Origin of the sequence: Bradyrhizobium sp. 6(2017), from assembly GCF_011058295.2 — a bacterium.
Classification (GTDB): domain Bacteria; phylum Pseudomonadota; class Alphaproteobacteria; order Rhizobiales; family Xanthobacteraceae; genus Bradyrhizobium; species Bradyrhizobium septentrionale.
Window position 1 is genome coordinate 6,425,516 of record NZ_CP049289.2, and the last position, 111,273, is coordinate 6,536,788.

The 111,273-nt window shown below is 64.1% G+C and carries 112 protein-coding genes, 3 pseudogenes and 1 riboswitch (1 of these 116 running past the window's edge); of the genes and pseudogenes, 44 read left to right on the forward strand and 71 right to left on the reverse strand.

All coding sequences use genetic code 11. The annotated features are described in order from the left end of the window. A protein-coding gene (gene purL / locus G6P99_RS30395; protein ID WP_165124478.1) for a phosphoribosylformylglycinamidine synthase subunit PurL crosses the window boundary here: on the reverse strand, positions 1–1,454 show its 5' portion. It extends 766 nt beyond the left edge of the window; the window shows 1,454 of its 2,220 coding nt (coding positions 1–1,454); its start codon is at positions 1,452–1,454; its stop codon lies beyond the left edge, outside the window. A 162-nt stretch (positions 1,455–1,616) separates the two neighbouring features. Here purL and G6P99_RS30400 point away from each other — a divergent pair, with 162 nt between their 5' ends. Both G6P99_RS30400 and G6P99_RS30405 read left to right on the forward strand, forming a co-directional pair. Beyond that, positions 1,617–2,096, forward strand: a complete 480-nt coding sequence (locus tag G6P99_RS30400) for a PaaI family thioesterase (RefSeq protein ID WP_029083841.1) — start codon at positions 1,617–1,619, stop codon at positions 2,094–2,096. Between the two features lie 350 nt (positions 2,097–2,446). After that, positions 2,447–4,669 carry an alkaline phosphatase family protein gene (locus G6P99_RS30405; protein WP_165124481.1) on the forward strand — a complete coding sequence of 741 codons (2,223 nt, stop codon included), beginning with the start codon at positions 2,447–2,449 and terminating at the stop codon, positions 4,667–4,669. 158 nt (positions 4,670–4,827) lie between these two features. Here the strand turns inward: G6P99_RS30405 and pstS are convergent, their stop codons facing one another. Then, on the reverse strand, positions 4,828–5,880 hold the full coding sequence (pstS, locus tag G6P99_RS30410) for a phosphate ABC transporter substrate-binding protein PstS (protein ID WP_029083843.1): 1,053 nt from the start codon (positions 5,878–5,880) through the stop codon (positions 4,828–4,830). A gap of 233 nt (positions 5,881–6,113) precedes the next feature. Here pstS and G6P99_RS30415 point away from each other — a divergent pair, with 233 nt between their 5' ends. Further along, positions 6,114–7,091: a DMT family transporter gene (locus G6P99_RS30415; protein ID WP_165124484.1), complete on the forward strand. Its 978-nt coding sequence runs from the start codon at positions 6,114–6,116 to the stop codon at positions 7,089–7,091. A gap of 254 nt (positions 7,092–7,345) precedes the next feature. On the opposite strand, the gene G6P99_RS30420 is transcribed toward G6P99_RS30415, so the two are convergent. The 6 genes from G6P99_RS30420 to purC form a co-directional block, all read right to left on the reverse strand. Next, positions 7,346–7,996 carry a tetratricopeptide repeat protein gene (locus G6P99_RS30420; protein ID WP_245284837.1) on the reverse strand — a complete coding sequence of 217 codons (651 nt, stop codon included), beginning with the start codon at positions 7,994–7,996 and terminating at the stop codon, positions 7,346–7,348. Between the two features lie 199 nt (positions 7,997–8,195). Continuing rightward, positions 8,196–9,155, reverse strand: a complete 960-nt coding sequence (locus tag G6P99_RS30425; RefSeq protein WP_029083845.1) for a tripartite tricarboxylate transporter substrate binding protein BugD — start codon at positions 9,153–9,155, stop codon at positions 8,196–8,198. Positions 9,156–9,218: 63 nt separating this feature from the next. Further along, positions 9,219–9,920, reverse strand: coding sequence for a phosphoribosylformylglycinamidine synthase subunit PurQ (gene purQ / locus G6P99_RS30430; RefSeq protein ID WP_029083846.1), 702 nt, complete (start codon positions 9,918–9,920; stop codon positions 9,219–9,221). A 4-nt stretch (positions 9,921–9,924) separates the two neighbouring features. Next, on the reverse strand, positions 9,925–10,494 hold the full coding sequence (locus G6P99_RS30435; RefSeq protein WP_245284838.1) for a hypothetical protein: 570 nt from the start codon (positions 10,492–10,494) through the stop codon (positions 9,925–9,927). A 13-nt stretch (positions 10,495–10,507) separates the two neighbouring features. Then, positions 10,508–10,750 (reverse strand): phosphoribosylformylglycinamidine synthase subunit PurS, encoded by a 243-nt coding sequence (purS, locus tag G6P99_RS30440; protein WP_029083848.1) that lies wholly within the window; start codon positions 10,748–10,750, stop codon positions 10,508–10,510. Between the two features lie 15 nt (positions 10,751–10,765). After that, complete coding sequence (gene purC, locus G6P99_RS30445) at positions 10,766–11,533, reverse strand: phosphoribosylaminoimidazolesuccinocarboxamide synthase (RefSeq protein WP_016843454.1); 768 nt, start codon at positions 11,531–11,533, stop codon at positions 10,766–10,768. A gap of 351 nt (positions 11,534–11,884) precedes the next feature. On the opposite strand from purC, the gene G6P99_RS30450 reads away from it, so the two are divergent. Then, positions 11,885–12,208 (forward strand): DUF1476 domain-containing protein, encoded by a 324-nt coding sequence (locus G6P99_RS30450; RefSeq protein WP_029083849.1) that lies wholly within the window; start codon positions 11,885–11,887, stop codon positions 12,206–12,208. A gap of 41 nt (positions 12,209–12,249) precedes the next feature. Here G6P99_RS30450 and G6P99_RS30455 read toward each other — a convergent pair whose 3' ends face one another. After that, complete coding sequence (locus tag G6P99_RS30455) at positions 12,250–12,477, reverse strand: hypothetical protein (RefSeq protein ID WP_205751520.1); 228 nt, start codon at positions 12,475–12,477, stop codon at positions 12,250–12,252. A 515-nt stretch (positions 12,478–12,992) separates the two neighbouring features. On the opposite strand from G6P99_RS30455, the gene G6P99_RS30460 reads away from it, so the two are divergent. Beyond that, positions 12,993–13,343, forward strand: a complete 351-nt coding sequence (locus G6P99_RS30460; RefSeq protein WP_029083850.1) for a hypothetical protein — start codon at positions 12,993–12,995, stop codon at positions 13,341–13,343. Positions 13,344–13,369: 26 nt separating this feature from the next. On the opposite strand, the gene G6P99_RS30465 is transcribed toward G6P99_RS30460, so the two are convergent. Further along, positions 13,370–14,287 (reverse strand): LysR family transcriptional regulator, encoded by a 918-nt coding sequence (locus G6P99_RS30465; RefSeq protein ID WP_029083851.1) that lies wholly within the window; start codon positions 14,285–14,287, stop codon positions 13,370–13,372. 111 nt (positions 14,288–14,398) lie between these two features. On the opposite strand from G6P99_RS30465, the gene G6P99_RS30470 reads away from it, so the two are divergent. Then, positions 14,399–15,226 (forward strand): isocitrate lyase/PEP mutase family protein, encoded by an 828-nt coding sequence (locus G6P99_RS30470; RefSeq protein WP_029083852.1) that lies wholly within the window; start codon positions 14,399–14,401, stop codon positions 15,224–15,226. 128 nt (positions 15,227–15,354) lie between these two features. On the opposite strand, the gene G6P99_RS30475 is transcribed toward G6P99_RS30470, so the two are convergent. The 8 genes from G6P99_RS30475 to G6P99_RS30510 form a co-directional block, all read right to left on the reverse strand. Further along, complete coding sequence (locus tag G6P99_RS30475; RefSeq protein WP_165124487.1) at positions 15,355–16,404, reverse strand: tetratricopeptide repeat protein; 1,050 nt, start codon at positions 16,402–16,404, stop codon at positions 15,355–15,357. 293 nt (positions 16,405–16,697) lie between these two features. Then, entirely contained in the window at positions 16,698–17,186 is a 489-nt protein-coding gene (gene cynS / locus G6P99_RS30480; RefSeq protein WP_051346630.1) for a cyanase, read from the reverse strand. Between the two features lie 63 nt (positions 17,187–17,249). Next, complete coding sequence (locus G6P99_RS30485; protein ID WP_029083854.1) at positions 17,250–18,176, reverse strand: ABC transporter ATP-binding protein; 927 nt, start codon at positions 18,174–18,176, stop codon at positions 17,250–17,252. Positions 18,177–18,178: 2 nt separating this feature from the next. Continuing rightward, positions 18,179–19,018 carry a nitrate ABC transporter permease gene (ntrB, locus tag G6P99_RS30490; RefSeq protein WP_029083855.1) on the reverse strand — a complete coding sequence of 280 codons (840 nt, stop codon included), beginning with the start codon at positions 19,016–19,018 and terminating at the stop codon, positions 18,179–18,181. 160 nt (positions 19,019–19,178) lie between these two features. Continuing rightward, entirely contained in the window at positions 19,179–20,564 is a 1,386-nt protein-coding gene (locus G6P99_RS30495) for a CmpA/NrtA family ABC transporter substrate-binding protein (RefSeq protein ID WP_029083856.1), read from the reverse strand. Between the two features lie 106 nt (positions 20,565–20,670). Beyond that, positions 20,671–21,549, reverse strand: coding sequence for a sulfurtransferase (locus G6P99_RS30500; RefSeq protein WP_165124490.1), 879 nt, complete (start codon positions 21,547–21,549; stop codon positions 20,671–20,673). Positions 21,550–21,600: 51 nt separating this feature from the next. After that, positions 21,601–22,713, reverse strand: a complete 1,113-nt coding sequence (locus G6P99_RS30505; protein ID WP_029083858.1) for an acyl-CoA dehydrogenase family protein — start codon at positions 22,711–22,713, stop codon at positions 21,601–21,603. A gap of 36 nt (positions 22,714–22,749) precedes the next feature. Continuing rightward, a complete protein-coding gene (locus G6P99_RS30510; protein WP_029083859.1) occupies positions 22,750–23,292 on the reverse strand; it encodes an OsmC family protein in 543 nt (180 codons plus the stop codon). Between the two features lie 265 nt (positions 23,293–23,557). Here G6P99_RS30510 and G6P99_RS30515 point away from each other — a divergent pair, with 265 nt between their 5' ends. Next, positions 23,558–24,211 carry a TetR/AcrR family transcriptional regulator gene (locus tag G6P99_RS30515; protein ID WP_029083860.1) on the forward strand — a complete coding sequence of 218 codons (654 nt, stop codon included), beginning with the start codon at positions 23,558–23,560 and terminating at the stop codon, positions 24,209–24,211. A 15-nt stretch (positions 24,212–24,226) separates the two neighbouring features. Here the strand turns inward: G6P99_RS30515 and G6P99_RS30520 are convergent, their stop codons facing one another. The 4 genes and pseudogenes from G6P99_RS30520 to G6P99_RS30535 form a co-directional block, all read right to left on the reverse strand. Further along, positions 24,227–24,400, reverse strand: coding sequence for a hypothetical protein (locus G6P99_RS30520; protein WP_156928864.1), 174 nt, complete (start codon positions 24,398–24,400; stop codon positions 24,227–24,229). Then, entirely contained in the window at positions 24,397–25,500 is a 1,104-nt protein-coding gene (locus tag G6P99_RS30525; RefSeq protein WP_156928865.1) for a tetratricopeptide repeat protein, read from the reverse strand. Before G6P99_RS30525 ends, G6P99_RS30520 begins: the two co-directional genes overlap by 4 nt. A gap of 116 nt (positions 25,501–25,616) precedes the next feature. Then, positions 25,617–26,345, reverse strand: a complete 729-nt coding sequence (locus G6P99_RS30530; protein ID WP_029083862.1) for an SDR family oxidoreductase — start codon at positions 26,343–26,345, stop codon at positions 25,617–25,619. Positions 26,346–26,521: 176 nt separating this feature from the next. Then, positions 26,522–27,328 (reverse strand): annotated as a pseudogene (locus G6P99_RS30535) (LysR family transcriptional regulator); the annotation flags it as partial. A gap of 92 nt (positions 27,329–27,420) precedes the next feature. Here G6P99_RS30535 and G6P99_RS30540 point away from each other — a divergent pair. Further along, positions 27,421–27,875: pseudogene (locus G6P99_RS30540) on the forward strand (PACE efflux transporter). Positions 27,876–28,105: 230 nt separating this feature from the next. Beyond that, positions 28,106–29,332 carry an ABC transporter substrate-binding protein gene (locus G6P99_RS30545; RefSeq protein WP_029083863.1) on the forward strand — a complete coding sequence of 409 codons (1,227 nt, stop codon included), beginning with the start codon at positions 28,106–28,108 and terminating at the stop codon, positions 29,330–29,332. A gap of 75 nt (positions 29,333–29,407) precedes the next feature. Here the strand turns inward: G6P99_RS30545 and G6P99_RS30550 are convergent, their stop codons facing one another. The 3 genes from G6P99_RS30550 to G6P99_RS30560 form a co-directional block, all read right to left on the reverse strand. Next, on the reverse strand, positions 29,408–30,325 hold the full coding sequence (locus G6P99_RS30550; protein ID WP_051346632.1) for an MBL fold metallo-hydrolase: 918 nt from the start codon (positions 30,323–30,325) through the stop codon (positions 29,408–29,410). A 362-nt stretch (positions 30,326–30,687) separates the two neighbouring features. Then, on the reverse strand, positions 30,688–31,992 hold the full coding sequence (locus G6P99_RS30555) for an adenylate/guanylate cyclase domain-containing protein (RefSeq protein ID WP_165124496.1): 1,305 nt from the start codon (positions 31,990–31,992) through the stop codon (positions 30,688–30,690). 483 nt (positions 31,993–32,475) lie between these two features. Continuing rightward, positions 32,476–33,672: a TrmJ/YjtD family RNA methyltransferase gene (locus tag G6P99_RS30560; protein ID WP_029083865.1), complete on the reverse strand. Its 1,197-nt coding sequence runs from the start codon at positions 33,670–33,672 to the stop codon at positions 32,476–32,478. Positions 33,673–34,013: 341 nt separating this feature from the next. Between G6P99_RS30560 and G6P99_RS30565 the strand changes: the two genes are divergently transcribed. The 3 genes from G6P99_RS30565 to G6P99_RS30575 all read left to right on the forward strand — a co-directional run bounded on the left by G6P99_RS30565 (position 34,014) and on the right by G6P99_RS30575 (position 37,247). After that, a complete protein-coding gene (locus G6P99_RS30565; RefSeq protein WP_198031236.1) occupies positions 34,014–35,372 on the forward strand; it encodes an alpha/beta hydrolase family protein in 1,359 nt (452 codons plus the stop codon). A 123-nt stretch (positions 35,373–35,495) separates the two neighbouring features. Continuing rightward, positions 35,496–36,710, forward strand: coding sequence for an NADP-dependent isocitrate dehydrogenase (locus G6P99_RS30570; RefSeq protein ID WP_029083866.1), 1,215 nt, complete (start codon positions 35,496–35,498; stop codon positions 36,708–36,710). Positions 36,711–36,746: 36 nt separating this feature from the next. Beyond that, positions 36,747–37,247, forward strand: a complete 501-nt coding sequence (locus G6P99_RS30575) for a DUF3455 domain-containing protein (protein WP_029083867.1) — start codon at positions 36,747–36,749, stop codon at positions 37,245–37,247. 94 nt (positions 37,248–37,341) lie between these two features. Here G6P99_RS30575 and G6P99_RS30580 read toward each other — a convergent pair whose 3' ends face one another. Together G6P99_RS30580 and alaS are read right to left on the reverse strand one after the other, a co-directional pair. Next, positions 37,342–38,592: a cyclic nucleotide-gated ion channel gene (locus G6P99_RS30580; protein ID WP_029083868.1), complete on the reverse strand. Its 1,251-nt coding sequence runs from the start codon at positions 38,590–38,592 to the stop codon at positions 37,342–37,344. 11 nt (positions 38,593–38,603) lie between these two features. Continuing rightward, positions 38,604–41,279: an alanine--tRNA ligase gene (gene alaS, locus G6P99_RS30585; RefSeq protein ID WP_029083869.1), complete on the reverse strand. Its 2,676-nt coding sequence runs from the start codon at positions 41,277–41,279 to the stop codon at positions 38,604–38,606. 202 nt (positions 41,280–41,481) lie between these two features. Next, a riboswitch (glycine riboswitch) is annotated at positions 41,482–41,571 on the forward strand. Between the two features lie 140 nt (positions 41,572–41,711). Here alaS and gcvT point away from each other — a divergent pair. From gcvT to G6P99_RS30605, 4 genes are all read left to right on the forward strand, one after another. Beyond that, on the forward strand, positions 41,712–42,857 hold the full coding sequence (gcvT, locus tag G6P99_RS30590; protein ID WP_029083870.1) for a glycine cleavage system aminomethyltransferase GcvT: 1,146 nt from the start codon (positions 41,712–41,714) through the stop codon (positions 42,855–42,857). A 20-nt stretch (positions 42,858–42,877) separates the two neighbouring features. Beyond that, positions 42,878–43,243, forward strand: coding sequence for a glycine cleavage system protein GcvH (gene gcvH, locus G6P99_RS30595; RefSeq protein ID WP_029083871.1), 366 nt, complete (start codon positions 42,878–42,880; stop codon positions 43,241–43,243). Between the two features lie 22 nt (positions 43,244–43,265). Next, a complete protein-coding gene (gene gcvP / locus G6P99_RS30600; RefSeq protein ID WP_029083872.1) occupies positions 43,266–46,139 on the forward strand; it encodes an aminomethyl-transferring glycine dehydrogenase in 2,874 nt (957 codons plus the stop codon). Between the two features lie 151 nt (positions 46,140–46,290). Next, positions 46,291–46,728, forward strand: a complete 438-nt coding sequence (locus G6P99_RS30605; RefSeq protein ID WP_029083873.1) for an acyl-CoA thioesterase — start codon at positions 46,291–46,293, stop codon at positions 46,726–46,728. Between the two features lie 51 nt (positions 46,729–46,779). Here G6P99_RS30605 and G6P99_RS30610 read toward each other — a convergent pair whose 3' ends face one another. The 3 genes from G6P99_RS30610 to G6P99_RS30620 form a co-directional block, all read right to left on the reverse strand. Continuing rightward, entirely contained in the window at positions 46,780–47,763 is a 984-nt protein-coding gene (locus tag G6P99_RS30610; protein WP_245284841.1) for a hypothetical protein, read from the reverse strand. A gap of 106 nt (positions 47,764–47,869) precedes the next feature. Continuing rightward, positions 47,870–48,958, reverse strand: a complete 1,089-nt coding sequence (gene recA, locus G6P99_RS30615) for a recombinase RecA (protein ID WP_029083875.1) — start codon at positions 48,956–48,958, stop codon at positions 47,870–47,872. 942 nt (positions 48,959–49,900) lie between these two features. After that, complete coding sequence (locus G6P99_RS30620; protein WP_165124499.1) at positions 49,901–50,077, reverse strand: hypothetical protein; 177 nt, start codon at positions 50,075–50,077, stop codon at positions 49,901–49,903. 599 nt (positions 50,078–50,676) lie between these two features. On the opposite strand from G6P99_RS30620, the gene G6P99_RS30625 reads away from it, so the two are divergent. Then, entirely contained in the window at positions 50,677–50,898 is a 222-nt protein-coding gene (locus G6P99_RS30625) for a hypothetical protein (protein ID WP_165124502.1), read from the forward strand. Positions 50,899–51,327: 429 nt separating this feature from the next. On the opposite strand, the gene G6P99_RS30630 is transcribed toward G6P99_RS30625, so the two are convergent. Continuing rightward, positions 51,328–51,939: a hypothetical protein gene (locus G6P99_RS30630; RefSeq protein ID WP_165124505.1), complete on the reverse strand. Its 612-nt coding sequence runs from the start codon at positions 51,937–51,939 to the stop codon at positions 51,328–51,330. A gap of 2,134 nt (positions 51,940–54,073) precedes the next feature. Between G6P99_RS30630 and G6P99_RS30635 the strand changes: the two genes are divergently transcribed. From G6P99_RS30635 to G6P99_RS30650, 4 genes are all read left to right on the forward strand, one after another. Beyond that, positions 54,074–54,229, forward strand: a complete 156-nt coding sequence (locus G6P99_RS30635) for a hypothetical protein (RefSeq protein WP_165124508.1) — start codon at positions 54,074–54,076, stop codon at positions 54,227–54,229. A gap of 532 nt (positions 54,230–54,761) precedes the next feature. Next, a complete protein-coding gene (locus G6P99_RS30640; protein WP_029085463.1) occupies positions 54,762–54,962 on the forward strand; it encodes a hypothetical protein in 201 nt (66 codons plus the stop codon). Positions 54,963–56,000: 1,038 nt separating this feature from the next. Further along, positions 56,001–56,222, forward strand: a complete 222-nt coding sequence (locus G6P99_RS30645; protein ID WP_029085462.1) for a hypothetical protein — start codon at positions 56,001–56,003, stop codon at positions 56,220–56,222. A gap of 548 nt (positions 56,223–56,770) precedes the next feature. Further along, positions 56,771–56,977: a hypothetical protein gene (locus G6P99_RS30650; RefSeq protein ID WP_029085461.1), complete on the forward strand. Its 207-nt coding sequence runs from the start codon at positions 56,771–56,773 to the stop codon at positions 56,975–56,977. Positions 56,978–57,052: 75 nt separating this feature from the next. On the opposite strand, the gene G6P99_RS30655 is transcribed toward G6P99_RS30650, so the two are convergent. The 3 genes from G6P99_RS30655 to G6P99_RS30665 all read right to left on the reverse strand — a co-directional run bounded on the left by G6P99_RS30655 (position 57,053) and on the right by G6P99_RS30665 (position 57,895). Further along, entirely contained in the window at positions 57,053–57,283 is a 231-nt protein-coding gene (locus G6P99_RS30655) for a hypothetical protein (protein WP_029085460.1), read from the reverse strand. A gap of 100 nt (positions 57,284–57,383) precedes the next feature. Next, positions 57,384–57,689: a hypothetical protein gene (locus tag G6P99_RS30660; protein ID WP_029085459.1), complete on the reverse strand. Its 306-nt coding sequence runs from the start codon at positions 57,687–57,689 to the stop codon at positions 57,384–57,386. 74 nt (positions 57,690–57,763) lie between these two features. Further along, entirely contained in the window at positions 57,764–57,895 is a 132-nt protein-coding gene (locus G6P99_RS30665) for a hypothetical protein (protein ID WP_029085458.1), read from the reverse strand. A 176-nt stretch (positions 57,896–58,071) separates the two neighbouring features. Between G6P99_RS30665 and G6P99_RS30670 the strand changes: the two genes are divergently transcribed. After that, positions 58,072–59,547, forward strand: a complete 1,476-nt coding sequence (locus tag G6P99_RS30670) for an amidase (protein WP_029085457.1) — start codon at positions 58,072–58,074, stop codon at positions 59,545–59,547. A 45-nt stretch (positions 59,548–59,592) separates the two neighbouring features. Further along, positions 59,593–60,054 (forward strand): PaaI family thioesterase, encoded by a 462-nt coding sequence (locus G6P99_RS30675; RefSeq protein WP_029085456.1) that lies wholly within the window; start codon positions 59,593–59,595, stop codon positions 60,052–60,054. 85 nt (positions 60,055–60,139) lie between these two features. Here the strand turns inward: G6P99_RS30675 and G6P99_RS30680 are convergent, their stop codons facing one another. The 4 genes and pseudogenes from G6P99_RS30680 to G6P99_RS30695 all read right to left on the reverse strand — a co-directional run bounded on the left by G6P99_RS30680 (position 60,140) and on the right by G6P99_RS30695 (position 64,519). Continuing rightward, a complete protein-coding gene (locus tag G6P99_RS30680) occupies positions 60,140–60,433 on the reverse strand; it encodes an HdeA/HdeB family chaperone (RefSeq protein WP_029085455.1) in 294 nt (97 codons plus the stop codon). A 199-nt stretch (positions 60,434–60,632) separates the two neighbouring features. Continuing rightward, positions 60,633–62,654, reverse strand: a complete 2,022-nt coding sequence (locus G6P99_RS30685; RefSeq protein WP_029085454.1) for a pyrroloquinoline quinone-dependent dehydrogenase — start codon at positions 62,652–62,654, stop codon at positions 60,633–60,635. 72 nt (positions 62,655–62,726) lie between these two features. Then, a pseudogene (locus G6P99_RS30690) lies at positions 62,727–64,168 on the reverse strand (caspase family protein). A 114-nt stretch (positions 64,169–64,282) separates the two neighbouring features. Then, the gene (locus G6P99_RS30695; RefSeq protein WP_029085452.1) at positions 64,283–64,519 is read right to left on the reverse strand and encodes a hypothetical protein; all 237 of its coding nucleotides are present in this window, start codon (positions 64,517–64,519) and stop codon (positions 64,283–64,285) included. 181 nt (positions 64,520–64,700) lie between these two features. Between G6P99_RS30695 and G6P99_RS30700 the strand changes: the two genes are divergently transcribed. Next, positions 64,701–65,132: a hypothetical protein gene (locus tag G6P99_RS30700; RefSeq protein ID WP_245284978.1), complete on the forward strand. Its 432-nt coding sequence runs from the start codon at positions 64,701–64,703 to the stop codon at positions 65,130–65,132. Positions 65,133–65,275: 143 nt separating this feature from the next. Then, a complete protein-coding gene (locus G6P99_RS30705; RefSeq protein WP_029085450.1) occupies positions 65,276–66,460 on the forward strand; it encodes a GNAT family N-acetyltransferase in 1,185 nt (394 codons plus the stop codon). Positions 66,461–66,525: 65 nt separating this feature from the next. Here G6P99_RS30705 and G6P99_RS30710 read toward each other — a convergent pair whose 3' ends face one another. From G6P99_RS30710 to G6P99_RS30730, 5 genes are all read right to left on the reverse strand, one after another. After that, positions 66,526–67,995: an HlyD family type I secretion periplasmic adaptor subunit gene (locus G6P99_RS30710; RefSeq protein ID WP_029085449.1), complete on the reverse strand. Its 1,470-nt coding sequence runs from the start codon at positions 67,993–67,995 to the stop codon at positions 66,526–66,528. Continuing rightward, complete coding sequence (locus tag G6P99_RS30715) at positions 67,995–70,172, reverse strand: type I secretion system permease/ATPase (protein WP_051346872.1); 2,178 nt, start codon at positions 70,170–70,172, stop codon at positions 67,995–67,997. The genes G6P99_RS30710 and G6P99_RS30715 overlap by 1 nt, the downstream gene beginning before the upstream one ends. Further along, a complete protein-coding gene (locus G6P99_RS30720) occupies positions 70,144–71,475 on the reverse strand; it encodes a glycosyltransferase (protein ID WP_063619012.1) in 1,332 nt (443 codons plus the stop codon). The genes G6P99_RS30715 and G6P99_RS30720 overlap by 29 nt, the downstream gene beginning before the upstream one ends. A 30-nt stretch (positions 71,476–71,505) precedes the next feature. Beyond that, positions 71,506–72,348 (reverse strand): hypothetical protein, encoded by an 843-nt coding sequence (locus G6P99_RS30725; RefSeq protein WP_245284977.1) that lies wholly within the window; start codon positions 72,346–72,348, stop codon positions 71,506–71,508. 155 nt (positions 72,349–72,503) lie between these two features. Further along, positions 72,504–73,628 carry a calcium-binding protein gene (locus G6P99_RS30730; protein WP_051346871.1) on the reverse strand — a complete coding sequence of 375 codons (1,125 nt, stop codon included), beginning with the start codon at positions 73,626–73,628 and terminating at the stop codon, positions 72,504–72,506. A gap of 1,045 nt (positions 73,629–74,673) precedes the next feature. Between G6P99_RS30730 and G6P99_RS30735 the strand changes: the two genes are divergently transcribed. Continuing rightward, on the forward strand, positions 74,674–75,981 hold the full coding sequence (locus G6P99_RS30735; protein WP_198031306.1) for a glycosyltransferase family 4 protein: 1,308 nt from the start codon (positions 74,674–74,676) through the stop codon (positions 75,979–75,981). 262 nt (positions 75,982–76,243) lie between these two features. Here G6P99_RS30735 and G6P99_RS30740 read toward each other — a convergent pair whose 3' ends face one another. The 3 genes from G6P99_RS30740 to G6P99_RS30750 form a co-directional block, all read right to left on the reverse strand. Next, the gene (locus G6P99_RS30740) at positions 76,244–76,882 is read right to left on the reverse strand and encodes an NIPSNAP family protein (protein ID WP_029085446.1); all 639 of its coding nucleotides are present in this window, start codon (positions 76,880–76,882) and stop codon (positions 76,244–76,246) included. A gap of 100 nt (positions 76,883–76,982) precedes the next feature. Further along, on the reverse strand, positions 76,983–77,648 hold the full coding sequence (locus tag G6P99_RS30745) for a DsbA family oxidoreductase (RefSeq protein WP_029085445.1): 666 nt from the start codon (positions 77,646–77,648) through the stop codon (positions 76,983–76,985). A 62-nt stretch (positions 77,649–77,710) separates the two neighbouring features. Beyond that, the gene (locus G6P99_RS30750; RefSeq protein WP_029085444.1) at positions 77,711–78,535 is read right to left on the reverse strand and encodes a helix-turn-helix domain-containing protein; all 825 of its coding nucleotides are present in this window, start codon (positions 78,533–78,535) and stop codon (positions 77,711–77,713) included. Between the two features lie 94 nt (positions 78,536–78,629). On the opposite strand from G6P99_RS30750, the gene G6P99_RS30755 reads away from it, so the two are divergent. Together G6P99_RS30755 and G6P99_RS30760 are read left to right on the forward strand one after the other, a co-directional pair. Then, a complete protein-coding gene (locus G6P99_RS30755) occupies positions 78,630–78,854 on the forward strand; it encodes a hypothetical protein (RefSeq protein ID WP_029085443.1) in 225 nt (74 codons plus the stop codon). 33 nt (positions 78,855–78,887) lie between these two features. Beyond that, positions 78,888–79,286, forward strand: coding sequence for a hypothetical protein (locus G6P99_RS30760; protein ID WP_029085442.1), 399 nt, complete (start codon positions 78,888–78,890; stop codon positions 79,284–79,286). Between the two features lie 59 nt (positions 79,287–79,345). Here G6P99_RS30760 and G6P99_RS30765 read toward each other — a convergent pair whose 3' ends face one another. Next, positions 79,346–79,504, reverse strand: a complete 159-nt coding sequence (locus tag G6P99_RS30765) for a hypothetical protein (RefSeq protein WP_165124514.1) — start codon at positions 79,502–79,504, stop codon at positions 79,346–79,348. After that, positions 79,501–79,962: a group III truncated hemoglobin gene (locus tag G6P99_RS30770; RefSeq protein WP_165124517.1), complete on the reverse strand. Its 462-nt coding sequence runs from the start codon at positions 79,960–79,962 to the stop codon at positions 79,501–79,503. Before G6P99_RS30770 ends, G6P99_RS30765 begins: the two co-directional genes overlap by 4 nt. Positions 79,963–80,046: 84 nt before the next feature. Here G6P99_RS30770 and G6P99_RS30775 point away from each other — a divergent pair, with 84 nt between their 5' ends. Next, a complete protein-coding gene (locus tag G6P99_RS30775; protein WP_029085440.1) occupies positions 80,047–80,472 on the forward strand; it encodes an RrF2 family transcriptional regulator in 426 nt (141 codons plus the stop codon). Beyond that, the gene (locus G6P99_RS30780) at positions 80,469–80,759 is read left to right on the forward strand and encodes a DUF6522 family protein (protein ID WP_029085439.1); all 291 of its coding nucleotides are present in this window, start codon (positions 80,469–80,471) and stop codon (positions 80,757–80,759) included. The genes G6P99_RS30775 and G6P99_RS30780 overlap by 4 nt, the downstream gene beginning before the upstream one ends. A 91-nt stretch (positions 80,760–80,850) precedes the next feature. Here G6P99_RS30780 and G6P99_RS30785 read toward each other — a convergent pair whose 3' ends face one another. Next, on the reverse strand, positions 80,851–81,522 hold the full coding sequence (locus G6P99_RS30785; RefSeq protein ID WP_035978651.1) for an SET domain-containing protein: 672 nt from the start codon (positions 81,520–81,522) through the stop codon (positions 80,851–80,853). Between the two features lie 164 nt (positions 81,523–81,686). On the opposite strand from G6P99_RS30785, the gene G6P99_RS30790 reads away from it, so the two are divergent. Beyond that, complete coding sequence (locus tag G6P99_RS30790; RefSeq protein WP_029085438.1) at positions 81,687–82,289, forward strand: hypothetical protein; 603 nt, start codon at positions 81,687–81,689, stop codon at positions 82,287–82,289. Between the two features lie 22 nt (positions 82,290–82,311). Here G6P99_RS30790 and G6P99_RS30795 read toward each other — a convergent pair whose 3' ends face one another. Next, on the reverse strand, positions 82,312–83,034 hold the full coding sequence (locus G6P99_RS30795) for a TetR/AcrR family transcriptional regulator (protein WP_029085437.1): 723 nt from the start codon (positions 83,032–83,034) through the stop codon (positions 82,312–82,314). A gap of 112 nt (positions 83,035–83,146) precedes the next feature. Here G6P99_RS30795 and G6P99_RS30800 point away from each other — a divergent pair, with 112 nt between their 5' ends. The 4 genes from G6P99_RS30800 (at position 83,147) to G6P99_RS30815 (ending at position 86,537) form a co-directional block, all read left to right on the forward strand. Next, positions 83,147–84,550 carry a carotenoid oxygenase family protein gene (locus tag G6P99_RS30800; RefSeq protein ID WP_029085436.1) on the forward strand — a complete coding sequence of 468 codons (1,404 nt, stop codon included), beginning with the start codon at positions 83,147–83,149 and terminating at the stop codon, positions 84,548–84,550. A gap of 323 nt (positions 84,551–84,873) precedes the next feature. Then, complete coding sequence (locus tag G6P99_RS30805; RefSeq protein ID WP_029085434.1) at positions 84,874–85,449, forward strand: hypothetical protein; 576 nt, start codon at positions 84,874–84,876, stop codon at positions 85,447–85,449. A 57-nt stretch (positions 85,450–85,506) separates the two neighbouring features. Beyond that, complete coding sequence (locus G6P99_RS30810; RefSeq protein WP_029085433.1) at positions 85,507–86,061, forward strand: inner membrane-spanning protein YciB; 555 nt, start codon at positions 85,507–85,509, stop codon at positions 86,059–86,061. A gap of 179 nt (positions 86,062–86,240) precedes the next feature. Beyond that, a complete protein-coding gene (locus G6P99_RS30815) occupies positions 86,241–86,537 on the forward strand; it encodes a hypothetical protein (RefSeq protein WP_029085432.1) in 297 nt (98 codons plus the stop codon). 82 nt (positions 86,538–86,619) lie between these two features. Here G6P99_RS30815 and G6P99_RS30820 read toward each other — a convergent pair whose 3' ends face one another. The 4 genes from G6P99_RS30820 to G6P99_RS30835 all read right to left on the reverse strand — a co-directional run bounded on the left by G6P99_RS30820 (position 86,620) and on the right by G6P99_RS30835 (position 90,267). After that, positions 86,620–87,201, reverse strand: a complete 582-nt coding sequence (locus tag G6P99_RS30820) for a hypothetical protein (RefSeq protein ID WP_029085431.1) — start codon at positions 87,199–87,201, stop codon at positions 86,620–86,622. 25 nt (positions 87,202–87,226) lie between these two features. Beyond that, complete coding sequence (locus G6P99_RS30825) at positions 87,227–87,769, reverse strand: hypothetical protein (RefSeq protein WP_156929166.1); 543 nt, start codon at positions 87,767–87,769, stop codon at positions 87,227–87,229. 158 nt (positions 87,770–87,927) lie between these two features. Further along, a complete protein-coding gene (locus tag G6P99_RS30830) occupies positions 87,928–88,602 on the reverse strand; it encodes a DUF429 domain-containing protein (protein WP_029085429.1) in 675 nt (224 codons plus the stop codon). 9 nt (positions 88,603–88,611) lie between these two features. Next, complete coding sequence (locus G6P99_RS30835) at positions 88,612–90,267, reverse strand: fumarate hydratase (RefSeq protein WP_165124520.1); 1,656 nt, start codon at positions 90,265–90,267, stop codon at positions 88,612–88,614. A gap of 232 nt (positions 90,268–90,499) precedes the next feature. Between G6P99_RS30835 and G6P99_RS30840 the strand changes: the two genes are divergently transcribed. After that, complete coding sequence (locus G6P99_RS30840; protein ID WP_029085427.1) at positions 90,500–90,814, forward strand: Kazal-type serine protease inhibitor family protein; 315 nt, start codon at positions 90,500–90,502, stop codon at positions 90,812–90,814. Positions 90,815–91,079: 265 nt separating this feature from the next. After that, positions 91,080–91,541, forward strand: coding sequence for a hypothetical protein (locus G6P99_RS30845; protein ID WP_165124523.1), 462 nt, complete (start codon positions 91,080–91,082; stop codon positions 91,539–91,541). A gap of 4 nt (positions 91,542–91,545) precedes the next feature. Here the strand turns inward: G6P99_RS30845 and G6P99_RS30850 are convergent, their stop codons facing one another. Continuing rightward, on the reverse strand, positions 91,546–91,986 hold the full coding sequence (locus G6P99_RS30850; RefSeq protein ID WP_029085425.1) for an SRPBCC family protein: 441 nt from the start codon (positions 91,984–91,986) through the stop codon (positions 91,546–91,548). Beyond that, positions 91,986–92,312, reverse strand: coding sequence for an ArsR/SmtB family transcription factor (locus G6P99_RS30855; protein WP_029085424.1), 327 nt, complete (start codon positions 92,310–92,312; stop codon positions 91,986–91,988). The genes G6P99_RS30850 and G6P99_RS30855 overlap by 1 nt, the downstream gene beginning before the upstream one ends. Before the next feature lie 169 nt (positions 92,313–92,481). Between G6P99_RS30855 and G6P99_RS30860 the strand changes: the two genes are divergently transcribed. Both G6P99_RS30860 and G6P99_RS30865 read left to right on the forward strand, forming a co-directional pair. Further along, on the forward strand, positions 92,482–93,156 hold the full coding sequence (locus G6P99_RS30860) for a methyltransferase family protein (RefSeq protein WP_029085423.1): 675 nt from the start codon (positions 92,482–92,484) through the stop codon (positions 93,154–93,156). 9 nt (positions 93,157–93,165) lie between these two features. After that, entirely contained in the window at positions 93,166–93,525 is a 360-nt protein-coding gene (locus G6P99_RS30865; protein WP_029085422.1) for a GFA family protein, read from the forward strand. A 6-nt stretch (positions 93,526–93,531) separates the two neighbouring features. On the opposite strand, the gene G6P99_RS30870 is transcribed toward G6P99_RS30865, so the two are convergent. Further along, the gene (locus tag G6P99_RS30870; RefSeq protein ID WP_029085421.1) at positions 93,532–94,239 is read right to left on the reverse strand and encodes a glutathione S-transferase; all 708 of its coding nucleotides are present in this window, start codon (positions 94,237–94,239) and stop codon (positions 93,532–93,534) included. 154 nt (positions 94,240–94,393) lie between these two features. On the opposite strand from G6P99_RS30870, the gene G6P99_RS30875 reads away from it, so the two are divergent. Beyond that, positions 94,394–94,789, forward strand: a complete 396-nt coding sequence (locus G6P99_RS30875; RefSeq protein WP_029085420.1) for a DUF3606 domain-containing protein — start codon at positions 94,394–94,396, stop codon at positions 94,787–94,789. Between the two features lie 65 nt (positions 94,790–94,854). On the opposite strand, the gene G6P99_RS30880 is transcribed toward G6P99_RS30875, so the two are convergent. The 9 genes from G6P99_RS30880 to flgB form a co-directional block, all read right to left on the reverse strand. After that, complete coding sequence (locus tag G6P99_RS30880) at positions 94,855–95,532, reverse strand: lectin (RefSeq protein ID WP_029085419.1); 678 nt, start codon at positions 95,530–95,532, stop codon at positions 94,855–94,857. A gap of 151 nt (positions 95,533–95,683) precedes the next feature. Then, the gene (locus G6P99_RS30885; RefSeq protein WP_029085418.1) at positions 95,684–96,646 is read right to left on the reverse strand and encodes a Tim44 domain-containing protein; all 963 of its coding nucleotides are present in this window, start codon (positions 96,644–96,646) and stop codon (positions 95,684–95,686) included. A gap of 310 nt (positions 96,647–96,956) precedes the next feature. Further along, positions 96,957–99,533 (reverse strand): cell cycle histidine kinase CckA, encoded by a 2,577-nt coding sequence (gene cckA, locus G6P99_RS30890; protein WP_165129037.1) that lies wholly within the window; start codon positions 99,531–99,533, stop codon positions 96,957–96,959. 141 nt (positions 99,534–99,674) lie between these two features. Then, entirely contained in the window at positions 99,675–100,748 is a 1,074-nt protein-coding gene (gene flhB, locus G6P99_RS30895; RefSeq protein ID WP_165124526.1) for a flagellar biosynthesis protein FlhB, read from the reverse strand. A gap of 9 nt (positions 100,749–100,757) precedes the next feature. Next, on the reverse strand, positions 100,758–101,528 hold the full coding sequence (fliR, locus tag G6P99_RS30900) for a flagellar biosynthetic protein FliR (RefSeq protein WP_029085415.1): 771 nt from the start codon (positions 101,526–101,528) through the stop codon (positions 100,758–100,760). A gap of 18 nt (positions 101,529–101,546) precedes the next feature. Further along, on the reverse strand, positions 101,547–101,810 hold the full coding sequence (fliQ, locus tag G6P99_RS30905) for a flagellar biosynthesis protein FliQ (RefSeq protein ID WP_024580945.1): 264 nt from the start codon (positions 101,808–101,810) through the stop codon (positions 101,547–101,549). Positions 101,811–101,950: 140 nt separating this feature from the next. After that, positions 101,951–102,271 carry a flagellar hook-basal body complex protein FliE gene (gene fliE / locus G6P99_RS30910; protein ID WP_029085414.1) on the reverse strand — a complete coding sequence of 107 codons (321 nt, stop codon included), beginning with the start codon at positions 102,269–102,271 and terminating at the stop codon, positions 101,951–101,953. A 26-nt stretch (positions 102,272–102,297) separates the two neighbouring features. Continuing rightward, positions 102,298–102,723: a flagellar basal body rod protein FlgC gene (flgC, locus tag G6P99_RS30915; RefSeq protein WP_029085413.1), complete on the reverse strand. Its 426-nt coding sequence runs from the start codon at positions 102,721–102,723 to the stop codon at positions 102,298–102,300. A 109-nt stretch (positions 102,724–102,832) separates the two neighbouring features. Further along, positions 102,833–103,243 carry a flagellar basal body rod protein FlgB gene (gene flgB / locus G6P99_RS30920; protein ID WP_029085412.1) on the reverse strand — a complete coding sequence of 137 codons (411 nt, stop codon included), beginning with the start codon at positions 103,241–103,243 and terminating at the stop codon, positions 102,833–102,835. Between the two features lie 351 nt (positions 103,244–103,594). Here flgB and G6P99_RS30925 point away from each other — a divergent pair, with 351 nt between their 5' ends. From G6P99_RS30925 to G6P99_RS30940, 4 genes are all read left to right on the forward strand, one after another. Further along, a complete protein-coding gene (locus G6P99_RS30925) occupies positions 103,595–104,560 on the forward strand; it encodes a flagellar biosynthetic protein FliO (protein ID WP_156929165.1) in 966 nt (321 codons plus the stop codon). Continuing rightward, entirely contained in the window at positions 104,557–105,309 is a 753-nt protein-coding gene (gene fliP, locus G6P99_RS30930) for a flagellar type III secretion system pore protein FliP (RefSeq protein ID WP_029085410.1), read from the forward strand. The genes G6P99_RS30925 and fliP overlap by 4 nt, the downstream gene beginning before the upstream one ends. Before the next feature lie 86 nt (positions 105,310–105,395). Beyond that, on the forward strand, positions 105,396–106,283 hold the full coding sequence (locus G6P99_RS30935; protein ID WP_029085409.1) for a hypothetical protein: 888 nt from the start codon (positions 105,396–105,398) through the stop codon (positions 106,281–106,283). A gap of 51 nt (positions 106,284–106,334) precedes the next feature. Further along, positions 106,335–107,486: an aminotransferase class V-fold PLP-dependent enzyme gene (locus G6P99_RS30940; RefSeq protein ID WP_029085408.1), complete on the forward strand. Its 1,152-nt coding sequence runs from the start codon at positions 106,335–106,337 to the stop codon at positions 107,484–107,486. Here the strand turns inward: G6P99_RS30940 and G6P99_RS30945 are convergent. From G6P99_RS30945 to G6P99_RS30965, 5 genes are all read right to left on the reverse strand, one after another. Beyond that, positions 107,483–108,724: a YbfB/YjiJ family MFS transporter gene (locus G6P99_RS30945; protein WP_246709663.1), complete on the reverse strand. Its 1,242-nt coding sequence runs from the start codon at positions 108,722–108,724 to the stop codon at positions 107,483–107,485. The two genes, G6P99_RS30940 and G6P99_RS30945, sit on opposite strands and share 4 nt — an antisense overlap. Before the next feature lie 120 nt (positions 108,725–108,844). After that, positions 108,845–109,090 (reverse strand): tautomerase family protein, encoded by a 246-nt coding sequence (locus G6P99_RS30950; RefSeq protein WP_029085406.1) that lies wholly within the window; start codon positions 109,088–109,090, stop codon positions 108,845–108,847. A gap of 14 nt (positions 109,091–109,104) precedes the next feature. Next, entirely contained in the window at positions 109,105–109,815 is a 711-nt protein-coding gene (locus G6P99_RS30955) for an SDR family NAD(P)-dependent oxidoreductase (RefSeq protein WP_029085405.1), read from the reverse strand. An 88-nt stretch (positions 109,816–109,903) separates the two neighbouring features. After that, positions 109,904–110,869: a LysR family transcriptional regulator gene (locus tag G6P99_RS30960; protein ID WP_029085404.1), complete on the reverse strand. Its 966-nt coding sequence runs from the start codon at positions 110,867–110,869 to the stop codon at positions 109,904–109,906. Positions 110,870–110,895: 26 nt separating this feature from the next. Further along, entirely contained in the window at positions 110,896–111,132 is a 237-nt protein-coding gene (locus G6P99_RS30965) for a hypothetical protein (protein WP_029085403.1), read from the reverse strand. Between the last annotated feature and the right edge of the window lie 141 nt (positions 111,133–111,273).

Sequence of the window (111,273 nt, forward strand, 5' to 3'; positions counted from 1 at the left end):
GCAGTGATGTTGCGCCAAGCTTCGGCGACCGCCTGCTTGCCGCCCTCGAACGGATCGGCCTCGCAATAGCGCGGCGTGACGTCGACGGTGAGCGCGAGCCCCTTCGGCCCGTCCTCGACGCGGACCACGGCGGCATCGCCGCCGGGACGCTGCATGGTGTTGCCGAGGATGACGTGGTCATACTGCTCCCACACCCAGCGCTTCGAGCACAGTTCGGGCGTGCCGATCAGCTTTTCCAGCGCCTCGGCGATGCCGAGCGGCGGCTTGACGTCCTGGCCGCGGATCACCGGCAGCGCGTTCGAGGCGACGTGCGGACGGTCATAGACCGGCGCCTCGTCGCCGAGTTCCTTGATCGGCAGATCGGCCATCACGTCGCCGCCATGCTTGACGACGAAGCGCTTGCTCGGCGTGGTGTAGCCGACGATGGCGAAATCGAGCCCCCATTTGCGGAAGATCGCCTCGGCCTCCTGCTCCTTCTCGGGCTTGAGCACCATGAGCATGCGCTCCTGGCTCTCCGAGAGCATCATTTCGTAGGCGCTCATGCCGGTCTCGCGGGTCGGCACCGCGTCGAGGTCGAGGTCGACGCCGAGGTCACCCTTGGCGCCCATCTCGACCGCCGAGCAGGTCAGGCCCGCCGCGCCCATGTCCTGGATCGCGATCACGCAACCTTTTTCCATGATCTCGAGGCAGGCTTCGAGCAGCAGCTTTTCGGCGAAGGGATCGCCGACCTGCACGGTCGGGCGCTTCTCCTCGGAGGCGTCGTCGAACTCGGCCGAGGCCATCGAGGCGCCGTGAATGCCGTCGCGGCCGGTCTTGGAGCCGAGATAGACGATCGGCATGTTCACGCCGGAGGCCGCTGCATAGAAGATCTTGTCGGCATCGGCGAGGCCGACCGCCATCGCGTTGACCAGGATGTTGCCGTCATAGCGGGTGTGGAAGCGCACCTGGCCGCCGACCGTCGGCACGCCGAACGAATTGCCGTAGCCGCCGACGCCCGCCACCACGCCCGACACCAGGTTCCGGGTCTTGGGATGCTCGGGCGCGCCAAAGCTCAGCGCGTTAAGGCAGGCGATCGGCCGCGCGCCCATGGTGAAGACGTCGCGCAGGATGCCGCCGACGCCGGTGGTCGCGCCCTGATAGGGCTCGATGTAGCTCGGGTGGTTGTGGCTCTCCATCTTGAAGACCACCGCCTGGCCGTCGCCGATATCGATCACCCCGGCATTCTCGCCGGGGCCCTGGATCACCCAAGGCGCCTGGGTGGGCAGACCGCGCAGATGGATCCGGGACGACTTGTACGAGCAATGCTCGTTCCACATTGCCGAGAAGATGCCGAGCTCGGTGAAGGTCGGAACCCGCCCGATCAGCTTGAGGATACGCTCGTACTCGTCCGGCTTCAGCCCGTGGGCGGCGACGAGTTCGGGGGTGATCTGGGGCTCGTTCTTGGGGGCGTTCATGGGTCCCTTAATAGGTAGATCGAACGGGGGCGAAAAGGCCTTTTACGGGGCATTTTCGGCCTGTCCAGAGCTTTACGGCGGCCCGGGGTTCGCACCGGGATTTGCACAATGGGGATGGATCGGATTTAAGGACCCGAACCCGATAATTGAAGGCCATATTTCGTGAACGAGCTCGCCAAGACCGCATTCAACCGCCGCCCCGACCTCCATGTCGAAACCGAGGGCGAATTCGCCGGCTGGCGGACCTGGACCCGGGACAATTTCGAGACCCATACCGGCCCTTTTTACCACCGCATGGACGAGAACGGCCGCATCAGCTGCGCGTTCCGGGTCGCCAAGAGGCACCTCAACGGCTCCGGCAATGTCCATGGCGGCTGCTTCATGACCTTTGCCGATTACTGCCTGTTCGCGCTGGCCGGCTCGGTTCTCCAGGGCCCCGGCGTCACGGTGTCATTCGCCTCGGAATTCCTCGACGCGGCCCGCGAGGGCGACCTGATCGAATGCACCGGCGAGGTCACCCGCGCCGGCATGTCGCTGATCTTCGTGCGGGGCATGCTGACCTCGGCCAAGCGGCCGCTGTTCACCTTCTCCGGCACCATCAAGCGGGTGAAGCGCAAGGCGCCGGCACAGACACCCGTGTGAGGCTCGCCAGAGCCTTTTCCGTTCCGATTGAATCGGAACGGGGCTCCAGATTTTTATTTTGACGCGTTTTCTTCACGCGAACCGGTGCCCACTTCGCTCGGAAACGCTTTCGATCTGTGGACGCCCGCCGTCATCCGGCCGTTACATCGGCACGATTGAATCGAAAGCGCAGCTCTAGCTCGTTGTGTTCTCGCGCGTTCTTTGCGTGAAGCAATCAAACTGCAGTTGTGACACGACGACGCACTGTCGTTGCGTCGTCGCGCACGCGTCACATGCGCGTCAGCCAAGCCCCTGAAGATTGCTGAACGGTTTCCGTATGTGCAATCGCGCAGCGAGGTTGGGGCATTCTCATGAAATTGAAGACGTTTGTTTCCGTCACGTCGGCGATGTCGCTTGTCGCATCGTTAGCGTGCGTTGCAACTCCGGCGTGCGCCGGTCAGGACGGCGACAATGGCGATCGCGGCTTCGGCGATTCGCGCGATCATGATCATGATCATGACGGCGACCATCATGGCCGCAAGCCGCGCGTGGTGATGATCTCGCTCGACGGCGCCAAGCCCGATTTCATCCAGAAATTCATCGAGGAAGGCGTGCTGCCGCGCGACGGCGGCCTCGCCCGGCTCTCACGGCGCGGCGCAGTGGCGCTGCAGAACGTGACGGCGTCACCGTCGCTCACCGCAGTGTCACATATTGCGATCGCGACCGGCTCGACGGCGGTCCATAACGACATCCCCTCGAACACATTCGAGCCGATCGTCGGCCCTATCACGGGCAGCATCAGCGGCTTTGCGGCGCCGATCGGCGGCTACAGCGAGAGCCCGCTCGGGCCGTCGCCGCACCCGACGGCACAGCCCCTGTGGGTGCAACTGCGCCAGCAGGGCAAGAAGGTCATCACGGCGACCTGGCCCGGCGGCGACGGCGCCGACATCTCCATCAACAACACCGTGGTGCAGCCGGCGCAGCCCACCCGCATCACCGACTTCACGGTCCCGTTCGGCGCGTTCGGCGGCATCGGGGCCCAGGGCTTCTCGCTGTCGCGCAGCGACTTCACGGCCGATCCGTCCATCGTGGCGGCGCTACAGGCCGCGGGCCATTTCTCGTTCAGCCCGGTGCTGGTGACCTTGGCACCGATCGAGACGTTCTCGTGCTCCTCGGCGGCGAGTGCGACCTGCACCGGCGCGTCGACGCTCGACGTCAAATATTCGATCCGCGTCGCTGCCATCGACACCACCAACGATCGCAAGGTGAACTACGACACGCTGGTGTTCTTCGATGCCAACCGCGGCATCACCGCGGGACCGTTCCACGCGCCGTCGACCGGACCGGCCTACGTCAAGTTCGGCGGCGAGAACGCACCGTTCTTCTTCGAGGGCAGCGGGGCGAAGGTCGGTGCTGCGTACTTCGTCTCGGCGCTGTCCCCCGACCTCTCGGTGGTGCGCTTTGCCCGCTACGGCGCCAACTTCATCCCGCGCAACACGCCGGTCCTCGCCGATGTCGACGACATCAACAACAACATCGGATTCTGGCGTCCGCAGGCCGACTTCCGCATTCCGGAGCGGCTGAGCCCCGGCTTCACCAACTTCCCCGACGTCGAGATCGAGACGATGTTCGAGGACATGGTGAAGACCTTCGTGCGCTACCAGGCCAATATCGGCGAACGCGCGATCAAGACCCATCCGGACGCCGACCTGGTGATGGTCTATATCGAGCAGCCCGACGGCTCCGAGCACCAGTTCCTGCTCACCGATCCGCGCCAGGGCACTAATCCAAAGGACCCGAATTCGATCGGCGCCAACCAGGACCCCGCCAAGGTCAAGCGATACGCGTCCTACATCCGTTTCGCCTACCAGACGGCTGACAGGGCGGTGAAGCAGATTGCCGATGCGGCGGGCCGTGACAGCAACGTGATCGTGGTGTCGGACCACGGCTTCGCGCCATTCCACACCTCGGTCAATCTCACCAACATCCTGCGCAATGCCGGTATCGACACCAGCAAGGTCGGGATCCGCACCTCCGGTCCGGCCGCCGACATCTACGTCAACCTGCAGAACCGTGAGCTCGGCGGCACTGTCGATCTGGCGACCTACCGGACCCTGGTGGCGCAGATCACGGATGCGGTGAAGAACGCGGTCGACCCCAATGCGCGCTTCAACTACTCGCTCAAGGACCAGCGCATCTTCACCGTCGTCGAGACCCGGCCGCTGCAATGCGACGCCGGAACCGGACAGTGCCTCAGCAAGACCGTCGGCCAGGATTACGGTGACGTGTTCGCGCTGATGGCGCCCGGCTACAATTTCGACGGCATCCAGAATCCCGGCGTCGCGCGCCAGGGCGACGCGCCGTTCAGCGCGGCCACCACCGCGCTGTCGATGCCGAACTTCTATGGCGCCCATGGTCACGACCCCGAGCTTCCGGTGATGAGCGCAACCTTCATCGCCGCGGGTCCGCAGATCCGCCACGACAGTGTGGTGCGGCACATGCGCAATATCGACGTGGCGCCGACCATCATGCAGATCCTGGGCACGACGCCGCACCAGGTCGATGGCGAGGTGCTGCGCGAGGTCCTGCGCTAGGATTGCATGCAGACGTCAAGCGATGGACGCGAGCTCCGGCGTCCATCGATCGTTCTAAAGCGTTTTCGAGCGAAGTGGGACCGGTTCGCGTGAAGAAAACGCGTCAAAAGAAGCCAAAGCTTCGGTTCTGATTCAATCAGAACCGAAAGCTTGGGCCATCAGCGCTTTCCGGGCACCGCCGCCGACGCCGTCAGCGCCTCGAAATTGTGCTGCCAATACAGCTCGATCTGCTCGACCAGCGTGACTGGCAAGGGAACGTAGTTGAGCAATTGCGCCTGAGGCTTGCCGCTTTCCAGTGACCAGCGCAGGAAGTCGATCGCGGTCGCCGACCTGTCGGGCGATTTCGGCTGCTTGTGCATCAGCACGAAGGTCGTTGCCGTGATCGGATACGCGTCCTCCCCCGGGGCGTTGGTCAGGACCAGGTAGAAATCCTGCGTCGTTGTCCAGTCCGCACTTGAAGCCGCAGCCTGGAACGATGCAGCGTCCGGGGTAACGAAATTCCCGGCGCTGTTCTGCACCAGACCGAAGGAAATCCGGTCGAGCCGTTGCAACGCATAAGAGTATTCAAGATAGCCAATCGCTCCGGGAATCAGGCCGACAAGCGAGGCGACGCCGTCATTGCCCTTGCCGCCGAGCCCGACGGGCCATTCGACCGACGTGCCCTCTCCGACGCTGGCCTTCCACTGCGCGCTGACCTTCGAGAGATAGTTCGACCAATTGAACGTCGTCCCTGAGCCGTCGATCCGATGCACGACGGTGATCGCCGTGCGCGGCAGCTTCAGATCGGGATTGACGGCTTGAATGGCCGGGTCGTTCCAGGATCTGACCTTGCCGAGATAGATGTCAGCAAGCAGTTGTCCGGTGAATTGCATCTGGCCCGGCTTGACGCCCTCGATGTTGACCACAGGCACGACGCCTCCGATCACAATCGGGAATTGCACCATGCCGAGCTTATCGAGCTCTTTCGGATCAAGCGGCATATCGCTTGTCCCGAAATCGACGGCCGCCTTCTTGATCAGGCCGACGCCGATGCTCGAGCCCACCGACTGATAGCTGACGTCGTTGCCGGTCTTTGCCTTGTAGCCGGCGATCCATTTCGCCATCACGGGCGACACGAAGGTTGAGCCCGCACCCTTCGTCTCCGCAGCCAAGCATTGCGTTGCGACGACCAGAGCAGTGAAAATGATCGGTAATCTGAAATGCTTCGTCATGCGCTCGAGCCTAGCAGGACGAGCGGTAATTCCGTGTGGGCCAGGTCACAAAACTGTAACAAGGGCCGGAGCCCCAAATGGTGGTTGGCGCCGCCGGTCCCGCGCCGCGCCCGGGCGCAGCTGCAAACCGCCGAGCGGAATATCGACGCAAATTCAAAGCCCTAGCCTTTCGCCCCACCGCCAAGCTACATTCGCTCCGTCGCGCGCCCAATGCGCGAAGGGAGCCAATCAAGGTGCCGAAGAGCACAGCGAAGACGGGCAGCGTGACGGCTTCCGCGATCACACCCACTCCGTCGACGTCTGCGCCGGGCGCACGCGGCTGGCGCGACTATGCGCTGCTCGTGGCGCTGGCCTGCTGCTGGAGCTCGACCTATCCGCTGACCAAGATCGGGCTCGGCTCGATCCCGCCGGTCACCTTCATCTCGGCGCGCTCGCTGGTCGCCGCAGCCTTCCTGCTCGTGGTGCTGCGGATCCGCGGTATCCGCATCCCGACCGACCTCAAGGCCTGGAAGCTGTTCGCCTTCCAGCAGACCATCAACTCGACGATCCCGTTCCTGGTGATCACCTGGGCGCAGCTCTATGTGCCGGCCTCCAACACCGTGGTGCTGGCCTCGACGACGCCGATCTTCGCCTTCCTGATCACCTGGGCGATCACGCGGCACGAGCCCGCCTCGCTGCTCAAGCTGGCCGGCGCGATCCTCGGCCTCGCCGGCACGGTCGCGATCATCGGCCTCGACGCGCTCTCAGGCTTCGGCAAGGAGATCTTTGCCGAGATCGCGATCCTGCTCGCGACCGTGTCGTTCGCCTGCGCCACGATCTTCGGACTGCGGCTGTCGGATTACGATCTGATGGTGGTCGCGGCCGGCTCGCTGTTGTTCGGCGGAACCGTGCTGCTGCCGGTCGCCCTGATCATCGACCATCCCTGGACGCTGCACCCGACGCCGCAGGCGCTGGTCGCAACCGTCGTCATGGGCATCTTCTCGAGCGCGTTCGGGTTGATGCTGTTCTACATGTGCCTCACCCGGCTCGGCACGCTCACCACCAATGCGCAGGGTTATCTGCGCATTCCGATCGGCGTTGCGCTGTCCGTGCTGCTGCTCGGCGAATCCGTGCCGTCGAACCTGGCGCTCGGCCTCGTGCTGGTCATGGCCGGCGTCGCCGCGATGACGGTGCCGGCTGAGGCCATCAAGCGCTGGCTGCGCAAGCTGTAGCCGCGGGCATTTGTACACACAGCTCTATCGTCGTCATTGCGAGGAGCTCGCGACAAAACTGCAAAGCAATTTTGCGCTGAAGCGACGAAGCAATCCATCTTTCCGCGTATGCGGTGCGGTGGATTGCTTCGCTTCGCTCGCAATGACGAGTCGCATCCATTCAACGGCCGCTCATGCAGACAGCTGCTTCCCGGCGATCGAGAGCCACTCGGCCTGCGCGTCGCGCAGATATTTCGGCGCGCGCCGCATCTGGATCAACAGCTCGTTGAACACCATGCGCGCCTCGGCGGTGCGGCCGACCAGCTGCAACAACAGGCCATAGCGGACCCGCGCCTCGGCGCCGGGAACTGCGTGACCGCCTGATATTCCTCCAGCGCCTCGTCGAGCCGGCCGATCTCGGCGAGCGAACGGGCATAGAGCAGATGCCCTTCGGCGGACTCGAAATCCGGCCAGCGCTCGCGCAGGGCGTCGAGCGTCGCCAGTGCTTCAGCCGGCTGCTTGCGGGCGAACTGCGCCTCCGCCTTGGCCAGCGCGTAGGCCGGATCGTCGCCCTGCGGCAAGCCCAAGACGTGGTCGTAGTGGCTCTCGGCCTCCTCGAAGCGCCCGACATTCTGGCACTCCGCGGCCAGCGCCGCTCGGTTGGCGATGGTATCGGATGTCGCAAGCCGGTCCGACAGTTCGCGATAGCGCTTCTCCGGATCGAGCCGGTTGGCGACGCGCTTGCGCGCCTGCGCGGCGCCCGGTCCGCCCCACCATTCCGGGATCAACTCGACGACGATATAGGCGAGCGCGCCGATCAGCGGCACCATCAGGATGATGAAGGCCCAGGGCTGCAGGCGCCCGGTGCGCGCGGCGTGATAGATCAGCGAGATGTCGAGCAGCAAAATGACCAATGCAACAGGCATTGCGGATCCCCGCGAAGCGCACAGTTCATCCAAATCGCCTCCGTCATAACGTGCCCTTTACGCTGCGACAATCCTCGGTTGTTGCGCCGGCCGCCTTAGCGTGAAGAGATCGTGAAGCGGAAGCCGCTATGCTGGATTGGTCTCTGACGGAACCGGGCAGGTTCACGGCGCCGCGCACCGAAGGCACGGCGCGAAGCGGCTATTTCTGGTCGTCCGCCAGCAGTGCCCGGTACTTCGCGACGTCGCGCGTCACCAGTTGCTGCAGCACCTCGGGCGCGAGTTCGTTGGCGTCGGGCGCGACGGTCGACAAATCGACGAACCGCTTCTTCACCGCCTCGCTCGCGACCGCGGTACGCGCGGCAGCGTTCAATTTGGCGATGATCTCTGGCGGGGTCCCCTTCGGCGCGAACAGTCCGTTCCAGCCCTGCGCCTCGAACTCGGGCAGACCGGCTTCGGTCGAGGTCGGCAGTTCCGGCAGCGAGGCGAGCCGCACCGTCGAGCCGACCACGACCGCTTTCACGAGCTTGTCGTCGATCGCTTGCGACACCGAGGCCGCGGCATCGCAGACGCCGTCGATCTGGCCGCCGATCGCATCGGTCAGCGCCGGCGCCGCGCCGCGATAGCCGACCAGTTGCACGTCGACGCCGGCGGCATGCACGAAGCTCTTGCAGATCAGGTAGTTCGAGGAGCCGACGCCGGCATGGCCGAGATTGATCTTGCCCGGATTCTTCTTCGCGTAGTCGATGAATTCCTTGAGGTCCTTGGCCGGAAAATCCTTGCGCAGCGCGACGATGCCGAAGGTCTTGGCGACCACCGCGATCGGCGCGAACGAGTCGGGCGTGAACGGCAGCTTCGGATAGATCGTGTAGGTCGCAGCATTGGTGCCGGCATTGCCGATCGCGATCGTGTAGCCGTCCGGCTCGGCGCGCGCGGCGCGGGTCAGCGCGGTCGAACCGCCGGCACCGCCGACATTCTCGATGATGATGGTCTGGCCGAGCGCTGCGCCCATCTGGTCGGCCACCGCGCGGGCGATCACGTCGGAGGTGCCGCCTGCCGCGAACGGCACGATCATCGTGATCGGACGCTTCGGAAAGTCCTGGCCGTGTGCCGCCGTCACAAGCAACAGCGCGGCGGCCGCCGCGAACCACCGTCCGAGCATTTTATTTTGACGCGTTTTCTTCACGCGAACCGGTCCCCACTTCGCTCGAAAACGCTATGGCTATCACGCCGCCTTTTCGAACTGCTGGACCAGGCCCGCGAACAGGCCGCGGCCGTCGGTGCAGCCCATGATCTCTTCGACGTGGTTTTCCGGATGCGGCATCATGCCGAGCACGTTGCCGCGCTCGTTGACGATGCCCGCGATCGAATGCGCGGCTCCGTTGAAGTTCGAGGCCTCGTCGACCACGCCATCGGCAGAGCAGTAGCGATAGAGCACCCGCCCGTCGCCTTCGAGACGCTTCAGCGTCTCCTCGTCCGCCTCGTAATTGCCCTCGCCATGCGCCACCGGCACCCGGATCACCTGGCCGGCATTGTAGCCGCGGGTGAACGGCGTGTCGGAGCGTTCGACCTTCAAATGCACGTCGCGGCAGACGAATTTCAGCCCGGCATTGCGCATCAGCACGCCCGGCAGCAGCCCGGACTCGCAGAGGATCTGGAAACCGTTGCAGACGCCGAGCACGAGCCCGCCCTTGGCGGCGAAGTCGCGCACCGCGTCCATCACGGGCGCGCGCGCCGCGATCGCGCCGCAGCGCAGATAGTCGCCATAGGAGAAGCCGCCGGGCACCACCACGAGGTCGGTGCCTTTGGGCAGCGCGGTCTCGGCGTGCCAGACCATCGCGGTCTCATTGCCGGAGGCGAGCTTCAGCGCGCGCGCCATGTCGCGCTCGCGGTTGATGCCAGGGAAGACGAGGACGGCTGATTTCATCGGATCACCGGATTTTCGACGCTAGTGCAACCATGAATTTTGCGTAGTTGTCATTGCTGGCCTTCTCGTCGCGCGCCGAACTGATCAGGCTGGCAGAGGCTCGCGCACCAAACAGCAAACCATTGACTTGGTACTCGCTGGCACCGTTGGGCGTCACCGTCAGGCGCCGTGCCCGAAACATCCGCGGCACCGCAGTGCCCTTGTCGCCATCGACACCGATAATCGTGATGCGCTGTCCCGGCGTTCGTTGCTGTAGCGCCTTGATGATCTGGTCCTGGCTGTCACGGAACTGCTCCAGGGTCATCGGATTGTCGGCAGCATAAAGCCGATAGCTGACCTTCGACCCCGCACCACAGCTCGCTTGCTCGCAGTGGAAGATGTGCCTGTCAGGACCGCTGCGCTCGTAACGCCATCCGCTCACAGCAACCGGCGGCGGTTGTGTCGCGGTGGCGGCAGGGGCCGGCTTCGGTTGGGCCGACGCAGCGCCGATTCCGGCTGCTGTCAGCAGGACAAGCAGGAACGATCGGACCAACGCGCGATTGCTGCCGGAAAGGGCGGGAGCGGCTGTTATCATTTGGCTCGCTCGGTTAGCTGAGAACCTCGACCCGGTAGTTCTCGATCACGGTGTTCGCCAAGAGCTTGTCGGCGGCGGCTTTCAGCGCCGCCTCCGCCTTGGCCTTGTCGGTCGCGGCGAGCTCGATGTCGAACACCTTGCCCTGGCGGACGCTGGCGACGCCGTCGACGCCGAGCGATTTCAGCGCGCCCTCGATCGCCTTGCCCTGCGGATCGAGGATGCCCGACTTCAATGTCACAGTCACACGTGCCTTCACGGTCGCCCCTTCAACTTAGCTCTTCACCAGCACCGGGCCGCTGCCAGCCGGCCGCTCGTTCTCGATCAGGATGCCGAGGCGTTTTGCCACCTCGGTATAGGCCTCGAGCAGGCCGCCGAGATCCCTGCGGAAGCGGTCCTTGTCGAGCTTCTCGTTCGACTTGATGTCCCAGAGACGGCAGGAGTCCGGCGAGATCTCGTCGGCGACGATGATCCGCATCATCTCGTTCTCGAACAGCCGCCCGCACTCCATCTTGAAGTCGACGAGGCGGATGCCGATGCCGAGGAAGAGGCCGGTCAGGAAGTCGTTGACGCGGATGGCAAGCGCCATGATGTCGTCGATCTCCTGCGGCGTGGCCCAGCCGAAGGCAGTGATGTGCTCTTCCGACACCATGGGGTCGTTGAGCTGGTCGTTCTTGTAATAAAACTCGATGATCGAGCGCGGCAGCTGGGTGCCCTCCTCGATCCCGAGCCGCTGCGACAGCGAGCCGGCGGCGACGTTCCGCACCACCACCTCGAGCGGCACGATCTCGACCTCGCGAATCAGCTGCTCGCGCATGTTGAGCCGGCGGATGAAGTGGGTCGGCACCCCGATGTCGTTGAGGTGCTGAAACAGGTACTCCGAAATCCGGTTGTTGAGGACGCCCTTGCCCTCGATCACCTGGTGTTTCTTGGCGTTGAACGCGGTCGCGTCATCCTTGAAGTGCTGGATCAGGGTTCCCGGCTCCGGGCCTTCATACAGGACCTTGGCCTTGCCTTCATAAATGCGGCGTCGACGGCTCATTGGGATGTACCGTGTTTTGTTGAAATCCATGGATTTGGGTGCTCCGGATGATCAGGGGTTACGACCCACGACGGAGCTGCCGCGGAGGCCTGGAACCTGGGCAATCCAACTGGAAACAGAACAAGAACCATGCCTGTTCGCAACCTATCTGATTGAGCCATCCAGCACAATCGATACCGCCCCCTTGGGGGCACTTATACCGCCCTATCATAAAGGGCCGATTCCGCCTGTTTTGCCTGCGGCTTAACGGCTCGTTGTCTTGCCGATTCCTCCCCCCTATCTAGGCAGGCATTGGGGCTGCCGCAACGCGCGGCGGCCCTTCATTCAGCAAAGGGAACTGGAACTTCAGCCATGAACGAATTCAACAAGCGCGAGGAAGGTTTCGAGAAGAAGTTCGCCCTCGACGAGGAACAGAAGTTCAAGGCCGAAGCCCGCCGGAACAAGCTGCTCGGCCTGTGGGCCGCCGAGAAGCTCGGCATCTCCGGTGACGCCGCCAGTGCCTATGCCAAGGAAGTGGTGGCCGCCGACTTCGAGGAAGCCGGCGACAATGACGTGCTGCACAAGGTTCTGAAGGACCTGACCGCCAAGGGTCAGGCGGTCACCGAGCGCGACGTCCGTGCCAAGATGGACGAGCTATTGGCCGTGGCGGCGGCCCAGGTAAAGGCGGGAACGTAAAGGCAGGAACCTGAACGCGGGAACCCGAGTTCCCGCAACGCCTATTTCAGCGTGATCTGAAGGCTCATCGACCCGTTGACGTTGAAGCCTTCCTGCTGCTGACCACCGTACTGCCGGCCAAGATTGACGTTGATCGATTCGAGCCGGCAGTCCCTGGCGATCGCATCGCGCATCAGGTCACATTCGCGCGTCGCCATTTCGTAGACGACGCGGCGCGCACGGTCGCGCAGCTTTTGCGCCTCCTCGCCGTCGCCGCTCGGGCCCGGCATGAACAGATTGACGAGCTCTGAACCCGCACCGATCCGGCCTGACCGGCGAGACCAGTCGGCTGCTCGACAAATCTCAATTGCCCCGGAGCCTGGGCGAAGGCAGGAGCCGCGAGCAGCAGCAGGCCGACGGTGACGGGGAGAAGGCGCGCAGGCGACGTCATGACGAATTCCTTGCACTGACCGCGAATGTGGCCCGGTTCATAACCACCTTCAGTTGCAACATGCCAAATCGCGATCACGGAAAACCGCTCTGCCGTTTCATCTGATGTTAACGGTGACACAAATGGGGACAGGCCAACGCGAGAGGTTCGCTGTCCAGGGCGTGTTGGGCGCCGGTGTCGCCTCGTCCAGCGCCAGCGACGCCGCGAGCGCTGCCATCGAACATTTTTCGCCAGCCTGACAGGCCGCGCCGTACTTTCACAACACCACTTTGTGAGCAACTTTCGATTGCACAACCAACTTCATAAATCTAAAGCTACATCTCTCTAATTATACAACCCAAGGGAGATAACAAAATGAACGAGATGGTTTCGACGCGAAATATCACGGACCAGGCCCAGGCGGTCCAAACCCAGTCAGCGACCCACACCTGGTATCTCAATGCATATCAGCTGCACGGCAACCTCTGGCTGTCGTGGCAGACCACCGCGCCGTTCCGCGCCCAGCAGGGACAAATCATGGTCTATTCGAGCCAGTTTTTCCCGTCCAATCCCCAGGATAACGTCAAGACATGGCAGTGGGATAACATCAGCTCGAACGGATGGGATACCGGTCTGCCCTGGGGAAGCGGCTGGTATTGCGCGTGGAATGCGCAGCGCAGTCCGAACGGACCTTACACCTACGTTGTGCAGCTCGTTACCAAATAGCACCGCCGGCGCCGGCTGTTCGGCCGTCAACGCGCAGATGGTTTCGGACCGCGATATTCGGCACGAATAATTTTCAGCAACAATTGTGACGCGGCGCTGATGAAGCCGCCATGCCGCGTCACCGCGACAACTTCGTGACTGGCGGTGAGATTGCCAACGCGGATCGTCGCGATCGTCGAAGCGCGCAATTCCTCCGCCGCATTGCTTTGCGACAGCAGCGCGATCCCGAGCCCGGCCTCGACCAGCCGCTTCTGCGCCGTCAGGCTGTCGACCGGCGTCCAGTCGACCTCACCGAGCCCGCTGGTCAGGAACAGGGCGAACACGTGCGAGGCGGTGATCTCGCGGCGTCCCGGCACCTCCGGAAACGCGATCCAGCGCTCATCCCTGAGGTCCGCGAGCTTGCCGATCCTGCGTCCGGCCAGCGGATGATCCGGCGCGCAGACCACCTGGAGCGGCTCGGCGAACAGCACCTCGCAATCGAGATCGCGCGAACGGTCGCGGTCGTAGCGCAGCCCGATCGTCGCCTCGCCGCGCCGGATCAGATCGCTGACCTCGGCGCTGGTTGCGGTGCGCAGCGTCAGCGCGACATCCGGATGCCGGCGGGCAAAGCGCTTCAGCACTTTCGACAGCCGCTCGCCGGCCAGCGTGCCGGTCACCGCCAGCGCGACCGGTCCCGAATTGTCGCGCAACAACGCGCGCACTGCGTTCTCGGCATCCTGCGCCGCGGCCACCGCGCGCTCGGCATAGGGCACCATCACCCGCCCGGCATCGCTGAGCCGGGTCTTGCCGGCAATCCGTTCGAACAGCGGCACGCCGAGCTCCTGCTCGAGCAGCGCGATGCGCCTTGAGATTGCCGGCTGCGAGCGATGCAGCGCCTTCGCGGCATTGGAGATCCCGCCGCGCCGATGCACCACCAGGAACGTGTTGAGCGCGTCGCTGTCCATCGCCGACCTCATGCAAAAAGCTGATGATATCGAAAGAAATAACAAATTTGTCTGATGGGCGAAACCGCCCTATCGCTACTGCCAGCGGCATTTGCAAGGACAGGAGCTCACATGCGCACCCAGGCAGACAAGGCAGCACGGTTTCGCGAGCTGCATCAGCGGCCCGGCGCCTTCATCATTCCCAATCCATGGGACGCCGGATCGGCAAAGCTGCTCGCTGCGATGGGTTTCGAGGCGCTCGCGACCACCAGCCTCGGCCTTGCCAACACGCTCGGCCGCGCCACGGTCAGCCTCGACGAGATCATCGAGAATTGCCGGGTGATCGCCGAGGCCACCGACCTGCCGGTCAACGCCGACCTCGAGAATTGCGGCGCTGACATGCCGAAGCTCGCGGCCGAGGCAATCCGGTTCGCCGCGGAAGCCGGCGCAGTGGGCGGCTCGATCGAGGACTCGACCGGCAATCCCGAGCACCCGATCTACGATTTCTCGCTCGCGGTCGAGCGGGTGCAGGCCGCGGTCGAGGCCGCGCGCGCCCTGCCCTTCCCGTTCACGCTGACGGCGCGGGCGGAGAATTTTCTCTGGGGACGCAAGGACCTCGACGACACGATCAAGCGGCTGCAGGCCTTCGATGCCGCCGGCGCCGATGTTTTGTATTCGCCGGGGCTTTACGACCTCGCCACCATCAAGACCGTGGTGTCGGCAGTGAACCGGCCGTTCAACCTGGTGATGGGCTTTGCCGACCCGACCCTGACGATCGCGCAGCTCTCCGCCGCCGGCGTCAAGCGCATCAGCGTCGGCGGCGCGATGCAGCGCCACGCACTCGCCGCGTTCCTGCGCTGCGCCCGCGAGATGAAGGATCAGGGCGCGTTCACCTTCGTGCGCGACATGGCGCCGGTGAAGGAGGTGCGCGAGATGTTTGGGGCTGCGAAAGGCGAATAGGGAATAGTGAGTAGTGAGCGGGAAGCTTCCATTCGCTACTCACCATTCGCCATTCGCTCTCTCACCCTTCCTGAAACCGTCGCCGAACTCTTCCTCGATTAGCGCCTTCCGCACCGCACCGTTGACCATTACCGTCTCGCGCCCAAGCCCTTCAGTTCGACGGTGGCGGCCCAACTCTCGACGAAAGCCTTCGGACAATCGGCCGCAGCCAGATCAAGCGACTGCCGCGCGTCTTCCGCGGAGCCGCGCTGCAAGGCGAGCTCGGCGGTATAGAAATTTGCCTCGCAGACCTGAGCTTTCCGTCTTTTGGGATCAGCATCGTCGGCGGCGCTGAGCACCCGCTCAGGCGTCAACGCACCAAGAAAAAGGCTGACGATCGGCGCAGGCCACTTCGTCATGTCGAGATGCGTTGCAGCCTCCGCCAACCGGCTCGGCTGGCCACTACGCTTGGCAACAATTTCGTGCCACAAGACGGCATAGGCGCTCTTTGGATTGAGCCGCCCTGCCTCATCGAAATCGGCCAAAGATTGGGAAAGTGAACCGCTCTGCCAATGGACCATGGCACGACCAAAATAAGCGGGCGCACTCTGCGGATCGAGACGGATGACCTGATCATGGTCGGTTATCGCAAGATCAAGGTCGCCCCTGAGCCTGTAGGCAGCGGCGCGCCCGCCATACGCAGCCTTGAAGTCGGGATCAAGGTGGATCGCCTGGTTGTAACTGGCAATGGCAAGTTCGACGTCGCCCTTGGCGATGTATGCATGGCCGCGTAGGCAATACGCAACTTTGACGTTGGGATTGATCTCAATCGCCTTGTTCAAGTCGGCGAGGCTGTGGTCGAAGTCACCTTTGGCCCCATATGCCTCACCGCGATAAGCATAGGCCAATGGGTCTTTTGGCCCGATCTCAATCACACGGGAACGGTCCGCGATCGCAAGGTCGAAGTTGCCTTGCCTGAGATATGCCGCTGCCCGCACTTGGTATCCCTGTACGTTGCTCGGGTAGGAATGAATAAACCGCGAGAAATCGGCGACAGCAGCCTCGAAGTCCCGCTCATCAAAATGCGCCTGGCCGCGAAGAAAATAAGCCCTGCTCGCTGCCCAGCTGTCGGCTCCCGACGCCAATGCGGCAGTGCAGGTCGATATCCGCTCGGCGGACGCAATTGTCGCCTCATTCAAGCACTTTGCCCAATCCTCTCTGGAATCTGCTCGAACGCTTGAGAACGATAGGCTCGTAGCCAACGCCGCTATTGCGCCCGCAACTGCGCAGCATGCACTTCGATTCACGTGAACTCCCGCCGCAACTATCGTTACGGGAGATAACACAAGGTTGCACGAAGAGCCAGCAGCTACCTGTCTTTGTAAGAGCGTTCTCCATCTGCGCCTGTGCCGTCATTGCGAGTCCAGCTCTCCAGGCGGAGAGAGATGGATTGCTTCGTCGCTTCGCTCCTCGCAATGACGGTCGAGAAACTTCACTCCTCCTTGAAGCCGTATTCCGGCACGTTGCCGCTCGCCCCGTAATATTTGTACGGCAGGAACTTGCCCGACATCGTGATCTTGATGCGGTCGCCCTTCGGATTGGCGACGCGCTCCATCGCCATGTCGAAGTCGATCGCCGACATGATGCCGTCGCCGAACTCCTCCTCGATCAGCGCCTTCCAGGCCGGGCCGTTGACCATCACCATCTCGTAGAAACGGTAGATCAGTGGATCGGTCGGCGGCATCGGCGTGCCGGTGCCGCGCATCGGCACCTCGTTGAGCATCGCGGTCTCGGCCTTCGACAGGCCGAACAATTCGCCGGCATTGGCCGCCTGCGGTTTTGTCAATTTCATCTGGCCAAGGATCGCGCCGACGATCAGGACTTCGGAATAGCCGCCGATTTTCTCGCAGATGTGCTTCCAGCTCCAGCCCTTCTCGCGCTTGATGTCGAGCAGCTTTTCGGTGAGGTCTTCGCGTTTCATGTCAGGGGCTCCTCATTTTCGTCGTGCCCGGGCTTGTCCCGGGCATCCACGTCTTTGGTTGGCTCAGGCAGACGTGGATGGGCGGGACAAGCCCAGCCGTGACGCCTGTGGATTTGGTTCGGCTCCGGCCGCAAGCGCCAATTCCGGCAAGCCCGGCCGCACCGTCGGCACGTGGCGCGGATCGTGACCGGTCACCTCAGCCGCAAAGCTCTTGCTGCGGCTGACCAGGAAATCGACGATATGGTTGCGCAGCGCATAATAATAGGGGTGACGGTGCAGATCGATGCGGCCGCGCTCCTTCGGCAGCGGATTCTCGACGATCTCCGCCAGCACCGCGCCGGGCCCGTTGGTCATCAGGAAGATCTTGTCGGCGAGGAAGATCGCCTCATCCACATCGTGGGTGATCATGAAGGTGGTCTGCCCGGTCTCCAGGCAGATGCGCCGCACCTCGTCCTGCAGCGTGCCGCGGGTCAGCGCGTCCAGCGCCGAGAACGGCTCGTCCATCAGCATGATCTTCGGCGTGATCGACAGCGCCCGCGCGATGCCGACGCGCTGCTTCATGCCACCGGACAGTTCCGAGGGGTGCTTGTGCTCGGCGCCAGTCAGCCCGACCAGATCGATGAATTTTTGCGCGTGGGCCCTGACCCGGGCACGATCCCATTTGCGCCATTTCGAGCTCACGGCGTAGGCGACGTTGCCCAGCACCGTGCGCCACGGCAGCAGCGCATGGCTCTGGAAGATCACGGCGCGGTCGAGGCTGGTGCCTTCGATCCCCTGCCCGTCGACAATCACCGTCCCCTCGCTCGGCTCGTCGAGCCCGGCCAGGATATTCAGCACCGTGGTCTTGCCGCAGCCGGAATGGCCGATCACGCAGCCGAACTCGCCGCGCGTCATCGACAGCCAAAAATTCTCGAACACCGTGGTGGTGCCGCCGCCCGCGCCGGGATAGCGCCGCGCAATGCCTTCGATGGAGATGAACTTGTCGGTCATCGCTACTCCGGAAACGTCACCATGCGCGTGAAGCGCGCCAGCACCTGGTCGAGCAGCATGCCGACGAGGCCGATCAGGAGGATCGCGATGATCACATTGGTGATCGACAGATTATTCCACTCGTTCCAGACGAAATAGCCGATGCCGGTGCCGCCGACCAGCATCTCGGCGGCGACGATCACGAGCCAGGCGATCCCGATCGAGATCCGCATGCCGGTCAGGATCGTCGGCGCCGCCGCCGGCAGGATCACGGTGAAGGCGCGCCTGACGGTGCCGACCTCGAGCGTCCGCGCCACGTTGATCCACTCCTTGCGCACGCTCGCCACTCCGAACGCGGTGTTCAACAGCATCGGCCACACCGAGCAGATGAAAATGACGAAGATCGCCGAGATCGAGGAGTCCTTGATGGTGTAGAGCGCGAGCGGCATCCAGGCCAGCGGCGAGATTGGCTTCAATATCTGGATGAAAGGATCGATCGCCTTGCTGATCAAAGGCGACATCCCGATCATGAAGCCAAGCGGGATCGCGACGATCACCGCGATGAGATAGCCGAGCCCGACCCGCCCGATCGAATAGGCGAGCTGGATGCCGAGCCCCTTGTCGTTCGGCCCGTTGTCGTAGAACGGCCGCTTCAGATGCTCCCACAGCTTGGCCCCGACATCCAGCGGCCCTGGCATCGCCGACTTCCCTTGCGTCGCCGTCAGTCCCATCAGTTTTGCATACTCGGGACTCATATTGGCCGTCGCCCCCGTGCTGCGGGTCGCGAGATGCCAGGCGCCGAGAAAGGCGGCGAGCAATGCGATGGAGACGATGGCGGCGCGAAGGCGGAGGCTCAGCGTCATGTGGCAGGCTCCCTCAACCCGTCGTCCCGGCGCAGGCCGGGACCCATAGGCCGTGCCGTCGCGGTGAGGCACGCGGGGAGACGCGGTGCAGAATGACCCAGGACGGTGGTTATGGGTCCCGGCCTTCGCCGGGACGACGCTGTGGGGAAGGCAGGCTCCCTCACGACGACTTCCTGATCTTGAAGCTCGCCAGATAATCGTCCGGTTTGGCCGGATCGAAGGTCTTGCCCATCACCGAGAACGACTTGTACGAGGTGGCGGGCGGCGCGAGCCCCATCTCGACCATCACCTTTTTGGTGTCGGTCGCGAGATAGACCTGCTCGGCGACCGCGTGATAGTCGACGTCGCCCTTGATCTGGCCCCAGCGCTTCATCTGCGTCAGCATCCACACCGCAAAGGACTGCCAGGGGAACGGATCGAAATCGACGCGCTTCGGATCGGTCTTCACGCCGCCGAGGCCGTCGGCATAGGTGCCGGTCAGGACCTGCTCCAGCACCGTCACCGGCGCGTTGATGTAGTTGGCCGGCGCGATCGCCTCCGCGATCTGCTTGCGGTTCTCAGGCCTAGACGCATAGCCGGTGGCGTCGACGATCGCGCGGGTCAGCGCCGCGAAGGAGTTCGGCGCCGTCGTGATGAACTCGCGGCTGGCGGCAAAGCTGCAGCAGGGATGGCCATCCCAGATTTCTTTGGAGAGAATGTGCAGGAATCCGACGCCGTCATAGATCGCGCGCTGGCAGATATTGTCGGGCGCGAGGAAGCCGTCGATATTGTCGGCGCGCAGATTGGCGACCATCTCCGGCGGCGGCACCGAGCGGAGCTGCACGTCGGTATCCGGATCGAGCCCGTGCTCGGCGAGATAATAGCGCAGCAGATAATTGTGCATGGAATAGTCGAACGGAATGGCGAACTTCATGCCCTTCCAGTCCTTTGGGTCGCGCTTGTCCTTGTGCTTCATCGCAAGCGTGATGCCCTGCCCGTTGATGTTCTCGATCGCGGGCACCGTGAAGGGGATAGCATTGGCGCCCAGGCCGAGCGAAATCGCGATCGGCATCGGCGCCAGCATGTGGGCGGCGTCGTATTCCTTGTTGATGGTCTTGTCGCGGATCACGGCCCAGCCGGCGGTCTTCACCACCTCGACGTTGAGGCCTTGCTTGGCATAGAAGCCGAGCGGCGCCGCCATGACGATCGGGGTCGCGCACGTGATCGGGATGAAGCCGACCTTGAGGTCCTTCTTCTCCGGCGGTCCGGCATCGGCGAACGCGTCCGTCGCCGTCTTCAGCGGGAAGAATTGCGACAGCGCGGCAAGCGCAGTCGCGGCGCCGACCGATTTCAGGAAGGCGCGGCGCGCGATATCCTGCGGAAACACCGCCCGCATCACTGCCGACGCGACGATGCCTTCGTAACGCTTCTCTTCGCTGACGTCCGCCACCGGCTCGCAGCGCAGCGTACGCGCGGCGTGCTCGGCCGCGGTGCGATGCAGCCCGCAGGCGCAAGGCGATCGCGCGAGCGCGCGGTCGGCGTCGAAAGGATCATCTGACGTGGACATGCTGCGCCCCATTGTCGCACCGAACCACGGAGAACTCCGCGATCCGGTTCATTGATTGGCGTCCGGCCGCGTTTTGCGCCGCCGGACGCCAACAAACATGCAGGTTCTATGCCGCCTTGCCTGTTACGACGGCAGCGGTCGGCAGGCCTTCGTCGATCGGCAGCGACGGGTCGCGCGACCACTCGTTCCAGGAGCCGAAGTACATCCGCACGTCCTTCACGCCGGCGTTCTTCAGCGCCAGGAAGGTGTTCGAGGCGCGCGCGCCCTTGAAGCAATAGAGATAGACCGGCGTGGTCTGCGAGATGCCGACGGTGGCGCATTCCGCAAGGATCTCGTCCTTCGACTTGAAGCGCGGGCCCTCGCCGGTCGGCTTCATCATGCGGTACCATTCCAGCCAGACGGCGCCGGGGATGCGGCCCTTGCGCGGGCAGAAATCCTTGCCGTAGGGCGAAGAGCTGTCGCCGATCCACTCGTCGACATCGCGCACGTCGAGGATCGCGATCCCGGGCTTGTCGAGCGCCGCCAGCATCGCCTTGGCATCGATCATGATGTCGCCGGCCTCGGGCACGATCGCGAAGGCAGCCTTCACCGGTACCGTCACGTCGGTGGTAACCGACAGGTCGGCGGCCTTCCAGGCATCGAAGCCGCCATGCAGCACCTTGATCTTGGGATAGCCGAGCATCGTCAGCAGATAATAGCCGCGGCAGGACTGCCCGAAACCGGAGTTCATCGACTGCTCGTAGATCACCGCGGTCTCCTTGCCGGAGAGGCCGGCGGCGCCGAACGCGTCGGCGAACTTCGTCTTCAGCTCGTGGATGCCTTCCGGCGTCGAGGTCGCAAGGAACGTGAAGATGTCATGCACATTGACGGCATTGGGCAGATGCCCCGCCGCAAAGGCATCCGGATTCCGCGTGTCGATGATGACACACGGCTCTTTGGTGATGAGCCCGGCAAGTTCGCCGGCGGTGATCAGAACGTCCGTCATGGCAGCCTCTCCTGTTGCGTGGTTGCAGTTGTGGTGGTCCCGAACTCTCCTTCACCCGTCCGCCAGCATCTTGCGCAGCTGCTTGGTGGCAGGCGTGACGATGGCGACGAAATAGGCTTCGCGCAGCCTGCGCTGGGCGCGGTGGCTCATCAGGTAGCCGCGCGCGCCGCAATGGAGCATCGCGGCATGCGCGACCGCGACGCTGGCATCGCCGATCCGCAAGCGCAGCGCAACGACACGGCGCCAGTAGCTGTCGTCGGCATTGTAGGGATCGTGCGCCAGCGCCATCGCCTCCTTCTCGAACTCGGCATAGAGCTCGCGGAATTGCACCGGCTGCTGCGGCAGATAGCGGTTGACGTGACCGAGCGGCGCATGGACCTCGTCCATGATGTTGATGCAGTCCTTCATCAGGCCGAGGCCCATGCCGGCCTGCAGCAGGATGAATCCGGCGCGGATCTTCTTGACGAACGGCGCGGCCGGCTCGGCCAGGATCAGATCGTCAGGCACGAACACGTCACGAAACTGGACGCCATAGGTGCCGGTGCCGTCCATCGCCAGGAACGGCTTGCACGGCGTCAGCGTGATCGCGGGATCGGAGCAGTCGGCGAGGAACATGACCGTGGTGCCCTCCTCGTCCTCGCGCTCGAAGATCGTGCCGAAGTAATGGTCGGGGCCGAGATTGGACACCCAGGGCAGCGCGCCGCGCACGATGTAGCCGCCTTCGACCTTGCGGCCCTTCAGCTTCAGCCGCTCGATGCCGAAGAAGCTCTTCATCGGGTTGGACAGCCCGGTGCCGCCGAGCGCGCGCCCGCTGGAGAAGCAGTTGCCGAAGCGCGCGGCGAGCTTCATGTTGGTGGAATTGGCGACGTACCAGACCAGCGTGTTCTGGCACCAGGCCATGAAGGCGGTGGCGCCGCAGACCTCGCCGAGCGCGGCCATCGACTGGATCGCCCAGCGCAAATCGGCGGGGCCCTCCTGCGGCACGTGGCTGCTCCACGCGCCGACCTTGCCGAGCCGGCGCAGGAACTCGCCGGGATAGACCGAGCCGGCATCGATCGCGGACGCGAGCGGTGCCAGCTCCTGACGGGCGAGGCGCGCGACCTCGTCCGTGATGGTCGGTGCGGGATCTTGAGCTGCGACCCGCGATAAAGCCAGTGAACCCATGGATGGTCTCCGCACCTTAAAATTGCCGGTCGAGCGCTACGCGCTGACCTCGAGATTGACGGGACGGGTGAAGGTGTTGGCGACCGGCGACCACTTCTTCACATGCGCCACCAGCGCGTCGATCTCGACCCGCGGGACGCCCTCACATTCCATGTCGACCTTGACGCGGACGTCGGTGAAGCCGACCGGCTTCTCGCTGACGTCGCCGGTGCCCCACACCGCGGTGATGTTGAGGTCGCCCTCGAGCTCGAGCTCGAGCTTGTTGACGATCCAGCCGCGATGCACGGCGTTGGCGTGCAGGCCGACCGCAAGGCAGGAGCCGAGCGCGGCGAGCGAGGCCTCGGAGGGATTGGGCGCGGTGTCGTCACCGAGCAGCCCCGGCGGCTCGTCGACGATGTAGGGCGCGAGGTTGCGGATGTAGTTGGCGTGGCGGAACTTGCCCTCGGCCACCGTCTTGCACTTCAAGGTCTTGATCACCTTCGGGTTGGCCTTGCCGTTGGCAATCAGCTGCTCGAGCCCGCCTCTGTCGATCGGCGCGAGGCAGCCGGTCAGTGCGGTTTTTTGAGCGACAGCGGTCATCAGTTTTCTCCCTGGGAGCGATTGAAATTCAGGATACCGAACGGTCTGTTTCCTGCACGAAGCGTGCCAGTCCACCGCCAAATCAAAAGCTGAAATCGCGCAGGCGCTTAGCTCTGGCTGCCTGCGGATTGACCAGCGCCGGTCTGCTCAATCGCGGTGCATCTGCCGCGCTGCCGCGATTATTTTCAGCGCAGGACGCCGGAGATGACCGCCCCCGTGAAGATGCGGCTTGATGATTTTGCCGCGCTCCGATTTACTGCCGCGCATGGCCAAATCGCTCACGAAGAAAAAACCTGCTGCGGCGTTCGCCGCCGGCGACGACGAATCCGCGCGCGGACGCCTGCTCAACGCGGCGACGCATCTGTTCTGCAAGAACGGCATCAACGCCACCGGCATCGATGCGATCATCGACGAGGCCGGCACCGCGAAGACCACGCTCTACAAATTGTTCGGCTCGAAGACCAACCTCGTGCACGCGGTGCTGGAGAGCGAAGGCAAGCAGTGGCGCGAATGGTTCATCGGCGCGATCGAGGCCGGCGGCGGCGATCCGCAGACCAAGCTGTCGCGGATCTTCCCTGCGCTGAAGGTCTGGTTCGCCGAGGAGCGGTTCTACGGCTGCCCGTTCATCAACGCGGTCGCCGAGCACGACAAGGACGCCAAGCAGTTCCGCAACATCGCGCTGAAGCACAAGAAGGTGGTGCTGGCGCATATCGAAAAACTCGCCGCCGAGATGGGCGCGGCCGAGCCGGCCGTGCTCGCGCACCAGCTCGCGCTGTTGATCGACGGCGCCATCGTCGCCGCCATGGTGTCGTGTGATCCTGCTGTCGCCGACACCGCCGGCCTCGCCGCGGGCAATCTGTTCGCCCCGGCCAAGGTGAAGAGGCCGAAGCGCGCCGCGGAGCAACTGGTCGCCGTCTAGCGACAGCGAACGGCGTCAGTGCTTTGTGTCGAGCCTGCGCAGTTCCGCATTGGCCGGCGCCGATTCGATGAAGGTCTTCGGGCAAGCGTCCGCGGCGAGGTGAAGCAGCCGCACGCCCTCGTCCGTCGCCCCCTTTACGAGCGCCAGCTCGCCGCCATAGAAATGGGCTTCGCAGAGCTGCCCTCTCATCCGACCGGATCGGCGGCGTCGGCGGCTTTCATGACCGCCTCCAAAGTTGTTGCGCCGAGGAACAAGCGAATGATCGGCCCCGGCCATTGTGACATGTCAAGCTGCCTGGAGGCCTCCTCAAGCTCGCTCGGTTGACCCATCTTCCGACGCAGGAGGTCGAGCCATAGCTGTGTATATGGATTTTTCCGATCGAGTTCGCCCGCGCGAACGAGATCGTCGCGCGCCTCCGACAAGCGGTTATCCTGGATATAGGCGATCCCGGCCCACCGATGGAAATAGGGATCGTTCGGGGCCAGTTCGATTGCCTGCTTGATACTGGATAGCGCTTGTTCGAGATCGCCACGAGCGAGAAGGATGCTGGCTCGGCCTTGATACGGTCGGGGATCTTTCGGATTGAACTGGATGGCCTGATTGAAGTCGGCCGAAGCAAGCTCAAGATCGCCCTTGGAGGTATGAGCGCGGCCGCGGCAAGTGCGGCCAGCACCGGCGCCGCGTTCCGGGCTGATCTCGATCGCGCGATTGCAGTCCGCAATGGCACGGTCCGGTTCACCCTTGAAGTCGTAGGCGCCCGCGCGGCCGAGATAAGCGGCGACATTGTCCGGATGAACGAGAAGCACCTGACCGTAGTCGGCGATCGCACGATCGACATCTTGCTTCATCATGTAGGCGCCAGCCCGCCCGAGGTAGGCGTAAGCATCTTTTGGATTGAGTTCTATGCCCCTACCGTAGTCGGCAAGTGCCTCGTCGACCGCCGCCTTCAGCTTGTAGGCCCATGCTCTGCGGAGAAAGGCGATCTGATTGTTCGGATCATGTTCGATGACATGATTGTAGTCCGCGATTGCTCGATCTACCTCGCCCTTCTCAAGAAGGAAGGTGGCCCGCCGAAAGTACGCAAAGATCGTCCCTTGCAGATTGGCCGGCATCGCTTCGATCACCGCCGTGCAACCCGCGATGCGATCATCCGCGCTGATATTGGCAGTCGCGTTGCACTTGGCCGCCAAGGATGGTTGTGCACGGACCGTCGGAATCGGCGCCAGCCACACACCAAGCAAGATCGTGAACGCCTTGGCGGCGAATCCACATTTCACTGCTTTCGTCACGTCGTCCCCCGCGCCCACCGGGGGATTCTTAGCAAAGCTTGCGCCCGCAACACAACCTTTCGTTGCTTGATGCCGCAATAGGCGAGCCTGCGACGGTATTGCTTGATGCCACGATCCTACAGATCGAAATTCGTCGGCATCATCACGACGTCGCGGATCGTCATGCCGCGCGGCCGGGTCAGCATGAAGATCACGACCTCGGCGACTTCGCTCGCCTCGAGCAGGCTGCCCGCCGCCTTGGCCTCCTGCAGCTTCTCCGCCGGCCAGTCGGCGAGCAGCGCGCTGATCACGGGCCCGGGGGAGATCGAGCCGACGCGGATGCCGTGCTTGAACACCTGGCGCCGCACCGTCTGCACGAAGCAGTTGACCGCCCATTTCGACGACGCATAGACCGGCTCCCACGGCGTCGGGAAATGCGCTGCGAGCGAACTGGTGACGATGATGTCGCCGCTACCGCGCGCGATCATGTGCGGCAGCACGTCGTGCACGTTCTTCATCACGACGTTGACGTTGAGATTCAGCATGCGGTCGATCGCTGATGTGTCGGCATCGACGAGGTCGCCGCCGACATAGCTGCCGGCATTGGCGTGCAGGATGTCGAGCCGGCCGGCCTTCTCCAGCACTTTCGGTAGCAGCGTCGCGCAATCCTTCGCATCGAGCAGGTCGATCACCAGCGGGATCACGGCATCGCCGTGCTTCGTCGCGAGCGCCTGCAGCGCCGCGGCGTCGCGGTCGACCATCACCACGCGTACGCCTGCGGCCAGCATCGCCTCGCTGCTCGCCAGCCCGATGCCCGACGCCGCCCCGGTCACGGCCGCCACCTTGCCTTCCAATTGCTTCGCCATCGTCTCCACCCTGTCAGGTCAGTGCGGCGCGCATGGCAACACATCGCGGTCGCGATGTCAGCACCCCCACGTTGTCTGACGCGCATGTCCTGTCACATGCGGAGCATCGGCGGTCGCGTGGCGAAACGGCGACGCAGCCATTTTGCCGCCGGCCCCGCCGGCCGCTGCTTGTGTCAGACCACTTCGAGCGCGACCGGATGCGCGCCCTCGTCGAATTCCAGTTCGGGAATTGCCAGTTCTTCGGCAACCGACGAACTCGCCATGATGTGGGCCGGGATCAGCGCCCAGCCGACGCCTTGCTTGAGGATTTGCAGGATGACCCAATGGCTCTCGACCCACCACACCTCCGCTGCGACACGAAGCCTGTGCCGCTCGGTGCCTTCATTGCGCACCGTGACCATGATCTGGCGATGCCGCTTCAGCTCCTCCCAGTCCACCCGCCCATGCGCCAGCGGATGGTTCTCGCCGCAAACCAGCTGCAGCGGCACCCAGCCGATGGTCTTGAAGCCGAGTTCAGGCGGCAGATGCTCCTGCCGCCACATCACGCCGACATCGGCCTTGCCGTCGAGCACGAGACGGCTGACGTCCTCCATGATCGGAAACAACAGCTCCAGTTCGACATGGGGAAAACGCCCAGCGAATTCCGCAAACAGCTCCCCGACCGCGCTCTCCGGATAGAGCTCGTCGATCGCCACCACCAACCGCTTCTCGACATGCGCCTCGAAGCTGCTCGCAACGCCGATCAGGTGCTCGCGGCGATCGAGGATCAATTTTGCTTCCGGCAATAGTCGCGCCCCCGCCTCGGTCAGCACCGGGTTGCGACCGGCCCGGTCGAACAGCGCAATGCCGAGGTCTGCTTCCAGGTTGGCGACGTGGGTGCTGACGGCCGATTGCGCTTTCTTCAGAAGCCGCGCCGCACCGGAGAACGAGCCCTGCTCGGCCGCCGCCACGAAGGATTCGAGCTGGTCCATGGAAACGGCCATCTATCTCTTTTCCAGATACTATCCAACTTTAGAATCGCACAATATCAGATAGAAACCCGGTCACAACGACAAGAAAGGGTTTCACCATGTCCATGCGTTCCTTCTCCGACCGGGTCAGGCACGCAGTCCTGTTCGAGCTGATCGGTATCGCGATCTTCACGCCGGCGGCCGCCTGGCTGTTCAATCAGCCGATCGCCCATATGGGCGTCATCGGCGTCGTCTCGGCGACGGTGGCGAGGCCTGGAACTTCATGTTCAATCTCGGCTTCGACCACGCACTGGTCCGCTTCACCGGCCGTGTCGCCAAGACGGTGCCGATCCGCCTCGCGCACGCGATGCTGTTCGAGGCCGGTCTGATCGTGCTGCTGATCCCGTTCGTCGCGTGGTATCTCGGCATCTCGCTGTGGGCCGCGCTGATGATGGATATCTCCATCGTCGCGTTCTATCTGGTCTACGCGTTCGCATTCAACATCGCTTACGATCGCGTCTTTCCGCTGCGCCGGCGCGGCGCGCATGCCCGCACGGCAAGCCGGGCCCTGCCGGCCTGACCGGCGCCAGTGCTCGGCGCGGTGGATCATTTGATCTGCCGCGCCGGACCCTGACACCGCAGCAATATTCCTGATGGTAGCGACTGCGCACAAGTTCCGCCGTGCAGCGCTCATAGACTGGTTCGATCCGGCTTGAGCGCTGTACAGTGCTTGAAGCCGGCATGCCCGTCAGAGGCTGCCAAACGGCCAACAATGCCAAAACGGCCAACAACAAGAAGCGGAGGACTCCAATGACAACAACCCGTTCAATCCAGCCAACCCGCCGTCATCTCATCAAGGGCGCAGCTGCGACGTCAGCCGCGCTGCTGCTCGGCAAGCCCGCGATCGCCAAAGGCAAGACCGAGATCGTGATCGGCAACATCGACGCCTATTCGGGACCGGCTGCGGTCTATTCGTCGATCGGCCGCACGCCGGGCGGCTATTTCAAGATGATCAACGAGCAAGGCGGCATCAACGGCCGCATGATCCGGTACATCACCTATGACGACGCCTACAGCCCGGCCAAGACGGTGGAACAGGCGCGCAAGCTGGTCGAAGGCGACGAGATCGACGTGCTGTTTGCCCCGCTCGGTGCGCCGACCAATGCGGCGATCATGAAGTACATGAACCAGAAGAAGGTCCCGCACCTCTTCATCGCCTCGGGCGCCACCAAGTTCGGCGACTACAGGAACTTCCCCTACACGATGGGCTTCCAGCCCTGCTACCAGATCGAGGGCCGGGCGTTCGCGCAGCATGTGCTGTCGACCCAGGCCGACGCCAAGATCGGCATCGTCTACCAGAACGACGATTTCGGCCGCGACGTGTTGAAAGGTTTTAAGGACGGGCTCGGCGCCAAGGGATCCGCAATCGTGGCGGAGCTGTCCTACGAAACCGCTGATCCAACCATCGACAGCCAGGTGGTGCGCTGCAAATCCGCCGGCGCCAACGTGTTCATGAGCATGACCACGCCGAAATTCGCAGCCCAAGGCATCAAGAAGATCGCCGAGCTCGGCTGGCAGCCGGCGCATTACATCGGCAACAACGCCTCGTCCGCGGGCTCGACGCTGAAGGCCGCAGGGTACGACGTGTCCAAGGGGATTATCTCCAGCGCCTATTTGAAGGATCCGGTCGACGCCGCCTGGGACAGCGATCCCGCGATCCAGAAATGGCGGGCCTTTCTCGACAAATACGATCCGGCCGCCGCCAAGAACGACATCTACGCCGTCACCGGCTATCTCACCAGCCAGATCCTGGTTCAGGTGCTGAAGCAGTGCGGCGACGACGTCTCGTCCGACAGCATCATCAAGCAGGCGGCAAACCTGAAGGATTTCGAATCCGACATGCTACTGCCCGGCATCAAGATCAACACCTCGCCATCCGACTATTATCCGCTCGAGCAGTTGCAACTGGTGCGCTTCAGCGGCGAACGCTACGAGCCGATGGGACCGTTGATCGACGGCGGCATCTCGAAGGCCTGATCGCAGCGCCGCCCAGGGCGTGATCTCATCAACGCGATGAGCACGCGCCCTGGTTCGGCCTAACCTGACAAGCGGTCAGTAGTCCCAGAACACCGGCACCCAGCGGAAGGCGTCGCCATCGACCGCGACATGGCCGACGGACGGGAACGGCAGGTGCGTGGCCACCAGCAGCCCACCGGTCTCGGCCAGCTCGCGCAAGAGACGGATACGAACGCGGGCGGCCTCCTCGGGGTCGTGTTCGAAGCCGTTGAACCAGTCTGGGTGCTCGAACCCGACCGCGAACACGGCGTCGCCTGCGAAGGTCAGGCTGTCGCCGCCGGACGCGAGGCGAACCACGCTGTGTCCGGGGGTGTGGCCGCCGGTGCGATGGACGACCACCCCTGGCGCGATCTCATGCTTGTCCTCGAACGTGCGAAGCTGGCTCTGGTACTCTTTCCTGAACCGCTTGGCGGTCGCCCGCAGCGCGTCCGGGAATCCCGGCGGCATCGAGACGTGGGAAAAATCAGGCGCCTCCCAGAACTTGACCTCGGCGGCCGCCACGTGGATCCGCAGGTCCGGACGCAGCCGCTCCTTCACCCCGTCGACGAGCAGCCCGCCAACGTGGTCCATGTGCATGTGGGTCAACACCACGTCGGTCACGGACCCAAGATCGATGCCGGCGGCCTCCAGCCGCTTGATCAACTGCCCGGCCCGCGGCAAGTGCAGGTCCGGGTCGAGCCCCAGCCCGGCGTCAATCAGGATGGTCTGCCCGCCGCTCCGCACCACGACGACGTTCAGCGCCCAATCGAACGCGTCGGGCGGTAGGAACATGTCGTTCAGCCAGGCCGTCCGGTCGGCCTTGTCGGCGTTGTGTCCCAACATCGCGGTTGGGAGCGGCAGCACCCCATCGCTGACCACCAGCACGTCAATCTCTCCGATCCGCAGCGCGTAACGCGACGGAACCAGCTCTTCGGGCCCCGGCCGACCGAGGTGTGAGGTGTTGTGTAGGTTCATGGTTCTCTCCAGCTGACCGACCACGCTGTGTTGCGGCGTGGTTGCGTTAGAATGGAGAGATGTCTAGCGAACCGGCTCTGCCGCTGCGCCAGACCGATTGTCGTCAGTGTAGAGAGATTGCTGCCGATGCGCGCAAAGGCGACGGCTCGATGCACAGGTAGGCCGACTGTGCGGCGCACCCGAGGAAAATGAGCACGAACGATCACAACGCGAACGCGAATGGACCTTCGCGCTACCCGATGATGGCACTTCCAACCTTCTGTAGAAATGACAACTTGACGCACATGGGGTGCGACAATTCGGCCCCGGCAAACTCGAGCGCGGGGGGCGCCGGCGTCCCGCGGCGCTACGTGTTCATGCATTCACCTTTCGACAGCGAAAATGCGCCATTCGCCTGGAACACCTTTGAGCGAATGACTGCCTCGGTCACCAAAGCGCAGGCCGGACCCCGCCACCAGATCCTTGACCGTACCCGACACCAGCACTTCGCTTGCACCGGCAAGGGCCGCGACGCGAGCACCGATGTGAACAGCAATTCCGCCGACATCATCGCCCATCACTTCGCATTCGCCTGTGTGCAGTCCGGCTCTGACGTCGATGCCCAGGCCCCTGACCTCGTCGGCAATTGCGCACGCGCACCGCACGCCGCGGGCCGGTCCGTCGAAGGTGGCGAGCACGCCGTCGCCGGTCATATTGACTTCGCGGCCGCGGAATCTGGAGAGGCTGCGCCGGATCACGGCATGATGATGATCAAGCAGGTCGCGCCATCGATGGTCGCCGAGCGTGGCGGCTTTCTCGGTCGAACCGACGATGTCGGTAAAGAGCACCGTGGAAAGCACGCGATCGACCGCAACGGGTGGCCGTGAGCCGGTCAGAAACTCCTCGATTGCATCGGAAATGTCACCGGCATTCTCACCGAAGAAAGGGAGATGGTCTTCCCCCGGGAACTCCAGATAGCGCGCACCTGGAATATGCTTCGCGAGAAACCGGCCCCCCTCGACGCTGACGACCCTGTCGTCGGTCCGATGGATGACAAGGGTAGGAACCCGAATTGTGGAGACGATGTCGCTGACGTCGATCAGGTGGTTCATGCGGGCGAACGACGCGGCACCGGCCGGGCTATTCGACATTCGTTCGTTCCTGGCCCACCAGCGACTGACTGCCGGATCATGCGCGCGGGAGGGCGCATACCTCGTCAGGCTGAGGCCGCTTCCCCAGGCGCGCCGGATATATTCGAGGCTTTGCTCCAACCTCACCTGCGCGAATGTTGATGCGGGATAGGCGTTGCAGAGCACCAGTGCGCGGCAGCGATCGGGATAGGTCGCGGCGAACAACGCCGACATCGTGCCCCCCTCGGAGTTGCCGAGGAGCGCCGCCTGCTCCATGCCCGCAGCATCCGTCACCGCCCGCAGATCGTCCATGCGCTGGTCGAGACCGGGGAAGTCGGTCACGCGATCCGACAGGCCGGTGCCACGCTTGTCGAACATGGCGACCCTGGCGTAGCTGCCCAAGCGGAGCAGCCAACGTGTAACGTCCGGCTCCTCCCACCACTGCTCGACATTGGTGAAGCCAGGGGGCACGAAAACGACGTTGACGGGGCCTTCGCCGAAGGTCTGATAGGCGATGTGAACGTCGCCGCTCTTGGCGTACCGCGTGTCCGGCTGCATTAACGCCCCCCACGCTTCCCGAGGTTTTCACGGCCAGCGTGGAATTATAGCGAAAGATTGGATCGTCCGAAACGGCTCAAGATCGCCTGCCCAGACGCGTCGAAAGCCAGCCCGGTACGCCGCCCATGTTCGATCGAGACCGAACGCGTGCGCAGGCGCCGAAGGGTGACGATGCGGGAGCCCTGCCTATTGCGCGCTGAAGGGCACCTGCCCCCTCGCCTTGAAGGTCCTGCAAGGCTCAGGCAATTCACGTCGCGAGAATGCGAATGTGTGACTCACAAGCGGCACCACACACTCAGTGTCGTCCCGGCGCAGGCCGGGACCCATAACCACCGAAGGTGATTGTTGCGCGACGCTGGGGCCACAGCCTTCCTTACCAACCCAATCCTGTGGTTATGGCTCCCGGCCTTCGCCGGGACGACGCGTGGAAGGAGCTATTCGCCCAAATTCACGCGTGCCGCACGGACAGAACGACAGCGTGAGCTACCGCCCCCGCAAACTCCCCTCCAGCCGCGCCAGCTCGCCGTCGAGATCGCGCTCGACGTCGGCCACGTGCATGTCGACCACCCGATAGTCGCGCGCCTCGAGCCAGGCGCGGCGCTTGGCGCGGTCGGCGCCGATGGCCTCGCTCTCGTTCGGATTGACTAGCTCGATCGCGATCCGGTGCACGAAGGAGACGAAGTCGGGGATGTGGCGGCCGACCGGGGTCTGGCGCTTGAACTGGCCGGCGAAGCGGCGGTCCCGCGTCAGCGCCTGCCACAGGATCCGTTCGGCATCGGTCGGGTTGCGGCGGAGCAGCCGGGCGAGGCCGCGCACCGTGCTGGAGTTGTCGGCGACGGCGCCGCCCCCACCCTGCTCGGCGAGCAGCGCCCGCAGCCGAGTGGCCTGGGCGCCGTCGAGCACCCCGCCCTTGGCCGGGCCCTTGCGTCCCTCGGCGATCGCCATCACCACCCCGTGCAGCGTGTGCATGTCCTGCTTGGTCGGGTCCATCCGGGTGAAGATGTTGCGCAGGTTCACCAGCATGGTGTCGCGCTTCTCCGCCGGGCGCAGGAACTCGACCTTGTCGAGCTCGGCGACGAGGTTGTCGAAGAACGCCTGCATCTGGTGCTGGGAGGCCGGCTCGGACCGCTCAGGCATCGCGAACGGCAGCGCGCCCGCGGTCGACAGCTTGAACCACTCATAGCCCATCAACAGCACCGCCTGCGCCAGATTGAGCGAGGCGAAGCCCGGGTTGACCGGGAAGGTGATGATGCGGTTGGCGAGCGCGACCTCCTCGTTGGTCAGGCCGGAGCGCTCCCGCCCGAACAGGATGCCGGCGCCGCCGCCGGAGGCGACATGGCCGACGATCTCGCCGGCCGCGCCTTCCGGCCCGACCACCGGCTTGGCCTGGTCGTGGGCACGGGCGGTGGTCGCAAACACCAGCGTCAGGTCGGCGATCGCCTGCTCGACGGTGTCGAACAGCTCGACCGAACCGATGATGTGGTCGGCGCCGGCGGCGGCGCGTTGCGCGGCGACATTCGGCCAGCCGTCACGCGGATTGACGATGCGCATCCGGGTCAACGCAAAGTTGCCCATCGCGCGCGCGGCCATGCCGATGTTCTCGCCAAGCTGCGGCTCGACCAGGATGACGACGGGACCGGCAAGGTCGTGCCCTGCCTTGGTCTTGTCGGTGCCGGACATCTCACTTCACTTTCTGATTCAACGTCTGAAGGTTTTGAATCAGCTTCCGAAGAGCCAGATTCAAAGTCTCATGCAGGCGGCCCAAGAGCAGCATCGACCAGCTGTGCACCGGTTTTGCGCGGGACCATTTTCTCCAAGGAGATAACAGGGTTAGCGGCGATTGCGAATCCTCAATCGGAGTCCAGGTCGCGCGCAACGAAGGCTCCCGCTTGCGCGCGCTTCGCCTTCGGATAGGCTATCAACCACAACCAAAGCGAAGCTGTAAAGGCACGCTTGAGACGCCGGTTGAACGGCGGGGCACCTTGGGGGCACGACGATGCGGGGCAGATGGACGCTGGCGATTGTGGGCCTTCGACAAGGAGAACATCGGCCTCGAGGGCCATTCGATGGGCGGCTGGACCGTGCTGGCCGCCGCCGCGGCGATGCCCAACGACTACAAGTCGATGGTGCTGGAGGGCTCGTCCACCGGCAAGCCGTTCGCCGCCGAGGGCGCCGCGAGCTGGCCGCGCAACACCGCTTTGGTGTTCGCCCAGTACGAGGAATTCTCCACCCTGATGTGGGGCGTCGACCTTGCCCGCGACGTCGCCACGAGCCCAAAGCTCTGGGCGCTGTTCGGCACTCAGGGCGCGGTCGAGCCCGGCAAGGTCTATGGCGATCCGGCCAATGGCACCGCCCGCATGCTCTACACGCCGGCGATGACCCATCCGGCCGAGCACATCTCGCATGAGGCGATCGGCTACAGCCTCGACTGGTTCGCCAAAACGCTGAGGGGCGGCACGGCGCGGCCAGCAGACGACCAGATCTGGTTCCGCAAGGAGATCGGCACCCTGATCGCGCTGATCGGCTTCGTCGCGCTGGTGATCGGGACGTTCGACGGGCTGCTGGAGGCACCGATGTTCTCCCGCCTGCGGCTGCCGGCGGTCGCCGACGGCACCATGCCGCCGCATGAGGCCGCGAGCGGACGGCGCTGGACCACAGCGTTCATCCTCTCGGCCTTCATTCCGGCGCTGACCTATTATCCGGCCTTTGCGCTGGGCGGCACCTTCGTGACCCCGAGCACGTTCCTGCCGCAGGGCATCACCAACCAGATCCTGGTCTGGGTCATCATCAACGGCCTCATCACGCTCGCCCTGATGCGGTTCGCGCCGAAGCGCGCCAGCCGGGCCGGCCTCGTCGGTCAATCCGTCGTGATCGCGGTGATTTCGGTTGCGGTCGGCTATGCCGCGCTCTGGCTCGCCGACCTCGCGTTCAAGATCGACTTCAGGTTCTGGATCGTCGCACTTAAGTTGATGAGCGCGAAGCAATTCCTCATCTTCCTGATCTATCTGATTCCGTTCACGACGTTTTTCGTCGTGGCGCTGCACGTGCTGCACCGGAATTTCTCGACCATGGATGCCCCGCGCGGGGCGCTCTATCTGACCAACATCCTGGCGCTGACGTTCGGTTTCATCGTGTTGCTGGTCCTGCAATACGGCACGCTGTGGCTGACCGGAAAACTGTTCAATCCGATCCCGGACCCCAGTTTCGTTCCGCTCTCGACCATCGTCGCGATCCAGTTCGTGCCGCTCCTGGCGATCGTCGCCGTGATCGCGACCTTCACCTGGCGGCGGACCGGATCGAGCCTGCCGGGGGCCCTGATCGCAGGCCTGTTCGTGACCTGGTACATCGTGGCCGGGACCGCCACGCAGGTCCCATTTTAGCTGAAAAGATGGGCTTAAAGTGCATAACCGGTCCGCTTCCGCCCGCCCCCGGGCGGTGCTATAGCGCAGGCGTATTCCAACCCGCGGTCAAAAGCGCGCTGTTCCCAAGAGGGCCCCTCCGTCATGGCAAAAATCAAGGTATCCAATCCCGTCGTCGAGCTCGATGGCGACGAGATGACCCGGATCATCTGGCAGTACATCAAGGACAAGCTGATCAACCCGTTCCTGGATGTCGAACTGCTCTATTTCGATCTCGGCATGGAATACCGCGATGAGACCAACGACCAGGTGACCATTGATGCCGCCGAAGCCATCAAGAAGGTCGGCGTCGGCGTCAAATGCGCCACCATCACCCCCGACGAGGCCCGGGTGAAGGAGTTCGGCCTGAAGCAGATGTGGAAGTCGCCGAACGGCACCATCCGCAACATCCTCGGCGGCGTGATCTTCCGCGAACCGATCATCTGCAAGAACGTGCCGCGCCTGGTTCCGGGCTGGACCAAGCCGATCATCATCGGCCGCCACGCCTATGGCGACCAGTACCGCGCCACCGACATCAAGTTCCCCGGCAAGGGCACGCTGTCGATGAAATTCGTCGGCGAGGACGGCACCGTGATCGAGCGCGAAGTGTTCAAGGCGCCCGGCGCCGGCGTCGCGATGGAGATGTACAATCTCGACGATTCCATCATCGATTTCGCCCGCGCCTCCCTCAACTACGGCCTGCTGCGCAACTACCCGGTCTATCTCTCGACCAAGAACACCATCCTCAAGGTCTATGACGGCCGCTTCAAGGACATCTTCCAGGACATCTACGACCGCGAGTTCAAGAAGGAATTCGAGGCGAAGGGCCTGACCTACGAGCACCGCCTGATCGACGACATGGTGGCCTCGGCGCTGAAATGGTCCGGCGGCTATGTCTGGGCCTGCAAGAACTATGACGGCGACGTGCAGTCCGACACCGTGGCCCAGGGCTACGGCTCGCTCGGCCTGATGACCTCGGTGCTGCTCACTCCGGACGGCAAGACCGTCGAGGCTGAAGCCGCCCACGGCACCGTGACCCGCCACTACCGCGAGCACCAGAAGGGCAAGGAGACCTCGACCAACTCGATCGCGTCGATCTTCGCCTGGACCCGTGGCCTCGCCCACCGCGCCAAGCTCGACAACAATCCGGAACTGGCGAAGTTCGCCACGACCCTGGAGAAGGTCTGCGTCGCGACCGTCGAAGAGGGCTACATGACCAAGGACCTCGCGCTCCTGGTCGGCGCCGACCAGCGCTGGCTCTCGACCACCGGCTTCCTCGACAAGGTTGCCGACAACCTCGGCAAGGCGATGGCGGCCTAAGGCCGCCTGTTGCCGAACGTTGCAGTGAGCGTGACCATGACCCTACTCGGCCGGGTGACGCTCGCATCCTTGTTGCTGACCGGATCGGCGGCGCTCGCTGCCGATCCCCTGCCCGCCCCCGTTGCGGCGCCGGACGAGACCGCGGTCCTCGCCGTCCATGCCGAGGGCGCCCAGGTTTATGAGTGCAAGCCGGTCACCGACGGCAAGCTCGCCTGGTCGTTCCGCGAACCCATCGCCACCCTGATCGCCGGCGGCCGAACGGTCGGCCGGCACTATGCCGGCCCGAACTGGGAGCATGTCGACGGCAGCGCCGTGACCGCCCGCACCGCCGGCAGCGCACCGGGCGCAACTGCCGCCGACATTCCCTGGCTGAAACTCGAGGTGATCGCCCACCGCGGCAACGGCGTGCTGACCAGCGTCGCCACTGTGCAGCGGATCAACACATCTGGCGGGCAGCTCGACGGCGCCTGCGACAAGGTCGGCGCGTTGCAGAGCGTCCCCTATTCGGCAGATTACGTGTTCCTGCGCCGCGACTAGAGCGTTTTCGAGCGAAGTGGACACCGGTTCGCGTGAAGAAAACGCGTCAAAAGAAGAATCTAGAGCCTCGTTCCGATTCAATCGGAATGAGGCTCTAGTCGCGGATACCGCCGTCGGTCTCGCCCGGCGCCTGCGCGATTTCGCTGACGGCCAGGTCGCCACCGGCCGTAAGCGGATCGGCGAGCCGCGCCTCCGCCGTTTCCCGGACATGGGCGGCGAGCGCCGGCATGCGCTCGATCAGGGCATGGAAGTCCTGCGCGTCGAGCACCAACAGCTTGGTCTTGCGCCTCGCCGTCACGGTGCCGGAGCGGTTGGTCCGCCGGAGCAGCGCGATCTCGCCGAAGAACGCGCCGTCGGCAAGCTTCACAAGCTGGCTCGGCAGGTCGATCTCGACCTCGCCCGCGGTGATGAAATACATCGACGACGCCGCATCGCCGCGCCGCACCAGCACCTCGCCGGCCTCGATGGTCTGCGAGCGCAGCAGGCGCATGATGTCGGCGATATCGGCCGCGTTGAGATGCGAGAACAGCGGCACCCGCGCCAGCATGCCCCAGGTCACGACGAAATCGCGGCGCCGGACCTCGTCGGCGAACGCGGTCGAGACGATCGCGACCGGCAGGGCGATCATCGCGAAGCCGACCACGATCGCAACCACGGTCACGATCCGCCCGAGCGGCGTCACCGGGACGACGTCGCCGTAACCGACCGTGCCGAGCGTCACGATCGCCCACCACATCGCCTGCGGCATGGTGCCGAACTTGTCCGGCTGCACTTTGTGCTCGATGGCATAGAGCAGCGAGGCGAACAGCAGCACCGCGCCGGTCAGGATCACGACGCAGCCGAACAGCGTGCGCCGTTCGGCGTGCAGCGCCGCCAGCAGCGAGCGCATCGCGGTCGAATAGCGCACCAGCTTCAGGAACGGCAGCATGCCGAACAGCACCAACGCGGTCTTGTCGTTGATGACCAGCGCGATGGCCGACGGCAGGAAGGCGAGCAGATCGATCACGCCGAGCGCCGAGAAGGCGTATTCGAGCCGCGCCTGCAACGGCGTCATGTCGCGCAGCGAGCGGCCGACCACGCTCCAGAGCCGCGCGGCATATTCCAGCGCAAACGCAATGACGGCGGCGATCTCGATCGCCGTGAACAGCCACCACAGCTGGGCGTCGAACTCGGGCACCGATGCCAGGATCGCCGCCAGCACATCGACGGTGATGATCGCGATGACGAGCCGGACAAAGCGCGAGCCGACCGAATGCGGCAGGTGGTCCTGCTCGAGCAGCTCGTAGAGACGGTCGCGCAGCCCGGGATCGCTGATCGTGGGCTTGCCCGGAGCCGTCGCCACGATCAGCCTCTCCGTCAGGCGCTCGCCATCGCCTGCTCGATCGCCGACAGCGCGGCGTCCGCCTTGGCGCCGTCGGGACCGCCCGCCTGCGCCATGTCGGGCCGGCCGCCGCCGCCCTTGCCGCCGAGCACCTCGGAGCCCTTGCGCACCAGCTCAACCGCGTTGAAGCGCGAGGTCAGGTCGGCGGTGACGCCGACCACGATGCCGGCCTTGCCGTCCTCGGTGACGCCGACGATGGCGACCACGCCGGAGCCGATCTGCTTCTTGCCGTCGTCGACCAGGCTCTTGAGGTCCTTGGTCTCGACGCCCTCGACCGCGCGGGCGAGCAGCTTGACATTGCCGACCTCGCGCACGCCCGAGGCCGCGCCGTTCGACGACGCGCCGCCGCCGCCCATCGCGAGCTTCTTGCGGGCATCCGACAGGTCGCGCTCGAGCTTCTTGCGCTCCTCCATCAGGGCTGCGATGCGCGCCGGCACATCCTCGATCGTGGTGCGCAGCTCGGCCGCCGCGGTCTTGGCCAGCGCCATGGTGTCGTTGGCGTGCTTGCGCGCGTGGTGTCCAGTCAGCGCCTCGATGCGGCGAACGCCTGAGGCCACCGCGCTCTCGCTGGTCACCGAAATCAGGCCGATGTCGCCGGTGCGGCGGACATGGGTGCCGCCGCAGAGCTCGACCGACCAGCCGAGCGCATTCTGGCCGTGCTCGCGGGCACTCTTGCCCATCGAGACGACACGGACCTCGTCACCGTATTTCTCGCCGAACAGTGCGCGCGCACCCGCCTCGCGGGCGTCGTCGACACCCATGACGCGGGTCGTCACCTCGTCATTTTCCAGCACCACGTCGTTGGCGATGTCCTCGACCCGGGAGAGTTCTTCCGGCGTGATCGGCTTCGGATGCACGAAATCGAAGCGCAGGCGATCGGGCGCGACCAGCGAGCCGCGCTGGGCGATGTGATCGCCGAGCACCTGGCGCAGCGCCTCATGCAACAGATGCGTCGCCGAATGGTTCGCTCGGATCGACGAACGCCTGGCGTGGTCGACCTCGAGCTGCAGCGCGGTGCCGACGTTGAGCGTACCCTGCTCCACCGTGCCGACATGCACGAACAGATCGCCGGCCTTCTTCTGCATGTCGGTGACGCGGAATTTGACGCCTTCGCCGGTGAGGATGCCGACGTCGCCGACCTGACCACCTGACTCGGCATAGAACGGCGTCTGGTTCAGCACGATCGCGGCGCTCTCGCCGGCCTTGAGGCCGTCGACCTCGGCACCGTCCTTGACCAGCGCCGTCACTACGCCTTCCGCGCTCTCGGTCTCATACCCGAGGAATTCGGTCGCACCGAGTTTCTCGCGCAGCGGGAACCAGATGTTTTCGGTCGCCGCCTCGCCCGAACCGACCCAGGACGCACGCGCCTTCTCGCGCTGACGGTTCATCGCGTCGGTGAATGAGGCCTGATCGACGCTGATGCCGCGCGACTTCAGCGCGTCCTGCGTCAGGTCCAGCGGGAAGCCGTAGGTGTCGTACAGCGTGAACGCAGTGTCGCCGTCGAACATGTCGCCCTTCTTGAGGCCGGCGCTCTTCTCGTCGAGGATCGACAGGCCACGCACCAGCGTCTTGCGGAAGCGCGTCTCTTCCAGCCGCAGCGTCTCCTCGATCAGCTTCTCGGCGCGCACCAGGTCCGGATAGGCCTGGCCCATCTCGCGGACCAGCGCCCAGACCAGGCGATGCATCAGCGGCTCGCTGGCACCCAGAAGCTGCGCGTGGCGCATCGCGCGGCGCATGATCCGGCGCAGCACGTAGCCGCGGCCCTCGTTCGACGGCAGCACGCCATCGGCAATCAGGAACGCCGACGAGCGCAGATGGTCCGCGATCACCCGGTACGACGCGACGTTCTGCGCGTTCGGCCCATGGCCGAGCGCCGACGCGGCCGCATCGATCAAATGGCGGAACAGATCGGTCTCGAACACGCTCTCGACGCCCTGCAGGATGGCCGCCATGCGTTCCAGCCCCATGCCGGTGTCGATCGAGGGACGCGGCAGCGCCACGCGCTCCTCCTTCGTCACCTGCTCGTACTGCATGAACACCAGGTTCCAGAATTCGAGGAAGCGATCGCCATCCTCCTCCGGGCTGCCCGGAGGTCCGCCCCAGATGTGCTCGCCGCGGTCGATGAAGATCTCGGAGCACGGCCCGCACGGGCCGGTATCGCCCATCGCCCAGAAATTGTCCGAGGTCGGGATGCGGATGATGCGGTCCTCCGAGAAGCCCGCGATCTTCTTCCAATAGCCGGCCGCCTCGTCGTCGGTGTGGTAGACGGTGACGAGCAGCTTGTCCTTCTTCAGCCCGAAATCCTTGGTGATCAGATTCCAGGCGAGCTCGATCGCGCGCTCTTTGAAGTAGTCGCCGAACGAGAAATTGCCCAGCATCTCGAAGAAGGTGAGATGGCGCGCGGTGTAGCCGACATTGTCGAGGTCGTTATGCTTGCCGCCGGCGCGCACGCACTTCTGCGACGTCGTGGCGCGCTGATAGGCGCGCTTTTCGACACCGGTGAAGACGTTCTTGAACTGCACCATGCCGGCATTGGTGAACATCAAGGTCGGGTCGTTGCGCGGAACCAGCGGCGACGACGCCACGATCTCGTGGCCGTTCTCCTTGAAGAAGTTCAGAAATGTCGACCTGATGTCGTTGACGCTGCTCATGTTCATCCAATCGGAAAAAGGGGCCGGCCAGCCGCAAAAAGGCGTCATTTTCCGGCCGAACGCTTTTAGACATTGCCAGCTGCGGTGTCCAGAAACTGTGCAGGCGGATCATGGGCTTGCCGCGGCAGCACAAAGCCCATTGGATAGTTGCTGCAGCTGCGTTGACAGTCTTGGTGGCGCCGTGTTTTCTACCTACCTGTACTTAAGTCACGTCGGGAGAGACCGGCCTTGCGCCGGCGCCGAAGGAGCAACCGCCCCGGAAACTCTCAGGCAAAAGGACCGCGTGACGTCTGACATCTGGAAAGAGGCGCTGGGGTTATCCCCGATGCGTCCGCCGACGGGATAATACTCTCAGGCACAGCGACAGATGGGGCTTTCTGCAGGTTTCTCAAGGGGAAATAGGTCCCCTGCGGGAACCGCGAGGGCCCTGTGATGCTTGCGCGCGAAACTTCCCCGCTGAAACAGACCCCGCTGCACGCGTTGCACCTGGCGCGCGGCGCCAAGATGGTGCCGTTCGCCGGCTATGACATGCCGGTGCAATACACCGCCGGCGTGCTCAAGGAGCACCTGCACACCCGCAAGGAAGCCGGCCTGTTCGACGTGTCGCACATGGGCCAGCTTGTCCTGAAGGCCAAATCCGGCAAGGTCACCGATGCGGCGCTCGCGCTGGAGAAGCTGGTGCCGCAGGACATTGTTGGCATCGCGCCGGGACGGCAGCGCTACGCGCAATTCACCAACGACGACGGCGGGCTGCTCGACGATTTGATGGTCGCGAATTTCGGCGATCATTTGTTCCTGGTGGTCAACGCCGCCTGCAAGGCCGAGGACGAGGCGCATCTGCGCGCGCATCTCTCCGACGCCTGCGAAATCGTGTCGCTGGCCGACCGCGCGCTGATTGCGCTGCAGGGACCGAAAGCCGAATCGGCGCTGGCGAAACTTTGTGCAGATGTCAGTTCGATGAAATTCATGGACGCCGGCCCGCGCCGCGTCGCCGACATCGACTGCTTCGTCTCGCGCTCCGGCTATACCGGCGAGGACGGTTTTGAGATTTCGGTGCCGGCGGACAAGGCCGAAGCCCTGGTCACGGCGTTGCTGGACAATCCCGACGTGCTGCCGATCGGGCTCGGCGCGCGCGACAGCCTGCGGCTCGAAGCCGGGCTCTGCCTCTATGGCCACGATATCGACACCACGACGACGCCAGTCGAAGGCGCGCTGGAATGGTCGGTGCAGAAGGTGCGCCGCAGCGGCGGCGCCCGTGCCGGCGGTTTTCCGGGCGCCGACAAGATCCTCGCCCAATTCGCGCAAGGTGCCTCCCGCCGCCGTGTCGGCTTGAAGCCTGACGGCCGCGCACCGGTGCGCGAAGGTGCAGCCCTGTTTGCCGATCCGACCTCGACCGAGCCAATCGGCAAGGTGACGTCGGGCGGCTTCGGCCCGAGCCTCAATGCGCCGGTTGCGATGGGCTATCTGCCGACCTCGCTTTCCGCGCTCGACACCACCGTTTTCGCCGAAGTGCGCGGCCAGCGGCTGCCGCTGAAAGTCGCCGCCACGCCGTTCGTTCCCAATACCTACAAACGCTAGACGCCAAAGGATCGATCCCCATGACGACGCTGTACACGTCCGACCACGAATGGCTCCGCATCGAGGGCGACGTCGCCACGATCGGGATCACCGACTACGCGCAATCGCAGCTCGGCGACGTCGTGTTCGTCGAATTGCCCAAGGTCGGCCGCAGCCTGAAGAAGGCCGAGGCCGCCGCCGTCGTCGAATCCGTCAAGGCCGCCTCCGATGTCTACGCGCCGATCACCGGCGAGGTGATCGAGGTCAACGAAGAACTCGCGGCCGAGCCCGCGCTGGTCAATTCGGATGCCGGCGGCAAAGCCTGGTTCTTCAAGCTGAAGATATCAGACAAGAGCGAGCTCGGCGGCCTGATGGATGAGGCCGCCTACGCCGCGCACACCGCCTAAGGATCAGCCCAAGGATCAAGCCATGAACGCGCCCTTCAAGCCGATCAACGAAGCCGCCACTGATTTCGTCCGCCGCCACATCGGACCGTCGCCGCGCGACATCAACGCGATGCTGGAGACCGTCGGCGCTGCGAGCCTGCAAGCACTGATGAACGAGACGCTGCCGGCGTCGATCCGCCAGAAGGCGCCGCTCGATCTCGGCCGCGCGCTGAGCGAGACCGAGGCGCTTTCGCATATGAGCGAGCTCGCCGCACAGAACCAGGTGTTCACCTCGCTGATCGGCCAGGGCTACTCCGGCACCATCCTGCCCGCGGTGATCCAGCGCAACATCCTGGAGAACCCGGCCTGGTACACCGCCTATACGCCGTACCAGCCGGAGATCAGCCAGGGCCGGCTCGAAGCCCTGTTCAACTTCCAGAGCATGGTCTGCGACCTCACCGGGCTCGACGTCGCCAACGCCTCGCTACTCGACGAGGCGACCGCGGCGGCGGAAGCGATGGCACTCGCCGAGCGCCACTCGCAGGTCAAGGCGAAGGTCTTCTTCGTCGACAAGGAGGTGCATCCGCAGACGCTGGCGGTGATGCGCACGCGTGCCGCTCCGCTCGGCTGGGCGCTGGTCGTCGGCGATCCCCTGACCGAGCTCGACAAGGCCGACGTGCTCGGCGCGCTGCTGCAATATCCAGGCACCTCGGGCGCGGTGCGCGACCTTAAGCCCGCGATCGCATCGCTGCGCGCCAAGGGCGCGCTTGCGATCGTGGCGGCGGACCTGCTGTCGCTGACGCTGCTCACCTCGCCCGGCGAGCTCGGTGCCGACATCGCAATCGGCTCGGCGCAGCGGTTCGGCGTGCCGATGGGTTATGGCGGACCGCACGCCGCCTACATGGCGGTGCGCGACACGCTGAAGCGCTCGCTGCCCGGCCGCATCGTCGGCCTCTCCGTGGATTCGCGCGGCGCGCCGGCCTATCGCCTGGCGCTGCAGACCCGCGAACAGCACATCCGCCGCGAGAAGGCGACCTCGAACATCTGCACCGCGCAGGTGCTGCTCGCCGTGATCGCCTCGATGTATGCGGTCTATCACGGCCCCGAGGGCCTGACCCATATCGCACGCAGCGTGCATCGCCGCGCCACCGTGCTTGCCGCAGGCCTGCGCAAGCTCGGCTTTGCGCCTGTGAGCGAAGCGTTCTTCGACACCGTGACCGTCGAGGCTGGCGCAAAGCAGATCGAGATTGTCTCCCGCGCGCTGGCGGAGCGCATCAATCTGCGCATCGGCGCAACCACGCTCGGCATCGCGCTCGACGAGACCACGACGCCGGAGACCGTCGAGGCGGTGTGGCGCGTGTTCGGCGGCAAGCTCAGCTATGCCGAGATTGAGGCGGCCGCACGCGAGGCGCTGCCGAAGGAGCTGCGGCGCACCAGCGCCTTCCTCACCCATCCGGTGTTCAACACGCACCGCTCGGAGACCGAACTGCTGCGCTACATGCGCAAGCTCAGCGATCGTGACCTGGCGCTCGACCGCGCGATGATCCCGCTCGGCTCCTGCACCATGAAGCTGAACGCCACCACCGAGATGATCCCGCTGACCTGGCCGGCGTTCGGCAATCTGCATCCGTTCGCGCCGGCGGATCAGGCCAAGGGCTATCACGCGCTGTTCCAGCGGCTGGAGGCGTGGCTGTGCGACATCACCGGCTATGACGCGGTCTCGCTGCAGCCGAACTCCGGCGCGCAGGGCGAATATGCCGGGCTTCTCGCGATCCGCGGCTATCATCTCGCGCGCGGCGAGCCGCATCGCAAGGTGTGCCTGATCCCCTCCTCCGCGCATGGCACCAATCCGGCCTCGGCCGCGATGGTCGGCATGGACGTCGTGGTGGTGGCCTGTGACGCGCGCGGCGACGTCGATGTCGAGGACCTGCGCGCCAAGGCGCAGAAGCATTCGGCCAATCTCGCCGCTGTGATGATCACCTATCCGTCGACCCACGGCGTGTTCGAGGAGCATATCAGCGAGATCTGCGACGTCGTGCATGCGCATGGCGGACAGGTCTATCTCGACGGCGCCAACATGAATGCGCAGGTCGGGCTGTCCCGGCCCGGCGATTACGGCGCCGATGTCAGCCATCTCAACCTGCACAAGACCTTCTGCATCCCGCATGGCGGCGGCGGCCCCGGCATGGGCCCGATCGGCGTCAAGGCGCATCTTGCGCCCTATCTTCCCGGCCATCCCGCAACCGACGGCACGGTTGCGCACGCCATCGGCCCGGTGTCGGCCGCGCCGTTCGGTTCGGCGTCGATCCTGACCATCTCCTACATCTACATCCTGATGATGGGCGGCGAAGGGCTGACGCGCGCGACCGAGATCGCGATCCTCAATGCGAATTACATCGCGGCACGGCTGCAGCCGCATTTCCCGGTGCTGTATCGCAACGTCCGCGGCCGCGTCGCGCATGAGTGCATCGTCGATCCGCGGGCGCTGAAGACGACCAGCGGCGTTACCGTGGACGACATCGCCAAGCGGCTGATCGACTACGGCTTCCACGCGCCGACCATGAGCTTCCCGGTGGCGGGCACGCTGATGATCGAGCCGACGGAATCGGAATCGAAGTTCGAGATCGACCGCTTCTGCGACGCCATGATCGCGATCCGCAACGAGATCGCGGAGATCGAGAAGGGCCGCTGGAAGGTCGAGGCCTCGCCGCTGCGCCACGCGCCGCACACCGTCCACGACATCGCCGACGATGCCTGGAACCGGGCCTACAGCCGCGCCGAGGGCTGCTTCCCCGCGGGCGTGTCACGGTCCGACAAATACTGGAGCCCGGTCGGGCGCGTCGACAACGTCTATGGCGATCGCAATCTGGTGTGCTCGTGCCCGCCGGTGGAGGATTACGCGCAGGCGGCGGAGTAGCGCTATTTTAGGATGGGTAGAGCGAAGCGAAACCCATCATTCGTCGAGCGTGATGAGCCGTGATGGGTTTCGCTTCGCTCTACCCATCCTGCGGTCCGGTGATCATAAGGTCCGAAGAACGACGGCGAGCAATGCCGCGGCAGGAGGATTCATGCGCCAGGAATTCTGGTTTCATTTCCCGTTTCGCGTCCGCTATTCCGAGGTCGACGCGCAGGCCGTGGTGTTCAACGCCCACTATCTGACCTATTTCGACACGGCGATCACCGAATATTTTCGCGCGATGGGCTACGACTATCTCGGCGAGGTGGCGCGGACCGGCGTCGACTTTCATACCGTGAAGTCGGTCGTCGAATACAAGGCGCCGATCCGGTTCGACGAGGACATCGAGGTCTGCGTGCGGGTCGCGCGGATCGGCCGCTCCTCGATCGTGCTTGCGCTTGCGATCTTCGCCAAGGGCTCCGACGACCTTCGCGCCACCGGCGAGATCATCTGGGTCGCCACCGATCAGAAGACGCACCAATCGGTCGCCGTGACCGAAGACTTGCGGGGGCTGATCGCGCGCCGGGAAAAGGCGCTGGCGCAGGGCTAAGCGGATTGCCAATCCGTGTTGCGCGGATTGAGTCACAACGGCCACTGGGCGCTAGTGCTTCACCAGGGTTGGGGCCCAGCGCCAGAGATTGTCGTTGGTGAGATGCGTGCCGCCCCACCAGCGATCGATCGGATTGTGACGACTGAAGTCCTCCTTATGGGCGAGGACAGCTTCGCCAAATTCAGTCAGCGACAGCCGGCTTCGCCGATAGGCCTCCATGCGCGCTCGCAAATTCTCAGGGGCGATGACGCGTAACTCGTCATCGAGTCCGGCGATCGCGGGCTGCGGCCCGTGCGCGAGCCCTTGAAGCAGCGTCCCGATTTCCATGTCGGTGAATACGGCGCGTTGACCGAAGCCGCGAAGGTAGAACAACCCGTTCGTACCCATAAAGCCCGCCGCAATCAGTTCGAGCAGTCGCAGTTCGGTCGCGCCAAGTCCCGATCTGCTCCACGGAAGCTCCTGGAGCAGGTCAAGCAGGGCCGGCCTCAGCAAGGGAAAGCCGCTGAGGTCTCGATGCAGCGCATCGAAACAGGCTTCGGGCGTCGCCGCGCGATAGGCCTGCCAGCAGATGCTTGCGGTCTCGAGGTCGGCAGGCCGTATGTTGATAAGCGGCACTTCTTTCCATCCGCTCCATGTCTCGTGCATCGTCGACAGACCAAAAGCGACCAGGCGTAATTTTAACTTGGCCGCCATCGCCGGATAGGCCCGGAAATGGTCGAGCAACCAAATCAGCTGCAATTGATCATTTGGGTCCGGATCGAACCAAAGCTCGATAATCTCGAAAGGTTCGCAGAATTCGATCAGCGCGAGAGCCCTGCGCGCCTTGGCATCCTGAGGCCACTGGCTCCGCGTGCTCCAGTGCGACCAATGTCCGACCGGATCCTGGTCCGACCGTAATCCGAAGTAAGCCTCAAGCTCTCTTTGCGCCGGCAGCGGTCCGCCAACAAATCGAAAGCCGGATGTAATAGCGATCTCGGCGAGCCCCGAACGTGTAAGGCTGAGGCCGGACGGACTGGTCAGGATCAGGCGCTTCATCGGCACAACTCTGTCGACGCCGGCACAAAACGAAACAGGCGCCGAAGACGTCGGCAACTCAACGTCCTCAGCGCCCGCTTGCAGCGAAGTCTTGAAGTGAGCCGGCTTACTCCTCGGTCGGCTCCTCGCCCTCGGCGTCGCGCTCGGGCGTGCCGGCGAGGATCTGCTCGGAGATCAGGCCGGAGTTCTGCCGGATTGCGGCCTCGATCTTGGCGGTGATGTCGGGGTTCGCCTTCAGGAAGGCCTTGGAATTCTCGCGTCCCTGGCCGAGCCGCTGGCTGTCATAGGAGAACCAGGCGCCCGACTTCTCGACGATGCCGGCCTTGACGCCGAGGTCGAGAATTTCGCCCATCTTGGAGACGCCCTCGCCATACATGATGTCGAACTCGACCTGCTTGAAGGGCGGCGCCAGCTTGTTCTTCACAACCTTGACGCGGGTGGTGTTGCCGACGACCTCGTCGCGCTCCTTGATCGCGCCGATGCGGCGGATGTCGAGGCGGACCGAGGCATAGAACTTCAGCGCGTTGCCGCCGGTGGTGGTCTCCGGTGAGCCGTACATCACGCCGATCTTCATGCGGATCTGGTTGATGAAGATCACCATGGTGTGGGATTTGTTGATCGAGGCGGTGAGCTTGCGCAGCGCCTGGCTCATCAGGCGTGCCTGCAGGCCCGGCAGCGCATCACCCATCTCGCCCTCAAGTTCCGCCTTCGGCACCAGCGCCGCAACCGAATCGATCACCAGCACGTCGACCGCGCCGGAGCGCACCAGCGTGTCGCAGATCTCCAGCGCCTGCTCGCCGGTGTCGGGCTGCGAGATCAGCAGCTCGTCGATGTTGACACCGAGCTTGCGCGCATAGACCGGGTCGAGCGCGTGTTCGGCGTCGATGAAGGCGCAGATGCCGCCCTTCTTCTGGCCTTCCGCCACCGTGTGCAGCGCCAGCGTGGTCTTGCCCGAGGATTCCGGCCCGTAGATCTCGACCACGCGCCCTTTCGGCAGACCGCCGACGCCGAGCGCGATATCGAGCCCGAGCGATCCCGAGGACACCGTCTCAACATCCATAGAGCGGTCGTTCTTGCCGAGCTTCATCACCGAGCCCTTGCCGAACTGACGCTCGATCTGGGAGAGCGCGGCTGAGAGGGCCTTGGACTTGTCCATGGAGGATCCTTCGACGATACGCAGTGCAGTAGCGGACATTTGGGATGTGCTCCTTATGGCGGGGATTCGCTAGCGGGAAAAACGGGCGGCGGAGAGCGGGTGGAATGCGTTGTTGTTGGAACCTCGTACCACGTTTGTTCTATGTTCGCAATATGTTCTTTTCGAGAGTCGGGTGCTGGCCTGTTTTATCCCCTAGTGGCCTAGTTTGATTTTCGGAGTGGCCTGTTTTGAATTAACCGAGCGGCAACCAATGCTTAGCCGTTGTTCTCGGTAGGACTACTGAGTCGCGCACCGGATGTTCTGGCCTTAGCAATCCTTATGGTCCGCTAACTGTTCTCTCTCCACAGCACAGCGGAGTTACCGGGGGTTCTCCGTGGGTGAACGGAGTTCCGTTTGCGCGAAATCGCTGCGCTGCGGAAATTCTGTAATGTTCCGGAGATCGGGAAAAACTAGCAACTTTTCCTTGATGCTGCTTTAAATGGCTCCAAGCGGGCATATAGCCTCGATGGTGGAGGACCGATGGGAGTGGCATCACTCTACTGCGTCTACTCGATAGGCGCTGATGATCGCATTCTGAGCCGGATCGATTTGCGCTGTGAGAGCGACGCAGACGCAATCCGGAAGGCCGAGATCTTAGTCGACTGGCATACCGTGGAGATCTGGAAAGATAACAAACTGCTACGCGCATTTGATGCGAGGGAGTAAGGCCGCCTCAGTTGGCGGCCTCTTTCATTGCAACATCTTCAAAATTTCCCCGCATATCAACCGCAGTGCGCAGTGGCCTGTTTCGCATCTGCTAGTGGCGGCTGGTTCCGGGGCGAAACACCGTAGTTTCCCGGAATCCCATAATGTGTTGAAAACTCTAATCTTCCTCTTGCCGGGGCTAGATTTCATCCCGATCAAATTTTCAGACTAAACCGGTAGGGGGCCGTGCTTGAGCGGCCCCTTTCGATTCCTGGCGATATTTTCCGCCTCTGATTGCTAATGAGTTGGTTGATACACCGCGATCCTTCTCGCGCCTTTCCAAAGCTCGACCACGCAATCCTTCGCCAGATTCTTTGCGTGCAGTTTGGCCGCCTCGTCGTCCTCGCAGAATAGATCGACACGCTTCGCAATCTTCCCGTCCGCCCTAAGCAGATAGGCCTTGTACTCTTTCATAGCCACGCTTCCCCACGCGCGACATACGGCCAGCGCAGGACGTATTTAGAACGCATCTAAACGGGAGTCATCGGGACAAAGTGGCAATGGACCTATGTGGATTCGCAGTGGCCCTGCGAGGCGGACCAAAGAAAACGGCCCCAGCGCGGGGGCGAGCTGGGGCCACAGTCTGGGGAGGAGTGTCGGAAGGAGTCGACACAATTTCGATGTAGGGCCTGCGGTCAGCCAATCCCATTAAATTCGGGTTTAGACACTGGCCTGTTTTGATTTGGCGAGTGGCCTATTTCGGCCAGCACCGGTAGTCGGGTGCTGGCCCCTTTCCATCCCCACCAAACTTCAGTGGTCCTTTTTGATTTTTGGAGTGGTCCGTTTTGCTTTAAGCCAGCCGAAACCAAGGCTTATCCGGTGTTCTCGGTAGGACTACCGAGAAGCCTATCGGATGTTCTGTCCCATCCAATCTTTTATCCGTATCAAGGAATTTTATCCCGCAGAACGAACGGCGAAGCCTAGTCTCGTAGTTCTACGGGCGTGAACGGAGTTCCCGTGCTACAAGTGGAACTTGGTTTAGTTGCGCCAGTGACCTGCTGAGGACTGGAACAATGCCAATCAATCAGTTGCTGAAAGACTGCGAACGCACGCCTGAGGAAATCGAACGTCTGAACAAGGCATTCGACCACGCCCTACATTTGTTAGGCGTGCTTGACCGTGACGACCCACTTTGCAGGATGGTGGCTCGCGACGTTATCGACATCTGCGCAGCCGGCACCAACGATCCGCGCAAGATCGCGAAAATCGCCGTAGAGCGGATGGGTCTCCGGTGAAAGGACTGCTGATAGTCATAGGCGTTATTGTGGCCCTCTATGTAGCCGATCAGCAATTCGCCCACGGTCGATACACTGATGCCGTCCAGCGCATGGCGAGTCAGATGAGACATTCCTTCGGAATGTGAGGCCGCCTCAGTTGGCGGCCTCTTTCGTTACGTCGCGTCGCTCTTTTGCCACGGTAGTCCTTCGGTGCCGACGGGCGCATCCCTGTAGATCATCTTAAAGATGCTGGAAGCGGTATCAACTCAACATTCAGAAATGCGGAAGCACGGGCGGCCGAGGCCACACCTGAATTGTCGAGTGCATCGTGACCGAGCGGAGTCAGTGTGACTCGCCCCTGTGCTCCCTCGATCAAACCGAACATCTTCGCGGCACCGAGCCGAGTACGGAACGTACCGCTAGCGCCCACATCAGTTACCAATCCGCCTAAAGGCGCGCGAGCGAGGTCATGAGCACTCGGCAGGCTTCATAGATGTCGCGCGCCTGAGAAGGCGTATACGACGACGCTGGGTGCATAGTGTTGTTGCGCCATACTGAACCAACGTGGTGCAAATTCGCTCTCGCTTCCTCCCATCTGTTTTTCTTTCGTTTTAGCGAAACCGTATTCTCAGGCATCTTTGCAATCTTGCCGTCCATCTGCCCGGTTAGGCCGCGCCAAGTCGTTTTCGGGGTAATGGGAAGTTGTATATGTCGGCGTTGGCTCAGGTCACGGACGGCGGCCTCCATCGCCCGCATTAAATGGAATACACACGCCGTGCTTTCCTCAACGGCTAAACATCTTCCGGCACTAGCAATGTCCGCATGGGCTTTCTTGAATTTTTTACCCAGTTCGAACGGATCAGATCCTTTGACCGCGCCTCTGCGCGGGTCGGATTCGTTATAGAGTTTGGTCATCTCTTCTGAGACGAAGAGGAAATCCTTCCGCCGCAACTCTTGTTCTATGCGAATACGCAATTGCATGAGTTCTGGGACAAGTTGAACCAGTGGCAGATCGAGCATTCTGATAAATGGCCCAATTCGCCCAACCTGGTCTGCCACCGATCTCATATCGGTTACTTTGGCGAGATAGCTGACCGTATCCAAAGCGTGGCGAAAGGCCCGTTAGCCATGGTCCCGGTGGTGTCATTTGATTTCCATGTCGCGGTGGGAGGGTTCCTTTGCGCGACGATACAAATCTCATCGCACCGGGAACTGTTGAGTGGCCTCTTTCGGGGTTGGGCGGGGCATAAGGGGCCAGCACCGGTAGTCGGGTGCTGGCCTGTTTTATCCCCTAGTGGCCTAGTTTGATTTTCGGAGTGGCCTGTTTTGAATTAACCGAGCGGCAACCAATGCTTAGCCGTTGTTCTCGGTAGGACTACTGAGTCGCGCACCGGATGTTCTGGCCTTAGCAATCCTTATGGTCCGCCAAGTGTTCTTCATCCACCGAGGAGAAGTGTTACCGGGGTTCTCCGTGGGTGAACGGAGTTCCTGACAACGAGCCAATCACCGTAGTTCTACGGCTTGGCACGAACTGCACTGGAGCTACCAAGTTTTCCCGGCGTAGACTGCCCCTCTACGTGGGGTTGTGTCATGTCAAATGACCTGTTTTTCCGATTCTGGGCTGTAATCCTAGGTCTCAGCCCGATAGCAATCATGGCGTTTGCTTTCCTTGCAAACTGATAGCTATGTCGGCCCGTATGCACCAACCGGGTCGCTAGATGGCCCCAGCAGCCAGCCTCCCATAGGGCCCCCAAAGGTTGCTGGGGTCGCTAATCAGAGGCCGCCTCAGTTGGCGGCCTCTTTCATTACGAGCCCTTCCCTGAGTCTTCCTCGGGCGCATACTCCAACGACAGTTGGGTGGGGACGACGGGATCGCGCTAGACGGGAGTGAGTACTACCTGTTTCTGGCGAACGAGGCCGACCCTGAGCAGCCCATCCAAATCCTCGCCAAGTTCGTGTCAGAGAGGGAAGCGGGCCGGTTCGCACGGCTCCCCTCGTCCAGATCGTCGGCCCAAAGAAACGGCCCCAGCGCGTTGGAACGAACGCTGAGGCCGTTTGCCCCGCCGCCGAATAGAAAGGGGCCGCCTCGCATCGTGCGGCCCCCAGCCGAGGGAAATTCTCGAAAAACACGCTACGGGATGAAAACAGGACCTGCCCCGGCAAGAGTCCGTTTACACTTATCCACAGGGCTTGGGGATTCCGGGAGAGCACGGTGTTTCCAAGAAAAGGCCCCAAAAGCTAGCCCCATTCCATCTTGTCGGTGACAGCCCCGTGAATAAAAAGGCGCCCAGTCTCAGATCATGGCGCCGTACCAAATTACGAGTGCGAAGATCACCAGCAACGCGATGGTGATGATCTGTTCACCGACGGGTATCGGTTGTTTGTCCATGACCCCGCGCTGAATCGAAACGGCCCCGGACGGGCTTGGGGAACACACCGGGGCCGCTTCATTGGGCGCCCCTGTCCGGAGGAGCGCGATTCACGGTACCGGGAAAAAGTGGCAATGGAAAACTGTCTTCGCGGACTACCCCACAAGTGTCCTAGCGCCAAAAAATAGGCCCCGGCAGTGAAGCCAAAGGCCAGTATTTCCTATGCTCGAAGCGAGCAGGCTCCAATGGGCTATCGTTTAACACGGCGAGTTCCCAATTGCCACTTTTTCCCGATTCCTCAGTCTGTCCTATTTTGCTAGGAGGAGTGTCCTGGTTAGGACAACACCGGTAATCGGGTGCCGGTCTGTTTTATCCCCTGGCGGCCTGGTTTGAATTTTGGCGTGGTCCGTTTTGGATTAAGCGAACAGAAACCAAGGCTTGGCCGATGTTCTCAGTAGGACTACTGAGCGGCCTTATTCACTGTTCTGGGCATATAAATCTTGATGATGTTTAATTCGTTCTTGCGAGAACAAAAGATAGGGCCGTCCGTGACCGGGATGGACCGAACGGCCCCAGCCAGCCCGTAGTACCAAAATGGAAGAATGGGCCGACACTCCCAGTTACGGGACATCAGGCAACCGGTTGCGCGAGAGGCGTTGCTGAGCCCCTTTGACCGATTGGCTAATGCCCCCGGGATTAAGATCGCTCAGCGAGAAACTAACCCACGATAACTTGGTTATAGAGCATCACCGGCACGATTTTGGGCGTCGGTGGCTGAGAGACCTACCGGGCTCCCGCCTTTCATTGGAATGGGAGCGCACGCCATGTGTGCGAAGTGTGTCGAGTTGGACGAAAGAAGCGTCCATTACGCTGCGCTCGCCCGAACGATCACGGATCGGCAGACCGTCGACGGCATCGCGCAGTTAATTGCAGAGCACGAAGCCCAGAAGCGCAAGCTGCATCCGGAGCCGAAAGAGTAAGACCGCCCTCGGCTGGCGAACGCGCTTCGTTCCTGTTTTCAATTGATAGCCCCGCAAACGTTTCTGATATCCGCAGATTGTGCCAACGAGAGAAGCGGCGCTCTTTTTGGCGACCGGCTGTGAACCTTTCGTTGCTCCGGCAAGACCGACCATCACCGGGATTTTTGTTCGTACCCTCTCGGGGCTAGAGCCCAGCGCCGCCTGCAAGATTTTCAAGCGGGCGGCGTTGTGCTGTCCGGCGTCGTTCGATCACTCGAAACGGCCCCGGCGCGCGGGCTAGCGGGATACGCGCCGGGGCCGCCCCCTTTGGCGCTCCGTCCGGAGAGCGCAATTCACTGTATCGGGAAAAAGTGGCAACGGAATGCGCCCTCGCGGATTACCTCATTTTGACAAGTGTCCTAACTGCCCGCAGCGCGGAACATCCCGTCTTTCGATCCGTTGATGATTCATCACCGCACCGCCCGTGGGCATCGACCGGTGATGAGATCGCCCGGTTAGTGCTCCCGCCCAACAACCAGCAGGGTGCAGCGCCATGCAGAAGCGGCGTCGCTTCAGGCACTCGCAATCACCGGAAGAACGTCTTGCCGACGAGGCCATGCGCCTGCGCGAGCAAGCCAGCACGCTTCCCCCATGTACCAAGAAAGAGGCCCTGCTGAGGAAGGCGCGGCATGACGAGACCACCGCTCACTTGACGGAGTGGCTGATGTCCCTGGGTTTGCGGATGCCCCTCTAGATCAGGGAGGACGACCATGCAGGCGAACCACCACCATATCGATGGCGTGGAGGTTGCCTTTGTCTGCGCTGCGGCGGTGTCGCTTGTGGCCCTGTTCGTCAGCGTGGCTTGGCTCTTGCTGCGGTGACATCCAGCGGTGACATCCAGCCGGGGAACGCGGACGGCTGCGGGCTGTTCTGCGCTGCCTCATTCATCGCTTCGACGATCCAAACGAAAAGGGCCCCGGCGAGGGGGACCCGCCGAGGCCAGAACAACTTAGTCACTCGATTCTAGGCCTCACACCGACACTTTGCCGGGTGCGTTTGGAGTACCGGAGTCATACGGACCAAAGATGTGAACCTTGCGCCCCGCTCGTCCGTAGCTGTCCAGGTCAGGATTTTGCCAACCCTCCTGGGGCTAGAACCAACGCCGTCCGTCGTATTTCAATGCGGGCGGCGTTGCTCATTTTTGGGCCCTGGAACAGCAATCCGGGGAACGAACCGAAACCTGGAGAGTCGGTTCTCAAGCTCCCGGCCTTAGCCCCCAAGCCCACCGGGAGTAGCGATCCCCGGCGCTGTGAAACCTCCGGCGCCCGGGGATCGTTGGTTGGCGAAAGGCCGATGCAATCTTCAACAGGAATGACCAATGCGATGACCGGTGGGGACCAGGCAATTGGCTGACGAGGGCCGCCCGCTCCACAAGGCTCGCCCCATGACCTGCTGGTCCCGTCACAAAATAAACGACCCCAGCGCGGGGGCCACGCTGAGGCCGACCTTCCCACATCGCGGTGCCGTCGGCGGACAGCAACCGAACCTGTGACAACTGGGCGCTGCCCAAGTCGGTTCCTGTTGAGCGAACGTCGTCCGCATATATTTCAAGCGGGCAGCGTTGTGCCGGAAGACACGCCGAGGCCGGAAAACCGGCATCGTCGCGCGGCATCCGCACGCGGGACGCATTGCCGAGATCAATTAACGTGTTAAGATTTATCGACTCCGACAATCAGCCGACAAGAGCCCGGAGCGACGTCAATGCTGACACCGCGGACCAGAGTTTTCCGAGATGCTCGAACGGCCGTCAGAAGAGGAAGCGCTGAAGCTCGCGATTGCGTTCTTCTGGATCCTGGAGCCCGACAGGCGCGCGGAAGTTTTGGCGCTCGCGGAAAAATACGCCAGAGAAGCTCCTGTCGTCGCGGATCGCGTTCACTTCAGCTTGCTCGACCACGTGAGGCACGAAAGCTATCCCGCTTCCGAGCGTCCTGATCCGAAGAAATCGATGTCCTGACCGGGACGGCACCGGCAGGTAACCAGAACCTTCGCCCGGCCATCCTGACGGCTATCGCCGCCCCTGCTCCGACCCGAGTTCCCGGTTCGAGCGGCTGACGAAGCCGGTGCGGAAAGGCGGCCATCCAGCGATGGGCCGCAATCCGTAGTTCTCCGGGCGAGAACAAAGTTCCTGCGGCGGATGGTCCCACACACGCGGCGTGCCGCTTGGATAATCAACAAGTTACCGGCAGGCCTGATCACGCTGGACAACGGGTTTGGCACAATCTGCATAATACCTTAGTACCTCTCCTGACCCCCGAAAAAACTACGTAGCCTTCACAGGAAGACTCAAGGTTCCGCCAGTGTTCGTAACATTGGCGCGTCCGGCCGGCGCTGCCTGCGCGTCGCGAGGCAGGCGATGCGGCCGACGGACGGATCCTCTTCCAGGGTCCATAACGAAGAGCGAATGGGCGCAATTTTCACATTACCGTTTGACGGGTTTTAGTTATTGATACAACTTTTAGTTTAAGATTCGAAGACCGCCTTTCAATTGCGGAACCGGTCCAGATGATCCACAGGGGCGTCGAATTCAGTGTCACGCAGCTGGTGGCCGGCGTCTGGGGATGGCGCTTCCAGATCGGCGATCGGATCTTCACGGGCAAGACCGAGGCGAAACTCGACCTGCTTGCGATCCGCCGGGTGCAGCTGCGGATCGACCGCGAGTTGAACAAGGTCGGGCGGGGACGGACCCGCGGACGCAGCGATTGCGATTGAGGCGCAGTCTGTCCGGCAAGCGCCGGATGATTGTCTTGACGCGTTTTCTTCACGCGAACCAGCGTCGAAAACGCTCTAATCCGCGCTGGCCAGCCGCCGCATCGTGAACTCGATGTCGCCGCCGGGCAGCTCACGCCAGCTCTCGACGGTGCTCATATAGGCCGCCTTCGGATAGCGCTTGAGAAAGTCACGCGCCCGCAGGCGGGCCTGATCCCGCGGCAAGCTGAAGGTCTCGCGCAGATAGCCGTCATCCGGCTTGCGCCGCTCGGCCATCCGGCTGGCGAGATCGCGCGGACGAAACACCATTGCCGCAACTCCGGACCAACTGACGACGCCCCCAATATAGGCGCCGCGCCAGGAGATTCCGAGTCCGTGGGAGACGACGAAGCCGGCCCGAACGGGGGCGCTACTGGCTGCGCTGCGCCGAGCTTGCGGGCTGCGCGGTGCTTCCGGTCTTGGTCTTCGGCTTGGCGGGGGGATGGGCTGTCGCCTTCGGCGCGTCGCTGCGCACGACACCCCAGGGATCGGACGATCCCTTGGCATCGGGAATCTTGCTGAGCGAGTCCTTGTAGGCCTTGTCGTTGACCGCGTCCCGATCCTTCTCCTCCTGGGTCTTGCTTTTGACCTCGGGCATCAGGTTGACGTTCGGCATTTGCGCATAGGCCGGCGCCGACAGCAGCACCGCAACCGCAACCGCGCACAAAACTCTCATAACAACGCTCCTTGCATTTTCAGCAGTGGTATATCACCGCAAGAAAGCCGCCGCCAAGCGCGCCTGCCCCTGCCCTAGAGATGGTCTGATTTGCAGGATTTCGGCGACTGCACCCAGTCGTCCCAGATCGGACCGCAGCGCGTGCAACCGCTCAGCGCAAGCCCGATCGCAATCACGCCGCCCAGCATCGCCAACCTGCGGAACATGTACGCCCCCACCACTGACGAGGGGCAATTGGGCTATGGAACTGGGGCATTTTCAAGCCGGGCACGGCGCTTGCACGCCGCGCACGCGCGTCGGAGCGCAGCGCACGCGCACATCGGTTTGACCAGGCGGCCGCGCAAATTACACTGCGCAACAAAGCAGAAAAGGAATCGATCAAATGACTTTGGCGATGAGCTGGGACGAATGGACGCGGCACGACGGGACGGCGCTCGCCGAGCGCGTCCGGAACGGCGAGCTGACGCCGCGGGAGCTGGCGTCCCAGGCCGCCGCCGCCATCGCCAAGGTCGATCCCGCGCTGACGGGCGTGGTCGAGCTGTTCGACGACGTGATCGCCGATCCCGCACGCGACGGCGCCGATCTCAACGGACCGTTCGCCGGCCTGCCCTTCCTGATGAAGGATCTCGGCCCGACCTTGAAGGGCCGGCTGCAGGAGATGGGCTCGCTGATGATGCGCGGCAATCGCGCGGCGGCGGATACCTTCCTGACGACGAAGCTGCGCAAGGCCGGCCTCAATTTGATCGGCCGCACCACCACGCCGGAGTTCGGGGTCTGCAGCTCGGCCGAAAACCCCGCCGTCTATGTCACGCGCAATCCCTGGAACACCGACTACACCACCTGCGGCTCGTCGGCCGGCAGCGCGGCGATGGTTGCCGCCGGTGCCGTGCCGATCGCGCATGCGACCGACGGCGGCGGCTCGATCCGGATTCCCGCCGGCGTCAACGGCAATATCGGGCTGAAAGTGTCGCGCGGCGTGTTCTCGCTCGCGCCGCATCTGTCCGATCTCACCGGGCTGGTCTCGATCCAGGGCTGCCAGTCGCGCACGGTGCGCGACACCGCTGTCTTCGTCGATGCATGCCGCGGCCCGGCGCCCGGCGAATTCATGCCGTTCTGGACTTCGGCGGAGCCCTATACGGCGATGATCGCGCGCGATCCCGGGCGGCTCAGAATCGCGCTGTCGCACAGCTGGGGCGACTATCGCGCGACGCCGCATATCGCCGCCGAGCTCGCGCGGGTCGGACGCTTCCTCGAAGGCCTGGGCCATCAGGTCGATTACGCACTGCCGTCGATCGACTACGGGGACGCCTTCGCGGCCCAGACCACCTGCTACATCAGCAATTTCGCCGTCGTGATCAGCAACATGCTCGCCGCACGCGGACTGGAGCGGCCGCCGGCGGATTTGATCGAGCCGATCAATATCCGCATCTGGGAGCATGGCAGGCACTTTAGCTTCGCCGATCGCGCCCGCATGCAGGCAACCTTCAACACGACGGCGCGCGGCTTCGGCGCCTTCTTCGAGGATTGGGACATCATCCTGACGCCGATCACGGCGCTGCCGACGCCGAAGGTCGGCACCACGGAATATCTCACCATCAGCGACAATCCGTCGGTGCTGGACTGGTTCGGCAATCTCTGGCGCAACTTCGCCTTCACGCCGCTTGCCAATCTGTGCGGCATCCCGGCGATCTCGCTGCCGCTTGCAACCAACGAGCACGGCCTGCCGCTCGGCATTCAGGCGATCGGAAAACAGGCCGATGACGGGTCGCTGCTGCAGCTCGCGGCCCAGATCGAACGGGCGATCGACGGCAAGTGGAATGACGGCAAGCGGCCTGGCGTGCATGTCACGCGCGACTAGGCAATAAAGAGCAAGCAAGAAACCAAGCGGAGGAAACGGAACGTCATGCAGCAGGCCGGTGAATTCGGGATCGACGACGCGCGACGCGTGCTCGGCGACGTCTTTGCGCCATGGGTGCAGGACCTCAATCTGTCGATCGAGCTGTTCGACTTTGCGCCGCCCGCCGGTGGCGGTGCCGACTGGCAGCCCGGCGCCATCCTGCGCATGCCGTTTTCCGAGCGGCTGTGCCGCCAGGGCGGCATCGTCTGCGGCCAGGCGCTGATGGCGTTCGCCGACACCGCGATGGTGCTCGCCAATCTCGCGGCCAACAAGGGCTATCGTCCGATGACGACGGTCGACCAGACCACGCATTTCATGCGCGCGGCGACCGCGTCCGATGTGCTGGCCGACGCCCGTGTGGTCCGGCTCGGCCGTACCATGAGCTTCGGCCGCGTCACGCTGCTCTCCGCCACCGACAACAAGCCGGTGGCGATGGTGTCGAGCGCATTCGCGATGCTGCCGGGATAGAGCACAATCCGGAAAAGTGCGAAGCGGTTTTCCCTCGCGACAAACGCTAGGCGTTTGCGCGGGGATTATGCTCAAACAAGAAACGTCATTTGCCGAGAACGGCCTCGGCGGCATTGACGATGCTGATCGTCGGGTTCTTTCCGCAATAGGTGCCGAACTTCTTGGCATTCTCCACGAACACATCGGTGTCGATGATCGCCTCGTCGGAATCGCCCTTGTACCAGCCGTCCATCCAGATCAGCACCATCTTGATGGTATCGTCGCCGCCTTCGACGAACTGCTTGCAGGTCATGGTCGACAGATCGAGGACGGTGGCCTTGGCCGGCGCGGACGACAGGGCAAGCGCGACGGCAAGCATGATCGAGGCAGTGAACTTCATCGCAATCTCCATGGACAATGATCTGAAATGAACAGGTCGCCGGAAGCCCAGCGCGTCCGCTCGCGACCTCGTAAGCGAAGCATTGCAGCGAACGCAAGCATGGCATCGCGCAGATCGTTCTGCACGTCGTTTCGGTGCACGGAGTGAGAATCCGTGTCGCCGATTTGTCATGTGACGCCTCAGCGAACGCGCAGTCGAGCTACACGACCTTGACGCGCCTCCTGCGCCAGCGCCAGAACAACCCGACAAGCACGATCAGCACCGCGCCGGCCGCGACTGCCTTCGCGGCAAATCGTCCGCCGGGACGATCGATCAAGCGCGCGAGAAGCGAAACACCCTCGCCCTGACGCGGCAGGCGAAATGCGACCACGCTGTCGCCGACCGATGTGCCGGCTTCGGAATGGCCGCCGGCGCCGATGACGACATATTGCTCGCCCTTCCAGAGATAGGTCATCGGATTGGCGACGCCCGGCACCGGAAGCCGGCCGAGCCACAATTGCTTGCCCGATCTGGCATCGAACGCGCGCAGATAGGCATCCATCGCGCCGGTGAAGACGAGGCCGCCCGCGGTGATCGCGACGCCATTGACCAGCGGCGTGCCGGTATCGAGCGCGATGCCGAGCGGCGCGAGATCCTCGCTGGTGCCGACCGACGAATGCCAGAGGATCTTGCCGGCCTTGAGATCGACCGCCACCGTCTCGCCCCACGGCGGCTTGTTGCACGGCGATCCAACCGCCGACTTCGCCAGCGCCCGCGACATCGCGAACGGCGCCCCTTCCTGCTGACCGAAATCATGTCCGGGCGGCGGGTCGAAGCCCTTGGCCTGGTCGCGCGGGATCAACGTGATGATGTGCGCCGCGTGGCTGACATTGGCGTAGAGGATCTGGTTGACCGGATCGAACGCTGCGCTGCCCCAGTTCACGCCGCCGCCGGTCATCGGATAGACGATCGTGCCTTGCGTCGACGGCGGCGTGTAAAGCCCCTCGTTGCGGGATTGCGAGAGCAGCTTCTCGCAAGCCGAGCTCCCGACGCCCGGCAGCAATCCGGCGACATCATCGGCCGTCATGCGCTGCGTCAGCAGCGGCGGCACGTGGGTCGGGAACGGCTGCGTCGGCGACAGTTTCTCGCCGTCGGCGCCGTTTTGCGGCACCGCGCGCTCCTCGACCGGCCACACCGGCTTGCCGGTGTCGCGATCGAGCACGAACACAAAGCCCTGCTTGGTCGGCTGGATCACGACGTCGCGCATGCCCGAACCGGTGTCGATCCGCGCCAATGTCGGCTGCGCCGGCAGGTCGTAGTCCCAGACGTCGTGATGCACGGTCTGGAATGCCCACACGAGCTCGCCGGTCTCGATCCGCAGCGCGACGACGGAATTGGCGTGCTCGTCATTGCCGGGACGCTTGCCGCCCCAGAAATCGGGACTGGGCGATGTCGTCGGCAGGAACACCAGGCCCCGCTCCTCGTCCACCGACATCGGCGCCCAGACATTGCTGTGACCGGCCTCGATCCCGTCATGCACCAGCGGATCGAACGTCCAGCGCAGCTGGCCGGTCCGCGCGTCAAAGGCCCGCACCGCGCCGAGCGGCGCATCGACCCGCCGGTTGTCGCCGATCGCGGATCCGACCACCACCACGCCGCGTCCCGTCACCGGCGCCGACGTGATCTGGAACTCGCCCGGCCATGCCAGCTTCATGCCGGCGTCGATCTTGATCTCGCCAGCGTTGCCGAAATCAGCGCAAGGCTTGCCGGTTCTGGCGTCGAGCGCGATCAGGCGCGTGTCATTGGTGCCGGTGAAGATGCGTGACTTGCAGGCCGCGCCGTCAGCCGCACGATCATCCGTCCAGTGCGCGACACCGCGGCAGACGAAGCGGTTGGCAGGCCGCTGCGCCATGCTGATCTTCGGATCGAACCGCCATTTCTGCGCACCGGTGCCGGGATCGAGCGCGATCACCTCGTTGAACGGCGTGCAGAGGATCAGGCTGTCCTCGACCAACAGCGGCGTCACCTCGAACTTGGTCCGCTTCATGACCTCGGGCGGGCGCGCGTCGAGATCGCCGGTGCGGAATTCCCAGCCACGCACCAGCGTGCCGACATTGTCTGATGTGATCTGGGTCAACGGCGAGAAGCGCTGTCCCCCGCGGTCACCGCCCCAATACTCCCAGGCGAGCGCCGGCTGGCTACACAGCACCACCGCGGCAACCAGGCGAAACAACGACCGCATTGCGTCCTCCCGCGAGTTGCGATCATCAAGCGTCGCATCTCACGCGGGGAAAGCGTTTACGCGATTGGCGCGTCAGTATCCACCCCTGTGATATCCGCCGCCATCATTGCCGCGATAGCCACCACGACCGCCGCCGATGCCAATTCCGATTCCTATTCCGACAGGCGGCCCGACAGGCTCGTCGACCACGGCAGGAGGCGGACGGCGCACCACCACGACGTCGTCCTCGACCACGACGCGCGGCGGGCGCTTGCCTGCGCGCCGCGGCGGATCGGGATCGACGCGCTTCTTGGCCGGCGCATCGGCCTTCTGCAACTGCGGCGGCGCGGCGTTGCAGGGACAGGTCGGCGCCGCCAGCGCGACATTGGTCGCGGGCACACTGACCGCAGCGGCCGGCGTCAGATCGGGACGATACGCAGCCGTTCGATCATCTTGCGCGCGGTGGCTGTAAGGTCGGTGTCAGGATATTGCGCGAGGAAGCCACGATAGGCCGCCGCCGTGTTGGCGAGAATGGCATCATTCCACGCCACCATCCGGCGATGCCGGTCGAGCCAGTCGCGCGCCTGCAGGCCGCGCGGCGTGCCGGCGAAGATCGCGGCGAAGGCCTCATAGGATTCGTCGGTGCCGTCGACCACGATCAACTCGCTTGCGGCCTCGATCGGCTTGCCCTGCAATTCGCGTTTCCATTCGTCGACGGTGCGTTTGGCGGCGGCGGGTTGCGGCGTGGCCGCGGGCGACGCCGAAGCCGAACCTGCCATGAAGCGGAAGTCGTCGGTGAGCGACGAGGAGTCCCATGGTGTCTGGCGGCCGTCGGTCACCTTGTACACCGCAAGGCGAACGCGCTTGAACGTGTCCTCGATCGGAATGCCCGGCTCCTTCGCCGAGGCCAGCAACGCGGTCGTATACGGGCTGTTGGCGCCGCTGCCGTCCTCGGCTTCCGCGCCCGGCGACGTCGAGAACGACACGAAGGTGCCGGGCGCGCCGACCCTGGCATCGACGATGGCAAGCCCGTGCCCCGCGGTCTTGCTGAGCTCCGGGAAAGTATTGTTGCGGCAGGCATCGAGCAGCACGATGCGCATCCGGCTCGGCACCGAGGTCAGCGTGTTCAGGATGTCGTTGAGGCGAACCGCCTGGATCGGGATGTCGGCCTCGCGCTTCGGATCGACATCGACCGGCACCAGATAGTTCTCGCCGTCGATCTGCAAGCCATGGCCGGCATAGAACACCAGCGCCACGGTGTCGGCGCCCTTCGCCGCCACTTGTCCGGCGAAGTCGCTGATCCGGGCGCGCATCTCGTCCTGCGACAGATCGGACGCCGCCGTCACCGCAAATCCGGCATCGGTCAGCATCTGCGACATGGCCCTGGCGTCGTTGGCCGGATTGGGCAGCGCCGGCACGGACTTGTAGGCCGATTGCCCGATCACCAGCGCCAGACGGTTTTCCGCCAATGCCGGTACGGTGCCGAGCAGGATCGCAGCCGGAACGATCAGGCCGAGGAACGAACGGCGAAACATGGCGGCCTCCGGCGGTGACGTCGGAAATGGGTCGAAAGCCGTCAGACCAAGGTTCAAGCCACGCGGCAACCGACGCCGGTTCGCTGCAGAACTGTCGCGGGGTCCGACGATCGCTTACTGTTTCGGCTTCTTGGCCGGATCGGCGGCCGGCTTGGTGACGCCCCAGGGATCGTATTTTTCCTTGGGTTCGGGGATGCGGTCGAGCGCGGCCTTGTAGGCCTTCTCGTCGACCTTTGGCTTCTGCTCGGTCTTCGCGTCGCCGCCCCCGCCCCCGCCCCCTCGCCGGCCCTGGGCCAGGGTTGGTGTCGCGACCAGCGCCAGAATGACGGCAGCAACCGTGAAGCTTTTCATGTCAGTCTCTCTCCCCCGCGGCCGCAGAAACATCCGGCAATACCGCCACCCCAAACATAACTTGTCTCTCGACATTTGTTGATCGACAAAGCGCCGCGTGGCGCGAATTCAGCGTCACCAGGGGGGCGCAATCTGGGCCGCGGCACATTAAATTAACTCCATGGGACAGAGACAGGTACATGTGGCGGCGCTGCTGGCCGGCGCCGCCCTGATGTTGAGTGGCTGCGGGCTGGCGGACAGCCACGCGGTGTGGCCTGAGATATTGAAGGTCAAGTCCACCGAGCCGGCGCCGCTCGAGGCGCCTCCGGATGTCAAACGGCTGGTCGCGAGCAAGCTGGATTCGGTGTTCACCGCCGGCTCGCAGCCGACCCATGTGCGGGTTTCCGCCCCGCTGCACGACCCCGGCGGCACCGGCTGGACGGCCTGCGTGCAGGCTGAACTGACATCGGTGATCGGCAAGCCGCTCGGGACGCGGACCTATCGCGTGTTCATCAATGGTGGCGCGATCTTCGATCGCCGGCAGGTGGAAGCCGACGACAACTGCCTGACCGAGAATTACGAACCGGTCGACGGCGCCGTTGCGGTGCAAGCGCAACAAAATACCAAGCCGTGAGCCGCCCGCGGCATGCTGAACGCGCCGTTAACATGACCGCTCAAATTGCCTGATGGCCTCAACGGCATTTTCCATTTCTTTCCGCTAGCGTTGCCCTGACGAACGCGGGCCGATCAGGCTCGCGCACCGGGGAAAACAGGGACGTGGCCGATATTGCTGACCAGGCAATGATCCGCCGTGCATCGCATGACGATGCCACGGAGAGGAATGTGCTGCCGCCACTGTCGGGCGCACCGGTCAGCGCATGGCGCGGCCTCGCCGAACGCGCGATCGAGGCCAATGGCTACTACCAGCCCGACTGGGAATTGGCGGTCGATGCCTCGGCGCGCGGCCGCACCGGCGCGTCGCTGCTCAGCGCTACCGGCGATGGCGGGCAATTGATCGGGCTGTTGCCGGTCGTTTCGATGCGGCGGATCTATCGCATTCCCCTGCCCGCGCTGGTCGGCGCCGAACCCTATGGCACGCTGTGCACGCCGCTGCTCGACCGCGACGCCGCCGAGCAGGCGGTCGGCAAGATATTGCAGCAGGCACGCGATGCGGGCGCGCATGCGCTGATCCTCCGCACCATGTCGCTGGAAGGCCCGGCCATGGCCGCCATCCGCGCGGTGCTCGCGCGTGACGGTTTGCAGCCGCGCCTGCTCAGCGCCTATCAGCGCGCGCAGCTCGATGCGACGCGCGATGCCGACCAATTGCTGCGCGACGCGCTCGGGCCTAAGAAGCTGAAGGAGCTGCGCCGCCAGCGTCAACGCCTGGCCGACCATGGCGCGGTGCGCTTCGACGTCGCACGCACGCCGCGAGAAGTTGCCACCGCGCTTGAGACCTTCCTTGTCCTCGAATCCGGTGGCTGGAAGGGCCGACGCGGCACGGCGCTCAGCCAGCATGCCGGCGATGAGGCCTTCATCCGCCGTGCGACGTCGGCAATGGCCGAAGCCGGCCGCTGCGAGATCCTCACGCTGTACGCGGGCGCGACGCCGGTCGCAGGCGGCATCGTGGTGCGCCACCAGGACCGCGCCTTCTTCTTCAAGATCGGCATCGACGAGCGCTTTGCGAAGCATTCGCCCGGCGCGCAATTGACGCTGGAGCTGACGCGGAACCTCTGCGCCGATCCCGCGATCAATTCGGCCGATTCCACTGCAGCTCCCGGCCACCCCATGATCGATCCGATCTGGCGCGGCCGCTTCGCAATCGGCGACGTGCTGCTCCCGCTGCGACGCCGCGATCCGCTGCTACCGGCCATTCACGGCGCGCTGAACATGCACAGGCGCGGCTACGAAGCCGTGCGTGACGCTGTCAGGTGGATCCACCAACGGCGCGCAACGTCCGGATAGCACGACGCCGCTTGCACCAGCCCGCGGATCGAAAGATTGCGCGCGACGGCCTCGGAGCGAGGTCCTCAGCGTTCCCTGAATGCCTCGGAGGCAACCTTGGTGAGCGGCGACAGCAGATAGCTGATGATGCGGCGGTCGTCGGTCTTGACTTCCGCGGTGAGGGTCATGCCCGGGGTGAGCGGTATGATCACGTTATCGATCTTCATCGCCGATTCCTCCAGCGCCACCGTGACGAGGAACACAAAATTCTGCGGCTGCCCGGGCGCGCTCGGCGTGTTCGCCATCGCATTCACGGTGCTGGTGGGGTTGGCCTGCTGGCGCCGCGCCGTCTGCTCGTCGATCGCGTCGTTGGCGACGTTGATGACCTTGCCATGCAGCGAGCCGAACCGGGTGAACGGGAACGTGTCGACCTTGACCACGACGTCCTGGCCGACCTTGATGAAGCCGATATCGGTGTTCGCCACATAGACCTCGGCCTGCAGCCGCCCGCCATCCGGCACGATGCTCAGAAGCTGCTGGCCGGTCGTGACGACCTGGCCGAGCGTCGTGACCGCAAGCGCCTGCACGGTTCCGGAGGTCGGGGCAAGCAGCTTGGTGCGGATCAGCTTGGTATTGGCCTTGGCATATTGCTGCACGGCGTCGTCGAGCTTTTTCTCGGCATCGGCGAGCTTCGTGCTGTTATCGGCGATGAAGGTCGCGAGATCTTTGTCCTTTTCGCCGCGCAGTTCGACGATTGCAGCCTCGGTCTCGAGCAGCTGACCCTTGTCGCTGGCAAGCGACGAGCGGGACTTGTCCAGCGACTCCAGCGCATCGAACAGATTGATCTTGGTGCCGACCTCGAGCTTGAGCGAGGCCTCGCGAACCGCCACGCGATCCTGCAGCGTTTTGATCAGCTCGGTCTGATAGGCGATGCTCATGTTGAGGCGTTCGCGGGTCGCGTGCTTCTGCGCGATCTGCTTCTCCAGCGTGCCGATGGTCTCGGCGAGCTGGGAAAGATCTGCCGCCAGCACACGATGTTCGCGGCTGCGGAACGCAGGCGGCACGTCATCCTGCCATTCGACGTCCGCCACCGGGAACAGCGGCTTGACCGGCCAGGCCTTCGCCTGATCGATCGCCACCTTGCGGCGGGCGACCTCCGCGCGAAGCGCACTCGCCGCCTCGCTTTGCCGCCTCGCCTCGGCCTCGGCCTCGGCGGCATCAAATGCCATCAATTCCTGTCCGGCCTCGACGCGCATTCCGTTGGTCACCGACAACGAAACCACCGTGCCCGGATCAAAGGGCTGAATGAACTTGGTCTGTCCGGAAGGAACAATCTTGCCGAGCGCCACCGCATGCACGTCCAGCCTGCCGAACACCGACCAGGCGAGCGCGGCCGCCACGAAGGCGCAGATCGTGAGCATCAGCGCCACCTTGACCGGCGACGCGGGGGTTTCCAGGATCTCCAGCGCGGACGGCAGGAACTCGCGGTCGGCGCCGCGAACGTCCGACTTGAATGGAAAAAGAACCTGGCGAGCCGGTGTGACTTCCTTGCCCATCACTTTGTCCAATCGTTCTGCATCGACCACAGACGGCCGTAGAGGCTGCCGCTGTTTGCGATCAGTTGGTCGTGATTGCCCTGCTCGACGATCTTGCCGTCGACCATGCCGATGATGCGGTTGCATGGCCGCACCGCGGCGAGCCGGTGCGCGATGATGATGACGGTGCGGCCCTTGGTGATGGCGCGCATGTTGTTCTGAATGATGCGCTCGCTTTCGTAGTCGAGCGCGCTGGTCGCCTCGTCGAGGATCAGGATCCGCGGGTTGGTCGCCAGCGCCCGGGCGATGGCGATGCGTTGACGCTGCCCGCCCGACAGGTTGCTGCCGCGCTCCTCGATCATCGTGTCGTAGCCTTGCGGCAGCGCTCCGATGAACTCGTCCGCGCCGCCCAGACGCGCGACGTGCATCACCTGCGCCCGCGTCATCGCCGGATTCGCCAACGCGATATTCTCGTGGATGGTGCGGTTGAACAGCAGGTTCTCCTGCAGCACGACACCGATCTGCCGGCGCAGCCAGCTTGGGTCGAGTTGCGCCACATCGACGCCATCGAGCAGCACCTGGCCGCGCTCCGGCAGGTAGAGCCGCTGAATCAGCTTGGTCAGCGTCGACTTGCCCGAGCCCGAAGGCCCGACGACCCCGATCACCTCACCGGCCTTCATCCGGAGCGAGATGTTGCGGAGCACCTCGGGACGGCCCGGCTGATAGCGGAACGACACGTCGCGCAACTCGATATCGCCTTTCGGCGGCGGCAGGGTCGGCAGGCTCGCCGGGATCGGCTCGACCGGCGTGTTGAGGATGTCGCCGAGCCGCTCGACCGACACCTGAACCTGCTGCAGATCCTGCCAGAGCTGCGACAGCCGCAGGATCGGCTGCAGCACCTGGCTCGAGATCATGTTGAAGGCGATCAGTTCGCCGACGGTCATCGTCCCCGCGATCACCGCCTGCGCCCCGAACAGCAGGATCATCGCCGTGGTGAGCCGACCGACATACTGGATCAGGTTCTGTCCGAGCGAGCCCAGCATCGACGCTTCGAAGGAGGTGCGGACATAGGCGGCCAGCCGGTCCTCCCACTCCGCCTGCATGATCGGCTCGACACTGGCTGCCTTGAGCGTCAGGGCGCCGACGATCGACTCGACCAGGAACTGCTGGCTGCGCGCGCCGCGATTGAATTTCTCCCGGATCTTCTCGCGCAGGAACGGACGGATCAGGCCCGCGATCAGCACGTAGAGCGGCAGCGTCGCCAGCACCACGAGCGTCAGGGGCACCGAATAGAGGAACAGAACGCCGACAAAGACGAAGGTGAAGAACAGGTCGAGAAGCGACGTCAGTCCCTGGCCGGTCAGGAAGTTCCGGATGGTCTCGAGCTCGCGCACGCGCGCGATCGTCTGGCCGGTTGCGCGGGTCTCGAAATAGGCGATCGGAAGCCGGAACAGATGATGGAACAGCCGCCGCCCGAGCTCGACATCGATGCGGTTGGTGGTGTGGCTCAGGGCATAGGTGCGCAGATATTGCAGCGTCGCCTCGAACAGGCCAAGCGACACCATCCCGACGACCAGCACGATCAGTGTCGACATCGCCTTGTGAACCAGCACCTTGTCGACCACGAGCTGGAAGAACAATGGCGTGATCAGGCCGAAGATCTGCACGAAGAACGATGCCAGCAGAACGTGCGAGAGCACGCGCCGGTAGCGCCAGATCGAGGGCAGGAACCAGTTGAAGCCGAATGTCTTCGGATTGACGCCGGCGCCGCCGGCCCGCCGCGTGATCAGGACGATGTTGCCGTCCCATTGCTGGGCCAACTGCTCGAGATCGACCTCGGCGCTGCTGCGGCGCACCGGATCGGCGAGACGGAACTGGCCGGCCTTGCCGCCCGGCGCGAGCACCAGGAAGCCGCCTTCCTTGAGCCCGATGATGGCAGGCAAGGGACAGTTGGTGAGGCGCTTCACCGTGGCGTTGGCGATCCAGCGCGCCTTCAACTCCAGGCGCTTTGCGGCCGCAACGAGGTCCGCGGACTCAGCGAGCCGTCCGGCTAGTCCCAACTCGTGGCCGAGTTGCCGGGGGTCGGCGGCGATGCGGAAATAGCCCGCCACCAAAGCCACGGAATACAGGCCGGTATCAACCTTCTCGACCGACGCCGGAGCGTCGTCGTTATCGGGGATTGCTGATTGCAACGTCATGACTATCCCTTGCTACAACCGCAATACCGCTCTCAACACCGAGGATGCGCTCGACGCCGTCCTTTGCCGGCTTGCCGCGTCTGGCCGGATCGAACTGCCGGACGAATTCCGCCCATTCCGGCAGGCAGCGCCGCTTCAGGTCGTACCGATCGACGATCGTGCGGCGCGCGGTCTCCCGCAGGCCCCGGAACTGCGACGGAGCGGCCAGCGCCTCGATCGTGAGTTCGGCCAGCCTTTCTGAATCGAAGAAATTGACCAGCAGACCGTTCTCACCGTCGACAATCACCTCTTCCACCGGCGCCGTCTTCGAGGCGATCACCAGCGCGCCGGCGCTCATCGCCTCCAGCATCGACCAGGACAGCACGAACGGATAGGTCAAATACAGGTGCGCGCTCGATATCTGCATTAGCGCAACGAACCTGTCGTACGGTATCGATCCGACAAAATGCACCCGATCGAGCGGCAGCGAATCCCGCACCTCTTCCAGGAAGATGTTCTTCCAGCTGCGGCCGTCCCTCGGCTTCGGTCCATACGAGGCGCCGTCGCCTCCCACGATCACGACCTGGGCGTTCTTCCGCTCTTCGAGGATCGCCGGCAGCGATCGCATGAAGATATGATAGCCCCGATAGGGCTCGAGATTGCGGTTGACGAAGGTGATGACTTCGTCCTGCGGGCCGAGCGACCGGCCGTTCGGCAGGACAAAGGTCGCCGCGGGATCGGGCGCCACCATGTCGGTGTCGATGCCCTCGTGCAGCACCTGGATCTTGGATTGCAGATGCGAGGGGTATCGCATCTTTTGCCAGTGCGTCGGAGCAACCGCGGCGTCGGCGTCCGTCATCGCGAGCAGGATCGGCGCATTGTTCAGGCGCGCGGCAAAGCGCTCGTTGAATGATAATGTCGAGTGAAACTCGGGATCGAAACCGATATTCGCCCCGTCGGCCGAATAGTAGAACTCGGCATGGACGGCGAGCCTTGCAGACGGCCAGACATCGCGCACCGCCAGCGTTTCGCCCCAGCCGACGTGGCCGAAAACGAGATCCGGAACGAACCCTTGCTCTCTTAACTTCAGCATCTCATCGGCGGCGTGCCGCGCCCGCACCACGTGCTGCGAGAAGGAAGCCGCCAGCGGCGAGGGTTTGCCGACATTCGCGTCGTTGAAACGGTAGCGCCGGACCGGCACGATTTCCGGCTTCGTGTTGCGGCTGTCGCAAAGCGCCAGGACCTGGTCGCCGGAGCGCTTCAGGAGCTGAGCAATGTGCCTGAACTGCGCTGGAAAATTCTGGTGGATGAAAAGAATGCGCATGACAATCGGGGTTCGGGTTGAGGTGCTTTCCTAGCGCTGTTTCTCGACAAGCAAGGTTTTCGGCCGTCGCGATTTGGCGGTTTCGAACAATGAATAGGTCCGGCTGACGTAGTTGGTCACGGCCGACACGCCCTGCATGTATTCTCGCAGCTGCGGCGTCATATCCGCCTCGACCATGCGGACCGGCCGGGTTGGATCCTGGAATTCGAAGCGGACGTAGAACCAAGGATCGCCGCGCTTCAGCACCAGTTCCTTGCTGATGTCATGCCATTCGAAGGCCCACATCATCGGGCGCGGCCAGATATGAATCGGCAGCCGGCCGCCGATCATCACGCCCGGCAACGGCGTCGTGTAGTAGTGATTGAAGGCCGGTAACTGCATCATGTAGACGAGTTCGTCGGCCAGGAAGACGTACGGGCTCCCAATTTGCAGAATTGGCCGCTTCGGATGACGCCATTCCTTGGGGGAGTTGAGCTTGACCAGTTCCGCGAGTGCCTTCGGCCGGATCGAGGACATGTCACCGGCCGTGCTGCTGAGCTTTGGCTCGTTGGTTTTCGGATCGATCGCGATCCGAAGCTGAATGTCGACCGGGCAGTTGACCTGGAAGATGCGCGCTTCGTGATCGATCACGGCGGGGCAATATGTCACGGCCTTGGCGTGCGCGGTGCGCTTCTCTTCCCGGCTGAGCCGGCTCGGGGCCTCCCACATGAAGGTGGCCTTGTTGGTGTCAAGCGTCCAACCAACCTCGACGGCCCTGTTGAGAGACACCTTTCGCTTCAAGAAATCAAACATTCCCCTAACCTCAATACCGGCCATCATAGTTGCTTCGGCCGGTTCATGCACTTCCAACTTCGTCGCGTCGAGATCCCGCAAAACCACGGGCTAACCAATTTGAAACGCTCCGCGCCCGACCGCGGTCAAAGCGGACGGGCGCTTTCGATCTGGGAAACTGGGGGTTTTCGAACCATCCAGTCCGGATTGGCGGCGGCGGAAAGGGGGCCCGGGAGAAAGCTCCCGGGCCCCTCTCGTTAACTGACAATCGAGAAATTCGCCGCCGTGACCGTGGCTGCGGAAGCGCCGTTCAGCCAGACCGCAGTGTCGCCATCGACCTGGACGACGAAGTAGGCGCCGTTCTGGTAGGAGTGCGACAGCACGTCAGCGAACGAACTGAAGCCGGTGCCATTCAGCTGCACGGTATCCGTGGCTGCGTTGAAGTCCTGAACCACCTCGACGCCCGGCACGTCGTTGGAGACGAACGTATTGTTGCCGCCGCCGCCGAAGTAGTAGTTCACGCCGGTGCCGCCATCGAAATAGTCGTTGCCGGCGCCGCCGAGCAGAACGTCAACCCCGGCACCGCCGTACATGGTGTCGTCGCCGTTGCCGCCGTAGAGATAGTCGTTGCCCTGGTCGCCGAACATGACGTCGTTGCCGTCGTCGCCATTCTCGACCGCCGAGCCCTGGGTGGCGATGATGACGTCGTTGCCCGTTCCGCCGTAGGCATTGCTGAGGTTGCCACTGCTCATGTAGAGCCAGTCGTCGCCGGCGTCGCCTTCGAGCAGATCGGTGCCGGCATCTCCGCTGATGGTGTCGTTGCCGTTGCCGCCATACGACGTATCGTTGCCGGTGCCGCCATACATCAAATCGTTGCCGTCACCGCCGAACAGGAGGTCATCGCCGCCGCCGCCTGCAAGGACATCGTTGCCGAGGCCGCCGTACAGACCCGGCGTCACGGAACCGAAAGCGCCAGTGATGGCGGCGCCGCTGTCGCTACCGTCGCCACCGTAGATCGTGTCGTTGCCGTTTGAGCCATCCAAGCGGTCGCGGCCAGCACCGCCATCGATGATGTGGAGCTGCGTGGTCAGACCGCTCGAATCTTCCTGGATATAGTCGTCGCCGCTGCCGCCGTACTCGAACTGGCTAGCGGTGCTATTGCCACCCTGGATGAAATCATTGCCGTCACCGCCGTAGAAATTGCCGAATGCCGTGCTGCTCCAAAGCGCATAGATATAGTCGTTGCCCTGGCCGCCCTCCCAGTAGTCGAAGCCGACAATGCTGCTTCCCATCGTGTCGTTGCCCTGGCCGCCATAGAGTGAATCGAAGTTATCTGAGGGCAAGACGCTGTTGTTGGTGCTGTCGCCGTAAAACACGGGCATGGAATATCTCCGTCAATATTGGCTCTTCGTCGAGCCGGCCAAAAACTTAGAGGCGGCCAAATATGGGGAACCGCCGGGGGACGAAATGGCCTCGAAAGGCCGGTCTTCAAACAAGGCGTTGACCTAGCATCCAACTGTTTTGGTATCGGCGATGGTTGCAAGGTTCAATGCAATCGAAAATCACCTGCTTTAATTTCCAAGGCCGGCCGTAGAGATAGGCGACCGGCGCTTGGCACCAGAAGCCGGAGTTGCGAGGCCGCCTGCCCCGGCTCAAAACACCAAATAGAGGCTCGGAAGAAGGGTCCCGGACCCCGCCTCGCCGACTAACAATAGGGGAATTCGCCGCCGGGCACTGTGGTCGCGCTCACATTTGCGCTGATCAACAAACTGCCGTGTCGCGGCCGACCATGAAAAATCTCCGTCAATATGCAGGCTCTTCGTCGAGCCGCTAAAAAAAGCGAGGGCGGCCACAAATCGAAGCCAACCCAAACGATGCCGGCCACGGGGGCCGAACCTCTCAAATACGCCGTTACGCTAACACGGCGTTCGCCGGGCGCGCTATCGCCCTCAGGTTGCAGGTTCAAGGTGACGGAAAAAAGAAATCAGGTTCCACTGCAACCGCCCCACCTGCTATCAATCTCCGGTATTGTTGATTTTGGATGCTCCGATGTCGTTTCCCCCAGCCGCGATTTTCTATCTCCCCGAAGCCTACTCGCTTGGCGACAAGCGCATCATGGGACGTCAGGCTGCCGGAGCGGGATTTCTCAAGGCGCTGGCGCGCGAGAAACCGGAACGGCTGTTCTGCTACACACCAAAGCGGGAATTTGTCGATCAGTTCGCGACCGATATAAGGCGTTCCGGATCGGATACCACCACCATCGAATGGCTGCCGCCGCCGGCGCATCGACGTCTTGGCGAACCAGGGCTGCTGTATCTACCCGACCCCGGCCTCGGCCCGTACGCCTGGCGGCGGGCGCGGCATTCGCCTCGCGCCTATAGCCTGTGCGGCATCACGCACACGACGATGACCCATGTTGCGATGGGGATGCTGTCGTCGATGCCGCTCAGTCCGCTCGAGCATTGGGATGCGGTTATTTGCACCTCTCTTGCAGTGCACAAGAGCGTCGACCAGTTGCTTAAGGCGCAGGCCGCATTCCTGAAGGCGAGGCTGGGCGCGCGCCGAATGCCGATACCGCAGCTTCCGGTGATCCCGCTCGGGGTCAATTGCGCCGACTTCACCTTTCGCGAAGGCGAACGGCAACGCGCCAGGCAGATGTTGGGAATCGACGACGATGAGATCGTCCTGCTTTACGTCGGACGCCTGTCTTTCCATGCCAAGGCCCACCACGTTCCCATGCTGCTGGCGGCGGAACAGGCCAGCAAGGGACATAAGGTCGTGCTGGTGCTGGCCGGCTGGTTCAGCCGCGACGCCACCGAGGAGCTCTATGTCCGCGAGTGCGCCCAATTTGGCCCGTCTCTGCGGCGCATCTTCGTCGACGGGCGCAAGGCCAAGGATCTGAAGGCCGCATGGGCGGCGGCCGACATCTTCACCTCGCTCGCCGACAATTTTCAGGAGACGTTCGGCCTCACGCCGGTCGAGGCGATGGCCTCGGGCCTGCCGGTCGTGGTGTCGGACTGGAACGGCTACAAGGAGACCATTCGTCACGGTACCGACGGCTTCCGGGTGCCAACCCTCACTTTGCCGCCAGGTTCGGCCGAGTTCCTCGTCGAGCGGGCAGACTTCGGCTTCGACAATTACGATACCTATACCGCCCTCACGAGCCAGATGATCGCAGTCGACATCCCCGCCGCCGCGACCGCCTATTCGACGCTGTTTGCCAATCCCGACCTGCGGCGGCAGATGGGAGCAGCCGGGCAGAAGCGCGCGCGCGATCACTATGACTGGTCGCAGATCATGAAGCTGTACGCACAGCTTTGGACCGAACTCGGAGCGCGCAGGCGAAGCAAGGTCGAAGGCACCGTGCCGGCAGGAGCAATCCGGCCGGACCGGCTCAATCCGTTCACGATGTTCAACTCCTATCCGACGCGAACGCTCGACGGCGCATGCGTATTCGCGCTGGGCGAAGGCGTGGACCGCAAGGAAGTGCAACGCAGGCTTTCCGCCGAAAGTATCGCGCGGGCCGCTCAGGTAGTTGCCAGGCCGCAGGTTGTGGACGAGATCGTCGGCACCTTTGAAAAGCATGGCCCGTCGTTGTCGATGTCGGACCTGATCCGACACATGCCCAACGTACCCGGTGAATCTGTGGAACGAACGGTGATGGTTCTGACCAAATGCGGTGTCCTCACCCTGCAGTCAAAACCGAAAGCGACGCCTTCCGCGAGCAAATCGTAATCCGGCGGCTGGCTCGAGCAATGGCGCATCGCGGTGGCCGCATTCGCGACCGCGAACGGTTTACCCTTTCCTAGCCATCCGGACACACCGGGAAACAATTGGCTCCCGCTGTCAGGTTGGTGTCAGCTGGCCCGACTAGCGTTGCAGCGCGCTGTTTCTCAGGCGGCGCGCGCCCTTGCTTGGAAGGCCTCATCCGATGGAAACATCGGGTGGGGCCTTCTGCCTGCGTGCCCGGCAGGACGACCGCGGATGATCGCGGCCCTCACTGCAACGGCGAGTGCGGCGCCGGCAGCATGATGGTCGAGTGCATCTCTTCCAGCAGCAGCGTGCCCTTGCTGAGGAATTCCAGCCAGGCCGGATCCTTCATCGCCCCGCCGCGCGCCGCAGCGCGGGCGTTGAGATCGGGATAGGCCCAGATATGGCAGACCTCGTTGGGCTGCCCGGAATCGGTGTGCCAGAGGCCGACGATCTTGGAATATTTCTCGCGCTCCGGCAGCACGCCGGTGATCAGATCGAGCCATTGCTTGACGCCGCCGAGCGGCTTGGCGCGATAGTTGCGGAATTCGTAGATGTTGCCTGTCGTCGCCGGCGTCACCGGCGGGATGATCGCATTCAGCAGCCGCACCTCCTGGCGCACCAGCAGCGGACGGATCGCCGGGATGTACTCGCCGGTCCAGCGCGGATTTTTCGCGAGCTCTCCGCGCAGCCGGCTCCGCTCGTTGAGATCGGCGTAGCTCCACATGTGCATGACCTGATTGAGCGGACCGATCTCGGTGATCCAGTAGCCCTCGAGCTTGCCGAAATTGTCGCCGCGGATATCGCGCGAGATCGTGCTCGCCGCCTTCACCATCTCGCCGACAGTCCCTGGACGTACCGTGTAGGTGCGCAGCTCATAGATCATGGTTGTCTCCCTGATTGTTCCCGATCGATCGTGCGGGCAAGATGAAATGGGCAAGACGAAAAAGCCCGGCGTGAGCCAGGCTTTCGAAAGGGATTGCGGACTACTCGGCCGCCTGTGCGTTGATCTCGGCCGAGACCTCGCGGATGGCGCGGGCGAGCTGCTCGGCCGGCTGGGCGCCGGAGACCGCGTATTTCTGCGCGAACACGAAGGTCGGCACGCCGGAAATGCCCTTCTCGGCGGCCTCCTGGGCCTGCGCAGAGACCAGGGCCGTGTCCTCGTCGGTGGCAAGGCGCTTGCGGACGTCGTCGGCGTCGAGCCCGACATCGGCTGCCGCCTGCACCAGCACGTTGATGTCGGTGAGATCGCCGCCGTCGCGGAAATAGAGCTCCATCAGCCGCTGCTTCATCTCGGCCGCCTTGCCCTCGGCCTCGGCCCAGTGGATCAGGCGGTGGCAGTCGATCGTGTTGGGCTGCCGCTTGACGAGCTCGGGATGGTAGGTCAGCCCCTCCTCATTGGCGGCGGCGACCACGCGGCCGGCGATGCCCTTGTAGGCCTCGACCGAGCCGAACTTGGCGGTGAGATATTCGTCGCGGCTGATGCCCTCGCGCGGCACCCAGTTGTTGAGGAAGAACGGCCGCCAGTGCACCTCGACCGGCACATCCGGCACCAGCTTGAGCGCATCCTCGATCCGATGTTTGCCGATATAGCACCAGGGGCAAACGACGTCGGAGACGATATCGAGGCGAAGCGGCTTCAGGTCGCTCATTGCGGGGTTCCCGGCGGAGATGGAACCGCAAAGGTAGGCCGAAAGTGCCCCGAGACAAGCCGCTATTTCATACTGGCTGCCATCTGCCGCATCCGCTCGGCGGTCAGCTCATCGGCCGGAAAGAAGGTCTCCAGCGCCAGTTCCTGCAGCGTGATATCGACGGGTGTGCCGAACACCATGGTGGTCGAGATGAAGCTCAGGATCTCGCCATTGAGGCGCAGCTTGAACGGGAGCGCGACATTGTTGTCGGGAGCGATCGGGGCCGAGCGCGCCGGGATCGGGTAGGACCTCAGGTCCTGATAGAGCTTCAGCAGCTCCGGATCGGCGGTGGCCTCGCACTGGCGGTGCAGCCGCTCGAGCAGATGCGCGGCCCATTCCGGCAGGTTGACGGTACGCGGCGCCAGCCCTTCCGGATGGAAGGCGAGCCGCAGGATGTTGAAGGGCTGGCCGAGCAGCCGCTGCGGCACGCCCTCGAGCAACGGCGCCACCATGCGGTTGGCCGAGACCAGATTGTAGTGCCGGTCATAGGCCAGCGCCGGATGCGGCTCATGCGCCTTCAAGACCAGGTTGATCGCCTCGCGCGCCGATCTCAGCGCGGGATCGTCCAGCGGGCGTTGCGGGAATGCGGGGGCGAAACCCGCGGCGACCAGCAGCACGTTGCGTTCGCGTAGGGGCACGTCGAGGCGCTCCGCCAGCTTGAGGACCATGTCGCGCGACGGCGCCGAGCGTCCGGTCTCGACGAAGCTCAGATGCCGCGCCGAGATCTCGGCATCGACGGCAAGGTCGAGCTGGCTGAGATGACGGCGCTGCCGCCACTCGCGCAGGTGCTCGCCGATCAGGACGGGTTTTGCGGGCTCGGCTCGCGCCAAGGATGCATGTGCGTTCATGGTGCAAAACCTACCATGCGAAATTCGGTCGTTCCATTACGTCCGGGGTAATCGAATTGGCGCGCGGGCCGGCTCATCTTCCACGGCACAGGAGATGACCATGCTGATGCTGTCCCTTATCCGCGCCTTCGCCGTCCTGATCCCGTGGCTGATCCATCTGGCCACCTGGCTCGTCGCGCGCTCGCTCAACATGCCGCAGCCGCTCGTGCACGCGACCGGCCTGTTCATGTTCGCGCAGGTCTATGCGGTCGAGATGAGGGTCGGCAAGGCACTCTGCCCGTTCCGCCTGTGGCGCCAGCTGCAGTCCCTGTTCCGCTGACCAACCCGATCCCCAACCAGAGGAGAACCTGCCATGATCCATTCGTCCCAGCTGTTGCGCCGCGCCCTGCTCGCCGACGCCATCTTCAGCGGCGTATCCGCCGTCGCGATGGTGCTCGATGCCGGCGCGCTGGCGTCGTTCTTCGGTCTGCCCGAAGCGCTGCTGCGCGAGACCGGGCTGTTCCTGGTCGCTTACACCGCGCTGGTCGGCTGGCTCGGCACGCGCACTTCAGTGCCGAAAGCGGTGGTGATGCTGGTGGTCATGGGCAACGCAGCCTGGACGCTCGCCAGCATCGCGCTGCTGCTCTCGGGCGCGGTGTCGCCGAACCTGCTCGGGACGATCATGATCCTCGCCCAGGCGATCGCCACCGGCGTGTTCGCCGAGCTGCAATACGTCGGGCTGCGCCGCAGTGGCGAGACTGTCGCGGCGTAAGCCGAATGGAAGACGTGACGAGCGGCCGTCGCGGCAAACGCGGCGGCCGCTCCCGGTCGTCAGCTCAGAGCTACTGCGGCAATCATGCCCGCAAAGGTCAGCGCCAGGCCAATGATCAGCATCGGCACGAGGCTGCTGCCTGAAAACGGATTGGGCTGATCCTGTTGAAACTCCGTCCTGTCGATTGCACGCGCGATCGCTTTCGCCCTGTTCCTCATTGCACTGCTCCTGCTTCGTTTCGCCTGTATCGCTCTCCCACCCCGAGCATGACGCCTTGCCCGCTGGCGACGCCCATCTCCAGGCTGGCGGCGATGCGCCGCGCGCGGTCGATGAAATGCTCCGCCGCCACGGACGGGCACAGCTCGGCTGCCGTTGCCTCAAACAGTTGGAGCCAGCGGTCGAAATGCGCGGCATCGACCGGCAGCGGCACATGCTTGACCATCGGCGTGCCGTGATAGCGCCCGGTCATCAGCGCGACCGAGGACCAGAACGCGCACATCTGCTCCAGATGCGGGTCCCAATCGCGGATCCTGGTGTCGAACACCGGCGCCAGCATCGGGTCGCGGCGCACCTTGGCGTAGAAGCCGTGCACGAGGCACTCGATCATCGCCTCAGTGATCCCGGTCCGCTCGACGATCTGGGCCGTGATCTGCTCGCGCCGTTCTGCCCCTGTCATGGCGGGCCTCCATAAATAGGTATTTCAAATACCCATTTAGCGGGCTATATCAGCCCTGCCAAGTTCTGTTTTCGAGGGCCTCCCATGCGCCTGACGTCGTTCACGGATTTTGCCCTGCGCGCGCTGATGCGGCTGGCCGGCGAGCCGGACCGGTCGTTCGCCACCAGCGAGATCGCGGCCGAATTCGGCATTTCCCGCAATCACCTCGCCAAGGTGGTGCGCGACCTCGCCGAGGCCGGCTTCATCACCACCCAGCGCGGCGTCGGGGGCGGGTTTGCGCTGGCGCGGCCGCCGCAGGCGATCACCCTCGGCGAGGTGGTGCGCGCGCTGGAGGGCGACAGCGCACTGGTCGAATGTTTCAGGGATGATGGCGGCGATTGCGTGCTGCTGCCGCGCTGCCGGCTGAAGGCGAGGCTTGCGGCGGCGCGCGAGGCCTTCATGCGCGAGCTCGATGGCAGCACGTTGGCGGATTGCACCTACTTTCCGCGACAGCCCGCGAGGGCGTCATGACAGGAATCGCATTCGCTGACGGCACGTTCGAGGTCGATGCCAACGTCGTCGCCGAGGGGCTTGGCATCGCCGTGCCGTTGCTGCAAGCCAAGATGCAATCCGGAAAGATCACGACGCTGTCGGAACGCGGGGTCGACGCCGATGCGGGCCGGCATCGGCTGACCTTCTTTTCGGAACACCGCCGCTTGCGCCTTGTCATCGACGAGCGCGGCACGATCGTCCAACGCTCAACACTCGATTTCGGCGACGCCCCGCTGCCGGCATCGGCGCGCAAGCCCGGCGGCTAAGAATTGTTGCACTCCTACGGACAAGCGGACATCGCGCGTGCCAAAAGAGACCACGCCATTTGGGCACACGGTCTCATTCCGGAGACCGGTGTCAGGCGGAGAGCGCCCGCGCGTCACCACGCTTCGAAGCGACGCCCTTCTTGCCGGCAGCCTTCATATAGGAATGGCCGTTCAGGTGCTTGCCATTCAGCTTGCCGTTCGCCTTGGCGCCGTTTGGCTTGACCTTTGGCGCGGCTTTTTTCTTGGCCTTCGCCCTCTCCGCCGCAAGCTTCTCGGCCTTGCGCTGGGCCTTGCGCTCGGTCTTTTCCTTCAGCCGCAGCCGCTCCGCCCTCGCCTCCGCGCGCTTCTTCTTGCGCTTCTTCTCGCAGGCGTCGCACTTGCAGCCGATCGGCTTCAGATAGGCTTTGAAATAGTCGGTTCCGTAATCGTAGTTGATCTCGTCGCCCGGCTCGATGTTCTTGATGGCGCGGATGAACACCTTGCGCTTGCGTGGGCGGACGTCGGATTCCGCGTTCGGCCGGCAGGCGTGGTTGATGTAGCGGGCGAGGTTCTCGCGGATCGAGCCGTCGATGGTCCAGCGGTTGGTGAGCTCGAACAGATATTTGTTCTCGATCGCGTCCTCATCCTTTTTCTTCGAGTCGAGCAACGGCCCGAAATAGCGGATGATCTTGTCGCCTTTCTTGATCGGCTTGGTGGCGAAAAGGCCGAGGCCGGTACGGGAACGGCCGACGCGATAAGGCTTGTTGGATGATATCGTGGGCATGACGATCGAGGTTACGGCACGCTGGGGCGCACGTGACAAAAGTTGCGAAGCCGCCCTTCTAGGACGATTCCGCGCGTCTGTCAGGTGTTTCCCGCGTGTCTGTTGAACCTTCCCCAGATTGCGTATGTCAGACACAAAGTAACGTGGATCGTAAGTCTCCCCTGATGAAATACCTTGCTTTTGCAACAGCCATTATGGCGCTTGCCAGCGCAAATCCTGGTCAGGCTGGCTCTGAGGCGATCAGCAGCAGCTACACCTCGACCGCGCCGAAGGCCTGCCGGATGATCGGCAAGCCCAGCGAGGAGGACGGCAGCACCACGAGGGTCTGCCCGGGGAAATCCGGCCTTGTGGTGCTGATCAGCGAGGGCGATCTGCGCGAAGTGGTCTCGGTCGGCCGAAATCGCGAGGCGGCAGCCAGGGAACCGGCGGCGCAGGCCTGGTTCGGCCCATTCAGCTCGAGCGGCGACACCGTCGAATGGCGTGCAGCCGGCAGCAAGCCTTTTGCCATCATCCAGCGCTGGCTGATTGCCGACAACAGCGAGCAGGACAAGCGAGGCGGTCCCGTCTCACGGGCGATGCTCGCCGTGACGCGGCTCCCGCCTGGCGAGATCTGTCACGTCGCCTATGTCGACGTCGCGGCCAATCCCAACGCCAACGAGCTGGCGCGCCAGGCCGCCGACGACTTCGCCCGCGATTTCAAATGCGGCGCGGATCAGGTGAAGACGATCGGCCAGAGCGGCCGCAGCACGTCGCTCACCAAGCGCTAGCACGCTACCGGGGCGACATCGGTTACGGCCGCGGCGGACGGCTTGAGGCCAACCGCAGCATCGCGATCAGCAACGTCTCCGGGGTCGTTCCTTCGGGCGACAGGTTCAGAATCTTGGAGAGCCGTCCGTCGAGCAGCAGCATGGTGAAGCCATGCACCAGCGACCAAGCGGAAGCGATCGCGGCAGCCTGCTCGAGCGAAAGCGAATCCCTGGAAATCTCCTCATGCCGGCTGGCACCGACGCCGCGGGCCAATCCTGCGAACGAGGCTTCGGACGATTCATGCAGCGATGGTCGCGAGTAATCCAGCCGTTCGCTGCGGAACATCAGCCCATACATTCCTGGATGCGCCTGCGCATAGGCGACGTAAGCCTTGGCGCTCGCCATTCCCTTCTCCGGCGGCGTCGCTGCGGACGCGTTCGCCGCCGCCATCGCTTCGCCGAACTGCCGGAAGCCGATCGCAGCGAGTTCACTGAGCAAACCGGTGAGATCGCCGAAATGATGCGTGGGCGCGGCATGCGACACGCCGGCCTCGCGCGCCACCGCGCGCAATGTCAGCCCCGGGAGCCCGTCACGCTCGAGCACGCGCTCGGCCGCCTTGAGCAGCGCCTCGTGCAGATCGCCGTGATGATACGGCGCGTCATTGGCCCGGCGCCGCGCCGGCCGGTCAGCGGTTGCACGCGCAACCCTGCGGGTGCGCGTCGGTGTCGGACGAGCGGCCTTGTTTTCCTTGGATAATCTTGTCATGCGGCTCTTATATGTCGCAATTTTTACACTGTAAAGATTTTGCTTGACGATCGGCCACATCACTCGTACTGATATCTTTACGATGTAAAGATCATGAAGGAAGGAGATGCGGATGCTCGATCAGGTGACATCAAATGCCGTGCGGACCAATCTGGCGCCGATCCCATTCGAGGCCGATGCGCCGTTCCTGAAGATCACCGGTGAACTGCCGCGCGAGCTGAACGGCACGCTGTATCGCAACGGCCCCAATCCGCAGTTCGACGCGCCGGGCGCGCACTGGTTCGTCGGCGACGGCATGCTGCACGCCTTCCATCTCGAGAACGGCCGCGCCAGCTACCGCAACCGTTGGGTCCGCACCCCGAAATGGCAGGCGGAGCACGACGCTGGCCGCGCCCTGTACGGCGGCTTCGGCCGCAAGCTGCCGGATGCGCCGGCGTCCGCACCGACCGATGGCGGCGTCGCCAACACCAACATCATCTTCCATGGCGGCCGCCTGCTCGCGCTCGAGGAAGGCCATCTGCCGACCGAGATCGAGCCGGACACGCTGAAGCGCACCGGCTATTGCGACTACAAGGGCGCGATCTCCGGCCCCTTCACCGCGCATCCCAAGATCGATCCGGTCACCGGTGAGCTGGTGTTCTTCGGCTACAACGCCGCTGGCCCCCTGACGCCCGCGCTGTCGTTCGGCTCGGTCAGTTCAGCCGGCGTGGTGACGCGGTTCGAGCGCTTCGAGGCGCCCTATGCCAGCATGGTGCACGACTTCATCGTCACCGAGAACCATGTGCTGTTTCCGATCCTCCCCATCACCGGCAGCATGCAGCGCGCGATGCGCGGACAGGCGCCCTACGCCTGGGAGCCGGAGAAAGGCGCCTATGTCGGCGTGATGAAGCGCAGCGGCGCATCCAAGGACATCATCTGGTTCCGCGCCGAGAGCTGCTACGTCTTCCACGTCATGAACGCCTGGGAGGACGGCAACCGCATCATTGCCGACGTGATGCAGTTCGAGGAGGCGCCGCTGTTCAACCATCCCGACGGCTCGCCGACCGACCCGAAAAAGAACCGCGCGCGTTATTGCCGCTGGACCTTCGATCTCTCGGGCAATACCGACCGCTTCACGCAGACCTATCTCGACGACCTCACCGGCGAATTCCCCCGCGTCGACGATCGCCGCGCGGGACTTATCAGCAATCACGGCTGGTACGCCTGCGCCAATCCCGACCTGCCGATGTTCGGTGCGCTGTCGGGCGTCGTACATGTCGACGGCCATGGCAAGCGGCTCGGCCACTATCTCCTGCCCGCCGGCGACACGATCTCCGAGCCTGTCTTTGTCGAGCGCCACTCTGGCGCCGCCGAGGGCGACGGCTGGCTGCTCGCCGCGGTCTGGCGTGCCCGCGAAAATCGCAGCGACCTCGCCGTGTTCAACGCGCAAAATGTCGAGGCGGGCCCGACGGCGCTGGTCCATCTTGGTCACCGGGTGCCGGACGGATTCCACGGCAATTGGGTGGGTGCGGAGTAAGCCGCGCGTCCGAGAGCCTCCATTCCTCCACGCGTCATGCCCGGGCTTGTCCCGGGCATCCACGTCTTTTTCAGCTCCTTAATGAAAGACGTGGATGGCCGGGACATAGGCGAGCGGAAGCGACGCCGTCCTTCGGACAGCTATGCCCGGCCACGACGGCAGAAAGCGTGCGCCAAGCGGCACCACCAGCACATCAAATTGAAAATACTCAAGTTTTCTCTACGATCTCACGATTTTGACACTGTAAAGATTTCGCTTGACGCCTCCCTCGCCCACCTCTAGGGTATCTTTACGATGTAAAGATTAGCCGGATGAGGCCGACCATGACGATCTTCCTGATCCTCGCTCCCTACGGCGCCTTCGCCACGCTGATGCTGGTGGCCTCGGCCAATTTGAGCCTGCTCTGTGCCGCGCTGATCTGCCTTGTCGTCATCGCCTCCGATATCGCGCGCGGCCGCAGCATCAAGATCCTCGGCGTCGGCTCGGTGATCGTGTTCACCGCGGTCGGCTGCTACCTCACCTTCATCGACGCGACGCCGAGCAGCATCGCCGTGAAGATTGCCGTCGATGCCGGCATGCTGCTGGTGACGCTGTTCTCGATCCTGATCGGCCATCCCTTCACGCGGCAATACGCGCTCGAACAGGTCGCGGCCGAGATCGCGAAGCTGCCCGGCTTCACCCAAGCCAACTACCTGATCACCGGTGCCTGGGCTGCCGCGACGCTGCTGATGCTGATCGGCAACATCGCGGTGCTCTACGTGCCGGCCCTGCCGCTGTGGACGGGTCTGCTGATCGCCTTCGCCGCACGCAACGCCGCGGTGTGCTTCACCCGCTGGTATCCGCAATATCGCGCGGCCAAGTACGGCGCACCGCCGGCTCGCGCGCTGCCGTCGCACTGAACGCTGCTATAACAACACCAGAACAATCACCCGCCCGAGGAAACGGAAACCACGACGATGAAGAGCGTATTTGCCAGGCTTGCGAGCGACTTTCTCTCCACCATCGTGTTCCTGGTGGTCTATCTCGCCACCGACAACGTCCTGATCGCCACCGGCGTTGCGATCGCGGGCGCGATTGCGCAAGTGGTCTATGCGCGCGTGAAGGGACAGGCGCTCGGCTACATGACCTGGGCAAGCCTCGCGCTGGTGATCGTGCTCGGCAGCGCGACGCTGCTGACCAACGATCCGCGCTTCGTGCTGGCGAAGCCCGCGATCGGCCACATCGCGATCGGCGCGATCATGCTCAAGCGCGGCTGGATGCTGCGCTATCTGCCGCCGATCGTGACCGAGACCATTCCGGAATACGCCACCCTCGCCGGCTATGCCTGGGCCGTGCTGATGTTCGTGCTCGCCGCCGGCACCATCGCGATCGCAGCGACCGGCGACATGAAGCTGTGGGCGTTCTACGTGTCGGTGGTGCTGCTCGGCGCCAAGATCGTTGCCTTCGCGATCCAGTACGTCGCCTTCCGCTTCCTGGTCGGAAGCCGGCTGCGCGCCGCCGCCCGCGCCTGATCGCCGCAGCCGCGAACTAGGCGCGCGCGGCAAGATGAGCTATACCCGCGCACGCCCTGGAGCACCGGCTCTGACTGCGTCAGAGCCAATGCTCCAGGTTCTTGTTTGACGCGTTTTCTTCACGCGAACCGGTACCCACTTCGCTTGAAAACGCTTTTACCATGAGGGGAGACATATCAATGGCGGTGGACGGAAACTGGAATCTGACGATGACGACGCCGATGGGCGAGCGCAAGGCGACGCTGTCGCTGGCGAGCTCGGGCGGCACGCTCACCGGCACGCAGGGCGCCGAGGGCAATTCCACCGAGATCTTCGACGGCTCCGTGAACGGCGACAACGTCACCTGGAAGGTTTCCATCACCAACCCGATGCCGCTGACGCTCGAATTCACCGGCAAGGTTTCCGGCGACGGCATCGCCGGCGAGATGGGCATCGGCCCGATGGGCAGCTTCCCCTTCACTGGCACCCGGGCGTAGCGCCAGGTCCACACGCCGACCAGCTCAAACAAGAAGCCGAAGCGCACTGACGATTCAACCTGATCTCAGCGCGCTTCGGCTCTCAGCGGCGGACGCTGGCGGGCTCGTTACGATAGGCCCTTTGAATGGTGCTGCGCTCGATCTCCGCGGCTGCGGCGGCTGCCTCGTCCGCCGATTTCCGTATATTGCCCATGTTCGCCACTGCCGCGGCCGCCATTGCGGGATGGATGCGCGACATCTCGAACTGCCGGCGCTCGAGCGTGGAAGCGACACGCTCCTGCATCGCGACGAGATACAGGTCCCGGATCTTGGGGTTATCCGCGAGGTTCTTGGCATAGTCCTCGGTGCGCCCCTTGGCGCCGTCCAGCCTCAGCTTGACGCGGGTCGCAGCGCCCTTCTCCTCAGCCGAGAGCTCAGCAGTGTAGCGGAACAACTCCTCGCTCTTCCTGCGGACGATCCAGACAACCTGCGCGTCGCCGATGTTGCGGACCACGTCCAGCGACTGGCTGCCGAAAACAAAGGGCGGCAGCTCGGCCTTCGCGAGGTCCTGCCGCGCCTGGGTGATCGGCACGGGATAGACCGTGCCATCCGCGGGGTTTGGAAAGATGTAGTACAGATAGCCCACGACGCAGGCCACGAGAAATGCACCGAAAGCAAACTTCATCGTCAACTCCCTTTATTGATTTCCATTAATCGTCGACGCGGAACACCAGGCCCGTCTCGAGCCCGGCGCGCTGCACCTGGCAAATCTTGTCCTTCCCGGGCCCGACGCGTTGGACGTCGAATTTGCGGCCTTCGAGGATCGCGGCGACCTGCTCCTGCACGGCCGGACGAAGCGGCTGCTGGAAGGCCGGCCGCCTGTAGGATTGCGACCCGTCATACGCCTCGCCGTTGCCGGCCGAAGGCATACGTATCTCGACCTTGGTCTGGTTCTCGCTGAAGGCCGTCAGCACTGCGGTGAATCGCACGACCTCGCGGCCGCTGCTGTGAACCCGCCAGGTGACCTCGTAACCCGGGATGCCTGACGGCGTCACATGGACCAGAATTCCGCACTGCTTGGCGTAGACCATGTCGGCAAGCTTGTCGTTGAACAGGCGCCGATAGGCTTCGCTGACGCTCACATCGTACACGCCGGGCGGCCGCTCCTTGTTGCAGCCGGCGAGGCCGAGCGCCGCGAGCACAAGCGCCGCGCGTCCAATCCGCTGTATCGCCGAATGTGTCATGTCATCCACGCCCACTACCCTTGGATGAGCGCGGAGGGTCGACGACAAACGTTAAGGGTCCTTGGCCGAAATCGGTTGCTTTGCTCGCGCCCCACAACCCCGCGCGTGGCAGAACGTCGCAGTCGCCGCAGCGTGGTTAACAGCAGCGATACGGCGCGGGCTTGACGCTAGAACCAGATCTGCATCGGCACTCTGTGCGCATCCAATGGCGGCGTCCCTTCCGGAACGCTTCCGCAAGGCTCGCACGCGGCGAGCGCCACCGCGCAGGCGTCCAGCACATCGTCGCGCTTAGCCCCGGTGCCGATCCGCGCCTCAGTGAGCCAGCGATCGATGTCGCGAAAGCCAACGCGCTTAAGCAGCCTGCAACGGAGTGCATCGCCCTCCTCCGACTTCTTGCGGGGCAGCGGCGTGCCGCCGTTCAGCCGCAGGAACACCAGTTCGGGATGCACCTCGCGGATGTCGCGCGCGGCGTTCGCGCGCACGAACGCGTCGACCTCCATGATCTTGTTGCCGAGATGCCAGAGCTGCCGCGAGACGCGGGTCTGGCCGCGCCGCAACGCCTCCTGGTTCGCAACGTCGGGATCGCGAAACTCCTCCCACAGCCAGCGCCGTGCCCCGGTGAAGACGCGCGAGGTGTGCGGACGCAGGCGCTCGCGGGCGAGACGGTCACACGCGCGCTCGCCGTCATCAGTCATGCCGATCGGGATGTCGATCCCGGCACGATCGAACGGACGCGCCAGCGCGTCCGCAATATCAGTGTGAAAGGAAATCGTGCGCCGGTCGCCGTCGATGCTGACGGCGACCCAGCCCCTGGAGAATCCGTCGAGGCCTGTTGCCCTCAACCCGGATCCTCAACCGAGGTTCAGTTCCTTGAAGAAGTCGTTGCCCTTGTCATCGATGATGATGAAGGCCGGGAAGTCGACCACTTCGATGCGCCAGATCGCTTCCATGCCGAGCTCGGGATACTCGACCACCTCGACCTTCTTGATGCAGTGCTCGGCGAGGTTCGCCGCGGCACCGCCGATCGAACCGAGATAGAAGCCGCCGTGCTTCTTGCAGGCCTCGCGCACCGCGACGGCGCGGTTGCCCTTGGCGACCATCACCATCGAGCCTCCAGCGGCCTGGAACTGATCGACGAAAGAGTCCATGCGTCCCGCCGTGGTCGGGCCGAACGCACCGGAGGCGTAGCCCTCGGGCGTCTTGGCCGGGCCCGCGTAGTAGACCGGGTGGTTCTTGAAATAATCCGGCAGCGGCTCGCCCTTCTCCAGCCGCTCGCGCAGCTTGGCGTGGGCGGAGTCGCGCGCCACGATCATGGTGCCGGTCATCGAGACGCGGGTCTTGGTCGGATATTGCGACAGCGTCGCGAGAATGTCCTTCATCGGCTTGTTGAGGTCGATCTTGACGACCTCGCCGCCGAGCGACTGCTCGACCGCGGGCAGATACTGCGCCGGGTTGTGCTCGAGCTCCTCGAGATAGACGCCGTCCTTGGTGATCTTGCCGAGCACCTGACGGTCCGCCGAGCAGGACACGCCAAGCCCGATCGGCAGCGAGGCGCCGTGGCGCGGCATACGGATCACGCGGACGTCGTGGCAGAAATATTTGCCGCCGAACTGCGCTCCGACCCCCAAGCTTTGCGTCATCTTGAGGATTTCCTGCTCCATCTCGAGATCGCGGAACGCATTGCCGTCGGCCGAGCCGTGGGTCGGCAGCGCATCGAGATAGCGCGCCGAGGCGAGCTTCACCGTCTTCATGCAGAGCTCGGCGGAGGTGCCGCCGATCACGATCGCAAGGTGGTACGGAGGACAGGCCGCGGTGCCGAGCGTCAGCACCTTCTCCTTCAGGAAGGCCAGCAGCCGGTCCTTGGTCAGCACCGAGGGCGTCGCCTGGAACAGGAAGCTCTTGTTGGCGCTTCCGCCGCCCTTGGCCATGAACATGAACTTGTAGGCGTCATCGCCCTCGGCGTAGATCTCGCACTGCGCCGGCATGTTGTTTGCGGTGTTCTTCTCCTCATACATCGACAGCGGCGCCACCTGCGAATAGCGCAGATTGCGGCGCAGATAAGCGTCGCGCGCGCCTTCGGACAGCGCCGCCTCGTCGTCGCCGTCGCTGATGACGTTAAAACCCTTCTTGCCCATGATGATCGCGGTGCCGGTGTCCTGGCACATCGGCAGCACGCCGCCGGCCGCGATGTTGGCGTTCTTGAGGAAGTCGAAGGCGACGAACTTGTCGTTGTCGCTGGCTTCCTTGTCCTCGAGGATCGAGCGCAGCTGCTTCAGATGGCCCGGCCGCAGATAGTGATTGATCTCGCCGAACGCGGCCTCGGAAAGCGCCCGCAGCGCCTCGCGTGACACCACCAGCATGTCCTTGCCCAGGACCTTCTCGACCCGAACGCCTTCGCTCGTCACCTTCTTGTAGGGCGTGGTGTCCGTACCGAGCGGGAACAGCGGGGTGTGCTTGTAGGGCGGAACGGGCTTCTGCTGGTCGGGAAAGGCGGTGGGGGCGTTCATGAGCTGCTCGTTTGGGCTGCGCGTCGGTTCGAAAAGCCGGTCGGGCCGCAGGGCCGCCGGCAATGTAGAGCCGTTCTAAGCCTTTTTCGGACAAAGGAAAGGGAAGCCGGCCGCCGTCCAGCCATGCGCTGAAACGGCAATCCGCGTGCTATGTTTCATCGCGCCGTAATCTCAGGTTGCGACAACGCCGAGCAAATACCGAGACGGCCAACGAGGCCGCAAGGAGGCCATCATGAAGACAGCGCTTTTCGTCTGGTTCACGGCGCTGGCCTTGTTGATGGCGGTTCCGACCGGCGCCGATGCAGCCCGCCTCGGCAAGACGTGCGGCGGCATCGCCGGGCTGCAATGCGGCACCGGCAAGTTCTGCCAGTTCAAGCCGGGGACCTGCGGCCGCTTCGATCAGACCGGCACCTGCGCCTTCCGCCCGACGATCTGCAACAAGATTTTCCGGCCGGTCTGCGGCTGCGACGGCAAGACCTACGGCAATGATTGCGAGCGCCGGGCCGCCTGGGCGTCCAAGGCGCGGGATGGGAAGTGCGCGTCCTAAGGCAGGTGGCTAGCCGCCGGTCTTTTCGGGGAACGGAAAGGCACTGCCAACGGCAATTGATTGCAGGCGCGAGGCCGCCGGAGTGTCCAAGCACAACGGCAAGTACAAGGCGCCTGGCTAGGCGGACGGCGCCAGACGGTCCTGCGTGACCGCTCCCGCGGTCACCGCACATATTGACGCGCTCCGCGGGAGCCTGCATGTACCTCCACGTATTTTTGCATCGCGGGGGTATTTCGTGACAGCACCGTTGCGCCGACGCTTGCCTTTGAGCATCCGCTCCATTCTGCCGGCCGCGCCGTTGGCGCTGGCGACAGCCTTCGCCGCGGCGCCAGCTCATGCCGATCCCTGCCAAGACATCGCCAAGCAGCTCGCCGGCCAGATCGACGGGCTGAAGGTCAATTTCACGGCCGCCAACATCACCTACCTCACACATCCGGCGGCCAAGGAATTGTCGCTCGGCTGCCGCGGCAAGGACTATTCGATCGAGCTCTATGCCAAGACCGATCGCAGGATGAAGCCGGAGTTCTTCAACCTGGTCGGCTCGGCCACGGCGCTAGTTTTCACCGTGCCGAAGGACGACGCGGTGACCGGCACCTCGCGCTGCCTGAAGCGCATGGGAATCCTCCGCGGCAACACCATCACGATGCGCTATCGCCGCCTCAATCTGGAATGCACGCGCAACCGGACCGACGCCTCGATCACCGTCCGCCGCGGCAACAACGAGTGAGCCGTCAGGCTTCGGCGGCGATGCGTCCGATCGCATCGACGATCTTGCCCCAGCCCGGGCTCATCATGTCGAAGGCGTAGCGGTTGCCGGGGAACACGAAGCCGTCATGCACCATGCGGACCTGCGTGCCGCCCTCGACCGGCGTCAACGTCCAGGTGACGACCGAGTCGAGCTTCGAGCCGTATTCCGGATTGGTGTCGGCGCCGCCCTTCCAGGAATAGCGCAGCAGGCGTGGCGAATCGCAATCCAGCACCTCGCAATGCACGACGCCATCCCAGTCGCCGATCGGCCTGGTGCGGAAATTGAACCGGTGTCCGACCACGGCAACGAAATCGTTCGGCATCAGCCATTTCACCAGCAAGTCGCTCGTGGTCAGGGTGCGCCAGATCTTGTCGGCGGCGTAAGGCAGCACCTTCTCGACCGTGATCGCGTGCGTCTCAGCCATCACTCACTCTCCTTCAACAATTTCTCCAGATTTGCGAAGCGCTCCGCCCAGAACGTCTCGTAGTGCCCGAGCCAGTCGATCAGCGGGCCGAGCCCCTTCGGCGCGACGCGATAATGGATGTGCCGGCCCTCGCGCCGCTCGGCGACGAGGCCGGCATCGCGCAGCGCGCGCAGATGCTGCGACACCGCCGGCTGCGACACCTTTGAGCCCTGCACCAGTCCGGTCGCGGCCACCTCGCCTTCCCGTGCGATCCGCTCGAACACCGCCCGCCGCGTCGGATCCGCGAGGGTCTTGAGCACATTGGTCAGCTGCATGGCGGCGGTCATGGAAATATATAAGCAATTGCTTATATAAATGTCAACCTTGAGCCAATGCAGAGGCAACACGGTCACGACGCAGGAACGCCTCGCCTGCTCTGAAAGTTGATCGCTGCGGTCGCATGTCGGCCGCGAAAACAGTGCGATAATCGCGATCGGAATCGCCGCGGAGCCGCCCATGATCGCAAAGCTCCTCCTGCAGAACACATTCTTCGTCATCGCCATGGCCGCGCTGCTGTTTTGCTTCGCGGGCACGCTGCACTGGCCCGGCGCGTGGAGCTATCTGATCGCCTCGGCGCTGATCGGGCCCGCCTGCGGGCTGTGGCTCGCCAGGGTCGATCCCGGGCTGCTGGCCGAGCGCATGCGTCTCACCGCGCGTGAGGGCCAGCCCACCGAGGACAAGCGCTTCATGCTGGTGTTCGTCGCCGTCGCGGTGCTTTGGTTCGTGGCTATGGGCCTCGACCGGCGCTTTGGCGGCGCCAATGCCGGCGCGCCGCTGATCGTGCTCGGCCTTGTGCTGTATCTGGTCTCGACCGTGCTGATCCTCTGGGTGTTCCGCACCAATTCGTTCGCCGCGCCGGTCGTGAAGGTGCAGACCGAGCGCCACCATCAGGTGATCTCGACCGGTCCCTACGCGCTGGTCCGCCATCCCATGTATACGAGCGTGATGCTGTTCTTCATCGGCGTGCCGCTGATGCTCGGCTCCTGGTGGGGTCTTGCCTTCGTGCCGGTGTTCTTCGCGATGTTCGCGATCCGCACCGGGATCGAGGAGCGCACGCTGGTGGCGGGTTTGTCAGGCTATGCCGATTATGCGGCACGGGTGCGCTATCGCCTCGTGCCCGGGCTGTGGTGAGGAACGATCATGGCGGAGAGCAAGACCTATACCGGCGGCTGCCATTGCGGCCAGGTCCGCTTCGAATGCACCACCGACATGGCGATGGTGACGGCCTGCAACTGTTCGATCTGTACCAAGAAGGGCCTGCACTTCGTGTTCATGCCGCCAACGAGCTTCCAGCTTCGCGCCGGCGCCGAGAATTTGAAGGAATATCTGTTCAACCGCCATGCGATCCGCCACCAGCTCTGCGTCGATTGCGGCGTCGACGTGTTTGCACGCGGCAACAAGCCTGACGGCGCCGACATCGTGGCGCTCAATGTCAGCTGCATCGACGGCATCGATTTGTCGAAGATCACGATGACGCCGGTGGATGGAAGGAACCGGTGACGGCACCTACAAATCCAGCGCCTTGTAACGCCGGAAGATCCCCTCCTCATTGAACGGAATCCGCCGCTCGCTGGCCAGATACGCCTTGATGTTCGGCCGCTCGGCGACGCGATCGCGCAGCGCGATCAGTCGCGGGACCTTCTTTTCAAACGCCGCCATCCGCTTCGGAAAAGCGTAGCGCAGGCCTTCCACGATCTGAAACAGCGAGAGGTCGACATAGGTCACCCGGCGGCCGGTGACGAAGGCGCCGCCGTTCGCCTGCACGAGGTCCTCGAAATAGCCGAGATATTTTGGCACCCGCGACGCCCAGAATTCCTCGGTGCGCTTCTTGGCCGGCGCCTTCTGGTCCTCGTAGTACAGCGACGGGCCGAGCGGATGATGGGTGTCGTGGATCTCCAGCACGAAGTCCGCGATCGTGAGCTGCAACTCGTGCACCCAGAGCTTGCCGCCTTCCGCCTTCGGGGCGAGGCCGTGGCGCGCGCCGAGATAGAGCAGGATGTTGGCGGTCTGCCCGATCACGAGGCTGCCGGCCTTGAGGAACGGCGGCGCAAACGGCGGCGTGCCCTTGTGCGCGTCCATCATCTTCATCATGGCACCCGTGCCGCCCTTGCCGCGCGCGACATCGGTGTAACCGGCGCCTGCATCCTCGAGCGCGAGGCGGACATATTCGCCGCGGCCCTGGATCATCGGCCAGTAGTAAAGCTGATAGTGCATGCACATACCTCCAAAAACTTTCACCGCGTCGCTTCTCGTCAGCTCGATCGTAGCCGTGCAGAGCTCGGATCGTCCACCGCGGACAGGCTGCCTGTCCGAACCACGCAGAGACTGCTAAGGTTCCGACGTCGAATCTTCGATGAAGGATCATCTGATGGCGGACAACAAGAAGAAGCGGGGCGGCGCAGATCGCGCCCTGATCGCGTTGAGCGAATCCTACGAAGTTGCGTACTGGTCCAAGAAGTTCAAGGTCACGCCGGCGAAGCTCAAAGCCGCCGTCAAGAAGGTCGGCCATTCCGCCAAGAAGGTGGAAGCCTACTTCAAGGAGCAGCGGCACAAGGCCGCCGACCGCGCGCGGATCGCGATCAGCCAGCCCTACGAGGTCCGTTACTGGTCGAAGAAGTTCAAGGTGACGCCTGCCCGGCTCAAGACCGCGGTGGCCGCAGTTGGACACTCCTCGAAGAAGGTCGAAGCCTATTTCGCGGCCAAGAAGAAAACCGTGAAGAAAAAGAAGACTGCAAAGAAGGCGGTCAAGCGCAAGAAGGCTTAGGCGCTCTCCCAGATTCAATGAGCGGCGGCGCGAGGCGACCGCCGCTCAAGTCTCCTTGTATTCCCTCAGTTCGCCGCGAAGCAGTACAGCAGGCCGTCGCCGCCGGTGCTCTTCAGGTCGGCCTGCGAGCAGCCGCCGTCGGGACCGCGCGAGGGATGCGACGTGTTCCAGGATTTTGACGGTTCGTCGTCGCGCAGGCCCTTGCGGTCGAAATGTCCGAGCATGGCGGCGCCTTGCGTGCTGCTCGTCCAGTTCTTGCAGGTGCGGTCCTCACCGGCCGCAAACGCAGTGCCGTCCGCCTGCGATCCTGTCAGCACGTCGTGGCGGTTCGGCGTGTCGCCGGCACCGTTGATGACGTCGCCCTTCTCGGACAGGGCGGTCTGCTTGGTGAGATTGTTGCCGGCGCTGTGCAGGTCGGCGACGTCCTTGGCGACCACGACGCCCTTCACATTCTTCCACGGTCCCTTGCCGATGCGATCGCGCGCGTTCACCGCGACCTGGCCGTCGGCGGCCTGGGTCGAGAGATAGGCGCGCCATGTCTTCGGCGCGCCGAAGCCCGCGGCCTGCGCCAGCGTCTGGCAATGGTTGTCGGCACCGGCGAGGCCGCCGAGATTGGCGCCGTTGCCGATGCCGTTGCTGGTCACGAAGAAGCTGGTGTCGGCAGTCTGCGCCTGTGCCGGCGGCGCAGCCGTGACGACAAATGCAAGACAGGCCGGAACCGCGATGCACGCAATGACCTTCATCTTAATCCTCCCGATGGTTGTTATGGTCCGCTGACATCAACCCGCAGCCCGTGCGGATATTCCGGCGCCGCGACGCGCCAATGAAGCGCGCAAAATAAAAGCGCCGCGGGCTGAGCCGCGGCGCCTTGCAATTGTCATATCGGGCGATCGATCAGTTGGTCTGCTGGATCGCCGAGAGTTCCCAGTTGCCGCCGCGCTGGCGCACGAAGGTCCAGACTTCGGTGATCTCCTCCGGCTGCCCATTGCCGCCGACCATCCGGCCGGTGCCGCGCTCGAGCATGGTGTCGACCAGCGTGTAGCGCATCGCGACGGTGGCGTATTCGCTGTCGCCTTCGCGCCAGGCTTCCGCAAGATCGCCCTGCAACAGCTTCACGTTGGAAGTCTTGTTGGTGACGTTGCGCGCCTTGTTCTCCTCGAGATCCTTCGAGAAGTACGACACCATCTCCGGCGTCGCGAGCGTATGCAGCTTCGCAATGTCCTCGTTTGACCAAGCGGCCTGGATATCGCCGAGCAGCCGCTCGAACGTCTCATAGTCCGCCGGCGTGATCTCGACCGGTGTGTTCGATCCGCCGCCGAGGCCAAAGCCGAAGCCCGAACGGGCGTTGCCCTGCGGGCCGGGGCCGACGTCGGGGCCGCCCGCGTACGCGGAGGCCGGCGTATTGCGGCGCTGCCACCACGACATCGCGAGCCGGACCACGAGCACGATCAGACCGACCTGCAGCAGGAGGCCGAGGATCGACGACAGGCCGCCGAGACCCGAGAACAGGCCGCCGCCGAACAGCATGCCGAACAGGCCGGCGCCAAGGAAGCCCGCGGCCAGGCCGCCGAGCAGGCCACGGCCCATTCCGCCGCGGCCGAACAGGCCGCCGGACGTCGCCGCCGCCGGCGATCCCATGTTCGGGCTGCCAGGCTGGCTGAAGGTACGGTTCATCGGCGCAACCGAGCCGGGCGCCGTCGAGGTGCTGGGCGGCGCGGAGAATGTCCGCGAGCCGCGCGAGCCGCCGCCGCCGACGCGGGCGTCGGCCGCCGAAATGGTCATCATCACGGGCAGCGCCAGCGCCATCGCGACGGCGATCGCCCGGACAATTCCACGCGTGCGGTGCGAGAAATTCATGTTGGTTTCCTCAAAGGATTCCCCGGCATGGGGAAACGCCCCTAAGATGGGCAGGGCCTGATAAAAGTGAAGCGGGAAACGGGAACCGCGGCTGCGGCCCTCGGTCGCGGAGATGTGACACTATGGTCCTTGTGGACGCGACGGCGCGTCCTACCGCGAGATGGGGCTCGGCTTCAACCGCGACCGCATCGCAACATAACTATTCCCATGCGAGAAGGTAAGGCGCATCGAAGCTCGTCGCCCGGGCTGGCGCTCCTTATTTGACGCGTTTTCTATACGCGAGCGGGTGTCCGCTTCGCTCGAAAACGCTCTAATTCGCCGTCATGGTTTCCTTCACCGCGGCGACCAGCTGCGTCAGCGTGAACGGCTTGGGCAGGAACGCGAACTGCTGGTTCTCGGGCAGGCTCTTCTCGAAGGCGTCCTCCGCATAGCCTGAGACGAAGATGATCTTGAGCTCGGCATTGCGGCTGCGCATTTCCTTCAGCAGCGTCGGGCCGTCCATCTCCGGCATCACGACGTCGGAGACGACGAGATCGACGGCGCCGTTGTTCTCCTCGAACGCCTCCAGCGCCTCAACGCCGTTGGCCGCCTCGATCACGCTGTAGCCGCGCGAGCGGAGACCGCGCGCATTCAGCGAGCGCAGGCCGTCCTCGTCCTCGACCAGCAGGATGGTGCCCTGCCCGGTGAGATCGGGCTTCGGCTTGGCGGCTTCGGCGGCGGCGTCCTTGGTCGCGGCATTGCCGGCCTGCGCCTCCGGGGCGGCCTCCTGCTCCTGGCGATGCCGCGGCAAATAGATCCGGAAAGTGGTGCCCCCGCCGGGCACGGAATCGACATAGACGAAGCCGCCGGTCTGCTTGACGATGCCGTAGACCGTCGACAGGCCGAGGCCGGTGCCCTTGCCGACTTCCTTGGTCGAGAAGAACGGCTCGAAGATCTTGTCGATGATCTCGTGCGGAATGCCGGTGCCGGTGTCCGAAATCTCGATCTTCACATAGTCCGCCGCCGGCATGCCCTTGTTGGCGAGTTGGGCTGCTTCCTCGGTCGGCAGATTGGCGGTGCGGATGATCAGCTTGCCGCCGTCGGGCATCGCGTCGCGCGCGTTGACCGCGAGGTTGACCACCACCTGCTCGAATTGCGAAACGTCGACCTTCACCGGCCACAGATCGCGGCCATGCACCAGGTCGAGCTTGACCTTCTCGCCGATCAGCCGGCGCAGCAGCATGGTGAGGTCGGACAGCGCATCGCCGAGATCGAGCACCTGTGGCCGCAGCGTCTGGCGGCGCGAGAACGCAAGCAACTGCCGCACCAGCGTCGCGGCGCGGGTCGCGTTCTGCTTGATCTGCATGATATCCTGGAACGACGGGTCGGTCGGCTTGTGCGCGTTCAGCAGGAAGTCGTTCGCCATCATGATGGCCGACAGCACGTTGTTGAAGTCGTGCGCGATGCCGCCGGCGAGCTGGCCCACCATCTCCATCTTTTGCGACTGGTTGATCTGGTTCTCCAGCGCGCGGCGCTCGGTGGTCTCCAGCATGTAGACGATCGCGGTCTCGGCGTCGCGCTCGTCCTTCTCGACGGTCGTCACGAAGAACTGGGCAAAGCGCTCCTTGGCGCCGTCCAGCATCACCTCGACCGGCGCGATATCGCCCTGGCCCTCGGCGGCCTGGTTGATCGCGGCGATCAGGAGACCCCGGTCGCGCGGATTGACCGCGCGGAAGATCGACTTGGCCGCACCGCCCTCGCCGTTCAGCCCCTGCGCCAGCTTGGCGAAGCGCGCATTGGCACCGACCACGTTGCCGCCGCGGTCGACAGTCGCGATCGCCATCGGCGTATGGTCGAAGAAGCGCATGAAGCGCACCTCGGCGGCGCGCTCCGGATCGGAACGCTCGTCGCGGGCGCGGCTGATCACCAGCGTGCGCGAGGCGCCCGCAGCGCCGTCGGCGCCGAAGGCGAGCTTGTGATAGAGCCGCACCGGCACGGTCTTGCCGCCGCGCATCCGCAGGTCGATGTCGAACACCTCGGTCTTGACCTCGCCCGGCACCGCCGCAATCGAGGTCAACAGCGCCGCACCGTCGCCCGAGACGATGTCGGTCAGCTTCAGGCCGCCCGAACCGATCTCGGCCAGATCGTAGTCCAGCCAGTTGGCCAGCGTGGCGTTGACATAGGCGATCTCGCCGGCCGGATTGACTGAGAAGAAGCCGCACGGCGCGTGATCGAGATATTCGATCGCGTGCCGCAACTCCTGGAACACATCCTCCTGGTCTTCGCGGTCACGGGTGACGTCGGCGATCGACCACACCGCATATCTCGCGTCGCGTTTGCCCTCGCCGAGCGGGCGCACCCTGAGCCGCAGCCAACGGCCTTGTTCGCCACCTTGCCCGGCCTCGTGGCCGGCGACGCGGACCTCCTCCTGCTGCCGCTTGCCCTCGCGTGCCGCCTTCAAGAGGCGGAACACCGCCTCGGAGACGTCGGGGTTGCCGATGAAGACGCGCTCGACGGGACGGACGTCCTGCGGCCCGGCCGCGCCGGTCAGCCTCAGATAGGCGGCGTTGGAATAGACCACATGGCCGCGGGAGTCGGTGACCACGAGCCCTTCCTGGGCCTGGTCGGCGATCCGCGCCATCACGGGGTCGTCGGTGGCGCGGTCGGAGAAGCGGATGATGCCTGCAGCAAGCGCGAACAGGGTGAACAGGCCGACGGTGGCGAGCAGCGCCAGCACGCCGAGGATATAGGGCTGCGCCTGGGTGCGGCCGATGGTCATCAGCCAGACCGCCACCGCGACGATGCCGACAGCGATCAGGACCACCAGCAGGATGCTGCCGCTGCGCCGCGCTGGCCCGTGAGCCACGAACGGCTCAGTCGCGGGAGGATCGTTGCTATCGGCGGTCATCTGGAGAGACATGGCTCGTCTGCATCACGAAGGCGCCCGGCCGGCCGCCTCGCCCCTGAGTGCCTGAATCGGACCCGAAAACGCAAGTCCATCAGGCGGCAATTTCGCAAGTTACGCGCATTTCAAGCGGTTTTCCGCCCTTTACTGTCGCAGGCCGGACAGGCCGCGCTTCAGCCGCATCACATAGCCGATGATTTCGGCGACCGCATGATAGTGCTCGACCGGGATCTCCCGGTCGATCTCGACGGTCGCATAGAGCGCCCGGGCCAGCGGCACGTTCTCCACGATCGGAATATCGTGCTCCTTGGCGATCTCCCTGATCTTGAAGGCAAGGTTGTCGACGCCCTTGGCGACGCAGAGCGGCGCCGACATGCTGCGGTCGTAGGCCAGCGCCACCGAATAGTGGGTCGGGTTGGTGATGATCACCGAGGCCTTGGGAACCTGGGCCATCATGCGCTTCCTGGCGCGCTGGACCCGCAACTGCTTGATCCTGCCCTTGACGTGCGGGTCGCCTTCCGACTGCTTGAACTCCTCCTTCATCTCCTGCAGCGACATCTTGTGACGCTCGTACCAGGTCCGGTACTGGAAGAAGTAGTCGGCGATCGCGACCGCAGCGAGCATGGCGACCACCGCCGCCATCAAATGCACCGTCATGCTGGTGATGGCGGGCAGAAGCTCGGCCGGATCGACCCGCAGGAATGCTTCCATCCGCAGCCGTTCGGGCCACAGCACCACGACCATCACGGCGCCGAGCGCGATCAGCTTGAACAGGCCCTTCAGGAAATTCGCCACCGCCTGCTTGCCGAACAGCCGCTTGAAGCCGGCTGCCGGCGAGATCTTGGAGAATTTCGGCTTCAGCTGCTCGCCCGACCACACCAGCTGGTGCTGCACCATGTTGCCGGCGACCGCGGCCAGCGCCAGCATCAGAAACGGTACGCCGATCGCGGCAACCACAGCATAGCCCAGCGTCTGGGTCAGTTGAAGCAGACCGGCGCCGTCGGTGCGGATCATCCATGAATTGGCGATCAGGTTGCGCAGCGGCATCAAGATGCCGCCGCCGATCGAGCCCGAGAAGGTCGACAGCACCAGCGTGGCGCCGGCGATGATGAACCAGGTGTTGACCTCCTGGCTCTTGACGACGTCGCCTTTTTCGAGCGCATCGTCGAGACGTTTTTGCGTAGGGTCTTCTGTTTTGTCTTCGGTATCGTCGGCCATCGCTCTCCCCTAGTTCATCGGAGCAAGCTGGCGCATGACGCCGTTGAAGTAGTCGAAATAGGTATTCATCATCGCCGCGAGCACCACGCCGAAGATCAGGAAGCCGACCATGATCGAGAGCGGCACGCCGACGAAATAGACCTGCATCTGCGGCATCAGCCGCGCCAGCACGCCGAGCCCGATGTTGAAGACCAGGCCGAACACCAGGAACGGCGCCGACAGCTGCAGGCCGATCTTGAAGGCGGCGGAGAACGCCGAGGTCGCAAGCGCGGCGACGTCGCCGGTCGGCATGATCTCGCCGGGCGAGAAGATGCGGTAGCTCTCGCTCAGCGCCGCGATCACGAGATAGTGGCTGTCGGTGGCAAACAGCAGCGTCAGGCCGAGGATGGTGAGGAAATTGCCGACGATCTGGCCCTGCTGACCCTGGGTCGGGTCGATCGCGGTAACGAAGCCGAGGCCGAGTTGCTGTGCGATCACGGAGCCCGCAACATTGAGCGCCGACAGCGTCACCCGCGCGGTCGCTCCGAGCACGATGCCGATGATGAGTTCATGCACCATCAGGACGCCGAGCGAGGAGATCGACGTCAGGTCGACATGATAGGCGTTGCGATGCAGCGGAAGGATGATCAGCGTCAGCAGCAGCGCGATCGACAGCTTGACGCGCGCCGGGATGTTGCTCTCGCCGAAACCGGGCAGCAGCATCACCATCGCGCCCACGCGCGCAAAGACCAGCACGAAGATTGCGGCCAGCGCCGGCAGCAGGGAGACATCGATGCGCATGACCGCGGCATTAGTGCATCAACCGCCGATGATTCGCGACGAAATCCGCATCATGTGGCTGGCGAGCGAGTCGGCCATGAACGGTAGCGCCAGCAGCAATGTGACGAAGATGGCGAGGATCTTCGGCACGAAGACCAGCGTCTGTTCCTGGATCTGGGTCAGCGCCTGGAACAGCGACACCACGACGCCGACCACGAGGCCGACCACCATGAGGGGCGACGACACGATCACGATGGTCCAGATCGCATCACGCGCGACGTCGAGGGTTTCAGGGCCGGTCATTGTTGTTCTCGCTGTTGTTGTTTTGCGCCAGTCGTTCCGGGGCGATGCAAAGCATCGAACCCGGAACCTCGAGATTCCCCAGTGCGCAATTGCGCACCTGCGGTCTGGTCCTTCGGACCATCCCGGAATGACGCCATTCGTCAGATCGGCATCTTCATGATGTCTTCGTAGGCCTGGATCACGCGGTCGCGGACCGAGACCAGTGTCGACACCGCAACGTCGGTGTCGGCGACCGCCGTCACCACGTCCATCACATTCGCCTTGCCCGAGGCCATTGCCATGGTCTGTGCGTCGGATTTCTTGCCCGCTTCCAGCACGCTGCCGACGGAGTCCTTCAGCAGCGCGCTGAACGACGGGCCGGCGACTGCCTGCCCGCCCAGTCCGGCCTTCTCGGCGCCGCCGCGCTCCATCAGTTTCGCGAGGCTGGCGTAGGCGTTGGCGGCGACTGTCGGTGTGGCCATGATTTACGTTCCCTGTTCTTGTTGCGTCAGGACTTGAGGATGTCGAGCGTGCGCTGGATCATTCGCCGCGTCGCGCTGATGATGTTGAGGTTGGCCTCGTAGGAGCGCTGGGCGTCGCGCATGTCGGTCATTTCGACCATCGGATTGACGTTCGGATATTTGACGTTGCCGGAGGCATCCGCCGCCGGATTGCCCGGTTCCTGCTTGACGCGGAACGACGACCGGTCCGGCCGGATCCGTCCGAGGGTCACGACCTGGGCGTCGAGCGAGCGGTCGAGCGCGGACGAGAAGGTCGGCACCTTGCGACGGTAGGGATCGCCGCCCGCGGTCTGCGCCGTCGAATCGGCGTTGGCGATATTTTCCGAGATCACCCGCATCCGCCCGGCCTGCGCGCGCAGGCCTGATGTCGCGATGCTCATCGAGCGGGCGAAATCGCTTGTTCCATCTGCCATGGGATCCTCCTGCCGCCGTCAGGTGTCAGCTTGTTTTGAGCATGATCTCCGCGCAAACGCCTTGCGTTCGCGCGAGGGAAAACCGCTCCACACTTTTCCGGATCATGCTCTAGCCCTTGCCGATCGCGGTCTTCAGCAGATGCAGGCTTTTGCTGTAGAGCGAGGTGACCGCCGCGTAGTCCATCTGGTTGGCGGACACTTTCAGCATCTGGTCCTCGAGATTGACCGCGTTGCCGGCCGGACGGGTCTGAAAGCCGCTCTTGCCGCGGTCGTTGTCGAAGGCATCAGGCGCGCCGGACGCCGTCAGATGGGTGCCGCTGGTCTGCATCATCGGCAGCGTCCCCATGCCGCCGCCGACGGTGGCGCCGGCGCGGTCGAACTTCGGCTCGACCAGGTCGCGCGGCCGGAAGTTCGGCGTGTCGGAATTGGAAATGTTCTCGGCAAGGACGCGCTGGCGCTCCTGGTGCCACTGCATCTTGCTGCGCAGCGCCGACAGGATCGGGAGATCGTTCATGGACATCGCCGCGGCTCCGTTAACCTCTTGGACAACCCTTGGGCTCCCGAGGTAGGCAGAATTTGCCCGGTGTATGGTTAACGGGTGGTTAAAATGTCGGACTGATCCGTGGAGAACGCCGCAACGGAGGCCCGAGAGCGCATTTTCGCCACGAATGCTGCGTTAACCAGCACGGACCAAGACAGCGTGGGGCGCTGAGAAGTCGTTTTGGGACAAGCGATTCTTGGTTTATTAATAGAACAGCCGGCTGCAAGCCGCTCGGAATTAAGAAATAAGGCGAATCTCGGGCGCGATTCGCTGTGCAAACCGCACTTGTCAATCCGCGCTCGTTGATGGCGAAAGCTGAGGAAGGCCACGATGGCCGGGGACTCCAATATGCAGGTCGTTACATTCGTCTTGGCATTCGTGGTCGTGCTGGCGCTGATCGGCGTCACCGCATGGCTCGTCCGCCGCTTCGCCGGAAACCGCCTCGGGGCCAACGCCAATCGCGGGCGGATGCCGCGGCTGGCGGTGATCGACGCCGCCGCGGTCGACGGCCGGCGCCGGCTGGTGCTGGTCCGCCGCGACAATATCGAACATCTGCTGATGATCGGCGGCCCCACCGATATCGTCGTCGAGCCGAACATCGTCCGCGCCATGCCCGGGCGTGATCAGATGTCGGCCCGCCCCGCGGTCGGCCCAGAAGCCGCGCTGCCGCGTGCCGCACCGCTTCCGGACGCGGCCTGGAACGAGAGCGAGGCTGCCCGCTCCGACAGTTTCGAACTTCCCGAGCCCGAGCCGCCGCCACGTCAGGCGCGCCCCTCCTTCGCCGACGAGTTGCGCCGGCCCCCGTCGCCGGTCGCCGAGCGTCGCAGCGATCCGCTCACGGGCTTCACGCCCGAGCGTAGCGAGCCGCGGCCCGATCCGATGCCGCCGCGCCTGCCGCCGCGCTCCGAACCCGTGATCCCGCGTGTGCCGCGCGCGGCCGAACCGCCGAAGGCGCCGCCGCCGCTGCGCGCGCCCGCGGCCGAGCGTTCTGTCACGCCGCCGCCACCGCCTCCCCCCGCTCCGCCACCGGTCGCGACGCAGGCACCCCCGGCCCAGCCGCCCGCATCGAACGCCGACGCCAATCTCGCCGAGATGGCGCAGCGGCTCGAAGCTGCGCTGCGCCGCCCGACCGGCCCAGGCGAGACCGTCGCGCCGCCAGTTGCGCCCGAGGCGCCGCCGGTGCGTGCGCCGCGCAGCGAGCCGCCCGCCGCGCCTGCCCAGCAGAAGAGCGGGTTCGAGAATCTCGAGGACGAGATGGCCTCGCTGCTCGGCCGACCACCGAAGTCTCCTTCGTGAGATCAGGGTCCGTCCCGCGTAGAGTTTTTTTCATCGCTGTCCTGATCGCCGCCGGATCCTTCGCTGATCCGGCGATGGCGCAGGATATCAGCATCAATCTCGGCGGCGGCAATGGCGGTGTGACCGAGCGCGCGATCCAGCTGATCGCACTGCTCACGGTGCTGTCGATCGCGCCGTCGATCCTGGTCATGATGACGTCGTTCACGCGCATCGTGGTCGTGCTCTCGCTGCTGCGCACCGCGCTCGGCACCGCCACCGCGCCGCCGAACTCGGTGATGATCGCGCTCGCGATGTTCCTCACCGCCTTCGTGATGGGACCGGTGCTGCAGAAATCCTATGACGACGGCATCAAGCCGCTGGTCGCCAACCAGATCGGCGTCGAGGAGGCCTTGCAGCGCGCCTCGGTGCCGTTGCGCGGCTTCATGCAGAAGAACGTCCGCGAGAAGGATCTGAAGCTGTTCATGGACCTCTCCGGCGAGCCGCCGCCGGCGACGCCCGATGAGATGTCGCTGCGCATCCTGGTGCCGGCCTTCATGATCTCCGAGCTGAAGCGCGCCTTCGAGATCGGCTTCCTGTTGTTCCTGCCGTTCCTGATCATCGACCTCGTGGTCGCCTCGGTCTTGATGTCGATGGGCATGATGATGCTGCCGCCGGTGGTGGTGTCGCTGCCGTTCAAGCTGATCTTCTTCGTGCTGGTCGACGGCTGGGCCCTGGTCGCCGGCAGCCTGGTGCAGAGTTACGGGGGGTAGCCCCGCGAAACATTCATGGCCCGTCAGCTGGATCGGCCGTGCCGTTGCACTATCATGCGCGGCACCGCATCCAGGGAGCCGTGCCCGTGCAGCAGCCATTCGACCGCGCCGCAGAAGATATCGGCAATTCCATCCATCTCGAGCATGTCAACGTGCAGGTGCCGGACCAGCGCCTCGCCACGCTGTTCTATGTCGCCGGCATCGGGCTGACCCGCGATCCCTATCTGATGGTCTCCGACAGCAACATGTGGGTGAACGCCGGCCGCAGCCAGTTTCATCTGCCGACCGGCCGGCCACAGGTGCTGCGCGGCCATACCGGTATCGTGATCGCCGGACGGCAGGCCCTGCTGGCGCGGCTTGCAGCCGTTGCGCCCAAGCTCGAAGGCACCGCGTTCAGCTATCGCGAACGCAACGATCACGTCGAGGCCACCTGCCCCTGGGGCAACCGCCTGCGCTGCTTTGAGCCGGACGCCGCGCGGTTCGGGCGCATCGCGCTCGGCATGCCCTATGTCGAGTTCGAGGTGCCGCGCGGCACCGCCGAAGCGATCAGCCGGTTCTATCCCGAGATCATGGGCATCCCGGCGAGCGTCGTGAACGGAGACGGCGTCGTCGCGCGCGCCAAGGTCGGCAAGGACCAGTATCTGCAATTCCGCGAGACCGATCAGGCGCAGGGCGAGTTCGACGGCCATCACGTCCAGATCTACATCACGGACTTCTCGGGTCCCTACAAGCGGCTGTGGGAGCGCAATCTGGTCTCCCGCGAGGACAATCAATACCAGTACCGCTTCTGCGACATCGTCGATCCCGCCAATGGCCGGCATCTGTTCGCCGTCGAGCACGAGGTGCGCAGCGCCACCCATCCGATGTATCTGCGGCCGCTGATCAACCGCAATCCGGCGCAGACGAACCGCACCTTCGCCAACGGCTACGACCAGGCACCTTGGGCGATGGGACCGGACCAGTATGACGGGTGAGCGCACGCCTCCGCATCACGCCATCCTCCGCAATGCCAGCCACGAGACCACATGCTTCCCTCCCAGCGCCATTTGTTCGAGATTCCACGCGAGATCTGCTACCTGAATTCGGCGTCCTACAGCCCGCTGCCGCAGAAGACGCTGCACGCCGGCCGCGCCGCGGTGGGACGCAAGGGCCAACCTTGGACCATCGATGCCGGTTTCGCCGGCCGCCAGCATGAGCGCGCCCGCGCCGCGGCGGCGCGCCTGATCAATGCCGATGCGAATGACGTCGCGCTGATCCCGGCGATCAGCTACGGCGTCGCGACGGTGGCGAAGGCGCTGAGCATTCCGCGCGGCACCCGCGTCATCGTGCTGGAAAACGATCACTCCTCGCCGGTGCTGGAATGGCACGCCCGCGCCGAGGCGCAGGGCTTTGTCGTCGACACCGTCCGCCAGCCCGCCGACGGCGACTGGACGTCCGCCGTGCTGGCAACGATCGACCGCGCTGGCGCGCCGCCGGTCGGCCTCGCCTCGATCTCGTCGGTGCACTGGTCGGACGGCGGCCTGATCGATGTCGACAAGGTGCAGGCGGCGCTGCGGCGGCACGGTGCAATGTTCGTGATCGACGCGACGCAGAGCGCCGGTGTCGTGGCGATGGATGTGACAAAGCTCGATCCCGGCGCCGTGATCTTTCCGACCTACAAATGGCTGATCGGCCCCTACGGCCGCGCCTTCCTCTACGTTGCAAAACGCCACCAGAACGGCGTGCCGCTGGAGCAGACCTCCGCCGGCCGCCGCAACGTGAATTCCGAGAACCCGGACTATTTCGGCGATCTCACCTATGTCGACGACGCCCGCCGCTACGACATGGGCGAACGCGATCATTTCATCACACTGGAGATGGCCTCGATCGGCATGGAGATGATGGCGGACTGGAGCGCCACTGCCGTCAGCGCGCGGCTCGCGATGCTCACCGAGCGGATCGCCGACGGTGTGCGTGACCTCGGGCTCGACGTGCCGGCACGCAGCGTGCGCGCGCCGCACATCCTGAGCCTCGGCATGGCCGGCGGCATTCCGAAGGAGTTGATCGCGCGCCTCGCGGCCGAGGACATCCACGTCGCGTTGCGGCTCGGCCGGATGCGGATCTCGCCGCACGTCTTCAACGACGAGGCCGATGTCGACCGCCTGGTCGCTGTGTTGACGAAGGCGCTGCGCGGTTAACTCTGCTTGCGCCCCAGCGCAACGACGCTGAACAACTCAATCGCCAGCGCGACGGCGACGCCGGCCGCGCCGATCACGAACAGCAGCGCATAATCGCCGCCGCTGTGCGCGAACAAATAGGACAGGCCGTAGGCGCCGGCCGCCTGGAACAGCGCGAAGGTCGTCGTCGCCTGCGCCCAGGCGGAGCGCTGGCTCGCGGCCGAATGCGGGATCAGCTCGTGGATGCGGCCGATCACCAGCGGCACGATGCCGGGCGTGAAGCCGCCCACGATGAGGCTCGACACAATCATTGCGGCCGGTGACGTCGTCACGGCAGGCAGCGCGACCGCGACGGCCTCGATCAGGAACGCCACGCGGAGCGCCGCGGCAAAGCCTGCGCGATCGGCGAGATGTCCTGACAGCAGCGGACCGACCACGGCACCGATGCCGTACAGCACCCAGTAATAGGAACCTGCCGCGATCCCCTGCGCGAGTCCGCGGGCCACGAAGTCGACCAGGAACACCATATGCGGCACCAGCGCCAGCGCGTTGAGGCCGTACTCCAGGCATAGCGCGATCAACAGCGGTGAGCGCACGCCATGCGACGCTGCGTGCGGCTCCGCCGCAGCATGCGCAGCGGGCGCTTCGGCCGGCCACGCCTTCCAGCTGATGAGTGTCAGCACCGCCGACAAGATTCCAAGGCCGTACCAGGCCTGCTTGAGGCCCTCCTGCAGCAGCAGCGGCACCAGCGTGCCCGAGGCGGCGACACCCAATCCGACGCCGGCAAAGATTACGCCGCCGATCAGGCCGCGCTTGCTGGGCGCCGTGTGAGGAAGAATCACGGTCGCCGCCAGCACCATGATCACGCCGCCGCTGACGCCGGCGAGGAAGCGGAAGCCGAAGAACCAGATGAAGGAGATCGGCACCGCGCAGGCAAAGCAGGTGATCGCAGCCAGTGTCATCATACTGCGCAGCGCCCACACCGAGCCGATCCGCGCGCCGAGATCGCGGGCGATCAGCGCGCCGGCGAGATAGCCGGCAAGATTGGCGGCACCGAGATAGACCGCTTCCGCCGGCGTGAACCATTTCGCCGCGATCAGCGCCGGGATCAGCGGCGTGTAGGCAAAGCGCGCCAGCCCGAGCCCGACCAGCGAGGCACACAGCCCTGCGGCCGCGGACAGCCACAGCGGTCCGCCCGCATCGCGATGTGGTTCGGCGTGATGGCGCCTGGCATGATCGACATTGGCTGACATGGACATGGCAGTAGGCCCTCCGGCCGTTCGTGAAAAATGATTAGTTGCGATCGCAGCAATCGTTGACAGCGATCACGCTCGCCTCTCCCGATCGGGAGAGGCGCCGGGTTCGATTTGCACGAGGGGTCAGCGGGAAGATGTCGGCGCAGCCGCGAGCTTCTTGCGATAGTCCAGCGCGGGTAGCCCGCCCCAGCCCCAATTGTCGGTGTCGACTTCCTCGATGACGACGAAGGTCGATTCCATGGGCTTGCCGAGCACGTCGCGGAGCAGCTCGCTGGCGCCCTTGATCAGCGCGGCCTTCTGCTCCGGTGTGGTGGACGACGCCCCCGGCGCCGTCCCCTCACGCGTGACCTGGATGGTGACGATAGGCATGACGTCCTCCGGTCCTAGTGACCGGCGCTCTGGCCGCCGTCGACATGCAGGATCTCGCCGGTAACGAAGCCCGCGCCTTCGAGGAACAGCACGGCGTCGACGATGTCCTTCATTTCGCCCATCCGTCCGACCGGATGCAGCTTGGCAAGGAAATCGTGGGTCTCAGGCGCGTGCATCGGGGTCTTGATGACGCCCAGCGCGACGGCGTTCACACGGATGCCCTTGGCGGCATATTCGATCGCCAGCGACTTGGTCGCCGCGTTCAACCCGCCCTTGGTCAGCGAGGCCAGCACCGAGGGAACGTTGCTGTTGGCGTGATCGATCAGGCTGGTCGTGATCTGCACGATGTGCCCGGAGCCCTGCTTCGCCATCTCCTTCGCAACGCGCCGGGTGATGTAGAAGAAGCCGTTGAGGTTGGTCGCGAGCACCGACGCATAGTCCTGGTCGGTGTAATCGGTGAACGGTTTTGCGACGAAGATGCCGGCATTGTTGACCAGCGTGTCGACGCGGCCGAAGCGCGCCAGCGCCTGCTTGATGACGCGGTCGGCAACCTCGGGATCGCCGATGTCGCCCGGGACCGCCAGCACATCGGCATCGGAGGACGGCTTGATGCTGCGGGAATTGGCGACGACGCGGTAGTTGCGGTCGCGATAGCCCCTGACGAGCGCCTCACCGATTCCCTGCGACGCGCCGGTGATAATGGCAACCTTCTGCTCTGCACCCATGGTCTCTCTCCATCTGTTGGTGAGGCTGCAACAGCGCCGCCTCGATGGGGAGCAACCTAGATACATCCGCTTTCCGCGCGAATGCCCGCTATTCGGCGGACACTCTTCCGCGGCGCGAACGAATGGCCCCGGCCTTGCTGGCTTCGCGCGACAGCCGCTCGAAATAGCGTTTCAGCCGCGGCGTCGCGAAGTCGACGAAGGCGCGCACCTTCGGCACGTCGAAGCGGCCCTGCGGCGCCAGGAGATGTACCGGCAGCGGCGGATGCTCGTCGCTTGCGAGCAGTATCTGCAGCCGCCCCTCGCGGATTTCCTCGGCGATGTGATAGGAGAACAGCCGGGTGATGCCGTGCCCTTCGCTGGCCGAGGCGACCGCCGCCCGCACGGTGTTGACGACCAGCCGCGGCGTGAACTGCACCGCGCGCGCGACCTTCGACTTCGCGGCCGGCGGAAAGCTCCAGGAGTCGAGCCCGAAATGCGTCATCGCGATGATCTGATGCTTCGCGAGATCGGCCGGCTCGCCGATCACGGGGTGCTGCGCGAGATAGCCCGGTGACGCCGCGACCACGCGGCGCACCTCGCCGAGCTTGATCGCGACGAAATTGGAATCGGCGAGATGGGCGATGCGCAGCGCAACGTCGATGCCCTCGTCGATCAGATTGACGGTGCGATCGAGCATCACGAGCCGGGCGACCACCGCCGGATGCTCGGTCATGAACGCATCAAGCACCGGCCGCAGCAAATCCTCGCCGACCACGACCGGCGCCGTTATCGTCAGCGTGCCGCGCGGCGCGGAACGCTCGCCGCCGGCCGAGATGTCGGCCTCCTCGAGCTCGCTGAGGATGCGCCGGCACGCCGCCGCGTAACGCTGGCCGGCATCGCTCAGCTTCAGCGACCGCGTGGTGCGATGAAGCAGCTCGGCGCCGACATGATGCTCAAGGAACGCGATGGCACGGCTGACCGCCGCCGGCGAGCGCCGCAACTTCCGTCCGGCGCCCGCAAGGCTGCCCTCGTCGACCGCCGCGACGAAGACCTTCATGGCGTCGATGCGGTCCATAAGCTTTCCTCGGCTCGCCGCTGCCGCTACCCCTTCACATCATACTGCTTGCTGAGGTGATCGCCGATCTGCACCAGCATCGCGACGCATTCGGGATAGCCGGGCCTCGCCACCGTGGCCTCGTCGGCGCTGGCGCGGAATTCCCAGCTGTCGCCGTCGCGCAGCACGGAGATGTCGATGCCATCAGGGCAATCGGCATGCACCTTCAGCTCGGCGCGCGCCATCGCGATGAGTTCGGCTTCGGTCTTGATCGGCTTGCTCATGTAAACGAAGTCCTCCCGGCGCTTGCGATTGGCGCCATGGTTGCCGATTTGGCGGCGGAATGTCGAGAGCACGGACGCGATCACGCCCTCTTGCAATTGACAAATCGCATCTCCCCGGCGAACATTCGGCCGGGTCGATAC

Excerpts from the sequence above, each read along its gene's own strand:
- G6P99_RS30405 (WP_165124481.1), top strand. The coding sequence starts at position 2,447 with ATGAAATTGAAGACGTTTGTTTCCGTCACGTCGGCGATGTCGCTTGTC.
- pstS (WP_029083843.1), bottom strand. The coding sequence starts at position 5,880 with ATGACGAAGCATTTCAGATTACCGATCATTTTCACTGCTCTGGTCGTC.
- G6P99_RS30420 (WP_245284837.1), bottom strand. The coding sequence starts at position 7,996 with ATGCCTGTTGCATTGGTCATTTTGCTGCTCGACATCTCGCTGATCTAT.
- G6P99_RS30425 (WP_029083845.1), bottom strand. The coding sequence starts at position 9,155 with ATGCTCGGACGGTGGTTCGCGGCGGCCGCCGCGCTGTTGCTTGTGACG.
- purQ (WP_029083846.1), bottom strand. The coding sequence starts at position 9,920 with ATGAAATCAGCCGTCCTCGTCTTCCCTGGCATCAACCGCGAGCGCGAC.
- G6P99_RS30435 (WP_245284838.1), bottom strand. The coding sequence starts at position 10,494 with ATGATAACAGCCGCTCCCGCCCTTTCCGGCAGCAATCGCGCGTTGGTC.
- purC (WP_016843454.1), bottom strand. The coding sequence starts at position 11,533 with ATGAGCCGTCGACGCCGCATTTATGAAGGCAAGGCCAAGGTCCTGTAT.
- G6P99_RS30450 (WP_029083849.1), top strand. The coding sequence starts at position 11,885 with ATGAACGAATTCAACAAGCGCGAGGAAGGTTTCGAGAAGAAGTTCGCC.
- G6P99_RS30455 (WP_205751520.1), bottom strand. The coding sequence starts at position 12,477 with ATGCCGGGCCCGAGCGGCGACGGCGAGGAGGCGCAAAAGCTGCGCGAC.
- G6P99_RS30460 (WP_029083850.1), top strand. The coding sequence starts at position 12,993 with ATGAACGAGATGGTTTCGACGCGAAATATCACGGACCAGGCCCAGGCG.
- G6P99_RS30465 (WP_029083851.1), bottom strand. The coding sequence starts at position 14,287 with ATGGACAGCGACGCGCTCAACACGTTCCTGGTGGTGCATCGGCGCGGC.
- G6P99_RS30470 (WP_029083852.1), top strand. The coding sequence starts at position 14,399 with ATGCGCACCCAGGCAGACAAGGCAGCACGGTTTCGCGAGCTGCATCAG.
- cynS (WP_051346630.1), bottom strand. The coding sequence starts at position 17,186 with ATGAAACGCGAAGACCTCACCGAAAAGCTGCTCGACATCAAGCGCGAG.
- G6P99_RS30485 (WP_029083854.1), bottom strand. The coding sequence starts at position 18,176 with ATGACCGACAAGTTCATCTCCATCGAAGGCATTGCGCGGCGCTATCCC.
- ntrB (WP_029083855.1), bottom strand. The coding sequence starts at position 19,018 with ATGACGCTGAGCCTCCGCCTTCGCGCCGCCATCGTCTCCATCGCATTG.
- G6P99_RS30495 (WP_029083856.1), bottom strand. The coding sequence starts at position 20,564 with ATGTCCACGTCAGATGATCCTTTCGACGCCGACCGCGCGCTCGCGCGA.
- G6P99_RS30500 (WP_165124490.1), bottom strand. The coding sequence starts at position 21,549 with ATGACGGACGTTCTGATCACCGCCGGCGAACTTGCCGGGCTCATCACC.
- G6P99_RS30505 (WP_029083858.1), bottom strand. The coding sequence starts at position 22,713 with ATGGGTTCACTGGCTTTATCGCGGGTCGCAGCTCAAGATCCCGCACCG.
- G6P99_RS30510 (WP_029083859.1), bottom strand. The coding sequence starts at position 23,292 with ATGACCGCTGTCGCTCAAAAAACCGCACTGACCGGCTGCCTCGCGCCG.
- G6P99_RS30515 (WP_029083860.1), top strand. The coding sequence starts at position 23,558 with ATGGCCAAATCGCTCACGAAGAAAAAACCTGCTGCGGCGTTCGCCGCC.
- G6P99_RS30520 (WP_156928864.1), bottom strand. The coding sequence starts at position 24,400 with ATGAGAGGGCAGCTCTGCGAAGCCCATTTCTATGGCGGCGAGCTGGCG.
- G6P99_RS30530 (WP_029083862.1), bottom strand. The coding sequence starts at position 26,345 with ATGGCGAAGCAATTGGAAGGCAAGGTGGCGGCCGTGACCGGGGCGGCG.
- G6P99_RS30545 (WP_029083863.1), top strand. The coding sequence starts at position 28,106 with ATGACAACAACCCGTTCAATCCAGCCAACCCGCCGTCATCTCATCAAG.
- G6P99_RS30550 (WP_051346632.1), bottom strand. The coding sequence starts at position 30,325 with ATGAACCTACACAACACCTCACACCTCGGTCGGCCGGGGCCCGAAGAG.
- G6P99_RS30555 (WP_165124496.1), bottom strand. The coding sequence starts at position 31,992 with ATGCAGCCGGACACGCGGTACGCCAAGAGCGGCGACGTTCACATCGCC.
- G6P99_RS30560 (WP_029083865.1), bottom strand. The coding sequence starts at position 33,672 with ATGTCCGGCACCGACAAGACCAAGGCAGGGCACGACCTTGCCGGTCCC.
- G6P99_RS30570 (WP_029083866.1), top strand. The coding sequence starts at position 35,496 with ATGGCAAAAATCAAGGTATCCAATCCCGTCGTCGAGCTCGATGGCGAC.
- G6P99_RS30575 (WP_029083867.1), top strand. The coding sequence starts at position 36,747 with ATGACCCTACTCGGCCGGGTGACGCTCGCATCCTTGTTGCTGACCGGA.
- alaS (WP_029083869.1), bottom strand. The coding sequence starts at position 41,279 with ATGAGCAGCGTCAACGACATCAGGTCGACATTTCTGAACTTCTTCAAG.
- gcvT (WP_029083870.1), top strand. The coding sequence starts at position 41,712 with ATGCTTGCGCGCGAAACTTCCCCGCTGAAACAGACCCCGCTGCACGCG.
- gcvH (WP_029083871.1), top strand. The coding sequence starts at position 42,878 with ATGACGACGCTGTACACGTCCGACCACGAATGGCTCCGCATCGAGGGC.
- gcvP (WP_029083872.1), top strand. The coding sequence starts at position 43,266 with ATGAACGCGCCCTTCAAGCCGATCAACGAAGCCGCCACTGATTTCGTC.
- G6P99_RS30605 (WP_029083873.1), top strand. The coding sequence starts at position 46,291 with ATGCGCCAGGAATTCTGGTTTCATTTCCCGTTTCGCGTCCGCTATTCC.
- G6P99_RS30610 (WP_245284841.1), bottom strand. The coding sequence starts at position 47,763 with ATGAAGCGCCTGATCCTGACCAGTCCGTCCGGCCTCAGCCTTACACGT.
- recA (WP_029083875.1), bottom strand. The coding sequence starts at position 48,958 with ATGTCCGCTACTGCACTGCGTATCGTCGAAGGATCCTCCATGGACAAG.
- G6P99_RS30620 (WP_165124499.1), bottom strand. The coding sequence starts at position 50,077 with ATGAAAGAGTACAAGGCCTATCTGCTTAGGGCGGACGGGAAGATTGCG.
- G6P99_RS30625 (WP_165124502.1), top strand. The coding sequence starts at position 50,677 with ATGCCAATCAATCAGTTGCTGAAAGACTGCGAACGCACGCCTGAGGAA.
- G6P99_RS30635 (WP_165124508.1), top strand. The coding sequence starts at position 54,074 with ATGTGTGCGAAGTGTGTCGAGTTGGACGAAAGAAGCGTCCATTACGCT.
- G6P99_RS30640 (WP_029085463.1), top strand. The coding sequence starts at position 54,762 with ATGCAGAAGCGGCGTCGCTTCAGGCACTCGCAATCACCGGAAGAACGT.
- G6P99_RS30645 (WP_029085462.1), top strand. The coding sequence starts at position 56,001 with ATGCTCGAACGGCCGTCAGAAGAGGAAGCGCTGAAGCTCGCGATTGCG.
- G6P99_RS30650 (WP_029085461.1), top strand. The coding sequence starts at position 56,771 with ATGATCCACAGGGGCGTCGAATTCAGTGTCACGCAGCTGGTGGCCGGC.
- G6P99_RS30655 (WP_029085460.1), bottom strand. The coding sequence starts at position 57,283 with ATGGTGTTTCGTCCGCGCGATCTCGCCAGCCGGATGGCCGAGCGGCGC.
- G6P99_RS30660 (WP_029085459.1), bottom strand. The coding sequence starts at position 57,689 with ATGAGAGTTTTGTGCGCGGTTGCGGTTGCGGTGCTGCTGTCGGCGCCG.
- G6P99_RS30665 (WP_029085458.1), bottom strand. The coding sequence starts at position 57,895 with ATGTTCCGCAGGTTGGCGATGCTGGGCGGCGTGATTGCGATCGGGCTT.
- G6P99_RS30670 (WP_029085457.1), top strand. The coding sequence starts at position 58,072 with ATGACTTTGGCGATGAGCTGGGACGAATGGACGCGGCACGACGGGACG.
- G6P99_RS30675 (WP_029085456.1), top strand. The coding sequence starts at position 59,593 with ATGCAGCAGGCCGGTGAATTCGGGATCGACGACGCGCGACGCGTGCTC.
- G6P99_RS30680 (WP_029085455.1), bottom strand. The coding sequence starts at position 60,433 with ATGAAGTTCACTGCCTCGATCATGCTTGCCGTCGCGCTTGCCCTGTCG.
- G6P99_RS30685 (WP_029085454.1), bottom strand. The coding sequence starts at position 62,654 with ATGCGGTCGTTGTTTCGCCTGGTTGCCGCGGTGGTGCTGTGTAGCCAG.
- G6P99_RS30695 (WP_029085452.1), bottom strand. The coding sequence starts at position 64,519 with ATGAAAAGCTTCACGGTTGCTGCCGTCATTCTGGCGCTGGTCGCGACA.
- G6P99_RS30710 (WP_029085449.1), bottom strand. The coding sequence starts at position 67,995 with ATGGGCAAGGAAGTCACACCGGCTCGCCAGGTTCTTTTTCCATTCAAG.
- G6P99_RS30715 (WP_051346872.1), bottom strand. The coding sequence starts at position 70,172 with ATGACGTTGCAATCAGCAATCCCCGATAACGACGACGCTCCGGCGTCG.
- G6P99_RS30720 (WP_063619012.1), bottom strand. The coding sequence starts at position 71,475 with ATGCGCATTCTTTTCATCCACCAGAATTTTCCAGCGCAGTTCAGGCAC.
- G6P99_RS30730 (WP_051346871.1), bottom strand. The coding sequence starts at position 73,628 with ATGCCCGTGTTTTACGGCGACAGCACCAACAACAGCGTCTTGCCCTCA.
- G6P99_RS30735 (WP_198031306.1), top strand. The coding sequence starts at position 74,674 with ATGCTGTCGTCGATGCCGCTCAGTCCGCTCGAGCATTGGGATGCGGTT.
- G6P99_RS30740 (WP_029085446.1), bottom strand. The coding sequence starts at position 76,882 with ATGATCTATGAGCTGCGCACCTACACGGTACGTCCAGGGACTGTCGGC.
- G6P99_RS30745 (WP_029085445.1), bottom strand. The coding sequence starts at position 77,648 with ATGAGCGACCTGAAGCCGCTTCGCCTCGATATCGTCTCCGACGTCGTT.
- G6P99_RS30750 (WP_029085444.1), bottom strand. The coding sequence starts at position 78,535 with ATGAACGCACATGCATCCTTGGCGCGAGCCGAGCCCGCAAAACCCGTC.
- G6P99_RS30755 (WP_029085443.1), top strand. The coding sequence starts at position 78,630 with ATGACCATGCTGATGCTGTCCCTTATCCGCGCCTTCGCCGTCCTGATC.
- G6P99_RS30760 (WP_029085442.1), top strand. The coding sequence starts at position 78,888 with ATGATCCATTCGTCCCAGCTGTTGCGCCGCGCCCTGCTCGCCGACGCC.
- G6P99_RS30765 (WP_165124514.1), bottom strand. The coding sequence starts at position 79,504 with ATGAGGAACAGGGCGAAAGCGATCGCGCGTGCAATCGACAGGACGGAG.
- G6P99_RS30770 (WP_165124517.1), bottom strand. The coding sequence starts at position 79,962 with ATGACAGGGGCAGAACGGCGCGAGCAGATCACGGCCCAGATCGTCGAG.
- G6P99_RS30775 (WP_029085440.1), top strand. The coding sequence starts at position 80,047 with ATGCGCCTGACGTCGTTCACGGATTTTGCCCTGCGCGCGCTGATGCGG.
- G6P99_RS30780 (WP_029085439.1), top strand. The coding sequence starts at position 80,469 with ATGACAGGAATCGCATTCGCTGACGGCACGTTCGAGGTCGATGCCAAC.
- G6P99_RS30785 (WP_035978651.1), bottom strand. The coding sequence starts at position 81,522 with ATGCCCACGATATCATCCAACAAGCCTTATCGCGTCGGCCGTTCCCGT.
- G6P99_RS30790 (WP_029085438.1), top strand. The coding sequence starts at position 81,687 with ATGAAATACCTTGCTTTTGCAACAGCCATTATGGCGCTTGCCAGCGCA.
- G6P99_RS30795 (WP_029085437.1), bottom strand. The coding sequence starts at position 83,034 with ATGACAAGATTATCCAAGGAAAACAAGGCCGCTCGTCCGACACCGACG.
- G6P99_RS30800 (WP_029085436.1), top strand. The coding sequence starts at position 83,147 with ATGCTCGATCAGGTGACATCAAATGCCGTGCGGACCAATCTGGCGCCG.
- G6P99_RS30805 (WP_029085434.1), top strand. The coding sequence starts at position 84,874 with ATGACGATCTTCCTGATCCTCGCTCCCTACGGCGCCTTCGCCACGCTG.
- G6P99_RS30810 (WP_029085433.1), top strand. The coding sequence starts at position 85,507 with ATGAAGAGCGTATTTGCCAGGCTTGCGAGCGACTTTCTCTCCACCATC.
- G6P99_RS30815 (WP_029085432.1), top strand. The coding sequence starts at position 86,241 with ATGGCGGTGGACGGAAACTGGAATCTGACGATGACGACGCCGATGGGC.
- G6P99_RS30820 (WP_029085431.1), bottom strand. The coding sequence starts at position 87,201 with ATGAAGTTTGCTTTCGGTGCATTTCTCGTGGCCTGCGTCGTGGGCTAT.
- G6P99_RS30835 (WP_165124520.1), bottom strand. The coding sequence starts at position 90,267 with ATGAACGCCCCCACCGCCTTTCCCGACCAGCAGAAGCCCGTTCCGCCC.
- G6P99_RS30840 (WP_029085427.1), top strand. The coding sequence starts at position 90,500 with ATGAAGACAGCGCTTTTCGTCTGGTTCACGGCGCTGGCCTTGTTGATG.
- G6P99_RS30850 (WP_029085425.1), bottom strand. The coding sequence starts at position 91,986 with ATGGCTGAGACGCACGCGATCACGGTCGAGAAGGTGCTGCCTTACGCC.
- G6P99_RS30855 (WP_029085424.1), bottom strand. The coding sequence starts at position 92,312 with ATGACCGCCGCCATGCAGCTGACCAATGTGCTCAAGACCCTCGCGGAT.
- G6P99_RS30860 (WP_029085423.1), top strand. The coding sequence starts at position 92,482 with ATGATCGCAAAGCTCCTCCTGCAGAACACATTCTTCGTCATCGCCATG.
- G6P99_RS30865 (WP_029085422.1), top strand. The coding sequence starts at position 93,166 with ATGGCGGAGAGCAAGACCTATACCGGCGGCTGCCATTGCGGCCAGGTC.
- G6P99_RS30870 (WP_029085421.1), bottom strand. The coding sequence starts at position 94,239 with ATGCACTATCAGCTTTACTACTGGCCGATGATCCAGGGCCGCGGCGAA.
- G6P99_RS30875 (WP_029085420.1), top strand. The coding sequence starts at position 94,394 with ATGGCGGACAACAAGAAGAAGCGGGGCGGCGCAGATCGCGCCCTGATC.
- G6P99_RS30880 (WP_029085419.1), bottom strand. The coding sequence starts at position 95,532 with ATGAAGGTCATTGCGTGCATCGCGGTTCCGGCCTGTCTTGCATTTGTC.
- G6P99_RS30885 (WP_029085418.1), bottom strand. The coding sequence starts at position 96,646 with ATGAATTTCTCGCACCGCACGCGTGGAATTGTCCGGGCGATCGCCGTC.
- cckA (WP_165129037.1), bottom strand. The coding sequence starts at position 99,533 with ATGACCGCCGATAGCAACGATCCTCCCGCGACTGAGCCGTTCGTGGCT.
- flhB (WP_165124526.1), bottom strand. The coding sequence starts at position 100,748 with ATGGCCGACGATACCGAAGACAAAACAGAAGACCCTACGCAAAAACGT.
- fliR (WP_029085415.1), bottom strand. The coding sequence starts at position 101,528 with ATGCGCATCGATGTCTCCCTGCTGCCGGCGCTGGCCGCAATCTTCGTG.
- fliQ (WP_024580945.1), bottom strand. The coding sequence starts at position 101,810 with ATGACCGGCCCTGAAACCCTCGACGTCGCGCGTGATGCGATCTGGACC.
- fliE (WP_029085414.1), bottom strand. The coding sequence starts at position 102,271 with ATGGCCACACCGACAGTCGCCGCCAACGCCTACGCCAGCCTCGCGAAA.
- flgC (WP_029085413.1), bottom strand. The coding sequence starts at position 102,723 with ATGGCAGATGGAACAAGCGATTTCGCCCGCTCGATGAGCATCGCGACA.
- flgB (WP_029085412.1), bottom strand. The coding sequence starts at position 103,243 with ATGTCCATGAACGATCTCCCGATCCTGTCGGCGCTGCGCAGCAAGATG.
- G6P99_RS30925 (WP_156929165.1), top strand. The coding sequence starts at position 103,595 with ATGGCCGGGGACTCCAATATGCAGGTCGTTACATTCGTCTTGGCATTC.
- G6P99_RS30940 (WP_029085408.1), top strand. The coding sequence starts at position 106,335 with ATGCTTCCCTCCCAGCGCCATTTGTTCGAGATTCCACGCGAGATCTGC.
- G6P99_RS30945 (WP_246709663.1), bottom strand. The coding sequence starts at position 108,724 with ATGTCCATGTCAGCCAATGTCGATCATGCCAGGCGCCATCACGCCGAA.
- G6P99_RS30950 (WP_029085406.1), bottom strand. The coding sequence starts at position 109,090 with ATGCCTATCGTCACCATCCAGGTCACGCGTGAGGGGACGGCGCCGGGG.
- G6P99_RS30955 (WP_029085405.1), bottom strand. The coding sequence starts at position 109,815 with ATGGGTGCAGAGCAGAAGGTTGCCATTATCACCGGCGCGTCGCAGGGA.
- G6P99_RS30960 (WP_029085404.1), bottom strand. The coding sequence starts at position 110,869 with ATGGACCGCATCGACGCCATGAAGGTCTTCGTCGCGGCGGTCGACGAG.
- G6P99_RS30965 (WP_029085403.1), bottom strand. The coding sequence starts at position 111,132 with ATGAGCAAGCCGATCAAGACCGAAGCCGAACTCATCGCGATGGCGCGC.